The organism is Lawsonibacter celer (assembly GCF_014281125.1).
Taxonomy (GTDB): domain Bacteria; phylum Bacillota; class Clostridia; order Oscillospirales; family Oscillospiraceae; genus Lawsonibacter_B; species Lawsonibacter_B celer.
The window spans coordinates 1-87378 of sequence record NZ_JACOEA010000008.1 but is presented as its reverse complement, the minus strand read 5'-3'; the positions used below and the strand labels follow the sequence as shown (position 1 = coordinate 87378).

75 protein-coding genes and 1 tRNA gene are annotated in these 87378 nt (G+C 63.0%); 56 read left to right on the top strand and 20 right to left on the bottom strand.

Features of this window, described 5'->3' with window-relative positions; all coding sequences use genetic code 11:
* The 8 genes from H9Q75_RS11810 to lplA form a co-directional block, all read left to right on the top strand.
* Positions 1-201, top strand: a 201-nt coding sequence (locus H9Q75_RS11810) for a 4-hydroxyphenylacetate 3-hydroxylase C-terminal domain-containing protein (RefSeq protein WP_279287666.1), incomplete at its 5' end; no start/stop codon positions are given.
* A gap of 4 nt (positions 202-205) precedes the next feature.
* Complete coding sequence (locus H9Q75_RS11805; protein WP_186567367.1) at positions 206-1504, top strand: acetyl-CoA hydrolase/transferase family protein; 1299 nt, start codon at positions 206-208, stop codon at positions 1502-1504.
* A gap of 25 nt (positions 1505-1529) precedes the next feature.
* Entirely contained in the window at positions 1530-2486 is a 957-nt protein-coding gene (locus H9Q75_RS11800; protein ID WP_186567365.1) for a thiamine pyrophosphate-dependent dehydrogenase E1 component subunit alpha, read from the top strand.
* Between the two features lie 23 nt (positions 2487-2509).
* Positions 2510-3490: an alpha-ketoacid dehydrogenase subunit beta gene (locus H9Q75_RS11795; protein ID WP_186567363.1), complete on the top strand. Its 981-nt coding sequence runs from the start codon at positions 2510-2512 to the stop codon at positions 3488-3490.
* A 12-nt stretch (positions 3491-3502) separates the two neighbouring features.
* Entirely contained in the window at positions 3503-4837 is a 1335-nt protein-coding gene (locus tag H9Q75_RS11790; RefSeq protein WP_186567362.1) for a dihydrolipoamide acetyltransferase family protein, read from the top strand.
* A 12-nt stretch (positions 4838-4849) separates the two neighbouring features.
* A complete protein-coding gene (gene lpdA, locus H9Q75_RS11785; RefSeq protein WP_186567360.1) occupies positions 4850-6577 on the top strand; it encodes a dihydrolipoyl dehydrogenase in 1728 nt (575 codons plus the stop codon).
* 3 nt (positions 6578-6580) lie between these two features.
* The gene (locus tag H9Q75_RS11780; RefSeq protein WP_186567358.1) at positions 6581-7171 is read left to right on the top strand and encodes a GDSL-type esterase/lipase family protein; all 591 of its coding nucleotides are present in this window, start codon (positions 6581-6583) and stop codon (positions 7169-7171) included.
* 76 nt (positions 7172-7247) lie between these two features.
* Entirely contained in the window at positions 7248-8234 is a 987-nt protein-coding gene (lplA, locus tag H9Q75_RS11775) for a lipoate--protein ligase (protein ID WP_186567356.1), read from the top strand.
* Positions 8235-8330: 96 nt separating this feature from the next.
* On the opposite strand, the gene H9Q75_RS11770 is transcribed toward lplA, so the two are convergent.
* From H9Q75_RS11770 to H9Q75_RS11760, 3 genes are read right to left on the bottom strand one after another with little or no spacing between them, the layout of a single operon-like run.
* Positions 8331-9680 carry a butyryl-CoA:acetate CoA-transferase gene (locus H9Q75_RS11770; protein ID WP_186567354.1) on the bottom strand — a complete coding sequence of 450 codons (1350 nt, stop codon included), beginning with the start codon at positions 9678-9680 and terminating at the stop codon, positions 8331-8333.
* 26 nt (positions 9681-9706) lie between these two features.
* A complete protein-coding gene (locus H9Q75_RS11765) occupies positions 9707-10039 on the bottom strand; it encodes a branched-chain amino acid transporter permease (RefSeq protein WP_186567352.1) in 333 nt (110 codons plus the stop codon).
* Positions 10033-10761 carry an AzlC family ABC transporter permease gene (locus H9Q75_RS11760; protein ID WP_186567350.1) on the bottom strand — a complete coding sequence of 243 codons (729 nt, stop codon included), beginning with the start codon at positions 10759-10761 and terminating at the stop codon, positions 10033-10035. The genes H9Q75_RS11765 and H9Q75_RS11760 overlap by 7 nt, the downstream gene beginning before the upstream one ends.
* Positions 10762-10949: 188 nt before the next feature.
* On the opposite strand from H9Q75_RS11760, the gene H9Q75_RS11755 reads away from it, so the two are divergent.
* The 5 genes from H9Q75_RS11755 to mnmA all read left to right on the top strand — a co-directional run bounded on the left by H9Q75_RS11755 (position 10950) and on the right by mnmA (position 16175).
* Positions 10950-11840, top strand: a complete 891-nt coding sequence (locus H9Q75_RS11755) for a diacylglycerol/lipid kinase family protein (protein ID WP_186567348.1) — start codon at positions 10950-10952, stop codon at positions 11838-11840.
* Positions 11830-12711 (top strand): metallophosphoesterase, encoded by an 882-nt coding sequence (locus H9Q75_RS11750; protein WP_186567346.1) that lies wholly within the window; start codon positions 11830-11832, stop codon positions 12709-12711. Before H9Q75_RS11755 ends, H9Q75_RS11750 begins: the two co-directional genes overlap by 11 nt.
* Positions 12712-12955: 244 nt before the next feature.
* Positions 12956-14809: a tRNA uridine-5-carboxymethylaminomethyl(34) synthesis enzyme MnmG gene (gene mnmG, locus H9Q75_RS11745; protein WP_186567344.1), complete on the top strand. Its 1854-nt coding sequence runs from the start codon at positions 12956-12958 to the stop codon at positions 14807-14809.
* Between the two features lie 30 nt (positions 14810-14839).
* Positions 14840-15169 (top strand): cupin domain-containing protein, encoded by a 330-nt coding sequence (locus H9Q75_RS11740; RefSeq protein WP_186567342.1) that lies wholly within the window; start codon positions 14840-14842, stop codon positions 15167-15169.
* Position 15170: 1 nt separating this feature from the next.
* Positions 15171-16175 (top strand): tRNA 2-thiouridine(34) synthase MnmA, encoded by a 1005-nt coding sequence (mnmA, locus tag H9Q75_RS11735; protein ID WP_186567340.1) that lies wholly within the window; start codon positions 15171-15173, stop codon positions 16173-16175.
* A gap of 307 nt (positions 16176-16482) precedes the next feature.
* On the opposite strand, the gene H9Q75_RS11730 is transcribed toward mnmA, so the two are convergent.
* From H9Q75_RS11730 to H9Q75_RS11715, 4 genes are read right to left on the bottom strand one after another with little or no spacing between them, the layout of a single operon-like run.
* Complete coding sequence (locus H9Q75_RS11730) at positions 16483-17739, bottom strand: competence/damage-inducible protein A (RefSeq protein ID WP_186567338.1); 1257 nt, start codon at positions 17737-17739, stop codon at positions 16483-16485.
* A gap of 60 nt (positions 17740-17799) precedes the next feature.
* Positions 17800-18966, bottom strand: a complete 1167-nt coding sequence (gene thiI / locus H9Q75_RS11725) for a tRNA uracil 4-sulfurtransferase ThiI (RefSeq protein WP_186567336.1) — start codon at positions 18964-18966, stop codon at positions 17800-17802.
* A gap of 38 nt (positions 18967-19004) precedes the next feature.
* Positions 19005-19517, bottom strand: coding sequence for a pyridoxamine 5'-phosphate oxidase family protein (locus tag H9Q75_RS11720; protein WP_186567334.1), 513 nt, complete (start codon positions 19515-19517; stop codon positions 19005-19007).
* A 40-nt stretch (positions 19518-19557) separates the two neighbouring features.
* Positions 19558-21078 carry a YifB family Mg chelatase-like AAA ATPase gene (locus H9Q75_RS11715; protein WP_186567332.1) on the bottom strand — a complete coding sequence of 507 codons (1521 nt, stop codon included), beginning with the start codon at positions 21076-21078 and terminating at the stop codon, positions 19558-19560.
* 420 nt (positions 21079-21498) lie between these two features.
* Between H9Q75_RS11715 and nifJ the strand changes: the two genes are divergently transcribed.
* The 5 genes from nifJ to H9Q75_RS11690 all read left to right on the top strand — a co-directional run bounded on the left by nifJ (position 21499) and on the right by H9Q75_RS11690 (position 29799).
* Positions 21499-25125, top strand: a complete 3627-nt coding sequence (gene nifJ, locus H9Q75_RS11710; RefSeq protein ID WP_186567330.1) for a pyruvate:ferredoxin (flavodoxin) oxidoreductase — start codon at positions 21499-21501, stop codon at positions 25123-25125.
* A gap of 425 nt (positions 25126-25550) precedes the next feature.
* Positions 25551-26075, top strand: a complete 525-nt coding sequence (locus H9Q75_RS11705; protein WP_186567328.1) for a nitroreductase — start codon at positions 25551-25553, stop codon at positions 26073-26075.
* A gap of 188 nt (positions 26076-26263) precedes the next feature.
* The gene (rpsO, locus tag H9Q75_RS11700) at positions 26264-26530 is read left to right on the top strand and encodes a 30S ribosomal protein S15 (RefSeq protein WP_186567326.1); all 267 of its coding nucleotides are present in this window, start codon (positions 26264-26266) and stop codon (positions 26528-26530) included.
* 173 nt (positions 26531-26703) lie between these two features.
* Positions 26704-28854, top strand: a complete 2151-nt coding sequence (locus H9Q75_RS11695) for a polyribonucleotide nucleotidyltransferase (RefSeq protein WP_186567324.1) — start codon at positions 26704-26706, stop codon at positions 28852-28854.
* Positions 28855-28968: 114 nt separating this feature from the next.
* The gene (locus H9Q75_RS11690; protein ID WP_186567323.1) at positions 28969-29799 is read left to right on the top strand and encodes a nitroreductase family protein; all 831 of its coding nucleotides are present in this window, start codon (positions 28969-28971) and stop codon (positions 29797-29799) included.
* Between the two features lie 53 nt (positions 29800-29852).
* Here the strand turns inward: H9Q75_RS11690 and H9Q75_RS11685 are convergent, their stop codons facing one another.
* Positions 29853-30269, bottom strand: a complete 417-nt coding sequence (locus H9Q75_RS11685) for a hypothetical protein (RefSeq protein WP_186567321.1) — start codon at positions 30267-30269, stop codon at positions 29853-29855.
* A gap of 158 nt (positions 30270-30427) precedes the next feature.
* Between H9Q75_RS11685 and H9Q75_RS11680 the strand changes: the two genes are divergently transcribed.
* Positions 30428-31678 carry a M16 family metallopeptidase gene (locus H9Q75_RS11680; protein WP_186567319.1) on the top strand — a complete coding sequence of 417 codons (1251 nt, stop codon included), beginning with the start codon at positions 30428-30430 and terminating at the stop codon, positions 31676-31678.
* 124 nt (positions 31679-31802) lie between these two features.
* Here H9Q75_RS11680 and H9Q75_RS11675 read toward each other — a convergent pair whose 3' ends face one another.
* A complete protein-coding gene (locus H9Q75_RS11675; RefSeq protein ID WP_186567317.1) occupies positions 31803-33101 on the bottom strand; it encodes a type II restriction enzyme in 1299 nt (432 codons plus the stop codon).
* A 293-nt stretch (positions 33102-33394) separates the two neighbouring features.
* Between H9Q75_RS11675 and H9Q75_RS11670 the strand changes: the two genes are divergently transcribed.
* A complete protein-coding gene (locus H9Q75_RS11670; RefSeq protein ID WP_186567315.1) occupies positions 33395-33601 on the top strand; it encodes a hypothetical protein in 207 nt (68 codons plus the stop codon).
* Between the two features lie 57 nt (positions 33602-33658).
* Positions 33659-34570 (top strand): hypothetical protein, encoded by a 912-nt coding sequence (locus H9Q75_RS11665; RefSeq protein WP_186567313.1) that lies wholly within the window; start codon positions 33659-33661, stop codon positions 34568-34570.
* A gap of 56 nt (positions 34571-34626) precedes the next feature.
* On the opposite strand, the gene H9Q75_RS11660 is transcribed toward H9Q75_RS11665, so the two are convergent.
* Complete coding sequence (locus H9Q75_RS11660; protein ID WP_186567311.1) at positions 34627-35631, bottom strand: ATP-binding protein; 1005 nt, start codon at positions 35629-35631, stop codon at positions 34627-34629.
* A 3-nt stretch (positions 35632-35634) separates the two neighbouring features.
* Positions 35635-36621 (bottom strand): DnaD domain protein, encoded by a 987-nt coding sequence (locus tag H9Q75_RS11655; RefSeq protein WP_186567309.1) that lies wholly within the window; start codon positions 36619-36621, stop codon positions 35635-35637.
* Positions 36622-36770: 149 nt separating this feature from the next.
* On the opposite strand from H9Q75_RS11655, the gene H9Q75_RS11650 reads away from it, so the two are divergent.
* From H9Q75_RS11650 to H9Q75_RS11605, 10 genes are all read left to right on the top strand, one after another.
* Entirely contained in the window at positions 36771-37088 is a 318-nt protein-coding gene (locus tag H9Q75_RS11650) for a cell division protein ZapA (protein ID WP_186567307.1), read from the top strand.
* A 440-nt stretch (positions 37089-37528) separates the two neighbouring features.
* Positions 37529-39631, top strand: a complete 2103-nt coding sequence (locus H9Q75_RS11645) for a U32 family peptidase (protein WP_243200816.1) — start codon at positions 37529-37531, stop codon at positions 39629-39631.
* Between the two features lie 35 nt (positions 39632-39666).
* The gene (gene dut, locus H9Q75_RS11640; protein ID WP_186567371.1) at positions 39667-40104 is read left to right on the top strand and encodes a dUTP diphosphatase; all 438 of its coding nucleotides are present in this window, start codon (positions 39667-39669) and stop codon (positions 40102-40104) included.
* A 79-nt stretch (positions 40105-40183) separates the two neighbouring features.
* Entirely contained in the window at positions 40184-40777 is a 594-nt protein-coding gene (locus tag H9Q75_RS11635) for a Maf family protein (RefSeq protein ID WP_186567305.1), read from the top strand.
* Between the two features lie 16 nt (positions 40778-40793).
* Entirely contained in the window at positions 40794-41636 is an 843-nt protein-coding gene (gene mreC, locus H9Q75_RS11630; RefSeq protein WP_186567303.1) for a rod shape-determining protein MreC, read from the top strand.
* A gap of 27 nt (positions 41637-41663) precedes the next feature.
* Positions 41664-42176 (top strand): rod shape-determining protein MreD, encoded by a 513-nt coding sequence (locus H9Q75_RS11625; protein WP_186567301.1) that lies wholly within the window; start codon positions 41664-41666, stop codon positions 42174-42176.
* Positions 42177-42212: 36 nt separating this feature from the next.
* On the top strand, positions 42213-43700 hold the full coding sequence (locus H9Q75_RS11620) for a DUF6056 family protein (RefSeq protein WP_186567299.1): 1488 nt from the start codon (positions 42213-42215) through the stop codon (positions 43698-43700).
* Between the two features lie 19 nt (positions 43701-43719).
* Positions 43720-45831 (top strand): penicillin-binding transpeptidase domain-containing protein, encoded by a 2112-nt coding sequence (locus H9Q75_RS11615; protein ID WP_186567297.1) that lies wholly within the window; start codon positions 43720-43722, stop codon positions 45829-45831.
* 21 nt (positions 45832-45852) lie between these two features.
* Positions 45853-47706 carry a glycoside hydrolase family 13 protein gene (locus H9Q75_RS11610; RefSeq protein WP_186567295.1) on the top strand — a complete coding sequence of 618 codons (1854 nt, stop codon included), beginning with the start codon at positions 45853-45855 and terminating at the stop codon, positions 47704-47706.
* 199 nt (positions 47707-47905) lie between these two features.
* Positions 47906-48454, top strand: a complete 549-nt coding sequence (locus tag H9Q75_RS11605) for an ABC transporter substrate-binding protein (protein ID WP_186567293.1) — start codon at positions 47906-47908, stop codon at positions 48452-48454.
* A gap of 227 nt (positions 48455-48681) precedes the next feature.
* Here H9Q75_RS11605 and ftsH (H9Q75_RS11600) read toward each other — a convergent pair whose 3' ends face one another.
* Positions 48682-50868 carry an ATP-dependent zinc metalloprotease FtsH gene (gene ftsH / locus H9Q75_RS11600; RefSeq protein WP_186567291.1) on the bottom strand — a complete coding sequence of 729 codons (2187 nt, stop codon included), beginning with the start codon at positions 50866-50868 and terminating at the stop codon, positions 48682-48684.
* Between the two features lie 230 nt (positions 50869-51098).
* Here ftsH (H9Q75_RS11600) and rlmB point away from each other — a divergent pair, with 230 nt between their 5' ends.
* The 5 genes from rlmB to ftsH (H9Q75_RS11575) all read left to right on the top strand — a co-directional run bounded on the left by rlmB (position 51099) and on the right by ftsH (H9Q75_RS11575) (position 58156).
* The gene (gene rlmB / locus H9Q75_RS11595) at positions 51099-51866 is read left to right on the top strand and encodes a 23S rRNA (guanosine(2251)-2'-O)-methyltransferase RlmB (RefSeq protein WP_186567289.1); all 768 of its coding nucleotides are present in this window, start codon (positions 51099-51101) and stop codon (positions 51864-51866) included.
* Between the two features lie 36 nt (positions 51867-51902).
* Entirely contained in the window at positions 51903-54107 is a 2205-nt protein-coding gene (locus H9Q75_RS11590) for a hypothetical protein (RefSeq protein ID WP_186567287.1), read from the top strand.
* A gap of 113 nt (positions 54108-54220) precedes the next feature.
* On the top strand, positions 54221-54799 hold the full coding sequence (locus H9Q75_RS11585) for a TetR/AcrR family transcriptional regulator (RefSeq protein WP_186567285.1): 579 nt from the start codon (positions 54221-54223) through the stop codon (positions 54797-54799).
* On the top strand, positions 54792-56177 hold the full coding sequence (locus H9Q75_RS11580) for an MATE family efflux transporter (RefSeq protein ID WP_341480947.1): 1386 nt from the start codon (positions 54792-54794) through the stop codon (positions 56175-56177). The genes H9Q75_RS11585 and H9Q75_RS11580 overlap by 8 nt, the downstream gene beginning before the upstream one ends.
* A 107-nt stretch (positions 56178-56284) precedes the next feature.
* A complete protein-coding gene (gene ftsH, locus H9Q75_RS11575) occupies positions 56285-58156 on the top strand; it encodes an ATP-dependent zinc metalloprotease FtsH (RefSeq protein WP_186567281.1) in 1872 nt (623 codons plus the stop codon).
* Between the two features lie 61 nt (positions 58157-58217).
* Here ftsH (H9Q75_RS11575) and H9Q75_RS11570 read toward each other — a convergent pair whose 3' ends face one another.
* From H9Q75_RS11570 to H9Q75_RS11560, 3 genes are all read right to left on the bottom strand, one after another.
* Positions 58218-59069 carry a DUF4358 domain-containing protein gene (locus H9Q75_RS11570; protein ID WP_186567279.1) on the bottom strand — a complete coding sequence of 284 codons (852 nt, stop codon included), beginning with the start codon at positions 59067-59069 and terminating at the stop codon, positions 58218-58220.
* 76 nt (positions 59070-59145) lie between these two features.
* On the bottom strand, positions 59146-59622 hold the full coding sequence (gene ybaK, locus H9Q75_RS11565) for a Cys-tRNA(Pro) deacylase (protein ID WP_186567277.1): 477 nt from the start codon (positions 59620-59622) through the stop codon (positions 59146-59148).
* Positions 59623-59633: 11 nt separating this feature from the next.
* Complete coding sequence (locus tag H9Q75_RS11560; protein WP_207720841.1) at positions 59634-60125, bottom strand: GNAT family N-acetyltransferase; 492 nt, start codon at positions 60123-60125, stop codon at positions 59634-59636.
* Between the two features lie 154 nt (positions 60126-60279).
* Between H9Q75_RS11560 and recJ the strand changes: the two genes are divergently transcribed.
* The 5 genes from recJ (at position 60280) to cuyB (ending at position 66881) form a co-directional block, all read left to right on the top strand.
* Entirely contained in the window at positions 60280-62349 is a 2070-nt protein-coding gene (gene recJ / locus H9Q75_RS11555; RefSeq protein ID WP_186567273.1) for a single-stranded-DNA-specific exonuclease RecJ, read from the top strand.
* Positions 62350-62380: 31 nt separating this feature from the next.
* Positions 62381-64615, top strand: a complete 2235-nt coding sequence (locus H9Q75_RS11550) for a RelA/SpoT family protein (protein WP_186567271.1) — start codon at positions 62381-62383, stop codon at positions 64613-64615.
* A gap of 166 nt (positions 64616-64781) precedes the next feature.
* On the top strand, positions 64782-64982 hold the full coding sequence (locus tag H9Q75_RS11545; RefSeq protein ID WP_186567269.1) for a hypothetical protein: 201 nt from the start codon (positions 64782-64784) through the stop codon (positions 64980-64982).
* Positions 64972-66180, top strand: coding sequence for a carboxylate--amine ligase (locus H9Q75_RS11540; protein WP_186567267.1), 1209 nt, complete (start codon positions 64972-64974; stop codon positions 66178-66180). Before H9Q75_RS11545 ends, H9Q75_RS11540 begins: the two co-directional genes overlap by 11 nt.
* The gene (gene cuyB, locus H9Q75_RS11535; RefSeq protein WP_186567265.1) at positions 66180-66881 is read left to right on the top strand and encodes a cysteate racemase; all 702 of its coding nucleotides are present in this window, start codon (positions 66180-66182) and stop codon (positions 66879-66881) included. The genes H9Q75_RS11540 and cuyB overlap by 1 nt, the downstream gene beginning before the upstream one ends.
* Here cuyB and H9Q75_RS11530 read toward each other — a convergent pair.
* Positions 66867-67118, bottom strand: coding sequence for a hypothetical protein (locus tag H9Q75_RS11530; RefSeq protein WP_186567263.1), 252 nt, complete (start codon positions 67116-67118; stop codon positions 66867-66869). The genes cuyB and H9Q75_RS11530 overlap by 15 nt on opposite strands.
* Before the next feature lie 68 nt (positions 67119-67186).
* Between H9Q75_RS11530 and H9Q75_RS11525 the strand changes: the two genes are divergently transcribed.
* The 4 genes from H9Q75_RS11525 (at position 67187) to H9Q75_RS11510 (ending at position 70668) form a co-directional block, all read left to right on the top strand.
* Entirely contained in the window at positions 67187-67396 is a 210-nt protein-coding gene (locus H9Q75_RS11525) for a helix-turn-helix domain-containing protein (protein ID WP_186567261.1), read from the top strand.
* Between the two features lie 429 nt (positions 67397-67825).
* Positions 67826-69343, top strand: coding sequence for a Mur ligase family protein (locus H9Q75_RS11520; protein ID WP_186567259.1), 1518 nt, complete (start codon positions 67826-67828; stop codon positions 69341-69343).
* Positions 69340-70179 (top strand): epoxyqueuosine reductase, encoded by an 840-nt coding sequence (locus H9Q75_RS11515; RefSeq protein ID WP_186567257.1) that lies wholly within the window; start codon positions 69340-69342, stop codon positions 70177-70179. The genes H9Q75_RS11520 and H9Q75_RS11515 overlap by 4 nt, the downstream gene beginning before the upstream one ends.
* Positions 70180-70233: 54 nt before the next feature.
* Positions 70234-70668, top strand: a complete 435-nt coding sequence (locus H9Q75_RS11510) for a CBS domain-containing protein (protein ID WP_186567255.1) — start codon at positions 70234-70236, stop codon at positions 70666-70668.
* A gap of 44 nt (positions 70669-70712) precedes the next feature.
* Here the strand turns inward: H9Q75_RS11510 and typA are convergent, their stop codons facing one another.
* Complete coding sequence (typA, locus tag H9Q75_RS11505) at positions 70713-72539, bottom strand: translational GTPase TypA (RefSeq protein WP_186567252.1); 1827 nt, start codon at positions 72537-72539, stop codon at positions 70713-70715.
* Between the two features lie 204 nt (positions 72540-72743).
* Between typA and H9Q75_RS11500 the strand changes: the two genes are divergently transcribed.
* A tRNA-Arg gene (locus H9Q75_RS11500) sits at positions 72744-72820 on the top strand.
* A 245-nt stretch (positions 72821-73065) separates the two neighbouring features.
* Here the strand turns inward: H9Q75_RS11500 and H9Q75_RS11495 are convergent.
* The 3 genes from H9Q75_RS11495 to H9Q75_RS11485 form a co-directional block, all read right to left on the bottom strand.
* The gene (locus H9Q75_RS11495; RefSeq protein ID WP_186567250.1) at positions 73066-74043 is read right to left on the bottom strand and encodes an aldo/keto reductase; all 978 of its coding nucleotides are present in this window, start codon (positions 74041-74043) and stop codon (positions 73066-73068) included.
* Between the two features lie 90 nt (positions 74044-74133).
* Positions 74134-75372, bottom strand: a complete 1239-nt coding sequence (locus H9Q75_RS11490; protein WP_186567248.1) for a methylaspartate ammonia-lyase — start codon at positions 75370-75372, stop codon at positions 74134-74136.
* A 49-nt stretch (positions 75373-75421) separates the two neighbouring features.
* Entirely contained in the window at positions 75422-76450 is a 1029-nt protein-coding gene (locus H9Q75_RS11485; RefSeq protein ID WP_186567246.1) for a GntR family transcriptional regulator, read from the bottom strand.
* A 386-nt stretch (positions 76451-76836) separates the two neighbouring features.
* Between H9Q75_RS11485 and H9Q75_RS11480 the strand changes: the two genes are divergently transcribed.
* The 10 genes from H9Q75_RS11480 to H9Q75_RS11435 form a co-directional block, all read left to right on the top strand.
* Entirely contained in the window at positions 76837-78432 is a 1596-nt protein-coding gene (locus H9Q75_RS11480) for an ABC transporter substrate-binding protein (RefSeq protein WP_186567244.1), read from the top strand.
* Positions 78433-78621: 189 nt separating this feature from the next.
* Complete coding sequence (locus H9Q75_RS11475) at positions 78622-79563, top strand: ABC transporter permease (protein ID WP_186567242.1); 942 nt, start codon at positions 78622-78624, stop codon at positions 79561-79563.
* 14 nt (positions 79564-79577) lie between these two features.
* The gene (locus H9Q75_RS11470; RefSeq protein WP_243200813.1) at positions 79578-80474 is read left to right on the top strand and encodes an ABC transporter permease; all 897 of its coding nucleotides are present in this window, start codon (positions 79578-79580) and stop codon (positions 80472-80474) included.
* Between the two features lie 19 nt (positions 80475-80493).
* Entirely contained in the window at positions 80494-81498 is a 1005-nt protein-coding gene (locus tag H9Q75_RS11465) for an oligopeptide/dipeptide ABC transporter ATP-binding protein (protein WP_186567241.1), read from the top strand.
* A 3-nt stretch (positions 81499-81501) separates the two neighbouring features.
* On the top strand, positions 81502-82530 hold the full coding sequence (locus H9Q75_RS11460; RefSeq protein ID WP_186567240.1) for an ABC transporter ATP-binding protein: 1029 nt from the start codon (positions 81502-81504) through the stop codon (positions 82528-82530).
* Between the two features lie 40 nt (positions 82531-82570).
* Complete coding sequence (locus H9Q75_RS11455; RefSeq protein ID WP_186567238.1) at positions 82571-83593, top strand: aspartate-semialdehyde dehydrogenase; 1023 nt, start codon at positions 82571-82573, stop codon at positions 83591-83593.
* Positions 83590-84747: an amino acid kinase family protein gene (locus H9Q75_RS11450; RefSeq protein ID WP_186567236.1), complete on the top strand. Its 1158-nt coding sequence runs from the start codon at positions 83590-83592 to the stop codon at positions 84745-84747. The genes H9Q75_RS11455 and H9Q75_RS11450 overlap by 4 nt, the downstream gene beginning before the upstream one ends.
* A 54-nt stretch (positions 84748-84801) precedes the next feature.
* Positions 84802-86046: a DUF885 domain-containing protein gene (locus H9Q75_RS11445; protein ID WP_186567234.1), complete on the top strand. Its 1245-nt coding sequence runs from the start codon at positions 84802-84804 to the stop codon at positions 86044-86046.
* Positions 86047-86087: 41 nt separating this feature from the next.
* The gene (locus H9Q75_RS11440) at positions 86088-86897 is read left to right on the top strand and encodes a creatininase family protein (protein WP_186567232.1); all 810 of its coding nucleotides are present in this window, start codon (positions 86088-86090) and stop codon (positions 86895-86897) included.
* A gap of 125 nt (positions 86898-87022) precedes the next feature.
* Positions 87023-87378: M14 family metallopeptidase (locus tag H9Q75_RS11435; RefSeq protein WP_186567230.1), on the top strand; the 356-nt coding region annotated here is incomplete at its 3' end.

Sequence of the window (87378 nt, the reverse complement as noted above, 5' to 3'; positions counted from 1 at the left end):
GACGGGGTCAGCACCGAGAACCGCCTGCGCATCCTGCGGCTGATCGAAAACCTGACCCTGGGCACCGCCGCCGTGGGCTACCGCACCGAGTCCATGCACGGCGCCGGCTCCCCTCAGGCCCAGCGCATCATGATCTCCAGACAGAGCAACCTCCTCCACAAAAAATCCCTCGCCAAGGCCCTCGCCCATATCAAGGAGTAAGAGCATGGGAGACTGGAAGCGCTATTATACGGAACATCTGACCACCGCTGCGGAGGCGGTAGCCAGGATTCAATCCGGGGACCGGGTAGCCGTGGGCCACGCCTGCGGCGAGCCCAGCTTCCTGGTGGACGCTCTGGTGGCCAATGCCGCGGCCTATGAGAATGTGGAGATTGTCCACATGGTAGCCATGGGCAAGGCGGACTACTGCAGGCCGGAATACGCCCGCCACTTCCGCCACAACGCCCTCTTCGCCGGCGGTTCCACCCGGGAGGCGATTAACAGCGGCCGGGCCGACTTTACCCCCTGCTTTTTCTCCGAGGCACCCGCCCTCTTCTCCTCCACCCTGCCCCTGGACGTGGCCCTGGTGATGGTGGCCCCCCCGAACGAGCACGGCATGTGCTCCCTGGGCGTGTCGGTGGACTACACCTATGAGGCGGTCAAGCAGGCCAAGCTGGTCATCGCCCAGGTTAACCGGGAGATGCCCTTTACTCTGGGCGGCAGCCTGATTCCGGTGGGGGATGTGGACTGCTTTGTGCCCTATGACGCGCCGGTAATTCAACTCCCACCCCCGCAGATCGGCCCGGTGGAACGGGCCATCGGGGAGAACATCGCCTCCCTGGTGCGGGACGGTGACACTCTGCAGCTGGGCATCGGTGCCATCCCGGACGCGGTGCTCTCCTTCCTCAAGGGAAAGCATGACCTGGGCATCCACTCCGAGATGTTCTCCGACGGGGTGGTGGAGCTGGTGGAGGCCGGAGTCATCACCAATGCCAGAAAGACCCTCCACCCGGGCAAGAGCGTGGCCACCTTCCTGATGGGCACCCGGCGGCTGTACAACTACGTGGACCACAACCCGGACGTGTTTATGGCCCCGGTGGACTATGTGAACGATCCGCGCATCATCGCCCAGAACGATAACCTGGTGTCCATCAATTCCTGCGTACAGGTGGATCTGATGGGGCAGGTCAATTCAGAGAGCATCGGCCCCCGCCAGATCTCCGGTGTGGGCGGGCAGGTGGACTTTGTCCGCGGCGCGGCCATGAGCCGGGGCGGGCGCTCCATCATCGCCATGCCCTCCACGGTCAAGGGCAAGACCTCCAAGATCGTGCCCCTGCTGGACTCCGGCTCCGCCGTGACCACCTCCCGCTGCGACGTGGACTACGTGGTCACGGAGTACGGCGTGGCCCACCTCAAGGGCGCCTCCCTCCGCCACCGCGCCGCCGCCCTCATCTCCATCGCCCACCCCGACTTCCGGGCCGAACTCCAGGAGTATGCCCGGTCCCGGTTTGATTGTAACAACTAAATGCTGTATTTGGAGGACTTTAACTATGAGTGTAAAAAAGGACAAGGAACTGGCCAAGCAGTTCTATACTGTCATGTACCGCACCCGCCGCTTTGAAGAGGAGGTCTTTGAATTCTACAAGCGGGGCCTGATGCCGGGCCTGGCCCATCTGTACCTGGGTGAGGAGGCCATTGCCACCGGTGCCTGTGCCACTCTGCGGGAGGACGACTACATTGGCTCCACCCATCGGGGGCACGGCCATCTGGTGGCCCGGGGCGCCGACCTCAACCGCATGATGGCTGAGATCCTGGGCAAGGAGACCGGCTACTCCAAGGGAAAAGGCGGCTCCATGCACATTATGGCCATGGACAAGGGGATTCTGGGCGCCAACGGCATTGTGGGCGGCGAAATTCCCATTGCTACCGGCGCGGCCTATTCCGCCAAGCTGCGGGGCACCGACCAGGTCACCCTGGCCTTCTTCGGCGACTCCGCCTCCAACGAGGGCACCTTCCATGAGTCCATCAACATGGCTGCGGCCTGGGACCTGCCCTGCGTGTACATCATTGAAAACAACCTCTTCGGTATCTCGGTGGACATTCGCCGGGTGACCAGGGAGCACCAGCTCTCCAAGCGGGCCGAGGGCTACGGCATTCCCGGCGTTACCATCGACGGCAACGACGTGTTTACCGTGTATGAGACAGTCAGGACCGCTGTGGAGCGCGCCCGCAAGGGCGAGGGCCCCACCCTGATCGAGTGCCTAACCTACCGCTGGCAGGGTCATCATGTGGGCGATCCGGGCGAGTACCGCGACCCTGAGGAGCTGGCCGAGTGGAAGGCCCGGGAGCCTCTGGGAGTCCTGGAGGGCAAGGGCCTGCTCACCGAAAAGGAAATTACTCAGATCAAGGCCGGCGTGGACGCGGAAATTGCCGAGGCCTGCAAGTTTGCAGAGGAGAGCCCCTATCCCGACCCGTCCGAGGCCTATTCGGACCTGTTCGTGGACTGAGTGAGGAATGGAGGTAAAAAGCAATGAGAGAATTGATGGTTAGAGACGCCATCCGTGAGGCACTGGACGAGGAGATGGCCCGTGACTCCACCGTATTCCAGATGGGCGAGGACATCGGCGTCATCGGCGGCAACTTCAAATGTACCGTGGGCCTACGGGACAAGTACGGCGACCTGCGCGTCAAAGATACCCCCATCTCCGAGCAGGGGTTTGTGGGCATGGGCGTGGGCGCGGCCCTGACCGGCCTGCGGCCCGTTGTAGAGCTGATGTTCGCCGACTTCATGATGGTGTGCGGCGACCAGCTGTTCAACCAGATGGCCAAAATCACCTATATGTCGGGCGGTCAGTGCAGCGTGCCCATGGTGGTGCGTATGCCCCTGGGCGGAGGCCGCTCCTCTGCGGCCCAGCACTCCCAGTCCATTCATGCCTGGGCGGCCCACATCCCCGGGGTAAAGGTGGTCCTGCCCTCCACCGCCGGCGAGTGCAAGGGTCTTCTGAAGACCGCCATCCGCGACAACAATCCTGTCATTTTCTTTGAGCACAAGATGCTCTACACCACCAAGTTTGACGATGTGCCCGACGAGGGTGAGGACGTCTGCATCCCCTTCGGCAAGGCACGCATTGTGACCGAGGGCTCCGACATCACCGTGGTGGCCAACTCCATGATGACCATCAAGGCCGAGAAGGCCGTGAAAAAGCTGGCGCAGGAGGGCATCCACGCCGAGCTCATCGACCTGCGCACCATCGTGCCGCTGGACACCGAGACCATCATCCGGTCTGTAAAGAAGACCGGCAAGCTGCTCATCGTGGACGAAGGGCACGTCGACTTCGGCATCAGCGGCGAGATCGCCGCCCGCATCATGCCCGACGTGTTCTATGATCTGGAGGCCCCCGTGCAGCGCCTGGGTACCGGGAACGTACCCCTGCCCTTCAGCCCCGCCCTGGAGTTCCCGCTGATTCCCGACGACAAGTCAATCGCGGCCAAGATACGGGAAATGGTTTAAGGAGGAGTCACCATGGCAGAAGTCATTATTATGCCCAAGCTGGGCTTCAATATGGATGAGGGCCAGCTGGTCAAGTGGCACAAGCAGGTGGGCGATCCCATCAGGAAGGGCGAGGAGTTCTTCGAGATCAACACCGATAAGACCACCATGCCCGTAGAGGCCACCGAGGACGGCGTGGTGCTGAAAATCCTGCTGGAGGAGGGCGCGTTTGCCGACGTGTTTACGCCCATTGCGGTTATCGGTCAGCCGGGCGAGGATGCGGACGCCGCTCTGGCGGCGGCCGCCGGCGGGGACAACGCCCCGGCCGCTCCAGCTGCCCCTGCGGCGGAGGCCCCTGCGGCTCCGGCCGCCGTCCCCGGGAACGCCGCTGTGGACATCAGGGATCTGAAGCTCACCCCCAAGGCCAAAAAGCTGGTCCGCGACGAGGGCATTGATCCTGCTTCCTTGGCTGGCATCAAGGGCACCGGATTCCAGGGCGGTATTACTTACAAGGACATCAAGGCGTCCCCGCTGGCCCGCAGGGTGGCTGAGCAGAAGGGCGTGGATCTGGCCTCGGTACAGGGCACCGGCGTGGCCGGAAAGATTATGAAGGCCGACGTGGAGAAGGCCGCTGCCGCCGCGCCTGCGGCCGCAGCATCCAGCGAGACGCTGCAGGTCGCCTCCACCGCGCCCTACAAGGGAGTGCGCAGAATCATCGGCGATAAGCTGGCCCAGTCCAAGGTGAGCGCGCCCCACGTGTACTTTACCGACGCGGTGGACACCACCGCCCTTACCGCCTTCCGCAAGGAGCTGAACGAGACCAGCGAGGTCAAGATCGCGGTCTCCGATCTGCTCACCATGGCCGCCTGCAAGGCCCTCAAGAAATTTCCGGAGATCAATGTGTCCCTGAAGGACGACCAGATCGTCTACTACAAGTCCATCAACATCGGCACCGCTGTGGCCGGCAGCAACGGCCTGGTGGTCCCGGTCATCAAGAACGTGCAGAACAAAACGCTCACCGATGTGGCCGCGGAGTCCAGGGATCTGGTTGCCCGCGGCAGAGAGGGCCGCCTGGCTCCGGCGGAGTACAGCGAGGGCACCTTCTCCATCTCCAACCTGGGCATGTTCGGCATCGGCAACTTTACCGCCGTCATCAACGCCCCCGAGGCGGCGATCCTGTCTGTCAGCTCTGTGCGCAAGACGCCTGTGGTGGTTACCGATGAAAATGGCGAGGATGTAATTGCAATCCGCCCCATGATGAACATCCAGCTTTCTGTGGACCACCGGCTCATCGACGGTTTGCTGGCCTCCCAGTTTGTGGAGTACATGAAGGACCTGCTGGAGCATCCGGTGAAGATCTTGCTGTAGGGAGAAGGGGACATGGCAGAAATTATTATTATGCCCAAGCTGGGCTTTAATATGGACGAGGGCGAGCTGGTCAAGTGGCACAGGCAGGTGGGCGAGACGGTAAAGAAGGGCGAAGTGCTCTTTGAGATCAACACCGATAAGACCACCATGCCGGTAGAGGCCACTGAGGACGGCACACTGCTCAAAGTAATGCTGGGCGAGGGGGAGTTCGCCGACGTATTTACCCCCATCGCCGTGGTGGGGCGGCCCGGCGAGGACCCGGATGCCGCCTTGGCCGCCGCCGGAGGGGGGGGCGCTCCCGCTCCGGCGGCCACCGCCGCCCCGGCGGAGTACGCGGCTCCTGTCGCCGCCCCGGCTGCAGCATACGACTATGAGGTCACCGTCATTGGCGCCGGACCCGGCGGATACGAGACCGCCATCAGGGCCGCCCAGATGGGGAAAAGGACCTGCATTGTGGAGGAGAAGTACTTCGGCGGCACCTGCCTGAACGTGGGGTGTATTCCCACCAAGGCGATGATCGTCACCGCTGAGCGGCTCAGCGCCGTCAGGGAGGCCGCCGCCTTCGGCATTGAGGGGGTGGACCCCGCCCGGCTGAAGGTAAATATGGCCGCCCTGCAGGCGCGCAAGAACCAGACAGTCAAGACCCTGACCGGCGGCGTGCAGATGCTGCTCAAGGGCAACAAGGTGGCCATTGAGAACGGAAGGGCCTCCTTTGTGGATACCCACACCATCCAGGTAGGGGACAAGCGGATTACCTCCGAGTACTTTATCGTTGCCACCGGCTCGGATGTCTTTATGCCCCCCTTCATCGCGGTAGAGGGCAGAAACAATCTGCTCACCTCTACGGAGGCCCTGAATTTGGGCCATGTGCCGGAGAGCATCGCGGTCATCGGCGGCGGCGTAATCGGCGTGGAGTTTGCTTTCCTGCTGAGTAAGCTGGGCGCCAAGGTCACAGTCCTGGAGCTGATGGACCACATCCTGCCCATGGTGGACCCCGAGGTCTCCAAGCTGGCCCAGAAGCGCCTGGCCAAGGAGGGCGTGAGCTTCCAACTGGGCGCCAAGGTGGCCAAGGTCAAGGACAACACGGTCTATTACGAGTTGGGGGGCCAAAGCAAAGAGGTCAAGGCCGAGTGCGTCCTCATGTGTGTGGGCCGCGTGGCCAACACCGCCGGCCTGAACGCAGAGAGCATCGGCCTGGAGTTTGAAAAGCGCAATATCAGGACCGACGACCATCTGCGCACCAATATTGAGAACATCTACGCCATCGGCGACGTGAACGGAAAGGTCATGCTGGCCCATACCGCCTCCCACGAGGGCATGGTGGCCTTGGCCAATATTCTGGGCGGCGACGAGCGCATGAATTACGACCGCATCCCGTCCTGCATTTATCTGGAGCCGGAGATCGCCTGTATCGGCCTGACCGAGGAAAAGGCCCGGGAGAAGTGCGCAAACGTAAAGGTCGGCAAATTCAGCCTGGCGGGCAACGGAAAGTCCCTTGCAGAGGGCGACACCTCCGGCCTGTTCAAGGTCATCCTAGACGGGGATACCGGTGAGATCCTGGGCGTCCATCTGTATGGGCTGCACGTCACGGACATGATCGGGGAGCTCTCCGTGGCCATGAACAACGAGCTGACCGCGGAGGAGCTCATCCACAGCATCCACCCCCATCCCACTGTCAGCGAGGCCATCGGCGAGGCCTTTATGGCCGCCTGGACCGGCCGGGCCGTCAACTCCCTGTAAGAGATGAGACTTCTCTGCCTTGGGGACAGCCTTACCTTTGGTTTTGCGCTGCCGCGCGGCCGGACCTGGCCGGCGCTGGCGGCTGCCCAGGTCGGCCTGGAGCTGTTTAACCGCGCGGTCAACGGCAACACCACGGGCGGGATGCTGGCGGCCTTTTTCCCGGAGGTAAAGGCTGTACAGCCAGACCTGGTCTTTTTGATGGGCGGGGGCAACGACATCCTCTACGGCGGCGACCTGGCGGGAGCCAAGGCGAACTTGGGCTGCCTGGCGCATTTGACCTGCAGCCTGGGGCTGGTCCCTGTGATAGGGGTGCCGCCGCCCGTCTGCCCGCCTGTCCGGCGGGACTGGATGGACTTTATCGACCTGGAGCGGGCCGGGCGGCAGGGGGAGGAATATGCCGGATGGCTGCGCGGACTGTGCGCCGCATTCGGATTCCCTGCCTTGGACTTTGCCCGGGGCCTGCCCCAGGCCGCGGCCCGGGAGGGAAAAGCGCTGCGGGATTACTATTTGGAGGATGGGCTGCACCCCAACCTGCCCGGCCATGAGCATATGGCGCAGATCGCTGCGCAGGCGCTTGCCCCCTTTGGGCGCTGACCGGCTGCGCGGAGGTGCCGTCCCCGGGCTGTCCGGCCTGCGCCCAATACCCCGGCCATAAAAAGTGAGGAATATCATGTACTATATTGAAAGTCAACAGCTTGATCCGGAGTGGAACCTGGCGCTGGAACAGTATGTCTTTGACAGGCTCGGGCCGCGGGAGGACTGCTTCATGCTCTGGCAGAACGACAGGGCCGTTATTGTCGGCAAACATCAGAACACGGTGGAAGAGGTAAACGCCGGCTATGTAAAGGAGCACGGCGTCAAAGTGGTGCGCCGGCTGTCCGGCGGCGGGGCCGTCTACCATGACCTTGGAAACATTAATTTTACCTTTGTCAGCGGCTATGAGGGGAGCAGCTTTGATTTCGCCTCCTTCTGCCGCCCTGTGGTGGAGGCGCTGCACAGCATCGGGGTGCCGGCGGAGATCAATGGGCGGAATGACATGACCATTGAGGGGAAAAAGTTTTCCGGAAACGCCCAATATATGAAGCACGGACATGTGATGCACCACGGTACGCTGATGTTTCACTCGGACCTGGAGGCAATCGGACAGGCGCTGGCGGTAAAGACGGATAAAATAGAATCCAAGGGCCTGAAATCTGTGCGCAGCCGGGTGACCAATATCAAGCCATACGCGCCGGAAGGCATGACGACCCGGGCGTTCTGGAGTATTCTGCGGGACCATATGTTCCGCGCCTACGACCTGAAGCCGTACATTCTGACGGACGGGGAGCTGGCCGAGGTGGACCACCTGCGGCGGGAGGTTTACTCCACCTGGGAGTGGAACTACGGGGCCTCCCCGGCCTGCCGCATTGTGAAGCGGCGACGGATTGAGGGGGTGGGAGGCCTGGAAATTCACATGGACCTGGAGAACGGCAGACTGAGCGGGCTGTGCTTCTATGGAGACTATTTCGGCAACGGCGATTCCAGCCGGCTGGCCGCCCGGCTCATGGGTCAGCCCCTGGATGCCCAAGCTCTGCGCCCCGTCCTGGCGGCGGCCGACGTGGGGCAGTACTTTGCCGGGATCACGGCGGAGCAGCTGCTGGACGCCCTGCTCTGCTGAGGCTGTCCGGGCGGTAAAAGGAACAGAAAAAGCGCTGGAAGGACCGCTTCGTCCTTCCAGCGCTTTTCGTATTCTGGCAAAAACGCAATCTGTCCCTCAGCGCTTGTTGGAGCGGCGCCAGATGTGCAGCCGCTCGGCCTGGGCGATCAGCTCCTCCCGGAAGTCCGGGTGGGCCACGGAGATGATGGCCTGCGTGCGCTGCCACATGCTGGTGCCCTTCAGATTCACCTTGCCATACTCCGTGACCAGATACTGCAGGTTGGAGCGAGTGGCTGTGACCACCGCACCGTTGGGCAGGGTGGGGACAATGCGGCTCTTCACCGTACCGTCCTTGCCTGTGATGGTGGAGGAAATGCAGATAAAACTCTTGCCCCCTCTGGACAGGTGCGCGCCCATAACAAAGTCCAGTTGGCCGCCCGCGCCGCTGATGTGGCGGGTGCCTGCGGTCTCGGAGGCCACCTGGCCGAACAGGTCCACATTCACGGCGCTGTTGATGGAGATAAAGTTGTCTAGGGCGGAGATGTTGCCGATGTCGTTGACATAGCTTACCGGTGCGCCCATTATCTCCGGATTGCGGTGAATGTAGTCATAGAGCTTTTGGGTACCCCAGGCAAAGGCAAAGGCCTGGCGGCCTTTATCCAGAGCCTTGTACCGGCCGGTGATTTTGCCCGCTTCGGCCATCTCCACAAAGGCGTCCACGTACATCTCGGTATGTACACCCAGATCCCTCAGGTCGGACTGGGCGATCAGGCTGCCCACGGCGTTGGGCATGCCGCCGATGCCCAGCTGCAGACAGGCGCCGTCGCAAATTTCGGGCACCACCAGCCGGGCCACCGCCAGGTCCACCGGACTGGGGGCGGCGTTCTTCAGCTCCGGGATGGGGGCGTTGTCCCCCTCTATCACGCAGTCCACCTGGTCGATGTGGATGCCGGTCTCAAACCCGCCCAGGCAGACGGGCATGTTCCGGTTGACCTCCAGGATAATCTTGTCCGCCACCTCGCACAGGGCAGCCAGGTGAGACACGTTTAGGCCGAAGCTGAACCAGCCGTGCTCGTCCATGGGGGAGACCTGGAGCATGGCCACGTCCACATGCCGGATGTTCTCCCGGTAGAGCCTGGGCAGCTCGGAGTAGCGCAGGGGGTTGTAGAACACAAAGCCGGAGTCCATCAGCTTGCGCTCAATGCCGCCGGTGTGCCAGGCGTTCCAGGTGATGCGCTCCTCCGCGTTGGGGATCTGGGTGACCGCCGGGCGGAACATGGCGATGGCGCCCCGGAAGTGGATGTCGGTCAGGCGCTCGTCCGCCGTCATGCGTTCGCCCAGGGCCTGGTCCAGCACGGGGGGATGGCTGGTGCCGAAGCCGTAGTCCACCCAGTCGCCGGTTTTGACCAGCTTGACCGCCTCCTGGGCGGTGGTAAGCTTGCTCTGATAGGCAGCGCGGTAATCCATGGGAAAAGCTCCTTTCTGAAGATCAATCACACAAATACGGCCTGGACCAGCACCATATACAGAATGGTCCCGCCGAAAATGGACAGCAGGTTGTTGTGCTTCCACAGGTGCAGCCCCACCACCGCCCCCACGGCGATCAGCTGGGGCGCCCACCCGGCCGGGGCGGAAAAGGAGATGCCCCTGAGGCAATAAATGATGAGCATGGCAATCACGGCCGGGGGCAGCATACGGCCCAGATAGAGCACAATTTTGGGAGGCGACTCCCCCCGGTCAAAGAGCAGAAAGGGGAGCACCCGGGTCAGAAAGGTGACCCCTGCCATCACGGCAATGGCGGCAGCGGCCTGTCCGGCGGTCAGCATGGCGCGCCCTCCTCCCCTTCGGCGGCCGGAGTCTCCTCCAGCTTGTCCCGGAAGATCAGCAGCACCAGCACGATGACCCCCAGAGAGATGAGCAGCATCTGCTGCTGGCCGAAGAAATAGCCCAGCACAATCAGAAAGAGCACGGTGACCGCCCCGCCCAGCACAGCGGGGAAATGCTTTTTGTAGGCCTTCCACTGATCCACGGCGATCACCACAAACAGGGCGGTCATGGCAAAGTCAATCCCGGTGATGTCGATGGGCAGCAGCGCTCCGGCCACCGCCCCGATCACCGAGCCCAAAATCCAATAGGCATGGTCCAGCAGGGCAATGGCAAAGTAAAAATCCTTGGGATTCACCCCGACCGGCGCCTGGGCGGAGGCCAGTAGTGCGTAAGTCTCGTCCGTGAGGGAAAAGATCATGTACAGCTTGCGGATGCCCATGCCCCGGAATTTCTCCAGCATGGACAGACCGTAGACCAGGTGACGGAAATTGATGAGAAAGGTCATCAGGGCCACCGTGCCCAGGGTGGCCGCCGTCTCCAGCAGGCTGACCCCCAAATACTGTCCCGAGCCCGCGTAGATGGTCAGAGACATAAAGAAGGCCCAGATAAAATTATAGCCGATCCGTTCCAGCATCAGGCCGAAGGCAATGCCGATGGAGAGATATCCCATCAGCACCGGCACGGTTACCGGAAAGGCGGCGGCAAGGGCTTTGCGGTCCATGAAAGCGCGTCACTTCCTTGTGCGTGCGGATTTGTTTCTGATAGCAATCTATTTTAACGGGTTCGGGCCGGAAAAGCAAGACTGAGGCCGGGAAATCCCTATTGTTCACAATTGGCAGGTTGTTTTTTTTCGCTGAGCCGTTATAATATCTCTATTAAGCGCCGAATTGGCAGACCAACGGAGGAAGCATGAAAAAACTGCTGTTTATCTATAACGCCTATGCGGGCAAGGGTCAGGTAAAGACCCGCCTGCCCGCCATGCTGGACCTGTTTACCAAGGCTGGCTGGCAGGTCACCGCCCACCCTACCCAGGGGGCGGGGGATGCCGCCGCGGTGGCCGCCCGGCTGGGCGGCGAGTTTGACCGTATCATCTGCGCCGGCGGAGATGGCACGCTCCATGAGGTGGTCACCGGCCTGATGGAGCGGGAGGACCGGCCGGAAATCGGCTATGTGCCGGCTGGGACCACCAATGATTTTGCCAAGAATCTGCACCTGCCCCGGGGTATGGAGAATATGGCCCGCACCGCGGCCGCAGGGATTCCCCGGCCGGTGGACATCGGCCGGTTCAACGAGCGGTTTTTTATCTATGTGGCCGCCTTCGGGGCCTTTACCGACGTGGCCTACAATACGCCTCAGCCGTTTAAGAGCATGTTCGGCCATCTGGCCTATCTGCTGGAGAGCGTCACCCGCATCAGCTCCATCCAGTCCTATCCCCTCACCGTGGAGCACGACGGGGGCATGGAGGTGGGGGGGTACTGCTACGGCATGGTGTCAAACACCGTGTCCGTAGGCGGATTTAAAGGAATGCCCACCCAGCCTGTGGAGCTGGACGACGGTATTTTTGAGGTAATCCTGGTCCGGCAGCCCCAGAATCCGATCCAGCTGCAGGCCATCATCAAGGCCCTGCTCACCATGTCCCCGGACGACCAGGGCCTGGTCACCAGCTATCGCACCTCCCGCCTGAAAATCACCTGTCCGAACGCGCTTCCCTGGACCCTGGACGGGGAGTTCGGCGGCGCGCCCAAGACGGCGGAAATCGAGAACTGTCAGAAGGCGGTCCGCATCGTCTATGGCAGGTAAACGGCAGAAAAGGCGCCGCTGGCCCCGCCGGCTGCTGCTGATTGCTCTGGTCGTGCTGGCGGGCGTGTGGTTTTTTCAGGACCAGCAGAACCGCATTCAGACCGAGGCTTTGTCTGTGACCGATCCCCGCCTGCCGGAGGCCTTTGAGGGATTCCGCATTGTGCAGCTGTCCGATCTGCATGGAAAACAGTTCGGCGCGGGGAATGAGAAGCTGCTGGAGCGGGTGGCCGCCCAAGAGCCGGACCTGATCGTCCTGACCGGCGATCTCATTGACCGGGCTTTCCAGTTGGAGGACCTGCCAGCCCTGGCCCGCGGGCTGGCGGATATTGCCCCGACCTACTATGTCACCGGCAACCACGAGTGGGGCATCCGTCAGGCCAAGGAGGTCAAGCTGGTGCTGGAGCGCAACGGCGTTACCCCACTGAGCAACGAATTCGTGCGCCTGGAGCGGGACGGGCAGTCCATCGTTCTGGCCGGAGCGGACGACCCCAACGGGCCCTATGACCAGAAGACCGGGCCGGAGCTGCGGGAGGAAATTGCCGCCGCGGCAGGGGATGTGTACACCATCCTGCTCGCCCACCGGGACGCGGTGGAGGAGTACGGCGGCTGGGGGTACGACCTGGTGTTCTGCGGCCACGGCCACGGGGGCATTTTCCGTATTCCTATTGTGGACAAGGGCCTTCTCAGCACCGACCGTACCTTTTTCCCGGAATACGACGGCGGACTTTATCCCCTGTCCGGCGGAGGGTATTGTGTGGTCTCCCGGGGCCTGGGGAGCAACACCGTCCCCTTCCGGGCCTTCCGGCTGTTCAACCGGCCCCATCTGCCGGTGGTGACGCTGCACCGGGGAGCGGCTCCCGCCGAGGGCTAAACTCATTTTCACCGGCTGCGCCGGTATAAAGAGTTTCTAAGCGACAGAGCCGCTAAGAAGCTCTAAATTTTGACAGACCAAAAGAAACGGGGTTGAATGCCAAAGAAAAGCCCGCCGTTTATCTGGGCCCTTGATTTCTATTGGTCGGCGCGTCCCTCAGGGCGGCCACGCGGTTCCTTGGGAGCGCAAACCCCTGCGTCCCCTTGCGGGACAAACCAAACGACAAAGAGCGAGAGAAGAAACCATGCAGTATTACGACGCGGGAAAATTTGACATTGCAGTGATCGGCGCAGGCCACGCGGGGATCGAGGCGGCCCTGGCCGCAGCCAGGCTGGGTCTGCGGACCCTTTGCTTTACGGTGAATCTGGACGCGGTGGGCAACATGCCCTGCAACCCGGCTATCGGGGGCACGGGCAAGGGCCACCTGGTGCGGGAGCTGGACGCCCTGGGGGGCGAGATGGCCCGGGCCGCCGACGCGGCCTGCATCCAGTACCGCATCTTGAACCGGGGCAAGGGTCCGGCGGTGTGGTCCCTGCGGGCCCAGGCCGACCGGCGGCGCTACCAGGAGATCATGAAGCACACCCTGGAGCGGCAGGAAAACCTGTGGCTCAAACAGGCGGAGATTGTGGAGATCCGGGCAGACCACGGCGGGGTCTCCGCCGTGGTCACCGACCACGGGGCGGTTTACGCCGTCCAGGCCGCGGTGGTGGCCTCGGGCACCTATCTGGGGGGGCGCACCATTGTGGGGGACGTGACCAAAACCTCCGGCCCCGACGGCCTGGCCGCCGCCCTGCCCCTGACCGAGAGCCTGAGGGCCCTGGGGGTCACCCTCCGCCGCTTTAAGACGGGTACGCCTCCCCGGGTGAACGCCCGCAGCGTGGATTTTTCCAAAATGGAGGTTCAGCCCGGGGACGAGACCACGGTTCCCTTCTCCTTTGAGACCGGCACGCCCCCGGTCAACCGGGCGGTGTGCTACCTAACCTATACCAACGGGGCAACCCACGACATCATCCGCGCTAACCTCCACCGCTCCCCCCTCTTGAACGGGGTGATCGAGGGGGTGGGCCCCCGCTACTGCCCCTCCATTGAGGACAAGGTAGTGCGTTTTGCGGACAAGCCCCGGCACCAGCTCTTTGTGGAGCCCATGGGCCTGAACACCGAGGAGCTGTACATCCAGGGCTTCTCCTCCTCCCTGCCCGAAGACGTGCAGGTACAGATGCTCCACACCATTCCCGGCCTGGAGCACGCGGAGATGACCCGCCCGGCCTACGCAATTGAGTACGACTGTGTGGACCCCACCGAGCTGCGGCCCACCCTGGAGCATAAGAAGGTGCCCGGCCTCTACGGGGCCGGGCAGTTCAACGGCTCTTCCGGCTATGAGGAGGCCGCCGCCCAGGGCTTTGTGGCCGGGGTGAACGCGGCCCTGCGCATCCTGGGGCGGGAGCCCCTGATTCTGCGGCGGGACCAGGGCTACATCGGTGTGCTCATTGACGACCTGGTAACCAAGGGCACCAACGAGCCCTACCGCATGATGACCTCCCGCACCGAATACCGCCTGCTCTGCCGGCAGGACAACGCCGACCAGCGCCTGTGCCCCGTGGGGTACGCCATCGGACTGGTCAGCGGCGAGCGGTACGAGCGGGTGCGGGAGAAATACGCCGCCGTGGCCCGGGAGATCAGACGGCTGGAGCACACCGGCACGGCGGAGGGCCGCCTGTGCGACCTGCTGCGCCGGCCGGAGAACAGCTATGAGAGCCTGGCGTCGGCGGACCCAGGGCGGCCCGCCCTGCCCCCAGAGGTCGCCGAGGCGGTGGAGATCGCCATTAAGTACCAGGGGTACATTGACCGGCAGCTGCGCCAGGTGGCGGAGCAGCGGAAGATGGAGGACCGGCCCCTGCCCGCCGACCTGGACTATCTGTCCATGAATGGCCTGCGCCTGGAGGCCCGGCAGAAGCTGGACAAGATCCGCCCCCTGAATCTGGGGCAGGCCAGCCGCATCTCCGGTGTCAGCCCGGCGGATGTGGCGGTGCTGATGATTAGCCTGGAAAAGCATGAGGGGACGACTCAGCCCCGGGGCGGCGGCCTGGAAAGACCATAAGAGAGAAGCGATCAGGAAGGATGAACCGCAGTGATTCTGGATTTTGACACAATGAACGTGACGGAGCTCCCCAACTTTTACGGCGGGGAGAAGAGCATTCTGGCCAAGCTGAGCAGCGACGGCCTGAACAAGATCATGGTGGGCCGGGTGGCGCCCGGCGCGTCCATCGGGGTCCACACCCATGAGAGCAGCAGCGAGATCGTGTATGTACTTTCGGGCAACGGGAAGGCGGTCTACGACGATGGGACGGACGAGCTGCGCCCCGGTGTGTGCCACTACTGCCCCAAGGGGCACGCCCATGGGATCTATAACGACGGCACGGAGGACCTGATTGTGTTCGCCGTGGTGCCGGAGCAGTGACATGAGGCAGCGCGTGGTCCTGGGCCTGTCCGGCGGAGTGGATTCCGCCGTGGCGGCCCGCTTGCTCCTGCGGGAATACGATGTGCTTGGGGTCTACCTGGATATCGGCCTGGGCGGCAGCGGCGGGGCGGACGCCTCCGCCGTGGCGGATTCCCTGGGGATCCCCTTTGAAATTGTGGATATCCGTAACGCCCTGGAGCGGGAGGTGTGCGCCCCCTTTGCCGCCGACTACCTGGCGGGGCGCACTCCTCTGCCCTGCGCCCGGTGCAATCCGGCGGTCAAGTTTCCCGCTCTGCTGGCTGCGGCGGAGCGATTCGGCGCGCCCTATGTGGCCACCGGGCATTACGCCCGGGCGGAAAACGGCAGGCTGAAAAAGGGAATGCCCGCCAATGACCAGTCCTATATGCTCTCCCGCCTGCCCAGAGCGATATTACAAAAGGTAATTTTCCCGCTGGGCAATTACGAAAAGGTCCAGGTGCGCGCCCTGGCGCGGGAGTTTGGCATCTCGGTGGCGGACAAGCCGGACAGCATGGAGATCTGCTTTATCCCGGATCAGGACTACGCCGCCTGGCTGGACCGCCGGGGGGGCACGCCGCCGCCCGGCGACTTTGTGGACGCGGACGGGACCGTGCTGGGCCGCCACAAGGGTATCCACCACTATACCCTGGGCCAGCGCCGTGGGCTGGGGGTGTCCGGCCCTCACCGGTATTTTGTCGCCGCAATCCGGCCGGGGAGCAACCAGGTGGTCCTCTCCGACGGGACGGATCTGTATGTGGACCAGGCCCGGTGCGTCCAGCCCAACTGGATTGGGGTGGACAGCCTGGACGGCCCCCTGGAGGTTACGGTGCGCCTGCGCCACTCCAAGGTGGAGACTCCGGCGGTCATCTGCCCGGAGGGGGATGGGGTGCTCATCCGCACCAGGACTCCGGCCCGCGCTCCCACGCCGGGCCAGCTGGCCGTGTTCTACGATGGTGCCGCCGTGGTGGGCAGCGGCTGGATCGTATAAACAGGAGAAAGGATGGTCCTCCTATGAAAAAACGCATGTGCACCGTACTGGTCCTGTGTCTGCTGCTGGCGGGCTGCGCCCCCGGCGGGGAGAAGGCGGGGGAGACCCCATCCCACGCAAATTAGGCGTGCCCCCTCTACCTGGAGGTGTACGACAGCGGCAGCGGCATGCGATCGGCCGTCCTCCCCGACGCCTTTACCGACGCCGGCCAGCTGAACCGCTATGACCGGGCCTACATTGTGGCCATCACTTTGGAGGCTTAAAAACAGCGGGTATTCTGCCATGGGCAGAATACCCGCTGTTTTTATTATTTCATCTCCAGGCCGGTGAGATACCGCCACGCCATGTGGAGGGCGTGGCTGGCGGATACATGGCGCACCCGCTCCCGGTCCATGCCGATCTGAACCTTCCGCACCCAGACGCCCTCCGGGGCGGCCAGGGCCAGATAGACCAGCCCTACCGGGTTGTTCCGGTCGTCCGGGTCGGGGCCGGCCACACCGGTGGCCGCCGCCGCCAGGTCGCAGCCCAGGAGCCTCCGGGCGCCCTGGGCCATGGCCCTGGCCACCGGCTCGCTCACCGCGCCGTACTGGTCCAGCAGCTCCCGGGGCACGCCCAGCACATTGTGCTTGATCTCGTTGGTGTAGCTCACCACCCCGCCCTTAAAGGCGGCAGAGGCGCCGGGCAGGTCGGTCATTCGCTTGGCAATTAGCCCGCCGGTGCAGCTCTCCGCCGTGCCCAGGGTGAGGCCCTTTTCCTTCAGGAGGGCCAGCACTGCCGCTTCCAGGGAGGGCACGTCTGCCCCATAGATCAGGCGGCCGAACTTGGCGCGCAGCTGCGCCTCCACCGGGGAAATGAGGGCGTGGGCCTCCGCCTCGGTGGCCCCCTTGGCGGTGATGCGCAGCTCGCACTCACCCTCTTTGGCGTAGGGGGCCAGGGTGGGGTTGGTCATGGCGTTCATCTCATCCCGCAGCTGCTCCTCCATGGAGGACTCCCCGATGCCGAAGAGCTTCAGGGTGCGGGAGACGATCACCCCGTCGGACAGGGCCTTTAAATAGGGAATCGCCCGGTGGGTGAACATGGCACGGCACTCCCGGGGCGGACCGGGGAGCATAATCACGTGCACGCCGTCCGCCTCAAAGGCCACGCCGGGGGCGGTGCCCCAGTCGTTGGCCAGCACCGTGCACCCTTCGGGGAGCATGGCCTGCTGATAGTTGTTCTCCGTCATGGGGCGCTTGGCATGCAGGCGCTGGAAATAGGCCTCGATGCGCCGGGCGGATTCCTGGTGAAACACCAGTTTTTTGCCAAAGCACTGGGCCAGCACGTTTTTGGTCAGGTCGTCGCAGGTGGGGCCCAGGCCACCGGTGGTGATAATGATGTCTGCCCGGGTCTTGGCCAGCTCCACGGCGGCCTTCAGACGCTCCGGGTTGTCGCCCACCACCGTGTGGTAGTAGACATTGATGCCCAGGTCGGACAAGCCCTGGGAGAGCATCTGGGCGTCCGTGTTGGCAATGTTGCCCAGGAGCAGCTCGGTGCCCACGGCGATCAGCTCCGCGTTGTGAGACATGGGATACACTTCCTTTATTGAGGTGGAGGGTTCGGTTCCCGCAGGGGGCGCAACTGCAGATTACACCCGGATCCGCTCGATGCCCTCCACCGCGGCCTGGACCAGGCCCTCCACATCCAGGGCGGCCTCGGCGGCCTCCAGCTCTCCCAGGACGGGGCGCAGCCGGGGGTGGCGGGGGGTAAAGACGGTGCAGCAGTCCTCATAAGGGAGGATGGAGGTCTCAAAGGTGTTGATCTTGCGGGCGATACGCACGATCTCCTCCTTATCCATACCCACCACGGGGCGCAGAATGGGCAGGGTGGTCACAGCACTGGTGGCCCGCATGGCCTCCATGGTCTGGCTGGCCACCTGGCCCAGGCACTCGCCGGTGACGATGGCCCCGGCGCCGATGCGCTGGGCCACCTTTTCCGCGATGCGCATCATGAACCGGCGCATAAGCACGGTGAACAGCTCCTCCGGGCATTTGCGGCGCAGCTCCTCCTGGATGGCGGTGAAGGGCACCACGTGGACGATCAGGTTGCCGCACCAGGGGGTGAGGAGCCTGGCCAGATCCAGCACCTTGTGCTTGGCCTCCTCCGAGGTGTAGGGGTAGGAGAAAAAGTGCACCATTTCCAAGGCAATGCCTCGCTTGGCGATCATCCAGGAGGCCACCGGGGAGTCGATGCCCCCGGAGAGCAGACTCACCGCCCGCCCGCCGATGCCCACGGGCAGGCCGCCCGCGCCGGGCTCCGGATCGGCGTGGACATAGGCGGCGTAGTCCCGCACTTCAAGATACACCGTCAGCTCCGGATGGTGCACGTCCACGGTCAGATTGGGATAGGCCTCGTGCAGCTCGCCGCCCACGTACTGGGAGAGTTGAATGGAGGTCATGGGGAAGGACTTGTCCGCCCGCTTGGACTCCACCTTAAAGGTTTTCGCCGTGCGCAGCCTGTCATCCAGGTAAATTCTGGCAGTCTCCAGCAGGGCGTCCTTGTCCTTTTCACAGGCGCGGGCCCGGGACAGGCCCACCACGCCGAACAGGCGCTTCATGGCCTCCCACGCCCCGTCCATGTCGCAGGAGTCCTCCTTGGGTTCCACATAGAGGGTGGACTGCTTGGTGTACACCCGGAACGCCCCGAAGGGTTTCAGGCGGCGTCGGGCGTTGCCGATCAGCTTATCCTCAAAGCTGCGGCGGTTGAGGCCCTTGAGCACCAGCTCGCCCAGCTTGAGCAGAATGATCTCATTCATAGTTAGGGACACCTTTCTTTCCTTACAGTTCCATGGCATTATACCGGATTAGCCGGCCCCTGTCCAGCGCGGGAAAGTTCAACGGCCTCCTTCCCGCTGATGCAGTCGGGAATCAGCTCCAGCACGCACAGCCGGGGCAGGCTCTGGGTAATGGCCTGCTCCAGCTGCTCCGACGTGTGCTCCGGGGCGTATTTGCGCCCCAGAAGCGCGGCGGCGGCGCGCAGCTGCGACTCGTCCTCCACCACGCGGACCCGGCCGAACACGATAACACTGCGGAAATAAGTGGTATATTCCTCGGGCACGACCTGGTCCTGGTCAATGACGCAGAAGGAGGCTTTGGGCTCCTGGATAATGGCGTCCAGCTTGTGCCCGGCCTTGGCGCAGTGAAACACAAGCCGGTCCTCCTGCCACGCATAGCTCAAGGGCACCGCGTAGGGGTAGCCTCCGTCGCCGGCCACGGCCAGCACGCCGGAGGTGCCCCGGGCCAGGACGGCCCGGCATTGGGCCGGGGTCAGTGCCTGCCCGTCCCGCCGCATTTTACGAAATTCCATTACAAAAACCTCGCTTCCATATCATTAAGGCCGCGCCGGCCTATTGCCGCAGATAATCGCTCTCCCGGTACTGGAGGGCCTCGGCCAAGTGAGGCACCTGGATCTGTTCGGCCCCGTCCAGGTCGGCGATGGTGCGGGCCACACGGAGAATCCGGTCATAGCTGCGGGCGGTGAGCCCCATGCGGGCAAAGGCCCCCTTCATCACGGTCTGGCAGTCCGCGTCCAGGGCGCAGAAGCGCTCCAGCTCTCTGGGGCCCATGTGGGCGTTGCAGTCCGGGCCGGCCGGGCCGAAGCGGCCGGACTGGACCTGCCGGGCGGCGTTCACCCGGGCCTTGATCTCCCCGGAGGTCTCGGCCTGGGGCCTGCGGGAGAGCTCCTCAAAGTCCAGGGCGGGCACATCGACGTAGAGGTCGATGCGGTCCAGCAGCGGGCCGGACAGCTTTCCCAGATAGTTTTTTACCTCCGCCGGGCTGCACCGGCAGCGGTGGTCGGGGTGGCCGTACCAGCCGCACTTGCAGGGGTTCATGGCGCACACCAGCATAAAGCGGGCGGGAAAGCGCTCCGACCCGGCGGAGCGGGTGATGGCCACCTGACCCTCCTCCATGGGCTGGCGTAGGGCCTCCAGGGCGTCCTTGTGGAACTCGGGCAGCTCGTCCAGAAAGAGCACCCCGTTGTGGGCCAGGGAAATCTCGCCCGGACGGGGCAGCGGGTTGCCGCCCCCGGCCAGGCCGGTGGCCGAAATGCTGTGGTGGGGGGAGCGGAAGGGCCGCTGGACCAGAAGGGGGCGGCTCTGGTCGGTCAGTCCCATGACCGAGTGCACCTCGGTGGCCTCCAGGGCCTCCCGCCGGGTCATGTCCGGCAGGATGGAGGGCAGACGGCGGGCCAGCATGGACTTGCCGGAGCCGGGTGGGCCCACCATGGCCAGATTGTGCCCGCCCGCGGCGGCGATCTCCAGGGCCCGCTTGGCGGTATCCTGGCCCTTGACCTCGGAGAAGTCGGGACAGAGAAAGTCCTCCGGCGCGGGCCGCCAGGCCGGGGCGGGGGCGATAAGGGCCTCCCCCTGCAGATGGGCCACCAGCTGCCGGACATGCTCCACCGGGTAAACCGTCAGCCCACCGGCCAGAGTGGCCTCGGCGGCGGAGCCGGCGGGTACGTACAGTGACTCAATGCCAGCGCGGCGGGCGGCCAGAGCCATGGGCAGCATACCAACCACCGGCCGCACCTCGCCGCCCAGGGAGAGCTCTCCCACAAAGGCGCTCTTTTCCCCCGCGTCCCTGAGCTGCCCGCCCGCGGTGAGAATGCCGGCCAGAATGGGCAGGTCATACACGGTGCCCGCCTTGCGGCGGTCCGCCGGGGCCAGATTCACCGTGATGCGGGACACTGGAAAGGAAAAGCCGCAGTTTTTGATGGCGGCGCGCACCCGCTCCCGGGCCTCCCGCACCGCCGCGTCGGGCAGGCCCACAATGTCAAAGGCGGGCAGGCCGCCGGACAGGTCGCATTCGGCAGTCACCTCATACCCGGTGACCCCGTGCAGTCCCAGAGAGCGTACTTTGCAGAACATGGCAATCCCACCTTTGTTTTAAGCGGCCTTTTCCCTTAGTTTACCATGCTTTGCCCGGCTTCACAAGTGTCTGCGCAATTTGCGGCGCTGGGAAAGCGGGCTGGAGCCGGCGGCCGACTGGGCTTGCCGGAGCGGTTTGGCATGATGAGCCGCAAAGAGAAAAAGAGCGGTAACTCGGATAAATTTGTGGCAAGTGGTCAGAAAACCCATTGGTTTTCCAGTAAAAGTGTAAAAAAGTTAGTTGGAAGGAAGATTTGATTTACAAAACAGGGTGAAGGTGATAGAATAAATCAGCCTCGGGGGATGTATCCTCCGGGGGATCTTGCTTGGGACAATGGAAATCAGACCTGGCCTGTGGGGGGACGGGGCCGGATTTCCATTGTTCCGGGCGCCAGGAAAACGTAAGGAGGAATCATTTTAATGGCTAGAAAGCTTAAAACCATGGATGGTAATACAGCTGCGGCCCACGTGTCCTACGCCTTTACTGAGGTTGCCGGCATCTATCCGATTACGCCGTCCAGCCCCATGGCGGACTATGTGGACCAGTGGTCTGCGCAGGGCCGGAAGAACATCTTCGGCACCACCGTGAAGGTCATTGAGATGCAGTCCGAGGCCGGCGCCGCCGGCACCGTGCACGGCAGCCTGGCTGCCGGTGCTTTGACCACCACCTATACCGCCTCTCAGGGTCTGCTGCTGATGATCCCGAATATGTACAAGCTGGCCGGCGAGCTGCTGCCCGCCGTGTTCCACGTTTCCGCCCGCACCGTGGCCACCCACGCCCTGAACATCTTCGGCGACCACTCCGACGTGATGGCCTGCCGCCAGACCGGCTTTGCTATGCTGGCCGAGGGCAACGTGCAGGAGGTCATGGACCTGGGCGCCGTGGCCCACCTGGCCGCCATCGAGGGCCGCGTGCCCTTCCTGAACTTCTTTGACGGCTTCCGCACCTCTCACGAGATCCAGAAGATCGCCATTTGGGATTACGACGATCTGAAGGACATGGTGGACATGGACGCGGTCAACGCCTTCCGCGCCCGCGCCCTGAACCCGGAGCGCCCGGTGATGCGCGGCTCCCATGAGAACGGCGACGTGTTCTTCCAGCACCGGGAGGCGTCCAACAAGTACTACGAGGCCGTGCCCGCCATTGTGGAGAAGTACATGGACAAGGTCAACGCCAAGCTGGGCACCGACTATCAGCTGTTCAACTATTACGGTGCGCCTGACGCAGACCGGGTCATCGTGGCCATGGGCTCCATCTGCGACGTGACCGAGGAGGTCATCGACTACCTGAATGCCCACGGCGAGAAGGTGGGTCTGGTGAAGGTTCGCCTGTACCGCCCCTTCTGCCCGGACAAGCTGCTCGCCGCCATCCCTGACACCGCCAAGCACATTGCCGTGCTGGACCGCACCAAGGAGCCCGGCGCCCAGGGCGATCCCCTGTACCTGGACGTGGTCACCGCCTTTGCAAACGCGGGCCGTCAGGCCACCATCATCGGCGGCCGCTATGGCCTGGGCAGCAAGGATACCCCGCCCCGCAGCGTGTTCGCCGTGTATGAGGAGCTGAGTAAGGCCGCGCCCAAGCGCCAGTTCACCATCGGCATCGTGGACGACGTGACCGGCACCTCCCTGCCCGAGCACAAGGCCCCCAACACCGCGGCCCCCGGCACCATTGAGGTCAAATTCTGGGGCCTGGGCGGCGACGGCACCGTGGGCGCCAACAAGAACTCCATCAAGATCATCGGCGACCACACGGACAAGTATGTGCAGGCCTACTTCCAGTACGACTCCAAGAAGACCGGCGGCGTGACCATCAGCCACCTGCGCTTCGGGGATGAGCCCATCCGCGCCCCCTATTACATCAACAAGGCCGATTTTGTGGCCTGCCATGTGCCCGCCTACATCATCAAGGGCTTCCCCATGGTGCGCGATGTAAAGGACGGCGGCACCTTCCTCATCAACTGCCAGTGGTCCGACGAGGAACTGGATAAGCACATGCCTGCCGAAGCCAAGCGCTACATTGCCGAGCACAACATCAATGTCTACACCATTAACGCCATCGACCTGGCCATTGAGATCGGCATGGGCAAGCGCACCAACACCATCCTCCAGTCCGCCTTCTTCGCCTTGGCCAAGGTCATGCCCGAGAGCGAGGCCATCGGCTACATGAAGGACGCCGCCACCCACTCCTACCTCAAGAAGGGTCAGGATGTGGTGGACATGAACCACAAGGCCATTGACTTGGGCGCCACTGCGTTCAAGAAGTTCAACGTGCCCGCCTCCTGGAAGGACGCCCAGGACGCAGCCAAGGGCAGCGACATGGAGGGCCGTCCTGCCACCGTGAAGATGGTGGAGGAGCTGCTGGTGCCCATCGACAAGATGGACGGCGACAGCCTGCCCGTCTCCGCCTTTGTGCCTCACGCCGACGGCACCTTTGAGCAGGGCGCCTCCGCCTACGAGAAGCGCGGCGTGGCCGTGTCCGTGCCCGAGTGGGACCAGAACAAGTGCATCCAGTGCAACCAGTGCTCCTATGTCTGCCCCCACGCCACCATCCGGCCCTTTGCTCTGAGTGAGGAGGAGGCCAAGGCCGCCCCCGCCGGCGCCAAGATCGTGCCGGTCAAGGCCGGCAAGGGCAAGGGCGTGTACCAATTTGCCATCGCCGTATCCCCGTTGGACTGCATGGGCTGCTCCGTGTGCGCCAACGTCTGCCCGGTGCAGGCTCTGACCATGGTGCCCCAGGAGTCCCAGGCCGCGCAGCAGGGCGTATTCGACTACATGGTGGCCAAAGTGGCCCCCAAGGCCGACATGGAGGACATCGCCACCGTTAAGGGCAGCCAGTTCAAGCAGCCCCTGCTGGAGTTCTCCGGCTCCTGCGCCGGCTGCGCCGAGACCGCCTATGCCCGCCTGGTCACCCAGGTCTGCGGCGAGCGCATGTATATCTCCAACGCCACCGGCTGCTCCTCCATCTGGGGCGGGCCGGCCGCAACCTCTCCCTACACCGTCAATAAGCAGGGCAAGGGTCCCGCCTGGGCCAACTCCCTGTTTGAGGACAACGCCGAGCACGGCCTGGGCCTGTACCTGGGCCAGAAAGCCCTGCGGGACAGCCTGGCCGACAAGACCCGCGCCCTCATCGCCGTGGACTGGTGCGACGCCGACCTGAAGGCGGCCGCCCAGAAGTGGCTGGACACCATGGACGACGGCGAGGCCAACGGCGAGGCCGCCAAGGCCTATATTGCCGAGCTGGAGGCGTGCCTCGTCACGGTGGACCAGCTGGCCCAGGTGCCCAAGTTTGCTGCCCACGCGGCCGAGCTGAAGGCCGCCGGCGAGACCTACTGCGACTGCGCAGCCTGCAAGCTGGCCAAGGCGATCCTGGATCAGAAGGAGTACCTGAACAAGAAGTCCGTGTGGATCTTCGGCGGCGACGGCTGGGCCTATGACATCGGCTACGGCGGCCTGGACCACGTGCTGGCCTCCGGCGAGGACATCAACGTCTTCGTGTTCGACACCGAGGTCTACTCCAACACCGGTGGCCAGGCCTCCAAGTCCTCCAACATCGGCCAGGTGGCGCAGTTTGCCGCCGCCGGCAAGGTGCAACCCAAGAAGAGCCTGGCGGAGATTGCCATGCAGTACGGCTACGTCTACGTAGCCCAGGTGGCTATGGGCGCCAACCCCAACCAGACCCTGGCCGCCATCCGCGAGGCTGAGGCCTATCACGGCCCCTCCCTGGTTATCGGCTACGCCCCCTGCGAGATGCACTCCATCAAGGGCGGCATGTCCAACTGCCAGAGCGAGATGAAAAAGGCTGTGGAGTGCGGCTACTGGAACCTGTTCCGGTACAACCCCGCCGCCAAGGCCGAGGGTAAGAGCCCCTTCACCCTGGACTCCAAGGAGCCCAAGGGCGGCTATCAGGAGTTCCTGATGAACGAGGCCCGTTACTCCTCCCTGACCCGCGCCTTCCCCGAGCGCGCCAAGGACCTCTTTGCCCGCAACGAAGAGGCCGCCAAGGAGCGCTACGAGCACCTGACCAAGTTGGTGGAGCTCTACAAGTAAGATTTCCCGCCAAGACCCCCGGGCAAAGCCCGGGGGTCTTTCTTATTGGCGGCCTCTTCGGGGGCCCCATCAGAGATGGGGCGGCACCCTGCGCCGTCCAAGTGTTTTGGGCCATCAGCCCAAAACCTTGATGCCGGCGGAATTCACTTCCGCCGAGCAGATCAAATCAATGGGTCCCCAACGGCGCCATGGCCCCGTTGGGCCTGGCCGCCAAGGAGCGCTACGAGCACCTGACCAAGCTGGTGGAGCTGTACAAGTAAGGGAAACCTGAACGACCCTCGAACACATGTCGTCCGGGGGTCGTTTTTTCTGGGCCGCTTTGGGGGGCGGAGGGTTGCCTTCGAAGGGGCTATTTACACAATGGGAAAAAACGGGTATACTAGATCCATGTAAAATTCAAAACAGCAGCACAGGAGGAAATACTTATGAAGACAACCCTTGAGGACCTGAAAAACCGCCGCAGCTGCCGGACCTACCGGCCGGAGCAGATTACCGAGGAGGAGCTGGAGCAGGTGCTGCAGGCCGGCATGTATGCCCCCACGGGGAGCGGAAAGCAGTCTCCGCGGATCGTGGCCATTCAGAACGCAGAGGTCATCGGGCAGCTGAAAAAAATGAACGCCGCCCTTTTGGGCAATCCGGAGGCGGACCCCTTTTACGGCGCTCCTACCGTGGTGGTGGTGCTGGCGGACCGGAGCTGCCCCACCTATCTCTATGACGGCAGCTGTGTCATGGACAACCTGATGAATGCGGCCGAGGCGGTGGGGCTGGGCTCCTGCTGGATCCACCGGGCCAGAGAGGAATTTGAAAGCGACCAGGGCAAGGCCCTGCTCAGGCAGTGGGGGATTGAGGGCGACTATGAGGGGATCGGCCACTGCCTGCTGGGCTATCGGGCGGGCGAGCGCCCCGATCCTGCGCCCCGGAAAAAGGACTATATTGTTCGGGTAAACTGATTTTGTCCCCTCCCCGCCTGAAGAAAAGCAGAAAATTGCAATAAATTCTTTACATTGAGGGGAAAATGTGATAAACTACCACAGCCTGCGGATATACAGGCAGCATAATTACCCCGGACCTCGTTTCCCGGCTCACACCGGCCGGTCACGCAGTCCGCGGGCAGATGAACAGAAAGGTGGAACATCCCATGATTCGCAAGGACGAAAAGACGGCCGTAATTGAGGCCAACCGCACCCACGCCACGGACACCGGCTCTCCCGAGGTTCAGATCGCAATTCTGACCGCCCGCATCAAGGAGCTGACCGAGCACCTGAAGGTCCACAAGCAGGACAACCACTCCCGCCGCGGTCTGCTGAAGATGGTCGGTAAGCGCCGCAAGATGCTGGACTACCTGGCCAAGAAGGACGTGGAGCGTTACCGCGCCATTATTGCCAAGCTGGGCATCCGTAAGTAATCGTATGTTGATAGGGGCGGCGCGGACACCGTGCCGCCCCTTCTTCCCATCCGCCAGAGCACGCTTTTAGCAGTTGAACCTGGGCCCGGAGCGGCCGGACCCGGCTTCAAGTGCTAAAAGAGCAAAATGCTCTGATGTGTGGGAAACACCAGAAAAAAGGAGGAATATCCCGCATGTCAACCATTATCAAGCACAAGGAATTTGCAAACCACAAGGTCTATAAGACTCAGGTGGCCGGACGGCCCCTGACCATCGACGTGGGCAAGGTGGCGGAGCTGGCCACCGCTTCCGCCATGGTCACCTACGGTGAGACCACCGTGCTGGTGGCCGTCACCGCCTCCGCCCGCCCCAGGGACGGCATCGACTTCTTCCCCCTGAGCGTGGACTTTGAGGAGAAGCTCTACGCCGTGGGCCGCATCCCCGGCTCCTTCATGCGCCGGGAGGGGCAGCCCTCTCTGCCCGCCGTGCTGGCCAGCCGGGTCATTGACCGGTCCATCCGTCCCCTGTTCCCCTATGATTTCCGCAACGACGTGGTGGTCACCGCCACCGTTATGAGCGTGGACTACGACTGCTCCCCCGAGGTGACCGCCATGATCGGCGTGTCCGCCTGCCTGGCCTACTCCAACATCCCCTGGGCCGGCCCCATCGGCTGCCTGGAGGTGGGCTATGTGGACGGCCGGATTGTGATGAATCCCACCCAGGAGCAGAAGCACGCCTCCAAGCTGGATCTGACCGTGGCCGCCACGGACAAGAAGGTCATCATGATCGAGGCCGGCGCCAAGGAGCTGCCCGACGACATCATGTATGACGCCATCGTCAAGGCCCATGAGGAGATCCGCGCCCAGGTGGCTTTCATCAATCAGATTGTCTCCGAGATCGGCCGGGAGAAGATGACCTACGACCACGCGGATTTTGACCAGGAGCTCTTCGACAAGATCGTGGCCGCTACTATGGACGAGGCTAAGGCCGCCATGGACACCGACGACAAGAATGTCCGCGAGGTGCGCTGGAACGCCCTCATCGACCACTGGCATGAGCTCTTCCTGGAGGAGTACCCCGAGATGGACAAGTACCTGGAGGAGATCACCTATAAGTTCCAGAAGAAGATCGTCAAGGCCTGGCTGCTGGAGGGCCACCGGGTGGACGGCCGCGCCAAGAACGAGATCCGGCCCCTGGCCGCCGAGGTCGGCGTGCTGCCCCGTGTCCACGGCTCCGGCCTGTTCACCCGCGGCCAGACCCAGGTGCTGTCCATCTGCACCCTGAACACCCTCTCCGCCGCCCAGAAGCTGGATACCATCTGGGAGGAGGAGGAGAAGCGGTACATGCACCACTACAATTTCCCCTCCTATTCTGTCGGCGAGGCCCGTGCCGCCCGCTCCACCAACCGCCGGGAGAAGGGCCACGGCGCCCTGGCCGAGCGGGCTCTGGAGCCTGTCATCCCCTCTGTGGAGGATTTCCCCTATGCCATCCGTGTGGTGAGCGAGGTGCTCTCCTCCAACGGCTCCACCTCCCAGGGCTCCATCTGCGGCTCCACTCTGGCGCTGATGGACGCCGGCGTACCCATCTCCGCCCCCGTGGCCGGCATCTCCTGCGGCCTGATTCAGGACGACGACGGCTCCTTCACCACCTTTATCGACATCCAGGGTGTGGAGGATTTCCACGGCGAGATGGACTTCAAGGTGGCCGGCACCAAGGCCGGCATCACCGCCATCCAGATGGACATCAAGAACGACGGCCTGAGCCATGAGATCATCAAGGAGGCCCTGGAGATCACCAAGGACGCCCGCTATGCCATCCTGGACGAGATCATGCTTCCCTGCATCTCCAAGCCCCGCCCCGACGTGGCCGACACCGCCCCCAAGATGGTGAAGATGAAGATCGACGTGGACAAGATCCGCGAGGTCATCGGCTCCGGCGGCAAGGTCATCCAGAAGATCTGCGCCGACACCGGTGCCAAGATCGACATCGAGGACGACGGCACCATCTATATCGCGGGCACCGACAAGGCCTCCTGCGACGCGGCCAAGAAGACCATCGAGACCATCGTCTTTGTCCCCGAGGTGGGGCAGCTGTACTACGGCAAGGTGGTCCGCATCCTGCAGTTCGGCGCCTTTGTGGAGCTGGCTCCCGGCAAGGACGGCATGGTCCACATCTCCAAGCTGGCCAACCGCCGTGTGGAGAAGGTGGAGGACGTGGTCAACATCGGCGATATGATCTGGGTCAAGGTCACCGACATTGACGAGAAGGGCCGCGTGAACCTCTCCTATAAGGACGCCCTGAAGGAGATTGAGGCCAAGAAGGCCGCGGGCGAGAGCGTGAAGTAAAGACACACAGCCTAAGGCCGGATGGGGATCCCCTTCCGGCCTTCTTTATGCAGACGGGCGGCGCGCAGGACGTCCTGCGCCGCATCCGGCAGACAAAAAGGGGGAACGGTAAAAATGAACGTGGAGATCCGGCAGGACAGATGTGTGGGCTGCGGGGCGTGTCTCCGGGACTGCCTGCGGGAGCTGTTTTATGTGGCGGATGGGAAGGCGCAGATAAAGCAGGGCGTCTGCATCCGGTGCGGCCACTGCGTGGCGGTGTGCCCGGCGGATGCCATTCGGCTGCCCGGCGGCCGGGAGGAGGAGATTCTCCCCTACGACCCGGCCCAGTTTGACATTCCGCCGGAGCAGCTGATGAACTTCATGAAGTTCCGGCGGAGCGTGCGCCAGTTCAAAGACAAGCCGGTGGAGCGGGAAAAGCTGGAGCTGCTGCTGGAGGCGGCCCGATACTCACCCACAGGCGGCAACCAGCAGAAGAACCGGTACATTCTCCTGGACCGGGACAAGGAGGAACTGACGGAGCTGGCCCTGAAGACCCTGTATGACGTGGCCGGCCGGCCGGGCGGGGAGGAGGAGCTCCCCGGGTTGAAGCGGTACCGGGAGAGATGGCGCGGCATGTATCCGGCCTGGAAGGAGCGGCGGAAGGATGGACTGTTCTACGGGGCGGCCTGCGTGCTGATGGTGGTGTCCCGCAACCCTGGGTCGGGCAGCGGCCGGCTGGACGCGGGGCTGGCCAGCGCCAATATGGAACTGATGGCCCACGCGCTGGGCCTGGGCGCCTGCTACATCGGCTTTTTCACCATGGCGGCCGAGCTGGAGCCGGAGCTATACCGCCGACTGGGGATACAGGAGGGGGAGGAAGTGGTGTCCACCCTGGCCATCGGCTACCCGGCTGTGCAATACCGCCGGACGGTGAACCGGGACCCGGCCGACCTGACGCGCCTGTAACACCCCGGATAACTGGAAAAAACCGCTCCGGACTTCAGTCCGGAGCGGTTTTCTTATGGGGAGATGCGGAGGGTTTTCACCGGCTCCATCAGCTCCAGGGCCCGGTTGGCCCGGCAGGCGTACCAGTAAAGGCCGCTGCGGAAGCCGAAGGAGAGCGGGGCTTCCTCCAGAAGGGTCTGGGGCACCCAGGCGGTGTACACCGGCCGGTAATTTCCGGCGAGCCCCCGCTGCCACACCACAGCGTGGCAGTACTCCGCCCCCTCCGCCTCCACCTGCCAGAGCTGGAACTCCAGGCTGCCGTCGGTGAGGCTGTCCGCCAGGGCGGCGGAAATCTCCGCTCTTCCCTCCGGGGCGAGCCGGGTGGCCCGCTCCGCCGCCAGCCAGTCAGCCCGCCCCTCCGGGGAGATGGAAAAGGGGAGCACGGCGGCCAGCAGGAGCGGTATGGCGATGTGCAGAGCCCGCTTTTTCACGGCAATCCCTCCATAGACAGAATCAGGGGCGGCTGTATTCCTTTTTCAGGATAGCATGGCGCGCCTGGAGCCGTCAACCTTTTCCCGGCGCGGATTTCCTGCTGACAAAGGGCGGAATTTCTGTTATCCTAGAGAAAAACAAAGCGAGGTAACCGTTTATGTATGAACGATTTACCCTCCCCAACGGGGTGCGGATTTTGACAGAGCGGGTGCCCGGTGTGCGCTCGGCCTCCCTGGGGGTTTGGGTGGGCGCCGGCTCCCGCCATGAGGCTGCGGGGGAAAACGGCGCGGCCCATTTTATTGAGCACATGCTCTTCAAGGGCACCGGCCGCCGCACCGCGGCCCAGCTGGCTGAGGAGATGGACGCGGTTGGGGGCCAGATCAACGCCTTCACCACCAAAGAGTGTACCTGCTTTTACGCCCGGGTGCTGGACGCCCATCTGCCCCAGGCGGCGGACATCCTCTGCGACATGTTCTTCCACTCCAGGTTTGACCAGACGGATGTGGAGACCGAACGGGGCGTCATTTTAGAGGAGATCGGCATGTACGAGGACAACCCGGAGGACCTGTGCGCCGAGCGCCTGGCCGGGACGGTGTTCAAGGGCACCCCTCTGGCCCGGCCCATCCTGGGCAGGCAGGCCACCCTGGAAAAAATGGACGGGGCCTGGCTGCGGGCCTGGCAGAAGGCCAACTATACCCCGGAGCGCATGGTAATTGCCCTGGCGGGCAGCTTTACCGACGCCCACACGGCGGCCCTGATGGAGCGCTTCGGCGGCCTGGAGCCGGGGCGCAGCGGCCCCCTCCGTCCGGCCCGGTATACCCCCGGCGTGACGGTGAAAAAGAAGGCCATTGAGCAGAACCACATCACCCTGGCCTTCCCCGGCCTGTCCTTCTCAGACCCCCGGCGCTTTACCCTCCAGCTGCTCTCCACCATCCTGGGGGGCGGGGCCTCCTCCCGCCTGTTCCAGCAGGTGCGGGAGCAGAGGGGGCTGTGCTACTCCATCTACTCCTACGGCGCCAGCCATGACGACGCGGGCTATTTCGGCGTCTACACTGCCCTGGGCCGGGAGACGGAGCGGCAGGCCCTGGACACCATGGTGGCCGTAGTGAGGGAGTTTGCCGAGCACGGGGTGACCCAGGCGGAGCTGGACCGGGCCAGGGAGCAGTCCAAGGCCAACGTGCTCATGGGTCTGGAGTCCACCCAGGCCCATATGAGCAGCCTGGCCCGGGGGGAGCTGATGGCCCGCGCCCTGCTGGATCCGGACCAGATCATCGCAGCCTACGACGCGGTCACCCGGGAGGACGTGCGTACCCTGGCGGAGGAGCTGTTCTGCTTTGAAAACGCCTCCCTCTCTGCCGTGGGCCGGGTGGAGTGCGCCGATTACTACCGGGCGCTGCTGGCGAAGTAGGGACTCGGAATTCTTCTCAGGGGACGAGGGATTGCGCTCCCGCGCGGGAGCGATGCCCCGGAAGGGTGCTTCCCTCCACCCAATAGAAAGCCGCCGGCTGAAAACAGCCGGCGGCTTTCTTTCGTTACAGCAGGCTCAGCTGAGCCCCCTCGCCGCACTGGGCCAGGATCCAGCTTACCCAGCCCCGGACGGTTGAGGCCCGTCGGGCAAGCGTGGTCTCGTTCAGGGGCAGGCCGCACTCCAGCATCAGGCGGATGACCAGCTCCCGGTTGGGCGCGTCCCCCAGCTGAAGCGCCCGGCCGAAGGCCCGGTGAAAGACGGGGCGACGAAAAATGCAGGCGATGAGGGCAAGACAGCGTGCCCGCCACGGCAGGCCCAGAATGCGCCTACCTTCGTCCGTCAGGCAGAGGGGCGCGCCGGGCACCCCCGCAACGCAGTCCGCCAGCCCCAGGTACTGGGCGGCGTGAATATAGTAGTCGGCCTGCCGGGCGTCAATCTCGCAGCGCAGGGGGATCTGGGCCCGCTCCAGGGGGCCCTCCCAGAGCGCGCCCAGCAGATCAATCACCCGGGGAAAGGTATCCGCCTGGGGAAACGGCAGGTCCGGCTCCGGCGCGGGACGGGTGCTTTGCCAGAGCTGCCGCACATGGGCTACGGTGATGCTCTCATCTGCAAAGGTGTATGCCGTGTGGGACACCAGGGAGAGGGAGCTGAGATCGCCTTCGTCGGGAAAGGCATAGCGGAACAGGTGCAGCAGGTCGCCGCTCCGCACCAGAAACACGGGGATGACCGGCTTGTCCGTGCGCGCCCGCCAGGTCCGGTAGGGGTAGTAGAGCCGGCAGATGGGCAGCGCCTCCGCCGCTGTGCCGCGCGCCGCGCACAGGCACAGGGCGTCCCGGCTCTCCAGAACACAGTCGATCCCTGACGGGGCGCGGTCCGCGCAGAGGGAATAGGCCTGGCCGGGAGCGGCGGTGCTGCGCACCCGGAAGGAGAAGCGCCCGGAGGGCATGGCGCCTGCGGCAGTGGGATAGGCCCGGCCGCCCAGAAGCTCGTCAAAAATCCCGCCGCACAGGCAGAAACGCAGCAGCGTGTCCGTGCTGTAAAGCCGGTCCCGCTCCAGAGAGACCAGGCCGGTCTCCGGTACGGGCCGGGGGCGGGCGTCGGCGCAGCTCACACAGCGGTGGGTATCCAGCAGGCCTACGGCCCATTCCTCCGGCCCCAGAGGCAGAAGGGACATCCCGCTTCGTCGCAGCAGGGCGGGCAGCTGGCCGGAGCGCTCCAGCTCCCCCATCAGGCGGGGGTCCGCCGCGTCGCCCAGTTCCGCGCCGGTCAGGCGGACCACACCCTCCTCCCGGATGCGGGAGAGCAGACCCAGCCGGTCAAAAAGGGATTCCCACGCCCCGTCGAGAGCCGATATGCGTGCCATGGAAGTCCCTCCTTTGCCAATATTGCCTACCAGAGGTGGGAGCATAGTTTGAGGCAGGCATTACGGTAAGCTATAAAAATAAACAGAAAAACGAACAAAAAACAATTGATTAAAACGAAAAAATATATTATTTTGACAATGGGTGCGAGGGGGTTGAGAGATGCCCTCTGGCCACCAAAGAGAGGAGGTGAGTCCCATGGGCTGAGCGAATGACATACAGACTAGTCCTATGAGGAAATCTGATAAATGAAAACAAAACGCCTATACTCCGCAGCAAGCGGAAGAGGAAGCCTATGAAAATATTTTTCGCTGTTTTGTTTTTTATTTTGCTATTTACATCATGGGTGTGGCCCATTTTGTTGGTTTCATCGCTTTTAGAGGCAATCAAACAAATCAAGGAGGGCGAAAATTATACCCGCGCGAAATGGGGCGCGATCATCGCCCTGATTGCAATGGCAATCGGGCCGTTTGTGATCAGCCTGGTAGTCACTTCTACTTAAAACACTTTAGAAAGAAGGCGCGCGAAATATATTCAAAAAGCGTAATCTTACGAAACTTTGGGTGAGCGCAAATGTATTTTAAGCTGTGCGATACTCGTTGCCGTTATTATGCCTGCGGCGGGAGCAGTATCGGCAGATGAACAGAAGAGTACGGTTTCATTTAATGAGTATGATTTAATACAGACGCTCCAGGCCAGTCCGATCAATAAACTGGAAAGGCAAGGGCATTCACAGGAAGAAATAATGGAAATAAAGGGCGCTTTATTGGAAACCAAGCTGGTAAAGCGTGCATCGCTGTCGCAGGATAAGCTGAGAGGGCTTGGTTATACTGCTGACGAGATCAGCATTTTAAAGGAAATTGAGACAACAGGACAAGTGGATTTAAGCGAGGCTCAATTGCGGGCTATCGCGGGAACATGTACCGGTACAATAGTTCCAAATTCAGCGGGGAAGAGCGAGTATAGAGTGTCCTATGAATGGGAATGGGACCACGCTCCTGTCATATGCTATAAGGATTCGTTTGCAATCAGGTGGGAGGCAATGGGGAGCGACGGCCTCCCGGTGGACTCGACGGCAGGCAGCCTCACGGTAGGATATGTTGAATACTATGACTATGACGGGTATTTTTCAGCGATAGAAACATTACAGCCCAACAGAAACAATATTGAATTCAATGTTGTAAAATTTGATTTCCGGGTAGGCAGCGGAACCCCTGAGGTCTCAACATATGCTAAACGGGGTTCTGGACATGTCCAAATCCAAAAGGATGCAGGAGTTACAAGGGACTTCTATTACTTAAAAGTAGGCGCGCTATATGGACATACTGTTGTCAATATAGGGTTTCCGAGCCTCTCCGTGAGTGCGGGGGGTATTGGAATAGGGTTCAGCGGTGGGCTGAGTACGGACAACATTGGCGGAGACAAATGCAAAATTGACCTGAATAATCAAAAGACAGCCATTAGCGGTTAACAATCACTAAGGCTGGGTGATATCCGGGCGGGGCGGCGTGGGCCGCCCCGCTTTTTTTACAGCCGCTGCTTGCGCAGCAGGCGGATGTCCTCCCCGTAGAAGGGAAGCACCCGGTATTCCCCCTCCAGCCGGGAGGCGGTCTGGGGGGTGTAGCGGCGGCGCACCTCGTCCATGGACAGGTTGGAGGAGATCACGGTGCGCCGTTCAGACATCAGCCGGGCGTTGACCAGGGTGTACAGCGCGGACTGGACAAAAGGCGTGGTCAGCTCGCTGCCCAAATCGTCCAGGATCAGCAGGTCGCAGTTTAAGTAACGCCTGGTCTCATCCCTGGCCTCCTCGGCATCCAGCCGGTCCCGGGAAAACTTCTGCTCCTCAAACCGGGTAAAGATGCTCACCGCCGTGTCATATACCACGGAAAAGCCGTTCTCCGAAACGGAACGGGCGATGCAGGCGGACAGAAAGGTCTTGCCCAGCCCGGGCGCGCCGGTGAGGAAGAGATTGCGGAAGTAGAACTTCCCGAATTTCTGGGCATAGTTCAGGCACACCTCATAGATAAACTCCATGTTTTCCCGGGGGGACAGGGCCTCTCCCGGCCAGGGCAGAGGGCTGTAGTAGTCCAGGGAGAAGGTGTCAAAGGACTGCTCTCCCAGGGGGAGCAATCTGGACAGCTGGGCGATCTGCTCCTGGGTGCACAGCTGTTTCAGACAGTCGCACATGCGGGCGCCCACCCAGCCGGTGTCGCCGCATTTGGGACAGGCCGGGCGCCCGTCCAGAGCATCAGCCGGATAACCGTTTTCCTCCAGCAGGCGGACGCGCTCGGCCTGAAGGTCCAGGTTCTTGTCCCGAATGACCCCGATGGCGGGCACCGGGTCGCTCCCCTGACGAAGGGAGGCGGAAATAATCTCCAGAATGGTGCCCCGCAGCTGCCGGTCGATCTCCGCCACCCGGGGCAGCCGGGTGTAGATCTCCCGCCGCCGGGCCTCCAGCGCCCGGGCACGCTCCTCCCGCGCCCCCTCCAGCCGCCGGGTGGCCCGGCGCAGGACGCTTGCTTCATAGGCCATGGGTCATCCTCCTTCCGACTCGCGCTGTCTGCGCATGAATTCCCGCATCCGCTCCAGGTCGGCCCGCACCCGCTGGTCCGCCTCGCCGGCGGCGGGGGGAGCGACCGCATCCCGGCGGTTGTTGGGTCCGCGGGAAAAGCTGCGGTCTCCGGCCTCGATCTCCGCCAGTGTGTGCAGGTTCTTCCTGTGCCAGCCGGTCAGAATTCCGTTCATATAGTCCCAGTCCATGGCCTGCTTTTTATACACGGTCTTTTCATAGGCCAGGCGCAGCGCCTCGTCCGGAAAGCCCATGTCAGTCCAGGCGGCCACCTTTTTCCGCTCCTTCTCCACCAGGGGCCGGGGCCGCTGGTCCAACAGGCGGAGGATCTCCCCTTCCCGGCTGCGGTAAAGGGCCTGGCGCTTCAGATGGGCGTCGGCGGCCTCCGGCGTGTCCACCCCCAGCCGCCGCCACACAAAAGCCTCCTTTTGGATCTGGGACATGCGGGGCCTGCGGCCCTCGCCGTACTTGCGCTCAAATTCCTCCACGCACCAGCTGACCAGCAGGCAGATCACCTCCGCCGGCAGAGCCAGATAGTCGTAGATGGTGTAGAGGCTCTTCAGGTCTGCGGTGGAGAGTACCTTGCCCAGCCGCCGCTGGACCTCCCCCACCAGACCGGGGAAGGAGGAGGCCTGATCCTCCAGCTCCCGGGAGATGTCGGCTGCGGTATATTCGGGCGGGGACTCGGGCGCGACCGGCGGGGCGGCCTCGGGGACCTGGGGAGCGCCGGAGTCCATCAGGCCCAGCCCGGCCAGCGCGGCGCGGGCCCCCTCCAGCCGGGCGGCGTCCCATTTCAGGGTCCGGCGCGCGCCCTCCGGCGCAAAGCGCCCCCCTTGGCGCAGCAGCCACAGATACAGCAGCGCGGCGTCCCCACTGCCGGCGGAGAGCAGGCGGTCAACCGCCGGGCCAGCCATGGACAGAATTTCGCCGGGCATGAGTATTCGCTCCGTCATGGGACGCCTCCTTTCGCGCTTTTTTACCGGCTCTATCATATCACACGCGGCGGCTCCTGTCATCTTTGAAAAAATTAATAATAAATTATTTTGTCGAGGGCGTATCTGTGCTATAATGTCCTAAATAGTATTGTCAGGAGGGGCTTTCCATGAAAAACCGCGTCACAGTCACCATTGCCGGACAGGAATACACTCTGGTGGCCACGGAGGATAAGGGTTATGTGGAAAAGGTGGCGGGCCATGTGGACGCCAAGATCCAGGAGGTGCTGGACGGCGCCAGGGTTTCTCTGGTGGATGCCGCGGTTCTGGGCGCGGTGAATGTGGCTGACGAGTACTTTAAAGAAGTGGAGGCGTCCGAGAATCTGCGCCGCCAGCTCAAGGAGTATCTGGAGGAGGCCACAAAGCTCAAGCTGGAGCTCTCCGAGGCCAAGCGGGAGATTTTTAAACTGCAGAATCAGAAGAAGTGAAGTCCGTCCCCCGGGAGACGGAGGGGTTTGAGCTCCCGCGCAGCCCTTGGCGGCTCCCGTTGGGGGCCCAGACCATTCCTTTTTCCAAAAAGAGACGGTTCGGGACTCCAAAGAAAAAATCCGTTTATCTGGGCCCTTGACTTCTATTGGCCAGCGCGCCTGTCAGGGCGGCCCTGACGGGTCCTTCGGCGGCTCAGCCGCCTTCCCTGGAGGTGAACCGGCTTGGCAGATCCCGGTGATGCGCGCCTCGTGGGCAACCGCGCGGCAAGGCTGTTCGAGCCGCAGGCCTGAACACGGCGAAGGGAACGGGTGGTCGGAGTGTCCGGTGGACACTTCGATGAAAAGAAGCGAAGCTTCCTTACACTGGCGAAACCCCTGGTTGTTTTTTCGGCTTTTGCAGCTCAAAAGCCGGGCCCCCGCCGGGTAGGTGCAAACGTCCGATGGACTCATATCTGGAGGTCATTATGCTGGAATTACTGGCCCCTGCCGGGTCAATGGAGGCGGTGGCCGCGGCCGTGGAGAACGGCGCGGACGCCGTCTACTTAGGATATGGAGATTTTAACGCCCGCCGCAATGCAAAGAATTTCTCCCGGGAGGAATTTGCGGCGGCGGTTTCTTACTGCCATGTGCGGGGGGCAAAGGCCTATCTCACCCTGAACACCCTGCTCACCGACCGGGAGCTGCCCGCGGCGGCCCAGGTGGCCGCACACGCCAGCGAGATCGGGGCGGACGCGGTGCTGGTGCAGGACCTGGGGGTGGCGCGGATGGTGCGCCAGGCGGCCCCCGACCTGCCGCTGCACGCCTCCACCCAGATGACCCTGCACAATCTGGACGGGGTGAAGCTGGCCGCCGACCTGGGGATGACCCGGGCGGTGCTCTCCCGGGAGCTGAGCCGGGACCAGATCGAGTATATCTGCCAGCGCTCCCCCATTGAGATCGAGGTGTTTGCCCACGGGGCGCTGTGCATGTGCTATTCAGGACAGTGCTTCCTCTCCTCCGTCATCGGCGGGCGCAGCGGCAACCGGGGCCTGTGCGCCCAGCCCTGCCGGCTGAAGTACGGCTGGATGGACAAGGCGGACGCCTATCCTCTCTCCCTCAAGGACCTGTCCCTGGCCGGACACCTGCGGGAGCTGCGGAGGATGGGGGTGGCCTGTGTCAAGCTGGAGGGGCGGATGAAGCGGCCGGAGTATGTGGCTGTGGTCACCCGCATTTACGCCTGTGCCATCAAGGAGGGACGGGAGCCCACGGCGGAGGAGCTGGCGCAGCTGGAAGCCGCCTTCTCACGCCAGGGCTTTACCCAGGGGTATTACCTGGACCGGCAGGGGCCGGAGATGTTCGGCGTCCGGGAGGAGGGGAAGGAGCCCAGGGAGCTCTTTGCCCAGGCCCGGAACACCTACCAGAGCGGCGAGGCCCAGCGGGTGCCGGTGACCTTTTATGCCATGATTCGCAGGGGCGAGTCCGCCCAGGTGGGGGTGGAGGATCCCCAGGGACGGGTGGTCACCGTGGCCGGTCCCGTGCCGGAGGAGGCCCGTACCCGCCCCCTCACCCAGGAGGCGGTGGGAACCCAGCTCTCCCGGACCGGGGGCACCCCCTACCGCTGTGAAAAGGTGCGGGCACTGGTGGAGGAGGGACTCTCCCTTCCCCTGGCAGCCCTTAACGCCCTGCGGCGGGAGGCCCTGGACCGGCTGACCGAACAGCGCTCCCTTCCACCGGCCCGGCGCGCCGGGGCTTTCCACGCCGGCGCCCGGTACGAAAACCGCCGGGAGGAGCCGGAGCTGGCCCTCTCCGTGCGCCGGGCCGAACAGGTCACCCCTGAGCTGCTGGAGACCCGGCCGGCCCTGCTCTATGTGCCCCTGGAGGAATTGTGCGCCCACCCGGAGGTGGTGGAGACGGCGAACGGGACGCCGGTGGCCGCCGTTCTGCCCCGGGTGGTCTGGGACCGGGAGATGGAGCAGCTGCTCCGGCAGCTGGAGCAGGCCCGCGCCCTGGGGGTGCGGGAGGCCCTGGTGGGCAACCTGGGCCTGCTGGAGGCGGCCCGCAGAGCGGGCTTCGCCCTGCGGGGGGATTTCGGGCTGGAGGTCTATAACGCCCAGACCCTCAAGGAGCTGCGGCGGCTGGGCCTGATCTCCGCCACCCTGTCCTTTGAGCTCAAGCTGGCCCAGGTGCGGGATCTGTCCAAGAACATGGACACCGAGCTCATCACCTACGGCCGCCTGCCCCTGATGATTATGGAGAACTGTATCATCAAAAACCGCTCCGGCCATTGCGGCTGCGACAACCCCAACGTGCTCACCGACCGGAGGGGGGCACGCTTCCCCGTGCTCCCGGCCCCGGGCTGCCGCAATGAGCTGTTCAACTCTCAAAAGCTCTTTTTGGCGGATAAATACGATGACTACCGCCGGGTGGGTCTGTGGGCCCAGCGGCTGATGTTTACCACTGAGAATCCCAGGGAGTGCGTCCAGGTGGCCCGGCGCTACCGTGAGGGCGGGCGCTGGAGCCCCAACGGGTATACCCGGGGGCTGTACTACCGGGACGTGGAATAACGGGATGTAACAGAAGGAGACTGGAAACAATGCATATGAAACTCTTTGTCAAGCGGCTGGATCCCCGGGTGCAGCTGCCCGCCTATCAGACCCCCGGCGCGGCGGCCATGGATCTGGCCGCCCTGCTGGACGCGCCGGTGACCATCGCCCCCCGCCAGCTGGTGAGCATTCCCACGGGGCTGGCCATCGCCCTGCCCGACGCGGGGTGGGTGGCCCTGGTGTTCGCCCGCTCCGGACTGGGCATCAAGCACGGCATTGCCCTGTCCAACGGCGTGGGGGTCATCGACAGCGATTACCGGGGGGAGCTGAAGGTGGGGCTAATCAATCTGTCCGACGAGCCCTATACCATCCAGCCCGGCGACCGCATCGCCCAGCTGATGGTGGTGCCTGTGGGCCAGGCCGCGGTCCACGAGCTGGAGGAGCTCCCCCCCACCGCCCGGGGAGCAGGCGGCTTCGGCTCCACGGGGAAATAAGAAGCGCGGAGGCGTGCGGAGCCGCGCAGAAGGGGCAGACGGCCGCCCCTACATCGAACAGGATAACGAGGGAACGCATATGGACATCATTTTGGCCTCCCAGTCGCCCCGGCGGCGGGAGCTTTTGGAGCGTATGGGGATCCGGGACTTCCGGGTGCTGGTCTCCGACGCGGACGAGACGGTGCGGGAGGGCCTCTCCCCGACGGAGCTGGTGGAGACCCTCTCCCGGCGCAAGGCCCTGGCGGTGCAGGAGCAGGCGGGGCGGGACGCGCTGATTATCGCCGCAGACACGGTGGTGTCCCTGGACGGGACGGTGCTGGGCAAGCCAGCGGACGAGCTGGACGCCTTCCGCATGCTGACCACCCTCTCCGGCTGCCGGCATCAGGTGTACAGCGGCCTGACGGTCCTGCGGGGCGAGGAGAGCGTCACGGTCCACGAGGTCACCGATGTGACGGTCCGGGAGCTGAGCAGTCGGGAGATTGAGGACTATATCAGGACCGGAGAGCCCATAGACAAGGCGGGCGCTTACGGCATTCAGGGCTACGGATCCCTCTTTGTGGAGGGGATCGTGGGGGATTACTACAATGTGATGGGCCTGCCGGTGTGCCGGCTGGGCCGTATTCTGGCGGACCTGGGCTTGGACTGCATGGCTCTGGCCGCCGGGCGGGCGTAAGACGGGAGAATCGAACGTGAAAGACTTTTTCCGGCAAAATGGGATCCTGCTTTTGATTGTGGCCGTCCTGCTGGCCCTGGTGACGGCGGTGGTCTCCGCGACCCTGGGGGGCGTGGCCGACCCCCTGTCCAGCCTGGCGGGGTGGATCACCACGCCGGTGCGCAACGGCATCAGCGCCTTTGTCAACTGGTCCCAGGAGCGATATGACAACGCCTTTGCCCAGGAGCAGCTCAAGGAGGAATATGAGCGCCTGAAGCAGCGGGTGGCGGAGCTGGAGCAGAAGGAGCGGGCGTACGAGGCCGCCCTCCAGGAGAACGAGCGCCTGCGCAACCTCAACGACCTGCGGCCCAGCGGCCGTACCTTTGAGATCGAATCCGCCATGGTTACCGCCCGCTCCACCGACAACTGGGAGTCCACCCTCACCATCAGCAAGGGGAGCAATATGGATATTGCCGTGGACGACTGTGTGGTGGACGAGTATTGGAACCTGGTGGGCGTGGTGGCCGTGGTGGGGCCCAATTATTCCATCGTGCGCACCCTGGTGGACGCGGAGATCGAGATGGGCGGCCTGCTCTCCCGCACCGACGGGGCGGCCATTCTGGAGGGCGACTTTGCCCTCATGGGTCAGGGAAAGCTCAAGCTGAGCTATCTGCCGGAGAACAGCGACCTGATCGCCGGGGACCTGGTGCTCACCTCGGGCAAGGGCGGCGTGTACCCCTCGGGGCTGGCTGCGGGGCATGTGGAGGAGGTCTATACCGAGGCCTCTGGCATGACGCGCTACGCGGTGATCCAGCCGGAGACCGACCTGGACGGGCTTAAGCAGGTGTTTGTAATCAAAAGCTTTGACATTGTGGAGTAAGGACACGGCGGGAGGAGGTGCAGAGGGTTGACCCGGCAGGATTTTCTCATCAAGTGGGGGGCGTACGCCCTGGCGCTGCTGCCCGTATGGTTTTTGGAGCTGTTTGTGCTCAACCGCTTCCCAGTTCTGGGGGTCACGCCCATGCTGCTGCCTCTGGCGGCGGCGGCCGTGGGGGTACTGGAGGGCGCCGTGGCCGGCGGCGGCTACGGCCTGTTTGTGGGTATTGTGTGCGACGCGGTGTATTTTTCCACCAGCGGGGCTATGACTATCGGGCTGTGCCTGCTGGGCGTGCTGACCGGAGCCCTGGCTCAGTACGCCCTGCGCCAGAGCCTGGCGGGCTGCCTGGTCTGCTCCGCCCTGACCCTGACGGTGATTGATGCGGCCCGGATCGCCGCCCGCCTGATCCGGGGCATGGCGTCGCTGCCCGCCCTGCTGGGAGTGGCGGGCCCGGAAATTCTGTGGTCCATGGCCTTTGTGTTTCCCATCTACTTTTTTTACCGATGGGTGTTCCTGCGGGTGCCCAAGCGCACGGTGCTGTAGCGGCCCGGACTGTGGCAGAGGAAGGAGGGCTGGCCTGTGCGGAGGCTGGAACAGATATGGGAACGGTGGGGCGCCTGGTTTCTGCTGGGCCTGCTGGCGGCCAGCCTGGTGCCCATCCTGCTGCTGGGGCGGTATGACTGGGCCTCGGCGGATGACTTCTGCTACGGGATCCTCCCCCGCCTGGCCCTGGAACAGGGGGAGTCCTTCTGGGCGGCGGTGGCACGCACCGTGAGCAGCTACTACCGGACCTGGCAGGGCAGCTTTATGTCCCTGCTGCTCATGTCTCTCACCCCGGTGGCCTTCTCGGAGTACGCCTATTGGATCACCCCGGCGGTGATGCTGGGTTCCCTGTGCCTGGGCACCTTCAAACTCACCGACACCCTGGTCCGGCGTGTATTTTGCCGGGGAGAGAGTAAAAACTGGAAATTAACCGTGGAGATTGCGGCGCCCCTGCTGCTCATGTCCATCCAGTGCGCCCCCTGGCCCAAGGACAGCTTTTTCTGGTGGAACGGCGCGGTGTATTACACCTTTACCTACGGGATTATGCTGCTGCTAGTGGAGCGACTGTTTGCCCTGCGCTGCGCCGGCACCCGGCGGAAGAAGCTGTGGGCAGTGCTGCCGGCCCTGCCCGCCGCGCTGCTGGTGGGGGGAAGCAACTATGTCTGCGCCCTGCTGGCGGTGCTGCTGACGGCGCTGTTTATGCTGGATTTCCTGCTGCGGGACCGCCCCAGACTGGCATGGGCGGCCTGGCCCGCCCTGGTGCTGTTCGGGAGCTTTGCCGCAAGTGTGCTCGCTCCGGGCAACCAATTCCGGCAGGCCACCCTGGCGCCCCCCATCGGGGCGTGGGAGGCAGTGGTCAAATCCATCCTGAAGGCGAGGGAGGACTGCCTGAGCTGGCCCAACTGGCCGATTGTGCTGGGGTTTGTGCTGATGATCCCTGCCCTGTGGCGGCTGACCGAGGGGGTGAAGTTCCGCTTCCCCCTGCCCGCCGGCTTCTCGGTGTTCTCCTTCCTGCTGTTTGCGGCTGAGAATGCCCCCCACTTTTATGCCGTGGACAGCGCCGGGCCGGGCCGGCTGCGGAGCATCGTGTTTTACTCCTTTTTCTGGCTGGTGCTCAGCAACCTGTGGTACTGGCTGGGCTGGCTGCGACGGGTGCTGCCGGCGCCGGAGGGGCGGCGGCAGGCCCTGCGGCGGGCGGCGCGGGCCGGGATGCTTCTGACCCTGGCGGCTCTGGTGGGCACCACCCTGTTTTACCGCTACCTGCCCGGGTTTACCAGCATGCGCTGCGCCCGGGCGCTGGCGGACGGGAGCGCCGCGGCCTATTTCGCCCAGCAGGAGGCCCGCCTGACCCAGCTGCGGGACCCGGCGGCGCGGAATGTGGTGCTGCCGCCCATAGAGACCCGGCCGCCCCTGCTCTACAACGGAGACGCGGGTGCCGACCCCCTGAACTGGCGCAACAATGTGATGCGGGTATTTTACGGAAAAGACAGCCTGACGGTGGCGCGGACGACCCCGCCGGGCTGACCCCACGGAGGTGACCCCCTTGGAGGGAAAACAGTTTCAAAACCGAACTTGGCTGGTGATTTTGGTGCTGGCCGTGCTGCTGTGCGTCTTTACGGGGGTGCTCTACAACCTTCAGGTGAACAACATGGACTATTACCGGGGGATCTCCACCCGAAAAATTGCCAATCGGGAGACCGTGGAAGCCGCCCGCGGAGAGATCCTGGACCGCTACGGCCGGGTACTGGTGTCTAACCGGGCCACCTATCAGGTGACCCTGGACACCTCCCCCATGGGGGAGGAGCCGGAGCGCAACGCCAATCTGTTGGAGCTGCTGGCCCTCTGCCGGGAGAACAAGGTGGAGTGGGCGGACACCATTCCCATCTCATTCCAGGCTCCCTTTACCTATACCAGCGGCGAGGCCCTGTCCTACACCGTGGAAAACGAGGACGGATCTGTGTCCGTGTACCAGACCAATTTCGCCAGGCTGCTGGAGGCGCTCCCCCTGAAGGGCCTGCCGGAGGAGCCGACGGCGGCGGAGGCCATGGCTGCGCTGCGCGCCTGGTTTGAGGTGGACCAGGCGGTTTCGGACGGGGAAGCCCGGGCGCTGGTGGGCGTGCTGTGCGAGCTCAATCTGCGCAGCCGGGATATCGTACGCTCCGGAGAATATATCTTTGCCCAGGATGTGGGGATCGACTTCATCTCCGCGGTTAAGGAGCATAAGCTGGTAGGGGTCTGCATTGAGGCTACCACGGTCCGGGAGTACAATACCAGCTGCGCCGCGCATCTGCTGGGCCGGGTGGCGCCCATCTACGCGGAGGAATGGGCGGAATACAAGGAAAAGGGCTACAGCATGGACGATACCGTGGGAAAGGAAGGGGCGGAACTGGCCTTTGAGGAGTACCTGCGGGGAGAGGCCGGCAGCCGCACCCAGGAACTGACCACGAGCCACAAGGTGGTCAGCGAGAGCTGGGACATTGACCTGGAGACCGGCGAGGTGTTGGAGCCCAAGCCCGGCGACAATGTGATGCTCACCTTGGACATCAAGCTCCAGGAGGCCCTGGAGCGCTCCATGGCCCAGCGGATTCCCGCGCTGCCCTCCGAGGATACCGAGGGCGGCGCGGCGGTCATTATAGATATGAGCGGAGGGGTGCTGGCCATGGCCTCCTACCCCACCTTTGACCTGGCCACCTACAGCTATGACAGCGCTCTGGCCGACCTGGCCCCCCTGTACAACCGGGCCACCAACGGCCGCTATACGCCGGGCTCCACTTTTAAGATGGTGGTGGCCGCGGCCGCCCTGGAGGAGGGGGTGACCACGCCAACGGAGAAAATTCTGGATACCGGATACTTTACCCTTCCTGAGGAAGAAAAATATCCCTATGGCGATTACCACCCCCAGTGCTGGATCTACCGCCAGTACCGCGGCAGCCACGGCCGGGTGAATGTGTCCGACGCGCTGCGGGATTCCTGCAACATCTACTTCTACACCATGGGACACCGGCTGGGGATTGAAAAGATCGACGAGTACGCGGCCATGTTCGGCCTTGGGGAGAAGACCGGCTTTGAGCTGCCCGAATACCAGGGCTACGTGGCCGGGCCGGAGACCAGCCAGGCGCTGGGGGGGACCTGGTACGGAGGCAACCTGCTCTCCGCCGCCATCGGTCAGGGAGACACCTCCTGCACGCCGCTCCAGCTGGCCAACTATATCGCCACCCTGGTTAATGGGGGAAATCACTACTCCGCCCACCTGCTCCAGACGGTCAAGACCAGCGACTACTCCTCCACGGTCTACCAGAGGGAGCCGGAGCTGCTGGACACCCTGGGACTGAAGACGGAGAATATGGAGGCCATTAAGCTGGGCATGTGGAAGGTAGCCAATGAGGGCACCGCGTCCAGCTACTTCAAGGACCTGCCCGTGGAGGTGGGTGCCAAAACGGGCACGGCCCAAACCGGATCGACCACCACGGAAGCAGACGCGGTCTTCGTGTGCTTCGCCCCCTATGAGGACCCCCAGATTGCCATGGCCATCGTGGTGGAAAAGGGCGGCTCAGGTACGGAACTGGCCGCCATTGCCGCGGATGTGCTGGCCTATTACTTCAACGCGGAGGACACCATTGAATCGGTGAGCACCGAGAATACCCTCCTGCGTTAACAGGGGAAGGATGCTGACTGTATGCGCGACGCGCAGATCTATAACTCCAGGGACCCGGCCTATAAGGAGCCCTACGGAGCCGTGCCCTCGGGAACCCGGGTGCGCTTCCGCCTGCGGCCGCCCCGGGGGCAGGGGTACTCCCGCGGGCTGCTCACCGCCCGCTTTGAGCAGCGGGAACAGGAGAGCGTAACGGTGCCCCTGCCCTGGAGTGGCCGGGAGGGGGCACGGGACTGCTTTGAGGGGACCCTGCCGGTGGGGGACTATGTGGGACTGGTGTGGTACTCCTTCCGGCTGGAGAGCCTGGACGGCCGCAGTCTGGAGCTGGGGGAGTACCAGCTCACGGTTTACGACGCCGCGGAGGAGGTCCCCGCCTGGTTTGGGGAGGGTGTGACCTACCAGATCTTTCCGGACCGCTTCCGCCGCACTGTGATACCTGACCCCGCGGGGATGGTGGGGGGACGCTGGGTCCATCCCGGCTGGGATGAGAGCCCCGAGTACCGCCCGGACGGGCGGGGGGAGATCCGTAACCGGGATTTCTTTGGAGGCAGCCTAGCCGGCGTGCGGGAAAAGCTGCCCTACCTCAAGGGCCTGGGGGTGGAGACGATCTACTTCAACCCCATCTTTGAGGCAGCGGAGAACCACCGCTACGGCACCGGCGACTACGAGAAGATTGACCCCATGCTGGGGACCAACGGGGAATTTTCCGCCCTGTGCCATGAGGCGCACCGGCTGGGGATGCATGTGCTGCTGGACGGAGTGTTCAACCACACGGGCTTTGTCAGCCGCTATTTCAACGGGGACGGGTCTTATCCCGATACTGGGGCCCATCAGTCCCAGGACAGCCCCTACTATCCGTGGTTTCGGTTCCAGCACTGGCCCGACCAATACGACTCCTGGTGGGGGGTCTATTCCCTGCCCGCGGTGAATGAGAGCCAGCCGGGCTACCTGGACTATATCATCCGGGGAGAGGACAGCATTGTCCGTCGCTGGCTGCGCGCCGGGGCGGACGGCTGGCGGCTGGATGTGGCCGACGAGCTGCCCGACTCCTTTATCCACGCTCTGCACGCCGCCGTCCGGGCGGAAAAGCCTTGGGCCGTGGTGATTGGGGAGGTGTGGGAGGACGGCTCCACCAAGATCGCCTACGGCGCCCGCCGGCACCATATCTGGGGCGGCCACTGCGACGGACTGATGAACTACCCCTTCCGCAGCGGCCTGCTGGCCTATCTGCTGGGGGGCGACGCCGGGCGGTTTCAGGAGGACATGGAGACCCTGCGGGAGAATTACCCACCCTTTGCCTGGCACTCGGCCATGAATTTTCTGGGGACCCACGACACACCCCGCATCCTGACCCTGCTGGGGGTGGGCTCGGACTGCCGGGAGCACACCAGGGCCTGGCGGGCGGATTTCCGAATGAGCCCGGAGCAGCGGACCCTGGGACTGGCCCGCCTGCGGCTGGGTACCTTGGTGCTTTTCGCCTTCCCCGGCTCCCCCACCATTTACTACGGGGACGAGGCGGGCATGGAGGGCTTTGAGGACCCCTTCAACCGCCGGACATATCCATGGGACCACGGGGACCCGGACCTGGCCGATTGGTATGCCGCACTGGGAAGGGCACGGCGGGAATTGTCTCCCCTGCGCCGGGGAGACATCCGCTGGCTGCGGGCCCAGGGGCGGGTGCTTGCATTTGCCCGCGTTCTGGGCGGAGAATGGGCGGCCGCAGCGGTCAATGCCGGGGAGCGGACCGAGGCGGTGCGCCTGCCCTGGGCGGCCCGGGATTGGATGACCGGGGAGCGCTTCCCCGTGACCGGGGAGGGTTGTGTGGTGCCCCTGCCGCCCCTGAGCGGACGGCTGCTGGTATCCGATGAAGTGCAATAAAACCCCGGACCCAGTGGGCAATGTCATTAAGTGAAACCAAAAAGCCAGCCGTTAGGCGGTGAAAAGTTGTTTTCCCCCCTTAACGGCTGGCTCATTTTTGTGCTATTGCCTATCGTTAATCGAGCGTTATGAGATTTTTGTTGCTGCTTTTCCGTACATCCACATCTTTTTAAATTGACAATTTTCAAGGAGGTTTAGAATGAAAAGAAATGTAATCAGCATGTGGTTGGTAATGCTGGTCCTGTTCCTTTCTGCATGTGGGAGGGTGCCAACCGAGATGCCTGACAGTACAATTACCTCCGAATCGGAGCAAACGGAAACAGTGTCTAATGGCCAGGGTGCCGAACAGAGTGAGGGCGTTCCTGGGGAAACTGTTGTTAGCATTGATTATGCAAATGAAGAACTTCTTGCCGCTTATGACTCTTTTGAGGAATTTGTTGACGATGACTCAGAGTATCAAGTAAAAGTAATTTTCTCAACGAATACATCAGTGAAAAAATTTAGATTTCTTGAACTTAGCTATGTTGATACAGACGAAAAAGGAGATATACGGTTCAACATTGATAAGGAATTGCACACAATTAAGGAGTTGTCATCGCAATTTCCCTTTGTTGTAGATATGGCATTTGAAGGAATAGTTCCCACTCGAGGCATATCGTATGTAGCCGAAGATGGTGCTGTAAAATGTTATGCTATTCAAATGAGCGGCGAAGATGACTCGTTGATGCTAACAGAAATCGAAATATGATATGAAGTGTGGTATCATATAGAACACACAGCTTATTGCTGCACGAAAAAGTACCCGCCCTGTTTAAAATGGGGTGGGTACTTTTTCGTGTTCGGCAAAAACTGAACTTCATGACATGACCCATCGGGGCCAGGACTATTTACGGGCCCAGGAAGCCCTCCGCGGACAAGACGCGGGTTGGAGTAAAAAACACCGGACGGATTGGGCCGTCCGGTGTTGGCAGGTGTTCAGGGCTGTTCCGTGTCCTTGGGATCCTCTGGCGTCTCCGGCTGCTCGGGGGCGTGTCCCGGCGCGCCATCCAGGGGGACGGGAGGGGTGTCCTCCTGAGACGGGGGAGGAGCGGGGGTCTCGCTGACCATGTGGACACTGCGGGCGGGGGGCTCAATGTCGCCCTGGAGCCGCTGCCTGCGCTCCTCTCGGGCGGCGCCGTAGTTCTCCGCCAGAGCCGGGTCCTTGCCCTCCAGGATGCACATCATCTCCTGGCCGGTGATGGTCTCCTTCTCCAGCAGGTAGCCGGCAATTTTGTCCAGCATCTCCCGGTTATCCTTCAAAAGCTGGACGGATTCCCGGTGGCAGGTCTCAATGATAGAGAGGATCTCCTGGTCGATGGCCGCTGCGGTCTCCTGGGCACAGGTCAGGCCCATACCGCCGTCCAGGTACTGGTTCTGGATGGTGGCCAGCCCCATCATGCCGAACTTGTCGCTCATGCCGTACATGGTGACCAGCTTGCGGGCCATGTCAGTGGCCCGCTCAATGTCGTTGGCCGCGCCGGAGGTCTGGGTATCAAACACCACCTCTTCGGCGGCGCGCCCGGCCAGCAGGGTGCGAATCTCGGTAAGGATGTCCTGCTTGGACATGAGGAACTTTTCCTCCTCGGGCAGCTGCATGGTGTAGCCCAGGGCCCCCTGGGTGTGGGGCACGATGGTGATCTTGCTCACCGGCTGGGCGTGCTTCTGCTTGGCGGCCACCAAGGCGTGGCCCACCTCATGGTAGGCGATGATCTTCTTCTCCTGCTCGGTGAGAACAGTGCCCTTTTTCTCCGTGCCCGCGATGACTGTCTCAAAGGACACAAGCAGGTCGTTCTGATTGACCGCCTTGCGGCCGTGGCGCACCGCCCGGAGGGCGGCCTCGTTGACCAGATTGGCTAAATCCGCGCCCACTGCACCTGCAGTGGCCTGGGCGATCTGGTTCAGGTCCACATCCTCGGCCAGGCGGATGTTGCGGGTGTGTACCTGGAGGGTGGCCAGACGACCAGCCAGGTTGGGCCGGTCCACGGTGATGCGCCGGTCAAACCGACCGGGGCGCAGCAGAGCCTTGTCCAGAACCTCGGGCCGGTTGGTGGCGCCCAGGACGATGACCCCCTTGGTGGGGTCAAAGCCGTCCAGCTCGGCCAGCAGTTGGTTGAGGGTCTGTTCCCGCTCGTCGTTGCCGCCGAACTTGGAGGCGTCCCGGGATTTGCCGATGGTGTCAATCTCATCGATAAAGATAATGCAGGGCGCCATCTTGGCCGCCTCTTTGAACAGGTCACGCACACGGGAGGCGCCCACGCCCACAAACATCTCCACGAAGTCGGAGCCGGAGATGGAGAAAAAGGGCACGTTGGCCTCGCCGGCCACGGCCTTGGCCAGTAGGGTCTTGCCGGTGCCTGGGGAGCCTACCAGCAGCGCACCCTTGGGCAGCTTGGCGCCGATCTCGGTGTACTTGCCCGGGTTGTGGAGGAAGTCGATGATCTCCTCCAGGCTCTCCTTGGCCTCGTCCTGGCCGGCCACATCCTTGAAGGTCACGCCGGTCTTTTTCTCCACATAGACCTTGGCGTTGGCCTTGCCCACGCCGCCCAGGCCGCTTCCCATCTTGGAGGACATACCCCGGAACAGGAAGGAGAGCAGCACCATCATCAGGGCCATGGGCAGCAGCCAGGAGATGAGGAAGCTGACAATGGGAGACAGCTGCTCTACTACCTCAGAGCCGTACTGCAGCTGCTCCTCCTCCGGCACAGTGCTGTTATACTCGTCCAGGAACGCGTAGAGCTGCGCATCATAGCCATAGGCTGGCGGCGCGCAGATATAGACCTTCTGGCCGGACTGCTGCTCGCCGTACAGGCTCTCCAGCGGGGGCAGGCCCAACTGGCTGGAGGGCGCTGGAGAGGCGTCGGTCCCCTCGGAATCCGTGCCGGGGTTCTCCTTGGGATAGATGGTGAATTTGGTGGAATCAATGACCACTCGCTCCACCTGGCCGTCCAGCACCATCTGCTTAAAGGTGCTGTAGTCGATTTCCTCGGTCTTGGCCCGCTGGGCCATCGAGGTGATGTAGTTGAACAGAACCACGATCACAAGCGCCCACAGGATGATGGACACAATGGCGGTCGTGTTGCGCTTGTCGCCGCCCTTTCTGTTCTTATTTTGTTTATCGGGCATTCCGTAAAGTCCTCCTTAGGAACAAATCGGCTCATCTGCGAAACGATTGTATATGTACTGTTATAGCACAGCCAGGTTAAAAATACAAGGAAGGGGCCTGAAAAGCTGTAAACTTTCTGTGAATCCGGCCGGGGGCTTTTCGGAAAAAGACAGAAATTTGGCTTTTTCTATGGGGCGTGTTGTGGTATACTTTTGGAGAGTTTACAGCAGCACGGAGGGGTGGACAAACCATGAAGGAGCACAAGCGCGTCCCGGAAGCGGAGGCGGACGGCCTTATTGAGGGCCGCAACGCGGTGATTGAGGCCCTGCGGGCCGGCACCGCAATTGATAAGATCTTTCTCGCCCGGGGGGAGACCGACGCGGCCCTGGGGCACATCGCCTCCGCGGCGCGGGACAAAGGCGTGGTGGTGGTGGAGGCCGATCGGCGCAAGCTGGACGGCATGAGCCGCACCCACGCCCACCAGGGGGTGATCGCCCTGGCCGCCGTGCGGGAGTACGCCAGCGTGGAGGATATTCTCTCCGCCGCCCGGGAAAGGGAGGAGCCGCCCCTGATCGTGGTGTGCGATGAGCTCTCCGACCCCCACAATCTGGGGGCGGTCATCCGAACCGCCGAATGCGCCGGGGCCCACGGCGTGATTATCCCCAAGCGCCGCTCCGCCGGCCTGACCGCCATTGTGGCCAAGACCTCCGCCGGGGCGGTGAGCCATATTCCCGTGGCCCGGGTGGCCAACCTGACCGCCTGTCTCAAGCAGCTGAAGGAATCCGGGGTCTGGGTCTTCGGCACCGACGCGTCGGGGGACAAGCTGCTCTACGAGGCGGATCTGAAAGGCCCCGCCGCCATCGTGATCGGCAGCGAGGGGGCCGGTATGGGCCGCCTGGTGGCGGAAAACTGCGACTTTCTGGTGCGGATTCCCCTGAACGGGAAGATTAACTCCCTCAACGCCTCCGCAGCCGCGGCGGTGTTGCTCTACGAGGCGGTGCGCCAGCGCCTGGGATAAGGCATATGCAATTGACCACAGTAAAGGAAGTACACTATGGCAAAGAACCGGGACGAGAAACAAAATAGCGGCACGCCCGGGGAAGGGGAATTCTCCCTGGAGGAGATCCTGGCGGAATTCGGCCACGGCCGGGCGAAGCACGCTGGGCAGAAGGAAGAAGCGGAGGTGCCGGAGGACACCATCCCCTTCCCTGTGGTGCGCCCGAAAGGCCGGGAGGCCCCGCGCGCCGGGGGCGCAGGCAAGGTGCTCCGCTTTCCCCAGGGGGAGCGCGGACCCGCTCCGGCTCCGCCGCCTCAACCGCCGGAAGCGGAAAAGGAAACGGCGGAGGAGCCCTCCGCCGCGGGGGGGGAGACGGACGAGGACAAGGTGGTGGCCTTCCCCGGCGAGGAGGAGAGCGCCAACCCCATTGCCGAGGGGCTCAGCCGCCTGGTACAGAAGGCGGATGCCTACGCCGAGCATATGTTTGAGGAAGAGGACGCGGAGAACGACGAGGAGGTGCGCCGGGCCGAGCGCTACATCCCGGGGACCGATCAGGAGGAGGAGCCGGAGGAGGACTGGCGGGAGCGCCGCCGCCGCAGGCAGCCCCCGCCCGCACCGGACCTGTCCCCTGCCGACCTTGCCCGACGCTATCGAAAAGGGCTGAAAGGCCTGCGGGTGCGGGGCATCCTAGTGCTGCTGCTGGCCCTCGCGGCGCTCTATGTTACCCTGGCGCCCGGGCTGAATCTGCCGGCGCCCTCCGTCCTGTCCCAATCTGCCCAGCTCCGGTGCTATGCCCTGGCCGCGGCGCAGCTGATCGCGATGCTGCTGGGGGCGGATGTGCTGGCACGGGGCTTGTTCAGCCTGTTTCGTCTGGAATTTGGAATGGATACCCTGCTGGTCTTTTCCTGCGCCGCCGCCCTGGCCGACGCGTGCACCCTGCTGCGGCTGGACCCCCGGGAGGGACAGATGCCCTATTGCGCGCTGGTGATGCTGGCGATCTTCTTTACCATGCGGGGCACTTGGCTGAGGCGCCGGGGGCAGTGGGTGGCCTGCCGCACGGCGGCCTCCGCGTCAGAGCCCTATCTGGTCACCCTGGACGAGGGGAAATGGAATGCCCGGGGGACCTATACCAAGTGGTCGGGGTCCACCGCGGGCTTTGGCAGCCAGATGCAGGCGCCGGACGGGGCCCAGCGGCTGTTCCGGGTGGTGTGCCCCCTGCTCTTTGTGGCCTGCCTGGTGCTGTCCGGCCTGGCCTCCGTGGGGCGGGGACGGCCGGAGGATCTGCTGTGGTGCCTCTCCGCCACGCTGACGGCGGCCTGCGCCTTTTCCTCGGCCCTGTGCTTTGGAAAGCCGTGGCACAGCCTGAGCGTCCGCCTGAGCCGCTCCGGGGCGGCCCTGGCCGGCTGGGACGCGGTGACGGGGACGTCGGGGGGGAGCGGGATCCTGCTCACCGATACCGACCTGTTTCCCCCGGGCTGTGTGTCCCTGAACGGCATCAAGATTTTCGGGGATTTTCCCGCCGAGCGGGTGGTGGCCTACGCGGCCACGCTGATCCGCTCGTCCGGCAGCGGGCTGGATAAGCTTTTCCACGATCTGCTGCGCACCCAGGGGGCTATTTACCGGCGGGTGGACCGCGTTCAGAGCCATGAGGGAGGCGGCCTGTCCGGCGAAATCCGGGGAGAGCAGGTGCTGGTGGGCTCCGCCGCGTTTATGCACCTGATGGAGATCCCGCTGCCCCAGGGCCTGAATGTGAAAAACGCGGTGTTCTGCGCCGTCAATGGGGAGCTGGCGGGGATCTTTGCGCTGCGCTATGTGCTCCACGGCGCCATTGAGCCCTCCCTTCACGCCCTGATCCGCAACCGCGTTGTCCCGGTCCTGGCCACCCGGGATTTCAATCTGATCCCCGCTATGCTCCGCCAGCGATTTAAGCTCCCGGTGGAAAAGATGGAGTACCCGCCGGTAGAGCGCCGGGCAGAGCTGTCCGACCCGGAGCAGGAGCACAGTGAGATCCTCACCGCCGTCCTGTGCCGGGAGGGACTGGGGCCCTATTCGGAGGCGGTGGTGGGCGGTCAGCGGCTGTACCGGGCTGTGCGCATGTCCGCCTGCCTGGCCTGCGTCGGCGCTGCGGTAGGCGTGCTGCTGGCCTTCTACCTCACCAGCGCGGCGGCCTATGCCTCCCTGTCCCCGGCGAATCTGCTGATCTTTCTCCTCATGTGGCTGGTGCCGGCCCCGCTGATCTCCGGCTGGGTCAATAAGTACTGAACCGACCGCCTTTCCCGCGGCACACCGGGAAAGGCGGTATTTTTGGTTGACAAACTAACGACATTAGTTTATTCTGAAAAGGAAAGAAACACAGCCTGCCTGGGGGTGACGCAATGGCAAAAAAAGGGCTCAGCCGGGAGTGCATTGTAGACGCGGCGGCGCAGCTGGCCGAGGAAAAGGGGCTGGAGAACCTGACACTCCACGAGCTGGCAGGGGCGCTCGGCGTCAAGACGGCCTCCCTGTACAACCATCTGCAGGGCATGCCGGAGCTCAATGCCCGGCTGACGGAGCGGGCCTTTGAGCGCATGCTGGAGGCGCTGCGCCAGGCGGAGGGGGAGCTGTGCGGGGGTCCGGCGCTGCGGGCTCTGGCCGGAGCATACCGGGAGTTTGCCCGCAGCCAACCCCAGCTGTACAAGGTCATGCTGGCCGTGCCCCGGTTCCAGGAGACGCGCATTGTGGCGCAGAAGCAGAGCTTTATGGAGCTCTTCCGTCGTGTGCTGCTCCCTTACGGCCTTTCGGAGCAGGAGCGGGTGCACATGTCCCGGATGCTCCGCAGCAGCCTGCACGGCTTTGTCTCGCTGGAGGCGGCGGGCTTTTTCGCCTATCCGGTGGAGGCGGACGAGAGCTATGGGTATCTGGTCCAGAGCCTGTGCGCGCAGATCGAACGGTTGGGAGGAGCACAAGGTGAATGATTCAGCGCAGGAGAGGAAATACATTCAGATGACGCAGGCCCCGGTGGAGGCCCTCATCTGTAAAATGGCGGTGCCCACAGTGGCCAGCATGCTGATTACCTCTATTTACAACATGGCGGACACCTTTTTTGTGGGGCGCCTGGGTACCAGCGCCACCGGCGCGGTGGGCGTGGTATTCCCCCTTATGGCCATCATCCAGGCCGTGGGATTTTTCTTCGGGCAGGGCTCGGGCAACTATATCTCCCGACAGCTGGGAGCCCAGCATCGGGAGGAGGCCGAGCGCATGGCCGCCACCGGCTTTTTTTCCGCCCTGGCGGCCGGCTTTCTCATTATGGCGGCGGGGCTGCTGATTCGCTCCCCCCTGTGCCGCCTGCTAGGGGCCACGGAGACTATCTACCCCTATGCCCTGGACTACCTAACCCTTATCCTGGCGGGCGCGCCCTTTATGACAGCCTCCCTGGTGCTCAACAACCAGCTGCGCCTGCAGGGCAACGCCACCTACGCCATGGTGGGGCTGATGGTGGGCGGCCTGCTGAATATGGCCCTGGACCCGCTGTTTATCTTCACCTTCCACATGGGAATCTCGGGGGCGGCGCTGGCCACCTCGCTCAGCCAGGTGGTCAGCTTTGTCCTGCTCCTGGCGGGAATGATGCGGGCCGGCGGCATCCAGGTGCGCTGGAGGCTCTTCTCCCCCTCGCTCAGCCGCTACCGCGCCCTGGCCGGAGGCGGCCTGCCAAGTCTGTTCCGGCAGGGCCTCGGCTCGGTGGCGATTACCTGCCTGAACACAGCGGCCTATCCCTTTGGGGATGTGGCCATTGCGGCCATGAGCATTGTCAGCCGGGTTAGCCAGTTCGCCATCTCCGCGCTGATCGGCTTTGGCCAGGGCTTTCAGCCTGTGTGCGGCTTTAACTACGGCGCGGGCAAGTATGGGCGGGTCATCCGGGGTTATTGGTTCTGCGTGTGGGTCTCCACGGCGGTGCTGGCGGTGCTCTCCATGGTGGGCGCGGTGTTTGCCCCGCAGATCATCGCCATCTTTCGGGGAGATGATCCGCAGGTGATTCAGATCGGCACCGCTACCCTGCGGCTGCAGTGTATCTCCTTCCCGCTGATGGGCTGGGTGATACTGTGCAATATGCTGCTGCAGAACATCGCCCTGACGGTAAAGGCCAGTGTAGTGGCCGCCGCCCGGCAGGGGCTGTTCTTCATTCCGCTGATCTTGATCCTGCCGCAGACGATGGGCCTGTTCGGCGTGGAGGTATGCCAGACGGTCTCCGACCTGTGCTCTTTCGCGCTCTCTCTGGTCGTCACGCTGCCAGTCTTGGCCGCTTTTTCCCGGCTGGAACGGGAAAAAGCGGCCGGAAATGAAAACAATTTGTAAAAACAAAAGGGGTCTCCTTGACAGACGGAAAAAAAGCAACTAAGCTGTATTTCGCATAAGAAATATGGCTTGGAAGTGTACCCTTCTGCCGAAAGGAGGCCCTTATTATGCAAGAGGTCAAAGAGGATAAAAAGACTACTCCGCCTAAAAAGCCGCTGTTTTTTTACTATATTATTGCACTCATCATACTGATGCTGCTCAACGCGCTGCTCTTTCCCGGTCTGCTGGAACGGCAGGTGACGCAGGTCAGCTACGACACGTTCCTGACCATGATCGACCAGGACAGGGTGTCCCAAGTGGCCTGGGAGACCGACGAGGAGCAGATGGTATTCATCGCCAAGAATGAGGCCGGCCAGGACGCCTATTACAAGACCGGCGTATGGCCGGATGACGGCCAGCGGCTGCTGGAGCAGCTGCGCTCCAATGAGGACATCACATTTGAGGCCTCGATTCCCACGCAGGCCAGCCCTCTAATGTCGTTTATCCTTACTTGGGTCCTGCCCATCTTTATCTTTATCCTGATTGGAGAGGTGCTCTCCCGGGCAATGGTAAAGCGCATGGGCGGCAATCTGCCCGGCGGGATGGGCAACGCCATGACCTTTGGCAAGGCCAACGCCAAGGTCTACGTGGAGGAGGCCCAGACCGGCGTAACCTTTGCCGACGTGGCCGGCCAGGAGGAGGCCAAGGAGTCCCTGCTGGAGGTGGTAGATTTTCTTCACGAGCCGGGCAAATATGCACAGATCGGCGCCAAGCTGCCCAAGGGCGTGTTGCTGGTCGGCCCGCCGGGCACCGGTAAAACCCTGCTGGCCAAGGCTGTGGCTGGGGAGTCAAAGGTGCCTTTCTTCTCCATCTCCGGCTCCGAATTTGTGGAGATGTTTGTGGGCATGGGCGCGGCCAAGGTGCGCGACCTGTTCAAGCAGGCCAATGAAAAGGCCCCCTGCATCGTGTTTATCGACGAGATCGACGCCATCGGCAAAAAGCGGGACGGCTCCGGCATGGGCGGCAATGACGAGCGGGAGCAGACCCTCAACCAGCTGCTGGCTGAGATGGACGGGTTTGATGCCACCAAGGGCGTGGTGCTCCTGGCGGCCACCAACCGGCCCGAGTCCCTGGACCCGGCCCTGCTTCGCCCCGGCCGGTTTGACCGCCGGGTGCCGGTGGAGCTGCCCGACCTGGAGGGGCGCAAGGCCATTTTGAAGGTCCACGGCAGACATGTGCGTCTGGATGGAGACGTGGATTGGGACGCCATTGCCCGGGCCACGGCCGGCGCCTCGGGCGCGGAGCTGGCCAATATTGTCAATGAGGGCGCCCTGCGGGCGGTGCGTATGGACCGCAAAACTGTTACCGAGGCCGATCTGGAGGAGAGCGTGGAGACCGTGATCGCCGGGGCGCAGCGGAAGAGCGCCGTCATCTCCCCGGAGGAAAAGAAGATTGTGGCCTATCACGAGATCGGGCATGCTTTGGTGGCGGCGGCACAGACCCACTCTGCCCCGGTGACCAAGATCACCATTGTCCCGCGCACCTCCGGGGCTCTGGGCTACACCATGCAGGTGGACCAGGGAGAGCACAATCTGATGAGCCGGGAGGAGGTATGCAACAAGATTGCTACCCTGACCGGGGGAAGGGCCGCCGAAGAGGTGGTGTTCCACTCCATTACCACCGGCGCGTCCAACGATATTGAACAGGCCACCAAGCTGGCGCGGGCGATGATCACCCGCTACGGCATGACTGATGAATTTGACATGGTGGCGCTGGAGACGGTGACCAACCAATATCTGGGCGGGGATGCTTCCCTGGCCTGCGCGGGTGAGACTGCCGCCCGAGTGGACGCCCTAGTGGTGGAGACAGTGAAGCAGGCCCACCAGAAGGCCCTGCGCATTCTGCGGGAGAATGAGGACAAGCTCCACCGGCTGGCCGGCCGCCTGCTGGAGCAGGAGACACTCACCGGCGAGGAGTTCATGGCGCTGCTCAATGAATAAAAAACGCGAAAAAAGTCCGCCGCCCCATTGGGGCGGCGGACTTTTTGGTCCGTAGGAGGAATTACAGGGAGTCCACAAATGCGCGGAAGGCGGCCTCGCCGGCGTCAGCGTCCTCCGCGATGAGGAAGAGCACATAGCCGTCCTCCACCAGCAGCCGGGCATCCTGCACCTTGGGCAGGTTTTGGGACAGGTACCAGGAGAAGGTATCCTCCTGGCTCTGGCGGTAGGCCTCCAGAGCGTCCTTCACGGCGGTGACGTCCGCGCCCTCGGCCAGCTTGCCGATGACTAGGGTATCAGGACTGGTAATCATGGGGAAGAAACCGATTACCTGCTCAAAGGAATCGGCGGGCAGCTGATAGGCCTCGGCCATTGCCGCGCCGTCCATCCGCATGCTGTAGCCCATGCCGGCCTCCTCCGTGATCGTGTAGGCGGCCTTGACCAGGGGGTCATTGTTGGGAGTGGTGATGACCACGGAGCGGAAGCCCTCGGCGGTGGGGTCAGCCCAGGTCACGGTAAAGCCCTCCATCAGCTCCAGCACGCTGGCCGGGACAAAGGTGACGCCCGCGGTCACCTCCGCCTGGGACTTGACCTGCTCGTCATTGAGCCAGATGCTGTTGTCGGCGAATTTTACAATGATCCGGTCGTCGCCGAAGGTAAACCAGCTCTCGTTGCCCTCCTGATCCCAGTAGGCGGAGCCGTGGTCGGCCTCGGCCAGCAGGCGCAGGGGGAGCATGGCGTCGGAGGCGGAGGGGATGGCGGCGGTGTCCAGCGCCTTGCTGTTGAGGGTGATGGCAGTGGAGTAGGCGTTGGGGCTGGGGGCGATGACCATGGGGGCGTCCTCCGCAGCCAGGGCGGGTAGGCCCATGGCGCCCGTCAGAGCCAGGGTAAGGGCAAGGGTTCCAAGCTTTTTCATAGGGATTCTCCTTTGTATTTGGTTTGATAACTCCATAGACGAAAGCGGCGGGAAAAAGTTCCCGCCGCTGGAACTTTTATTTTGCCACCGGGGCGAAGCGCCCGCCCGCCAGGGCGCACAGATCGGCGGGGGAGGCCTCCACCTGGGCACCGATCCGCCCGGCGCTGACCGTGATGGTCTCCAGCCCCTCCACGCTCTGGTCAAAAAAGGTGGGGAAGCGCTTTTTCATCCCCAGGGGGGAGCAGCCTCCGTGGACGTAGCCGGTGAGAGGGAACAGCTGGGCCTGTTTGATCATCTCCACCGATTTCTCTCCTGCCGCCCGGGCCGCCGCCTTCAGGTCCAGCTCCCCCAGGGCGGGGACCACAAAGACGTAAAAGCGTCCGCTGGTCCCCTGGGTCACCAGGGTTTTGCACACCCGTGCCGCGTCTTGGCCCAGCAGGGCGGCCACGCTTCTGCCGTCCACCGCCCCGTTGGGGGCGGCGTAATAGTGGGGGGTGTAGGGGACCTTCCGCTGGTCCAGCAGACGCATCACATTGGTTTTTTCTTCCGCCATGTTCCCTCTCCTCACACACGCAGGCTGTAGTTGTCGATGTCCAGATACCGGCCGAATTTCATGCCCACCTCCGGGATCCTGCCGCAGAAGGTGAAGCCGAACCGCTCGTGGAGTCGGCAGCTGGCCTCGTTGCCGGTGGTGATGACGGATACCACCGTATGGGTGCGCCCGTCCCGCCGGGCCTCGTCCAGCAGAAAGCCCATCAGGGCCCCGGCAATCCCCTGCCGCCGGAAGTCCGGGTGGATGTAGATGGACAGCTCCACCGTGGACCGGTAGGCCTCCTTCTCCCGGTAGGGGGACAGGCTGGCGTACCCGGCTACCCGCCCCCCCGCTTCAGCCACATACAGGGGGTGGTTGTCCACATTGTGGCCGTCGAACCATACCTGCCACTGCTCCAGGGTCCTGGGGGCCAGATCCAGGGTGGCCACCCCGTGGAGCACCTCGTAATTGTAAATGTCCAGAAGGGCCGCCAGGTCCCCCTGCTCCGCTGTTCGGATGCGCATGGACATGCCTCTTTTCGTAAATTTTTACAATAAAATACCACGCCGGCCGCGTCTTTGCAAGGGGGAAAAGGGGGCACGTGCCTGCCTCTTGTCACGCCGCGCGGTATTTGATATAATAAAGGGTAATTTTGATTTGGGAAGGCAGGCGAGCCCTGTGAAATATCAGCAGTGGAACCGGGCCGTCTGCCCGGACGGGGCGCGTGCCGAGCTGGAGCGCGCCGGAATCCCCACCCTGGCGGCCCTGGTGCTGGGCGCACGGGGGTATGATACCCTGGAGCGGGCCGGCCGGTTTCTCTCCCGGGACCGGGGGCTGCTCCAGGACCCCATGCTCCTGCGGGACATGGACAGGGCGGTCCTGCGCATCCGGAGCGCCCTGGAGCAGGGGGAGATCATGGCCGTCTACGGGGACTATGATGTGGACGGCATCACCTCCACCTGTCTGCTCACCCGCTATCTGCGCAGCGAGGGAGGGCAGGTCGTCCCCTATATTCCGGACCGCATGGAGGAGGGCTACGGCCTCAACCGGGAGGCGGTCACCGCCCTGAAGGAGCGTGGGGTCTCCCTGATCATTACGGTGGACTGCGGCATCACCGCCGTGGAGGAGGCGCAGTTCGCCGCCGGCCTGGGGGTGGACGTGGTCATCACCGACCACCATGAGTGCAAGGAGCGTCGGCCCCGGGCGGCCGCGGTGGTGGACCCCCGTCGGCCGGACTGCCCTTATCCCTTTAAGTGCCTGGCCGGCGTAGGCGTGGCCCTGAAGCTGGTGCTGGCCTTGGGCGGGCCGGAGCGGACGGATGAGCTGCTGGAGGAGTACGCCGACCTGGCGGCTATCGGCACGGTGGCAGATGTGATGCGCCTGACCGGGGAGAACCGGGCTATTGTCAGCCTGGGGCTGAGCCGGCTGCGCACAGCGGCCCGGCCCGGCCTGAGGGCCCTGCTCCATGAGGCGGGGCTGGACGAGCGCCCCCTGACCTCTGTGACCGTTGGCTATACCCTGGCCCCCCGCATCAACGCCTCCGGGCGGATGGGGTGCGCCGGCCTGGCGGCGGAGCTGCTGCTCACGGAGGACCCGGTCCGGGGGGCAGAGCTGGCCGCCCGGTTGTGCCAGCTCAACCGGGAGCGGCAGGCCATTGAAGCGGAGATCTACGACGAGTGCCTGCTCCGGGCCGAGGCCATCCCCCCGGAGGAGCGCGCCGCCCTGGTACTGGCCGGAGGGCACTGGCACCAGGGGGTGGTGGGCATTGTGGCCTCCCGACTGGCGGAGAAATACTCCTGCCCCACCTTTATGATCTGCCTGCAGGGCGGCAAGGGGAAGGGTTCCTGCCGCTCCTTCGGCGGCTTTAACCTGTTTGCCGCGCTGGAGCAGTGCGCCGATCTGCTGGAGGGCTTCGGCGGCCACGAGCTGGCCGCGGGCTTTACCATCCGGGAGGAGAACCTCCCCGCCTTTGCCCGGCGGATGCGCGAGTGTGTGCTCCGGCAGACCGAGGGCGCCGAGATGGTCTCCGCCTTGGAGATCGACGGCGAGTTGGAGGATGCGGGCCTGCTCAGCCTGGAGGAGGTGGAAGGGCTCTGTGTTCTGGAGCCCCACGGCACGGGCAACCCCAAGCCGGTCTTTCAGCTCAGCGGCTGCACGGTGGCCGCCCTGTCCGACGTGGGCGGCGGGCGGCATCTGAAGCTGAAGCTCACCGTGGGCGGTCGCTCCTTCGACGCGATTTTTTTCTCCGCCACCAGCGCCCAGGCCGGCCTGCGGCCGGGCGACCGGATTGATGTGGCGTTTACGCCCCAGATCAATGAATATCGCGGCTGGCGTTCGGTACAATTACAGGTGTGCGATCTGCGCTGCGCCCTCACCCGGGCCCAGGCGGAGCAGGCGCTTTACGAGCGCTTCTGCCGGGGCGAGCTGCTCTCCCACGCGGAGGCGGCCGCCCTGCTGCCCAGCCGGACCGAGTTTGTCAACCTGTGGCGCTACCTCAAGGTACACAGCGGGCCGGCCCCTCTGGAGGAGACCGCCCACCGCCTGGCGCGCAACATTGCCCGCGCCAGCGGCGGGCGCGAGACGGTGATGCGTACCATGGTGTGCCTCGAGGTCTTTGACGAGCGGGGGCTGATCCGGCTGGAGCGCACCACTGACCACCTGCACATCTGCCTCAACGCGGTGGAGGGGAAGGTGGATCTGGAGGATTCCCGCATTCTCCGCAAGCTGAGAAAACTGATGGACGGCTGAATGCCGTCCCGTTCCCAATGGAGCTGATTTGATGGACCCGATCCTGGAGCGCTATCAGGCGCTGGAAGACAAAATCAAGGCCTACCACGCGGCGCTGGACACTCAGCGCCTGTTCGCCGCGTTCAATTATGCCGACAAGGCCCACGCCGGGCAGCTGCGCAAGGACGGCTCCCCCTATATCACCCACCCTCTGGCCGTGGCGGAGATTGTGGCGGACCTGGAGCTGGACACCGACTCCATCATCGCGGCCCTGCTCCACGACGTCATCGAGGACACGGATGCCACCCATGAGGACATCGCCAAGCTCTTCGGCCATACGGTGGCCGACCTGGTGGAGGGGGTCACCAAGCTGACCCGGGTGCAGTACACCTCCAAGGAAGAGGAGCAGATGGAGAACCTGCGCAAGATGCTCCTGGCCATGGCCAAGGACATCCGGGTGATCCTTATCAAGATCTGCGACCGGCTGCACAATATGCGCACCATGGCCTACCAGTCCCCCCGCAAGCAGAAGGAAAAGGCCCTGGAGACCATGGAGATCTACGCCCCCATCGCCCACCGCCTGGGCATGCAGCGGGTTAAGTGGGAGCTGGAGGACACCTCCCTGAAGTACCTGGACCCCATCGGCTATAAAGAGGTGGCCGACGAGGTGGCCGCCCGCTCCTCCGCCCATGAGGAATTTATGGCGGCCATCCAGAAGCGCATTCAGGAGCGTATGGACGAGGAGGGCATCCAGTGTACCGTCTACGGCCGGGTCAAGCACATTTACTCCATCTACCGCAAGATGTACGCCCAGAACAAGACCTTGGACGAGATTTTTGACCTGTACGCCTTCCGGGTGATTGTGGACGACATCCCGGAGTGCTATAATGTCCTGGGCTGCATTCACGATCTGTTCAAGCCCGTGCTGGGCCGCTTTAAGGATTATATCGGCACCCCCAAGCCCAACGGCTACCAGTCCCTGCACACCACGGTCATCGGCCGGGAGGGCATTCCCTTTGAGGTGCAGATCCGCACTTGGGAGATGCACCACACCGCCGAGTACGGCATTGCCGCCCACTGGAAGTACAAGCAGGGCATGGCCAATGACAAGCTGGGTACGGAGGAGGCCTTCGAATGGGTGCGCAAGCTGCTGGAGAGCCAGCAGGACGCGGACCCGGACGAGTTTGTGCGCACCCTCAAGGTGGATATGTTCGCCGACGAGGTGTTCGTGTTTACCCCCCGGGGGGACGTGATCAACCTGCCCGCCGGGGCCACCCCCATCGACTTTGCCTATAACATCCACTCCGCTGTGGGCAACCGCATGACCGGGGCCAAGGTCAACGGCCGCATCGTCACCTTTGACACGCCCCTGAAAAACGGCGACATTGTGGAGGTCATCACATCCAAGACCGCCCGGGGGCCCAGCCGGGACTGGATGAAGATCTGCAAGTCCAACGAGGCCCGCAACAAGATCCGCCAGTGGTTCAAAAAGGAGCGCCGGGAGGAGAATATCGCCACCGGCCGCTCCTCCTTTGAGTCGGAGCTCAAGCACGTGGGGCTGACCATGGCCGCCATCACCGCCGAGGACGTGCTCCCCTTTGTGCTGAAAAAGGTGCGCTTCGGCACCCTGGACGAGCTTTACGCCGCCATCGGCTACGGCGGCATGTCCGCCCAGAAGGCCGTGGTGCGCATCAAGGACGAGATGACCCGCCTGGGCCGTGCCAAGGCCGAGCACGCCGCCGCAGAGAAGCTGGCCCAGACCACGGAGAGCATGGTGCCCGCCACTGGCCAGACCGCTGTGGTCAACACCCCCAGGGGGGGCAAATCCTCGGTCTCCGGCATCATCGTGGAGGGCATCGACAACTGCCTGGTCAAGTTCGCCAAGTGCTGCACCCCGGTGCCCGGGGACCCGGTGGTGGGCTTTATCACCCGGGGCTTCGGCGTGTCAGTCCACCGGGCCGACTGCCCCAACGCCGACCCCGCCCGCCGCAAGCCGGAGGAAGAGGGGCGCTGGATCAAGGTCTACTGGGCCGAGGGGGAGCTGGCCTCCTACAAGACCTCCCTGGATATCTCCGCCAAGGACCGGGACGGGCTCACCCTGGACGTGGCCACCGCCCTCTCCGCCGCCAAGGTCAAGACCACCGGCCTGTCCGCCCGCTCCATGCCCGACGGATACGCGGCGGTGAGCATTACCCTGGAGGTCAAAAACCAGACCGAGCTGGCGGCCGTTATCAACAAGCTCAGCCAGATCCAGGGGGTCTATCAGGTAAAGCGGGCCACGGGATAAAGCGCTTCCAGGGGGGCTGTGTTCCCCCCTGGATCCGGGAAAGCTGCGCCGTTCAGCGGTACAGCTTTCCCGATACCCCCCTCGCCTCCGCACGGCGGAGGCGGTTGCCCGCCGGCGGCGGAAACTCTGCGAGGCGATTCGTCTGTCCGCTTAAGGAGAATGGAATATGACAAAAATAGAGAAAACAGCGCTGGAGCGGCTTTTGTCCGAGTGCTTTGCCGGCGGGGAGCGCCGCCGGCGGGAACTGCGGCTGTCCCGGGAGCAGGCGCGCCAGGTGGAGCGGCTGTGCCCCGACAGCCAGGTGCGGGCCATGGGCGGCAGCTGGTATGAAATCAGTTTTCAGGGAGTGCGGTATTATGGCAGTTAACTTTGTCCCGGTCATGCTGGGTTCGGATATCAACGCATACAGCATGGCCCGCGCCTTTCACGAGGCCTACGGCGTCAAAACCATCGTCTACGGCATGTTTCCCGCCAGCGTGTGCGCGGGCAGCAAGATTATCGACTACCGGGTGCGGGAGCACAACGACCGGGTGGACAAGGTCCTGGAGAACGTCGCCGAGGTGGCAGGAGAGTTTCCGGACAAAAAGATCCTGGTGCTGGGCTGCGGGGACAACTATCTCAACGCCATCTCCGCCAACCTGCCCAACTACCCGGAAAACGTCATCGCCCCCTATGTAAGGCTGGACCTGCTGGAGACCCTGATCCACAAGGAGAAGTTCTACGACCTGTGCGAGTGCCACGGCATCGACCACCCGGCCACCTATGTCTACCACAAGGGGGAGGGGCACGGCTTTACCCTGCCTTTCGACGGGCCCTTTGTGGTCAAGCCAGCCGAGTCGGACACCTACTGGAAGCATCCCTTCCCCACCCAGAAGAAGGCCTATGTCCTACAGACACGGGAAGAGGTGGACAAGGTCATCGACGAGATCTACAGCGCCGGGTATGAGGATTCCCTCATCATCCAGGACTTTATCCCCGGGGATGACAGCTACATGCGGGTGGTCACCAACTACTCCGGCTCTGACGGAAAGGTGCGGCTCATGTGCGTGGGTCACGTCCTGCTGGAGGAGCACACCGCCCACGCCATCGGCAACCACGCGGTCATCATCACCGAGCCGGAGCCGGAGCTGTGTGAGAAGCTCAGGGGCTTCCTGGAGGCCATCGGCTTTGTGGGCTTCTCCAATTTTGACATCAAGTACGACCGGCGCGACGGCAAGTTCAAGGCCTTTGAGATCAACTGCCGCCAGGGGCGCAGCAATTACTACGTCACCGGCGCGGGCTACAATCTGGCCAAATACCTGGTGGAGGACGTGATAGAGCACAAGCCCTGTGAGCTGACCGTGGTGGAAGACCGCCACCTGTGGTGGGTGATCCCCAGGGCCGTGGCCTACGACTATGTGAATCGGGACTACCACCAGGCCATGCGGGAACTGGATGGGGCCGGGAAATCGGTCAACCCCCTGCTCTACGCCCCGGACAACGGCCTGATGCACACCCTGCGCATCAAAAAGGGCCAGCGCCGCTATGTGGGCTGGTACGCCTCCTGTATGGAGAAGGTAAAGTAATGGAGCAGCGTCTCGGCATTTTGGGCGGCATGGGGCCTCAGGCCACCCAGGACTTTTATCAGCGCATCCTGGACCGCACTGAGGCCTCCTGCGATCAGGAGCACCTGCCCACCCTTATTCTCAGCGACACCGGTATGCCCGACCGCACGGCCGCCATTCTGGGGGGGGACGCGGAGGGGTGCTTCCGGCGGCTGCTCTCCGACGCGCAGCTGCTGGAGCGCAGCGGCTGCACCGCCCTGGCCATCCCCTGCAACACCTCCCACTTCTTTGCCGACCGGCTCCAGGAGCAGCTGGGCGTGCCCATCATCCATATGCCCCGCCGCGCCGTGGCCCAGGCCCGGCAGGAGGGCTGGCACAAGGTGGGCATTCTGGCCACCGACGGCACGGTTCAGACCGGGGTGTATCAGAAGGAGTGCGCCGCCCAGGGCATTCTGGCCGTCTCCCCGCCGGAGGATGTGCAGAAAATCGTCATGAGTATTATCTACGACGAGATCAAGCGGGGGGAGAAGGGCAGCCGGGAGAAATTCGCCCTCATCGACCGCTGGCTGCGCTCCGCCGGGTGTGACGGGGGGATTCTGGCCTGCACCGAGCTGTCCGTCTATCGGACCTATCACAGCCTGCCCGACTACTATCTGGACGCCATGGACGTGCTGGCGGAGGAATGTATTACCGCCTGCGGGTATAAATTACGGATGGTGTAGGCTTCCCAGATAGAGGCCCATTTTCAGGGCGGCGCGGAACAGGGTTTGGCTCTGCTCCGTGTCGGACAGGGCGACGCTGTCCTGGTAGACCTCGAAATGGCGGAGCTGTTCCGGCGTGAGGGCGCCCTCCAGCTGTTGAAGATGGCGCTCGGCACAGCGGCGGTTGAGGCGGTACTCCTCGGAGAGGTACAGGTGCTCCATGGCGTAGGAGTAGAGATAGTTTAGGAAGTCGTTCATTGAAATTCCTCCGTTTGGGTGATAAAATAATTATATTCCCCCGAATGGGTGATGTCAAGAGGTGTACTATGGAAATTTTGGGCCAGCGCCTGCGTATGCTGCGAAAAGAGAAACATGAGCCGCAGAAGGCAGCAGCGGAGGCAATCGGAATTTCCTTCAATTCTTATTGCCGCTATGAGCTCAATGAGCGGGAGCCGGATGCGCCCGTCCTGAAAGCCATGGCGGATTATTTCCACGTCAGCGCCGATTTTCTGCTGGGCCGCACCGACCAGCGGTAGGAGGGCCTCCCCTCCGGGGGCCCCCTTTCTCAGCGATGAGAAAGGGGGAAAAGAATCGGCAGGGGGAGGGATTTCGATTTCCCTCCCCCTGCACCCCCTCCTTAAAACGACCAATCAGGGGGGACTGCGGTCCCCCCTATTGGATGTACCCCCTGGGGGCGAAGCTCCGCGGCCATCCCGCGAGGCGCGCCTTACTGGGGTGCGCCAGGCCGATTCACTGCCAGGGAAGGCGGCTGAGCCGCCGAAGGAACCGCCGGGGCCGCCCTGACAGGCGCGCCGACCAATAGAAGTCAAGGGTTTAGATGAATGTCAGGCTTTTTCTTTGGAGTCCCGGACCGTTTCTTTTTGGCCCGTCAAAAAGAAATGGTCTGGGCCCTGCGTCCCCACTCGGGGGACGCACCCACCCAACACCTGAGGAGGTGAACCCGGATGACAAACCGCCCCCGTCTCCCTCTGGGGGACTATTATCAGCTGCTGCTCCGCCATGGGCTCCTGGCGGAGCGCACTCCCCTGCCCGCCGCCCTGACCCGGCCGGTGTCCCTGGTGTCCTGTGACTCCCAGGTGGTCACCCCGGGCACCTTGTTCCTCTGCAAGGGCGCGCGGTTTAAGGAGCAGTATCTGTTGGACGCGGCGGCCAAGGGGGCCTTTGCCTATGTGAGCGAGCGCGCCTACCCCGCACCCATCCCCTGTATCCGGGTGACCGATATCCGCACCGCCATGGGCTTGCTGGCCGACCTGGCCTGGGGGCACCCATCCGGGACGCTGTGGATCACTGGTCTGACAGGTACTAAGGGAAAGACCACCACGGCCTATTACCTGAAATCCATTCTGGACTGCTGGCTGGCCGCCCAAAAGCACAGGGAGAGCGCTCTGCTGTCCACCATCATTACCGACGACGGGGTGGAGCGGCGGCCTGCCAAGCTCACCACGCCCGAGCCCCTGGACCTGCAGCGGCACCTGTTCAACGCCGCCTCGGTGGGGGCGGACTACCTGACCATGGAGGTGTCCAGCCAGGCTCTGAAATACGGCCGGGTCATCGGGGTGGACCTGTCCTGCGCGGTGTTTCTCAACATCGGGGAGGACCACATCTCCCCCATCGAACACCCGGACCTGGCCGACTACCTGGCCTCCAAGCTGCTGATCTTCCGCCAGGCCCGCACCGCGTGCATCAATCTGGACTGCGACCACGCATCGGAAATAGCCGCCGCCGCGTCCGCCTGTGAGCGGGTGATCTCCTTTTCCCGGAAAGACCCCTCCGCCCAGGTGTACGGCAGCGGGGTGCGCAAGGAGGACGGGCTTATCCGATTTCAGGTGCGCACCCCCCGGTACGCCCGGGAGTTGGCCATCTCCACCCCGGGGCTCTTCAACGTGGAGAACGCCCTGGCAGCCGCCGCCGTGGCCGAGTGCTATGACATACCTCCGGAATATGTGGAGGAGGGCTTGCTCAGGGCCTTTGTCCCCGGCCGCATGGAGCACTATGCCAGCGCCGATGGGCAGATTTCCGTCGTCGTGGACTACTCCCACAACGGCATGAGCCTGGAGACCGCCCTGCGCTCCATCCGGGCGGAATACCCGGACCGGGAGCTGACGGTACTCTTCGGCTGCACCGGCGGCAAGGGAATTGACCGCCGGGCGGGCATGGGAAACGCCGCCGGCGCGCTGGCCGACCGGATTTTCCTCACCGAGGACGACCCGGGGCCCGAGGCGGTGGCGGACATCTGCGCGGATATCGGGCGCTTCATTGCGCCCCACGGAAAGAGCTATACGGTTGTCCCTGACCGCCCCGCCGCAGTGGAGCAGGCGATCCTGGGGGCCAGCCGCCCCGCCGTGGTGCTCCTGGCGGGCAAGGGGTGTGAAATGCAGCAGAAGCGGAAAAACGGACCCGAGCCCTGCGCCACGGACGGGCAGCTGGCCCAGGCGGCGCTGGCCCGGTACGACCGCACATGATCCCGGGGCTGGACGCGGCCTTTGCCGCTGCGGGCGCGGCGGGCTGGGGGGCCGTGGCCTATGGCCGCCTGGCGCCCGCTATGTCCCCCGCCGCCCGGGAGAGGGCGGAGGAGGCCTGCCCCTGCCCCGCCGCGGTGCTGGTGGCCGCGTTCCCCTACTATGCCGGGAACCGGCCGGGCAACCTGTCCCTCTACGCCCGGGGCCGGGACTACCACGCCGTGGTGACGGCCCGGCTGAATACGGTTTGCAGTTTTCTGAAGGAACATTACCCCGGGTATTTGTTTTTGCCGGCCGCGGACAACTCCCCCCTGCCGGAGCGGGAGGCGGCCCGGCTGGCCGGACTGGGCATGATGGGCTGGAACGGCCTGGTGATCCTGCCTCCCTACGGCACCTATCTGTTCCTGGGCACCATCCTCACCGACGCGCCCCTGCCGGTGGAGGAGGTCCCGCCCTCCCCGGACTGCCCCGGCTGCGGCCGCTGCGTCTCCGCCTGCCCCGGGGGCGCTCTTGGCCCGGACGGCTTTGCGCTGGAGCGCTGCCTGTCCCACCTGACCCAGAAAAAGGGGGAGCTGACAGAAAAGGAAAACGCCCTGGTGGCAGCCCATCCCCTGGTCTGGGGGTGCGACTTCTGCCAGCGGGTTTGCCCCTTCAATGATCATCCCGCCCTCTCGCCACTGCCCGAGTTTACCTGCGGCCTGGTGGCCCGGGTGGCCCCGGAGGACCTGGAGGGACTCACCAACCGCGCCTTTCAGGAGAAATACGGCGCCTACGCCTTTGCCTGGAGGGGGCCGGCGGTGCTGCGGCGCAACCTGGAGCTGCAAAAGAAAAAGGAATAAAACCGCCTTTCCCGGTCCAAACTATTGGAAATTTAGTGGGAAAGGCGGTTTTTTATGCAAGTGCGCGATCTAATGAATCCCAGCGTGGTCTCCATCACCCCCGGCGAGTCGGCGGCCCTGGCGGCTCGGCTGCTCTCACGGCACAACCTGGGCTCCCTGCCGGTGTGCGGAGAGGACGGTGGTCTGCGGGGCATCGTCACCGATCGGGACATCGTTCTGCGCTGCGTGGCAGCGGAGGAGGACCCGGCCCAGACCCAGGTAAAGGATATCATGACCCGCAACTGCGCGGTGGTCTCCCCGGACGACGACGCCCGGGAGGCCACCCGGCTGATGGCGGCCAAGCAGGTGCGCCGCCTGCCGGTGCTGGAGAACGACAAAGTGGTGGGCATGGTCTCCCTGGGCGATCTGGCCAAAAGCCACCGCTTCGACATGGAGGCCAGCAAGGCACTGTCCGAGATCTCCGAGCCGGTGCAGAAGCTCTATCCCTGAAACCAAGAGGCCCCCGGACCGCATGGTCCGGGGGCCTCTTGGTTTCAGGATTTTTTCTTGGACGCCTCGCGCATCCGGGCGCCGTGGTCCAGCAGGCGCTTGCGCAGGCGCAGGCTCTCCGGTGTGACCTCGAGCAGCTCGTCGTCCGCCAGAAATTCCAGGCACTGCTCCAGGCTCATCTGACGGGGCGTGGTCAGGCGCAGAGCCTCGTCCGAGCCGGAGGCGCGCATGTTGGTCAGCTGCTTTTTCTTGCAGATGTTGACGCTGATGTCCTCCTGCTTGGGGGTCTCGCCAACCACCATGCCGGCGTACACCGGCACGCCGGGACCGATGAAAAGCACGCCCCGCTCCTGGGCGTTGAACAGGCCGTAGGTGACGCTCTCGCCAGTCTCAAAGGACACCAGGGAGCCGGAGGCCCGGCGCTGGATGTCCCCCTTCATGGGGGCGTAGCATTCAAAGACGGAGGCCATGATGCCCTCTCCCTTGGTGTCGGTGAGGAACTCGTTGCGGTAGCCGAACAGGCCCCGAGAGGGGACCAGGAACTCCAGCTTCATCCGGCTGCCCACCGGGGTCATCTCCAGCAGGTCGCCCTTGCGCGCGCCGATCTTCTCGATGACCGCGCCCACGCTGTCGCTGGGCACGTCCACCACCAGGCGCTCGATGGGCTCACACTTTTTCCCGTCGATCTCCTGGAAGAGCACCCGGGGGGGAGAGACCTGGAACTCATAGCCCTCCCGGCGCATGGTCTCGATGAGGATGGACAGACTCATCTCGCCCCGGCCGGCCACGTTGAAGGAGTCGGTGGAGTCGGTCTCGGTCACCCGGAGGGACACGTCCTTCAGGGTCTCCCGCATCAGCCGCTCCCGGATCTGGCGGGAGGTGACGAATTTGCCCTCCCGCCCGGCAAAGGGGGAGTCGTTCACCGAGAAGGTCATCTCGATGGTGGGGGCGGAGATCTTCACGAACTCCATGGGCTCCACCGCGTCGGGGGCGCAGATGGTGTCGCCGATGGTCACGTCGCCGATGCCGCTCATGGCGATGATCTCGCCGGCCGAGGCCTCGCTCACCGGCACCTTGGCCAGCCCGTCAAAGGTGTAGAGCGCGGTAGCCTTGGCCTTCTTGGCGGGCTCGCCCGCCTTGTGATAGTTGCACACCGCGATCTCCTGATTCTGCTTGATGGAGCCCCGCTCAATGCGGCCCACGGCGATACGGCCCACGAACTCGTTGTAGTCAATGGAGCTGACCAGCATCTGGAAGGGCTTGTCCACATCCGCCTCAGGGGCGGGGATATAGTTGAGAATGGTCTCAAACAGGGGGACCAGGTCGGTGCCCGGCACGTCGGGGGAGTAGGAGGCGGTGCCCTGCCGGCCGGAGCAGAACAGGGTGGGGGACTCAAACTGCTCGTCCGTGGCGTTCAAGTCCAGCAGCAGTTCCAGCACCTCGTCCATGACCTCGTGGATGCGCTGGTCGGGCCGGTCGATCTTGTTGACCACCACAATCACCTTGTGGCCCAGTTCCAGGGCCTTGGACAGCACAAAGCGGGTCTGAGGCATAGGGCCCTCGGAGGCGTCCACCAGCAGAATGACGCCGTTGACCATCTTCAAAATGCGCTCCACCTCGCCGCCGAAGTCGGCGTGGCCCGGGGTGTCCACGATGTTGATCTTTACGTCCTTATAGTGAACGGCCGTGTTCTTGGCCAGAATGGTGATGCCGCGTTCCCGCTCCAGGTCGTTGGAATCCATGACCCGCTCCACGGTGGCCTGGTTTTCCCGGTAGATACCGCCCTGCTTCAGCATCTCGTCCACCAGGGTGGTTTTGCCGTGGTCCACATGGGCAATAATTGCGACATTTCTCAGCTTTTCGTTCTGCAAAGGGATGCACCTCGTATCTGAATAGACATAAATAATGAAAAATCCGACTTTCTATTATACCGTGGGGTACAGTAAAACGCAATGTATTTTATAAAAAAATCGTCCAAAATCTTAGCACAGATCCCGCTTTCCGTTGACAGAAACATCCGCTTAGGGTACAATAAACCAGTACCGTGCCGTCCCGTGTTTGCGCGCGGCGTATCTGCGCCTGTAGCTCAGCAGGATAGAGCGACCGCCTCCTAAGCGGTAGGTCGGAGGTTCGAATCCCCTCAGGCGTGCCAAGTCGGAGCAAGAGTTGTATCGCTTGCTCCGACTTATTTTATAAGTCAGGGCGCGCTCACGCCGCTGCTCCTTCTTTCCAAATCGCAACCACTGCGCTGGGCTGCGCTTTGGGTACAGGTCTGACGGCGGGCCTCTAAAAATGACCCGTAGAACAAAAGGGGCTGGAAATCCTAGGATTTCCAGCCCCTTTTACGCTGAGAGTTGGGATGGTACAGGTACGGACAGGAGAGACCCTGGTTGCCGTCTATACCCGCAGATCGTCAAACTGCCCCTGATAGCTGAAACGGGTGCCGGCCAAAGAGCGCCAGATCCGCTCACACCTGGCCTCGATCTCGGGAGACAGGGCGGGGGCCTCGGCAGCGGCCAGATTCTGCTCCAGCTGCTCCAGCTTGCTCACGCCGGTAATCACGCTGTCCAGATAGGGGCGGGAGAGGCACCAGCGCAGGGCCAGCTGAGCCGGGGTCATGCCGTTCTCCTCCGCAATCTGCCTCAGGGACTCCACGGCGCGAAAGTTCTCGTCGCTCCAGTAGCGGTCGATGTACATATCGTCCAGGGCAAAGCGGGTGCCCGCGGCGGGGGCGCCTCCCTTGTGCTTGCCGGTGAGCAGACCGCCGGCCAGAGGGTTGAAGGCCACCAGCCCCACGCCGTGGGCCTTCAGACAGGGGACTAGCTCGGGCTCCACGGTGCGGGTGATCAGGTTGCACACGTTCTGGCTGAGAATGGGGCGGCTGCGCAGGTGGTGGCGCTCCGCCGTCCACACCAGGTCGGCGATCTCCCAGGCGGCATAGTTGCTCACACCCATGTAGCGCACCTTGCCGGAGCGGATCAGATCGTCCATGGCATAGAGCGTCTCCTCAATGGGGGTGTGCCGGTCCGGGGCGTGGAGGTAGTACACGTCGATGTAGTCGGTGCCCAGGGTGGTCAGGCTCTTTTCCGCCTGGCGGATGATGTTCCGGCGGGTGAGGCCGCCGTTCTCCGCAAAGCGGACCTTGGTAGCCACCACGGCGCGGTCCCGGTCGCCGTTCAGGCCCTTGCCAAGGATGCGTTCACTCTCCCCGCCGCAGTAGAGACGGGCGGTGTCAAAAAAGTTTACGCCGGCGTCCAGAGCCCGGCGCACCAGACGGACGCCCAGGGCCTCGTCTACCTGCTCGCCAAAGGTCATGGTGCCCAGACAGATGGGAGAAATTTCAATGCCGGTGCCGGTGAGATAGCGGTATTCCATAAAAACGCCTCCTGATCTCTAATGTAGGGGAAAAATCGCAGGACATCTCAACCTGCGGCTGTATCTGGGGGACGAGTAAGTCGCCCTGAATCAATTGCGCAGCAGCGCCTGAATGCGGCTCATCTCATTGTAGACGATCATGAAGCCCTCGTCCACTCCCATGCCGGGCTTGGCCAGGATCTGGTCAGGGCGGGCGGCCATGGCCGCGTGGACGCACACCTGAGCGGAGCGCTCAGTCTCGTTGCAGGTGCCGCCCTGATAGGCGCCCACACTGTGGGATTTGCAGTAGAGCACCGCCTCCACGGTGTTGTGGACAGAGCCTAGGTCGGGGGTCTTGATCTGAATCATATGTCCGGCCCGGTTGTCGGCAAAGTAGCGCACATCCTCCAGGGTATTGCACCACTCGTCAGCCACCAACTCCACGGGAATGCCCATGGCGTCCACCCGGGCGGTGAGGGCGGCCAGAGCCTCCATCTGGGCGGTGCGCTCCTCCATGTCCATAGGGCCCTCGATGCGCAGGCGGAAGGGGGCGGCGGCCCGGGCCAGCCGGGCCAGATAATCGGCCATCCTGTCCTGGTCCATGCCGAAGGCCAGGCCGATGGTGCCGTATACGTCGATGTGGAGCACCGGCTGATACTCCGGTGCGGTGCGCAGGGCCAGAATGCGCTCCCGCAGCCAGGCCACGTATTCCAGCAGCTTCTCCCCCTGGCGACCCAGCTTGCTCTCCACACTGTTAATGAGGGCATGGGGGAGCACGTCCGCACCCTTGAGGATCATCTTGTCGGCGTTTTCATACCGGTTGTCCCCTGACTGGGTAAAGATGGGGATGGGGCTCCAGTCGCTGTGCAGGCCATACTCCCGGGCCACGGTTTGGCACATGAGCTCTCCATGGGACCGGGCCACTGCGTCCAGCACCGCCTGGGACAGGCCGTAGCGCAGAGCGGTGTGCAGCCGCTGGCCGTCCGCAGTGTGCAGTCCGTCCAGCAGGCCGGCCAGGTCCCGGAAGCTGTCCGCCTCCCGCCCCGCCAGCAGAGGGGCAACCTCACGCTCCAGCACCGGAATGAACTGGCTGGCCAAAAACAGCGGGTCCCGGCCGCCGGCCCCGGAGTACTGCACCGCGGCGCAGTCGCCATAGGCCACCTGACCGTCCTCCAGCTGAAGCAGAATGGAGATGGATTCCCCCGCCTGACGCACCGCGGAAAAACCGTCCGTCACAGGCTGGCCGATATAGCAGGCGCCGTCCGGCCTGGCTCCGGATTTAATGGCCCGCTGGTCGTCAAAAAAGAAACCGGTGCGCCCGGGCGCACAGACCATTGACTTGATCTTCATAAATGATACATTCCCTTCTTTATAAAACAAGAGGACGCACGGCGCCCTCTTATTGCTCGGGCAGGGCTTCGCCGGTCAGTTTCTGCTGATAGGCGCGTTTGGCGGTGGCGTGGATTAGGAGCTTGGAACCCTGGTCCAGCTCATACGAGAACTCGATGACCTGACCGCCCTGGGATCGAAACTCCTCCAGCATGGCGGTTGCCCCACTGCTGCGGAGAAGACCGCACTGGGGGCAAATGATGAGAGTGTCCAGCGGTCCCACGGGGGTGACATCCGGCTGCCCCGCCGCATTTTCTGGAATCCGGACTGGTGCGGAGCGGCCCGGGACAAGAGAGGCAAGATTCTGACAGATAATCTCGTAAAACCGCTCGGTCTCACATACGACGCCAACCCGCGCCTGCGGAGAAAGCGTAGCTAATTGAACAATGGTGTTGGGCGGAATGGCCAGCGCAAAGTAATACAGGCGGTCCTCACAGGAAGGAAGAAGTTTCTGCATCTGTTCAAAATGCTTGGAGGTGGTGAAAATCAGATCGCAGGTGGCGGCCTCGCCCAGCAGAGGCACGTCTTTTTCCAGGTCGCCGAGTACATAGGTCTCAAGCTTTACACAGGGCAGCTGGTCCAACTGGCTGCGGCAGCAGCGCAAGGTCTCCGGCGCGCAGTCGATCAGAGCCAGGCGCACCTGGGGGCACTGACGTTCCATCCGCTCCAGATAGCTGTGGACCAAGTGGGAAATCTGTTCGTAAGGCAGATGAAGCTCCTGAAGCGCAAAAAATGCATAACTGCAGATTTCAGCGGCCTGCTCGGCAGTGCTGGCAGCGGTAGGCTTGGGCGGTCTGGGAGTGGTGACATAGTTCCCACTGCCCTGAAAGCTCTCCAGATACCCCTGATATTTCAGAGACTCAATGGCCTTTTTCACCGTCCCGCGGGAGATGTGCAGTTGGGCGGCCAGATCCCGCTCCGGAGGAAGCCGGTCGCCGGGGCGCAGCACACTCCGCCGGCAGAGCGTAATAATGTGGCCTGTAAGCTGCTCATAAAGGGGGCGAGTATCCTTTTTGTTGACTTGGAAAGACAATGGCACAGTCATCACCTCCGGAACGCGGACAAAATTGGAAAAACGCCTTTTTGCGGTTTGGTGTGCAGAAAGCGCCGAACATTGGGAAATCGGCAGAGTTTCATTGCCATTGTAGCGGGTGATGCCAGGTTTGTCAACCGAAATTGGTACAATTGGGCTGCAACAGCAACTGTACCAATTTTTTGAAGTGTGCAGTGTGCGCCCGCTGTGGTATATTTGAAAAAAGATGCAGGCTTAAATTTGAAACTCCCCTGTTAAAATGCGGATTTTCGCGGGAAAATGAGAAACGTGTATTGACAGGACGGACAAAAATGTGTATGATAACCACAATGCAGCGTGGCAGTGGTATAGACCAAGCTTCGTTGCTATTTTGCTATTTGGAGGTATAAGGAATGAAGAAGATCTGGAAGCGCGCTGCTGCGATGCTTCTGGCCGTGAGCATGGTTCTCGCTCTGGCGGCCTGTAGCAGCGGCGGCGGCAACAACAGCCCTGCTCCCAGCGGCAGCGGCGGCGAGAGCCCCAGCGGCGGCGATGCTGCAATCAAGTCTGAGATTGTCTTTGCCCGCCGTGAGGATTCCAACAATCTGGACCCTGTTCTGCAGGACGGCAACGTAAACATCTGGTTCTTCACCATGGTGCTGGAGAGCCTGCTGAAGGTCAGCGACGACGGCACCAAGATTGAGCCGGGTCTGGCTGAGACCTGGGACGTGAGCGAGGATGGCCTGACCTACACCTTCCACCTGAAGGAGGGCCTGGTGTTCTCCAACGGCGATCCTGTGCTGGCTGAGGATCTGGTGTGGTCCTATGAGCGCGCCATGCACACCGAGGAGTCCCTGTGGGCCGAGCTGTGCCTCAATCTGGACAGCGTCGAGGCTCCCGACGACACCACCTTTATCGTACATGTGAAGGAAGCTTCCCCCGTGGACGAGGTCACCTTTACCCTGTTCAATCTGACCATCGGCGACAAGTCCTACTTTGAGGAAGTGGGCGAGGAGGCTTATGCCAAGTGTCCTGTCGGCACCGGCGCCTACAAGTTCGGCGAGTGGAAGCAGGGCGAATACCTGATGCTCGAGAAGAACGAGAACTACCGCGATGCCGACAGCGTCAAGACCGAGAAGATCCGCGTTACCGTAGTGCCCGACGACAACACCCGCGTGATGCAGCTGCAGGGCGGCAACGCCGACCTGATCAGCGATGTGCCCTGGAACCGTATGAGTGAGGTGGAGGCCACCTCCGGCCTGGACATCGCCACCCCCATCTCTACCGAGGTTCGTTCCCTGAACTTCAACTGCACCAAGGGCCCCACCGCTGACGTGAAGGTGCGTCAGGCCCTGACGATGGCCATCGACAAGGAGGCCATCGTGAAGATGGTGCTCTTTGGTTACGGTGAGGTTGCTGACTCCTATCTGCCCCCCTCCATCCCCTACTATATCTCCCCCTCCACCACTAAGTCCCATGACGTGGAGGCTGCCAAGGCCCTGCTGGCCGAGGCCGGCTATGCCGACGGGTTTGACATCACTCTGACCACCAACGCCGGCAACGCCATCTATGAGCAGATGGCCACCATGATTAAGGAGCAGCTGGCCGCTATCGGCGTTAACGTCACCATCGAGCTGCTGGAGGCCGGTACCTTCAACGCCAAGCGCGCTGCGCTGGAGCTGGATATGTTCTTCGGCGGCTGGACCTCCGACATTCCCGATCCCTCTCAGCAGACCAGCTACTGGTGCCTGCCCGCCACGGCTAACAGCGTGCACACCGGCTGGTCCAACGACCGGGTCATTGAGCTGGGCTATGCTGCGGCCAAGGAGATGGACTCCGAGAAGCGTGCTGAAATGTACGCCGAGATCCAGGAGATCTATGCCGACGAGTGCCCCACTGTGCCCATCTACTATGCGCCCTACGGTGTAGGCATGAGCGCCAAGCTGGACGGCTTCGCTCAGATCCCCACCGGCCCCTATCGCTTCAACAACCTGACCTGCGCCGAGTAATCGGACTGCAGAGTCCACTTTGTAATGACGACCCTACAGGCGGGCAGGTTTGCCCGCCTGTAGGGTGTGTCTGAAAGGTTCTGGCGCCGCAGACAGGCGATCGGCCCGGCGGGCCCCGGACTTTTCAGATGCACCCTGGGGGGTCAGTAAGGAATAACCCCGCCCAAGACAAAGGCAGGTAATGATCAAATGAGACAATTCAATTACATTTTAAAGCGACTCCTACATATGATCCCGGTGCTTTTCTGTGTGACAATTCTGATCTTCCTGATGATTCGCCTGATTCCTGGCAGCCCGGCGGAGATTATGCTGGGCGATAAGGCAACGCCGGAGAAGATTGCCATCCTGGAAGAGAAAATGGGCCTTAATGAGCCGTTGATCGTCCAATACGGCCTGTTTTTGAAGCAGATCGTCACACTGGACTTCGGCGATTCCATCACCTATGCACGCCCAGTTCTGGAGTTGATTCAACCAAAGATTATGGTGACGGTGGGATTGGTAATTTCCACAACGATCTTTGTGCTGCTGCTCAGCTTCCCACTAGGATATCTGGCGGGCAGCAAGCACGGCACTCCCTTGGACAGCGGCATTAAGACCGGCGCGCTGATTGTGATCTCTCTGCCCCAATTCTGGGTCGGTACGCTGTTCCTGCTGCTCTTTGGCCTCAAGCTGCACTGGTTTCCGGTGGGCGGCTGGGGAGACACCTTTTTGGAGCACGCCCATTCCCTGATCCTGCCGGGCCTTACCGGCGCGCTGACCACATCCGCGCTGACCATCCGCAACCTGCGCAGCAACGTCATCGACGTGGTCAACAGCGATTATGTGGACTTTGCCCGCAGCAAGGGCCTGACGGAAAAGCGCATCAAAAACCGTCACATTATCCGAAACTCTATGATTTCCACCGTCACGCTGCTCTCCCTGCGTATTGCCAATATGCTGGGCGGCTCCATCGTGATTGAGACGGTGTTTTCCCTGCCCGGCCTGGGCAAACTGCTGGTAGACTCCATCTTCGCCCGCGACTACGCCGTGGTGCAGACGGTGGTGCTCATGCTGGCACTGATCGTACTGATTGTTAACCTGATTACAGACGTGGCGTACTCCATGCTGGATCCCCGCGTCAGACTCGAGTGAAAGGAGAGGGAGATATGGAACAGAAGGACAATACCTCCGTCTTCGAGCAGACCGAAGCCAGCCGCGGAGAAGAAGCGCACCACATCAAAAAGAAGAAGCACTTCTGGCAGTACAGCATGTCCCTTAACATCGGTCTGGTCATTATCGTGATCGTTCTGATCTTCGCATTTTTCCCCCAGTTTATCGCACCCTATGAGCCAAATACCAGTAACCCGGACGCTATCATGCTGGCCCCCAGTGCGGAGCATCTCTTCGGGACGGACAACTACGGCCGTGACATTTTCTCCCGTGTGGTGTGGGGTACCCGCATTGACGTGGCCATGGGCATCTTCGCCATGATCGTACCCCTGATTGTGGGCAGCATCATCGGACTGATCGCCGGCTATTACGGCGGCTGGATCGACACCATCCTCATGCGGATCCTGGACGTGGTCATGGCTTTCCCCTTTATCTTGATGGTTATCGTCATTGTGGCCATTTTAGGGTCCGGATTGATGAATATGTTTATTGCCATCTGGCTGGTGGCTTGGCGAGATTACGCCCGATTGGTGCGAAGTGAGGTCATGATTGCCAAGCACAGCGAGTATGTTATGGCCGCCAAGGTCTTGGGCTACAGCGAGATCCGCATTATCCTGGGGCATATTCTGCCCAACGTAGTCAATTCCGCCATTACCTTCGCCGCTGCCGACATTGTGATGTGCATGCTGACCGGCGCCTCCATGAGCTTCCTGGGCCTGGGTGTTGAGCCCCCCACCCCGGAATGGGGCGCCTTGATCTCCACTGGCCGACCCTTTATGACCCAGGCCTGGTGGATGTGCACCCTGCCCGGTGTGGCGATCTGTATCGCCGGCGTCGGCTTCAGCCTCTTCGGAGACGGTATCTCCGACGTGCTGCGCGCCAAGAGCCGTTAAGGAAAGGAGGAGAAGCCTCGTGGAACCTATTTTAGAGGTCAAGGATTTAAAAACCTATTTTATTACCAAAGACAGCACCGCCAAAGCGGTGGACGGCGTCTCCTTCTCGGTGATGCCCGGCGAGACCTTTGGCTTGGTGGGTGAGTCCGGCTGCGGCAAGAGCGCCACCTGCCGCTCGATTCTGCAGCTGATCCACAAGCCCGGAAGGACCGTGGGCGGCGAGGTTATCTACAAGGGGCAGAACATCCTGGACATGCCCCCAGCGGAGCTGCGGAAGATCCGCGGCTCCGAAATCGGGATGATCTTCCAAGAGCCCATGACCTCCCTGAACCCGGTGCTCAAGATTAAGGAGCAGATTTTTGAGAACCTGAAGGACAAGAACCTGACCAAGCAGCAAAAGCACGACCGCGCCATTGAGCTGCTCAAGCTGGTGGGCATTCCCACGCCGGAAACCCGTCTGGACGAGTATATCCATCAGTACTCCGGCGGTATGCGCCAGCGAGCCATGATTGCCATCGCCCTGGCGGCGGAGCCAAAGGTGCTTCTGGCGGACGAACCCACCACCGCTCTGGATGTGACCATCCAGGACCAGATTATCAAGCTGCTGGGCAAGCTGAAAACCCAGCTGGGCATGAGCATTATTCTCATCACCCACGATCTGGGCGTGGTGGCCCAGATGTGCGACTATGTGGCCGTTATGTATGCCGGGCATATCGTGGAGAAGGCGGACACCAATACCCTTCTTACCGCGCCCCGGCACCCCTATACGTATGGACTGATCCGCTCAATCCCTACCGGACTGGAGGGCAGCAAAAAGCTGGAGTCCATTGAGGGAATGCCCCCCGACCTGAACAACATGCCGGAGGGATGCCCCTTTGCGCCCCGCTGCAAATTCAAGGGGGAGCTGTGCACCAAGGTGCGCCCCGAGATGCGCAAGCTGGGCAATGGGCACGAGGTGGCCTGCCACTATACCGAAAAGCTGGAGGGCGTCAGTGGTCTGCAGTCCTCGGAAAAGAAGGTGTAAGCCATGACACAGACCACGGAAAAAAGAATGGTCGTGGAGGTACGGGATCTCAAGAAGTGCTTCCCCTCCAAGCGGACCATTACCGACGCCATCGCCAAAAAGCCGGCCCAGGTGCTCACCGCAGTGGACGGCGTGAGTCTGGAGATCCGCGAGGGCGAGACGCTGGGCCTGGTGGGCGAGTCCGGCTGCGGCAAGTCTACCCTGGCCCGCACCCTGCTGCGCCTGTATGAGCCGGACGGCGGGCAGATCTTCTTCAACGGCGTGGACGTCACCAACATGAAGGGGACCGAGCTGCGCAAGCAGCGCCGGGACTTCCAGATGATCTTCCAGGACCCCTATTCCTCCCTGAATCCCCGCAAGAGCGTGCGCGCCACACTGGAGGAGGCCCTGCGGGTCCACAACATCATTGAGCCGGGCCCGGACCAGAAGGAGCGCATTGAGCGGCGCATCTATACCCTGCTGGACCTGGTGGGCATGAACCGCAATTCCATCGACCGCTACCCCGGCGAATTCTCCGGCGGCCAGCGCCAGCGCATCGGTATTGCCCGCGCCCTGGCGGTGAATCCGTCCTTTATCGTGGCGGATGAGCCGGTTTCCGCCCTGGACGTATCCATTCAGGCCCAGGTGCTCAACCTGCTAACCGAGATTCAGGCCAAGGAGAACCTGGCGTTTCTCTTTATCTCCCACGACCTGCGCGTGGTGCGCCTGATCTCCCATCAGGTGGCCGTCATGTACCTGGGCAAGGTGATCGAGTACGCGCCCACGGAGGACCTGTATGAGACGCCTCACCACCCCTATACCCAGATTCTGATGAAGGCGGCGCCTGTGCTGGACGCCACCAACCGCAACCGCGACTATGCCATCGAGGGCGAGCCGCCCAGCCCCCTGAACCTGCCCACCGGCTGCCGGTTCCACCCCAGGTGCCCCTATGCCACGGACAAGTGCCGGGAGGAGCAGCCCGAACTGCGGGAGGTGGCCCCCGGCTGCAAGGTGGCGTGCCACTATCCGCTGAATCTGCCGGAGCAGAAATAAGCTACTCCGATTTTCTGTACTGCTTGGAGGTAGAATAGAAATGGATAAAAAAGGAATTCGTTTGACGATTTTAGGCGCCACCGGCGCCGTAGGGACCGAGATGCTCCGTGTCTTGGCGGAGCGGAATTTTCCGGTCAGCTCCCTGAAGCTGCTGGCGGACGCCAATGACGCCGGCAAGCAGATCCAGTGGCAGGGCCAGACCTACACCGTGGAAGAGGCCACAGACGACTCTTTTGCGGATACCGACATTACCCTGGTGGCGGTGGGCAACGCGGTCAGCCTGCGCTTCAGCCCGATTGCCGTGAAGAGCGGCAGTGTCGTGGTGGACAACTCCAGCGCCTACCGGATGTACCCGGATGTGCCTCTGGTGGTGCCTGAGGTCAACCCGGAGGACATTAAAAAGCACAACGGCATTATTGCCAACCCCAACTGCTCCACTATTATCGCTATGGTGCCCCTCAAGCCCCTGCATGACTATGCAGGCATCCGCCGCGTCATTGTATCCACCTATCAGGCGGTGTCCGGCGCTGGCGTGGCCGGCCTGAATGAGCTGCGGGACCAGGCCGCCGACGTGTTGGCCGGCAAGACCGCCCAGTCCAAGGTGTTCCAGCATCAGATTGCCTTCAACGTCATTCCCCGGATTGAGACCTTCCAAGAGAACGGCTATACATACGAGGAGATGAAAATGCTCAACGAGGGCCGCAAGATTCTCCACTGTCCGGGGCTGCAGGTCAACTGCACCTGCGTGCGCGTGCCCGTGTTCCGCAGCCACTCCGAGTCCATTACCATCGAGACCGAGCGCAAGCTCACCGTGGAGAAGGCCCGGGAGCTGCTGGCCAGCGCCCCCGGTGTGAAGCTGGTGGACGACCCGGCCAACAACCTCTACCCCATGCCTGTGGACTCCTCTGACCAGGACTTGGTGTTCGCCGGCCGCATCCGTGAGGACTTCACCGCCCCCAACGCCCTGCAGCTGTGGGTATGCGGCGACCAAGTGCGCAAGGGCGCGGCCACCAATGCCGTGCAGATTGCCGAGCTGGTGGCAAAAGATATGGGGGCTGTATGAGCATTATTGTACAGAAATTCGGCGGCACTTCCACCAATTCCTATGAGAAGCGCGATCTGATTCAGGCCCGCATGGAACAGGCGCTGGCGCAGGGACACCAGGTGGCCGCCGTGGTCTCCGCCATGGGCCGCCGGGGCGAGCCCTATGCCACCGATACGCTGATCGACCTGGCCCTGGCGGAAAATCCCAATGTGAACCTGCGGGAGATGGATCTGATCGCGGTCTGCGGCGAACAGATCGCCGGCGCGGTCATTGCCGCCCACCTGCAGAAGGGCGGGCACAAGGCCTGTTACCTCTCCGGCCAGCAGGCCGGGATCTATACTGACGGCAAATACACCGACGCCGAGCTGGTCCGCTTTGACCCCGCACGTCTGCGGGAGCTGCTGGCCGACGGCTGCCTGCCTCTGGTGGGCTCCGGCCAGGGCTATGCGGACAAGAATGAGGTCTGTATGATTGGCCGCGGCGGCGGCGACACCACCTCCGCCATCCTGGGCGTGGGCCTGGAGGCGGACGAGGTGGATATTTACACCGACGTCAACGGCGTGATGACCGCCGACCCCCGGGTGGTGCCGGAGGCACGTCTGCTGGAGCGCATCAGCTACCAGAACTGCGCCGATATGGCCCACAACGGGGCCAAGGTGGTCCATCCCCGGGCGGTGGAGATCGCGGCTCAGCGGCCTGAGATGGCCCTGTATGTCCGCGGCCTGCGCAGCACGGAGAAGGGGACGCTCATCTGCGCCGGCGAGGGGAGCGCGTCCAAATATGTGGGCGTGGCCTCCCAGTCCGGAGAGGTGCTGGTGGAGGCGCCTATGGACAGCCCGCTGGCCCAGGCCTGCCTGGCGGGCGGGCTGGAGCTGGTGGAGGTGCGCGCGGGCGGCAAGCCCTGCTTTGTGGTAAGCAGCAAGGATGTGCGCCGCTTCCAGTATCTGCTGGCGGAGCGGGGCGAGACCCCTGCGCTGCGCGCCGAGCTGACCCGTGTCAGCCTGATCGGCGACGGTCTGGACCGCCTGAGCGGCGTGGAAGCGGGCATGTGCGACCTGGCCGAGAGCGGACCGGCTGCTGCCCGCCTGAATTCCGGCTGCTGCAGCGTCTGGGTGGAGGGCGACGGAAAAGAGACCCTGCGCCGGGCGCATCGAGTCTTTATGGAAGCGTAATCCCGAGGGAAAGACTCCCGTCAGGGTTAGTAGGAAAGGAAGCGACCCGTTTTCATGACAATGTATTGGACTGATCCGGAGACCGCAAGGACAATTGTGGACATTGCGGCCAGCCTGAGCAAGCTGGCCGACGGCATGAGCAGCGACGAGCCCATGACCGCCAACTACAGCCATACCCAGCCCACCTTGAACAGCCTGGAGGAAGTCTTGGCTGCGGTGGAGCAGGTACAGGCCAAGATTACCGATCTGCCCGGTCACCCCGGAGACTATCTGCGCGCCATGCTGAAGTCTTTCGGCACCCTGGCCCGCTATATGGGCGACGAGAACTACAACTACAAGGACGCCGTGCGGGACATCCTGGAGGTGGAGCTGAAGGAGATCCCCCAGGAGAACTTTGACCGCCTGGCCCAGCGCATTGACGCCAAGCTGACCGAGTGGGGTTACACCGGCACCCCCTATGAGAAGATTGCCAAGTGGCAGGATGACAAGCGCATCCCTGCCGACCAGGTGATTGCCACTGCTGAGCGGTTCCTGGACAAGAGCCGCATCTATGCCTCCAAGCGGGTGCGCAAGCTGCCCGAGGGTGAGGGCATCGACTCGGTCAACCCCATCCAGGGGGTGTACTGGAGCGGCCTGTCGGAGTATATTGGCGACTACCAGGGCCGCCTGACCTTCAACATTGACCGGCCCTGGAATGTGCCCACCTTCGCCTGTATCCTCACCCATGAGGGCTACCCCGGACACCACACCTACTACACTCTTTGGGACTACCTGTACCGGGAGGGCAAGCTGCCCATGGAGGCGGCCTACGTGCTGATCAACTCCCCCATCAACTGCCTGTTTGAGGGCGCGCCCGAGGTGGCGATCCACTTCCTGGGCTGGGACGACCCCCGGGAGGACACCCCCGAGATCACGGCCCAGGAGAAGGAAGAGATCATGGTGGCCAAGGACATCATGGACCTGCAGCGGATGTACCAGACCAACGCCAACTACTACTACAACGCAGAGGGCTGGAGCAAGGAGAAGGTCATCGAGTACATGCTCTCCACCGGCTGGTATTCTGAGATTGAGGCCAACAACACCTTCCGCTACTTCTCCAACCGCTACAAGGCGATTTACTACCCCTGCTATTACTATGGCCGCTGGATCATCCAGGCTGGCTATGAGGCCTTCCCCAAGGAGCGTCGGGAGGAGTACTTCCACATCATCTACGATATCCCTCAGACCAACAGCACCCTCATCAAGGCCGTGCGTGAGGCCACCGGCAAGAGCGATTTTGACCCCTTCCAAGGGATCTGATCGATACAGCACAAATTAAAAAATGTAAGGAGTGTTTTATCATGTATCTTCTGGAAAACATGACCTGGGCCAAGGCTCAGGAGGCCTTCTCCAAGTGCAAGACCGCCATCATCCCCCTGGGCTCCACGGAGCAGCATGGTCCCCATCTGCCCCTGGGCACCGATTTCTTCACCGCCCAGTATTTTTCCGACGCCATGGTGAACGTGGATTACAACGCCATCATCACCCCCGTTCTGCCCATCGGTTTTGCCGACTATCACAGTGACTTCCCCGGCACTCTGTCACTGACCTATGACACTCTGATGCACGTGGTCAGCGAGATCTGCGAGAAGCTGATCGGTTACGGCATTGACCATATTCTGTTCTTCAACACCCACGGCGGCAACGCCGCCCCCCTGGGCCGTGTGGCCTATGCCCTGCGTCAGCGCGGTATTGTGGCCGCTACCTATATGTGGTTTGAGATGATCGGCCATATCAAGGACGAGTGGAAGCTCATCGGCCACGGCGACGCCTCCGAGACCGCCTTCGTGCTGGCCTACCGTCCCGAGACCTGTGACCCCAACGACGCCATCCGCCCCACTAACAAGAACCTGACCGACAAGCTCATCATGGGCGATATGAACGAGATCATGTTCAAGGGCGTGATGCCGGTCCACTTCCAGCTGCGCGTGAAGGATGTCAGCGACATCGGCGCCATGCTGGAGCCCTCCCTCTATCCCGACGGCGACCACGGCCAGTGGATGGAAGGCGTGGATCCCAAGATGGCCGAGGATATGACCAAGGTGGTCATGGAGTATCTGGCCGAGTTCCTGCCCGAGTTCGAGAAGGTCCACTTCGATCCCGTCGTCTAATTGCGGATTGTACGGTCCGGATGCGCATGGCGTCTATCCGGGGCGCGTGCCGCAGCATTGTACCATAAACGGCGCGCGCCCCTGTCAGGCAGGGGCGCGCGTTTTTATTTCAGGAGGTAAATAAAATGGCAGATCTGAAGGTTGGCTCCCTGAGTGCCGCTGTGGGGAGTAAGGTGCAGGGATACCTGGAGGTAGAGGGTACGCCTGTAAAGATGCCGATCACGCTGATCAACGGCGTGAACGAGGGGAAGACGGTGGTGATCACGGGCGGGACCCACGGCGGGGAGTATCCCGGCGTGGAGGCGTCGATCCGCCTGGCCAAGACCCTGCAGCCGGCGGACGTGAGCGGGCAGCTGATCATTGTGCACCCTGTGAACGTGCCCGCGTTCCAGGCCAAGCTGCAGTACGTGGGCCCCTATGACGGCAAGAACCTGAACCGGGAGTACCCGGGCCTGGCCACAGGCACGGTGACCCAGCGCAT

Bases quoted from the DNA above. Each gene is read 5' to 3' on its own strand.
- H9Q75_RS11495 (WP_186567250.1), bottom strand. From the start codon at position 74,043: ATGGAATACCGCTATCTCACCGGCACCGGCATTGAAATTTCTCCCATC.
- H9Q75_RS11470 (WP_243200813.1), top strand. From the start codon at position 79,578: ATGGAACAGAAGGACAATACCTCCGTCTTCGAGCAGACCGAAGCCAGC.
- H9Q75_RS11440 (WP_186567232.1), top strand. From the start codon at position 86,088: ATGTATCTTCTGGAAAACATGACCTGGGCCAAGGCTCAGGAGGCCTTC.
- lplA (WP_186567356.1), top strand. From the start codon at position 7,248: ATGTACTATATTGAAAGTCAACAGCTTGATCCGGAGTGGAACCTGGCG.
- H9Q75_RS11705 (WP_186567328.1), top strand. From the start codon at position 25,551: ATGAAGACAACCCTTGAGGACCTGAAAAACCGCCGCAGCTGCCGGACC.
- H9Q75_RS11695 (WP_186567324.1), top strand. From the start codon at position 26,704: ATGTCAACCATTATCAAGCACAAGGAATTTGCAAACCACAAGGTCTAT.
- H9Q75_RS11540 (WP_186567267.1), top strand. From the start codon at position 64,972: ATGGCAGTTAACTTTGTCCCGGTCATGCTGGGTTCGGATATCAACGCA.
- H9Q75_RS11610 (WP_186567295.1), top strand. From the start codon at position 45,853: ATGCGCGACGCGCAGATCTATAACTCCAGGGACCCGGCCTATAAGGAG.
- H9Q75_RS11655 (WP_186567309.1), bottom strand. From the start codon at position 36,621: ATGACGGAGCGAATACTCATGCCCGGCGAAATTCTGTCCATGGCTGGC.
- H9Q75_RS11645 (WP_243200816.1), top strand. From the start codon at position 37,529: ATGGACTCATATCTGGAGGTCATTATGCTGGAATTACTGGCCCCTGCC.
- ybaK (WP_186567277.1), bottom strand. From the start codon at position 59,622: ATGGCGGAAGAAAAAACCAATGTGATGCGTCTGCTGGACCAGCGGAAG.
- H9Q75_RS11520 (WP_186567259.1), top strand. From the start codon at position 67,826: ATGACAAACCGCCCCCGTCTCCCTCTGGGGGACTATTATCAGCTGCTG.
- H9Q75_RS11660 (WP_186567311.1), bottom strand. From the start codon at position 35,631: ATGGCCTATGAAGCAAGCGTCCTGCGCCGGGCCACCCGGCGGCTGGAG.
- H9Q75_RS11570 (WP_186567279.1), bottom strand. From the start codon at position 59,069: ATGAAAAAGCTTGGAACCCTTGCCCTTACCCTGGCTCTGACGGGCGCC.
- H9Q75_RS11585 (WP_186567285.1), top strand. From the start codon at position 54,221: ATGGCAAAAAAAGGGCTCAGCCGGGAGTGCATTGTAGACGCGGCGGCG.
- lpdA (WP_186567360.1), top strand. From the start codon at position 4,850: ATGGCAGAAATTATTATTATGCCCAAGCTGGGCTTTAATATGGACGAG.
- H9Q75_RS11690 (WP_186567323.1), top strand. From the start codon at position 28,969: ATGAACGTGGAGATCCGGCAGGACAGATGTGTGGGCTGCGGGGCGTGT.
- H9Q75_RS11605 (WP_186567293.1), top strand. From the start codon at position 47,906: ATGAAAAGAAATGTAATCAGCATGTGGTTGGTAATGCTGGTCCTGTTC.
- H9Q75_RS11560 (WP_207720841.1), bottom strand. From the start codon at position 60,125: ATGCGCATCCGAACAGCGGAGCAGGGGGACCTGGCGGCCCTTCTGGAC.
- H9Q75_RS11770 (WP_186567354.1), bottom strand. From the start codon at position 9,680: ATGGATTACCGCGCTGCCTATCAGAGCAAGCTTACCACCGCCCAGGAG.
- rpsO (WP_186567326.1), top strand. From the start codon at position 26,264: ATGATTCGCAAGGACGAAAAGACGGCCGTAATTGAGGCCAACCGCACC.
- H9Q75_RS11730 (WP_186567338.1), bottom strand. From the start codon at position 17,739: ATGTCTCACAACGCGGAGCTGATCGCCGTGGGCACCGAGCTGCTCCTG.
- H9Q75_RS11715 (WP_186567332.1), bottom strand. From the start codon at position 21,078: ATGTTCTGCAAAGTACGCTCTCTGGGACTGCACGGGGTCACCGGGTAT.
- H9Q75_RS11670 (WP_186567315.1), top strand. From the start codon at position 33,395: ATGAAAATATTTTTCGCTGTTTTGTTTTTTATTTTGCTATTTACATCA.
- H9Q75_RS11550 (WP_186567271.1), top strand. From the start codon at position 62,381: ATGGACCCGATCCTGGAGCGCTATCAGGCGCTGGAAGACAAAATCAAG.
- cuyB (WP_186567265.1), top strand. From the start codon at position 66,180: ATGGAGCAGCGTCTCGGCATTTTGGGCGGCATGGGGCCTCAGGCCACC.
- rlmB (WP_186567289.1), top strand. From the start codon at position 51,099: ATGAAGGAGCACAAGCGCGTCCCGGAAGCGGAGGCGGACGGCCTTATT.
- mnmG (WP_186567344.1), top strand. From the start codon at position 12,956: ATGCAGTATTACGACGCGGGAAAATTTGACATTGCAGTGATCGGCGCA.
- H9Q75_RS11750 (WP_186567346.1), top strand. From the start codon at position 11,830: ATGGCAGGTAAACGGCAGAAAAGGCGCCGCTGGCCCCGCCGGCTGCTG.
- H9Q75_RS11650 (WP_186567307.1), top strand. From the start codon at position 36,771: ATGAAAAACCGCGTCACAGTCACCATTGCCGGACAGGAATACACTCTG.
- H9Q75_RS11475 (WP_186567242.1), top strand. From the start codon at position 78,622: ATGAGACAATTCAATTACATTTTAAAGCGACTCCTACATATGATCCCG.
- H9Q75_RS11635 (WP_186567305.1), top strand. From the start codon at position 40,184: ATGGACATCATTTTGGCCTCCCAGTCGCCCCGGCGGCGGGAGCTTTTG.
- H9Q75_RS11525 (WP_186567261.1), top strand. From the start codon at position 67,187: ATGGAAATTTTGGGCCAGCGCCTGCGTATGCTGCGAAAAGAGAAACAT.
- H9Q75_RS11755 (WP_186567348.1), top strand. From the start codon at position 10,950: ATGAAAAAACTGCTGTTTATCTATAACGCCTATGCGGGCAAGGGTCAG.
- H9Q75_RS11765 (WP_186567352.1), bottom strand. From the start codon at position 10,039: ATGCTGACCGCCGGACAGGCCGCTGCCGCCATTGCCGTGATGGCAGGG.
- H9Q75_RS11450 (WP_186567236.1), top strand. From the start codon at position 83,590: ATGAGCATTATTGTACAGAAATTCGGCGGCACTTCCACCAATTCCTAT.
- H9Q75_RS11780 (WP_186567358.1), top strand. From the start codon at position 6,581: ATGAGACTTCTCTGCCTTGGGGACAGCCTTACCTTTGGTTTTGCGCTG.
- H9Q75_RS11455 (WP_186567238.1), top strand. From the start codon at position 82,571: ATGGATAAAAAAGGAATTCGTTTGACGATTTTAGGCGCCACCGGCGCC.
- H9Q75_RS11805 (WP_186567367.1), top strand. From the start codon at position 206: ATGGGAGACTGGAAGCGCTATTATACGGAACATCTGACCACCGCTGCG.
- H9Q75_RS11480 (WP_186567244.1), top strand. From the start codon at position 76,837: ATGAAGAAGATCTGGAAGCGCGCTGCTGCGATGCTTCTGGCCGTGAGC.
- H9Q75_RS11760 (WP_186567350.1), bottom strand. From the start codon at position 10,761: ATGGACCGCAAAGCCCTTGCCGCCGCCTTTCCGGTAACCGTGCCGGTG.
- H9Q75_RS11530 (WP_186567263.1), bottom strand. From the start codon at position 67,118: ATGAACGACTTCCTAAACTATCTCTACTCCTACGCCATGGAGCACCTG.
- H9Q75_RS11675 (WP_186567317.1), bottom strand. From the start codon at position 33,101: ATGGCACGCATATCGGCTCTCGACGGGGCGTGGGAATCCCTTTTTGAC.
- H9Q75_RS11680 (WP_186567319.1), top strand. From the start codon at position 30,428: ATGTATGAACGATTTACCCTCCCCAACGGGGTGCGGATTTTGACAGAG.
- H9Q75_RS11795 (WP_186567363.1), top strand. From the start codon at position 2,510: ATGAGAGAATTGATGGTTAGAGACGCCATCCGTGAGGCACTGGACGAG.
- mnmA (WP_186567340.1), top strand. From the start codon at position 15,171: ATGAGGCAGCGCGTGGTCCTGGGCCTGTCCGGCGGAGTGGATTCCGCC.
- H9Q75_RS11790 (WP_186567362.1), top strand. From the start codon at position 3,503: ATGGCAGAAGTCATTATTATGCCCAAGCTGGGCTTCAATATGGATGAG.
- H9Q75_RS11545 (WP_186567269.1), top strand. From the start codon at position 64,782: ATGACAAAAATAGAGAAAACAGCGCTGGAGCGGCTTTTGTCCGAGTGC.
- H9Q75_RS11445 (WP_186567234.1), top strand. From the start codon at position 84,802: ATGACAATGTATTGGACTGATCCGGAGACCGCAAGGACAATTGTGGAC.
- ftsH (WP_186567291.1), bottom strand. From the start codon at position 50,868: ATGCCCGATAAACAAAATAAGAACAGAAAGGGCGGCGACAAGCGCAAC.
- H9Q75_RS11800 (WP_186567365.1), top strand. From the start codon at position 1,530: ATGAGTGTAAAAAAGGACAAGGAACTGGCCAAGCAGTTCTATACTGTC.
- H9Q75_RS11510 (WP_186567255.1), top strand. From the start codon at position 70,234: ATGCAAGTGCGCGATCTAATGAATCCCAGCGTGGTCTCCATCACCCCC.
- H9Q75_RS11460 (WP_186567240.1), top strand. From the start codon at position 81,502: ATGACACAGACCACGGAAAAAAGAATGGTCGTGGAGGTACGGGATCTC.
- thiI (WP_186567336.1), bottom strand. From the start codon at position 18,966: ATGAATGAGATCATTCTGCTCAAGCTGGGCGAGCTGGTGCTCAAGGGC.
- H9Q75_RS11720 (WP_186567334.1), bottom strand. From the start codon at position 19,517: ATGGAATTTCGTAAAATGCGGCGGGACGGGCAGGCACTGACCCCGGCC.
- dut (WP_186567371.1), top strand. From the start codon at position 39,667: ATGAAACTCTTTGTCAAGCGGCTGGATCCCCGGGTGCAGCTGCCCGCC.
- H9Q75_RS11515 (WP_186567257.1), top strand. From the start codon at position 69,340: ATGATCCCGGGGCTGGACGCGGCCTTTGCCGCTGCGGGCGCGGCGGGC.
- H9Q75_RS11590 (WP_186567287.1), top strand. From the start codon at position 51,903: ATGGCAAAGAACCGGGACGAGAAACAAAATAGCGGCACGCCCGGGGAA.
- H9Q75_RS11490 (WP_186567248.1), bottom strand. From the start codon at position 75,372: ATGAAGATCAAGTCAATGGTCTGTGCGCCCGGGCGCACCGGTTTCTTT.
- nifJ (WP_186567330.1), top strand. From the start codon at position 21,499: ATGGCTAGAAAGCTTAAAACCATGGATGGTAATACAGCTGCGGCCCAC.
- ftsH (WP_186567281.1), top strand. From the start codon at position 56,285: ATGCAAGAGGTCAAAGAGGATAAAAAGACTACTCCGCCTAAAAAGCCG.